This window comes from Erwinia sp. 9145 (assembly GCF_000745075.1).
In the GTDB taxonomy this organism is placed as follows: Bacteria; Pseudomonadota; Gammaproteobacteria; order Enterobacterales; family Enterobacteriaceae; genus Erwinia; species Erwinia oleae.
The window spans coordinates 3,793,864-3,909,206 of sequence record NZ_JQNE01000001.1; the positions used below are offsets into that span (position 1 = coordinate 3,793,864).

Genomic DNA, 115,343 nt, shown 5'->3' on the forward strand with positions numbered 1-115,343 from the left:
GGATGTGCTGTGTCACCGCAACTATTTCTACCAAAAATGCTTCACGCGCTGCGGCAACCGGCTGCTTTTCGCCGCAGAGTTCAGCGGGCAGCGCAACTACTACCTGCTGGATATTCCCCGCCAGCAGGCAACGCAGCTCACGGAAGGGGCGGGCGATAACACCTTTGGAGGCTTCCTTTCACCGGACGATCGCTATCTGTACTACGTGAAAAATGAGCGTGAACTGAGAAAGGTTGATCTGACGGACTACAGTGAAACGCTGGTCTACCGCGTGCCGGACGAGTGGACAGGCTACGGCACCTGGGTGGCAAACAGCGCCTGTACGCATCTGGTCGGTATTGAGATTGACCGCGAAGACTGGGAGCCGCTCACCGACTGGTCGATTTTCCACACTTTTTACACCAAAAAGCCGCGCTGTCGTCTGCTTCGGGTTGATTTAAGCGATGGCACAACCCGCACCGTTCATCAGGACAATGTCTGGCTCGGGCATCCAATTTATCGCCCGTTCGACGACAGCTGCGTCGCTTTCTGCCACGAAGGCCCGCACGATCTGGTGGATGCCCGCATGTGGCTGGTGGATGACGACGGCAGCAACGTGCGTAAGGTAAAAAGCCATGCGCCAGGCGAAAGCTGCACCCACGAATTCTGGGTGCCGGACGGTTCCGCGCTGATCTATGTCTCCTACCTTAAAGGGCAGCAGGCGCGCCATATCTGTCGGTTCGATCCTGCAAGCGGCGATAACGAGGTGATGATGACCATGCCGGCCTGCTCGCACCTGATGAGCAACCACGACGGCACTCTGCTGGTTGGCGATGGTTCAGGCTCGCCGGTGGACGTGCAGGATGCGCAGGGCTATACCATTGATAACGATCCATGGCTGTATGTCTTTGATACAAAATCAAAACGGCAGGCGCGGTTGGCGGCGCACCACAGCTCATGGCGCGTGCTCGACGGCGATCGCCAGGTAACGCATCCGCATCCCTCTTTTACGCCGGACAACAAACAGGTGCTGTTCACCTCTGATTTCGAAGGGCAACCGGCGCTCTATCTGGCAAGGCTGCCTGACAACCTGTTCGGCTGAATAAATCTGTAAGGAAAACGACATGTTCTGCTTTAGAGAGATGACGACGGTGGAAGACACAGGCAACGGCGTGCGTCGCCGGATACTGGCGCATGGCGGGAAAATGATGGCGGTGGAGGTGAGCTTTGACACCGGCGCGGTTGGGCCCATGCACAGTCATCCGCATGAGCAACTGACCTGCGTGTTGTCCGGGCGCTTCAGATTTACCATTGATGGTGAAACGTATGATGTGGCGACGGGCGATACGCTGTATAAGAAACCGCACGTGCTGCACGGTTGCGTCTGCCTTGAGGCGGGGGCGCTACTGGATACCTTTACGCCCCAGCGCGAAGATTTTCTCCGCTAAACCGCCGCTCCCGGCACGGGAGCGGCTCGCCGTTAACGGTAGATAATATCGCCGGAAAGCACCTTAACGATTTTACCTTCCGCATCGGTGATCATCACATAGTCGCCGCCCATATACGTCCAGTGGCTGCCCGGCTCTGGCGCCGTCAGCTTTCTTTTTTGCCATTCAGAAATTTTGTACTTCGGCACGCGATAGGTATCGGGCACCACGTCGCCAATCTGGAAATGCTTAAAGTCAGCGTAGAAAGAGGTTTTATCATAGGTTTTCTTGCCCGGCACGGCGGGCGCGGTTTCACCGTCAGGGTTAGACGCAGAAGGCTGCTGCCCCTGCGGCGCCGGGCTCTCCTGCCCTTCCCCGCTCACCTGCGGCTGGCTCTGCTGTTCGCCTGCGGCCGGCTCCGGCTGCTCAGGCGTCGCCGACTGGATTTGCGGCGCCGGCACGGCCTGTTCGCCCTCGGCCCATGCCGCTCCCATCACGGGTAAAGCGCCCAACAAAAGTGCTGAAAAAACGGCGACCGTTGACTTACTCATGATTTCTCCAATAATTTTTATCTGTCCGGCAGCTAACTTATCAACTTTTTACGATTATCTGCGGATTTTATTTCACTGCAAGGCTTCTCTGAGACATTTCTGCCGATGCCTGCCTATGGAGAGACAATGACACCCCGCTTCTGCCTGTTCGCCGCGCTTTGTTTCATGCCGCTTTGTACACAGGCACACAACTTTGTGTCAGGCCAGCGCGTTCCGCCCACCGGCGTCACGGATACCGGTGAGCTGATTTTTAACGGCAACACGCTAACGTCGCGCCCCTGGAACAGCGCGCAGCTACGCGGAAAAGTCCGGGTTTTGCTGCATCTTGCCGGGCGTCTTTCGGCGAAAGAGGAGAACAGCGCGGTCGCGGAGGCGATTCAGGCGGCGAAATTCCCTGCCAATGGTTACCAAACCACGCTGATCGTTAACACTGACGACGCCATTCCCGGCAGCGCGATATTTGTTCGCGCCAGTTTGAAATCCAGCAAGCAGTCGTCGCCGTGGTCGCAGTTTATTATTGATGACAGCGGGATAGTCCGTCGCGCCTGGCAGCTTCAGGAGCGCGGCTCGACGGTAGTGGTGCTGGATCGCGAAGGCCGTGTCCGCTTCGCCAAAGACGGCGCGCTGACAGAGGCCGAGGTTCAAGAGGTTATTGCTTTGGTTAACACGCTGCTGCGGTAAGGGTTTTCACTATCCTGCTGAATACGCGCCAGCTTTTTTGCCGGGCGCAGGCGCAATTCTCCGACAATATTCTACGCTTAATGGATGCTGTTCCACGAGCCTGCGGGTTCGTCCTGACAAAAGCGGCATCGCTAATTCACCGCTCATTCATCCTGCATAAATAATAAGAGTGATCATGATCGTCAACGCCGAAAAATCCGTTAACCCGGAAAGCGACCTGCTGGCCTTGCGCGAGGCGCTGCATCAGCGGCTCGACCAGCTTCTGCCCGTGGTTGATGAGCAGGATCGGGTAAGCGCCGCGATGCGTGCCGGCACGCTGGCGCCCGGCCGACGCATCCGTCCACTGCTGCTGCTGCTGGCCGCTCACGATCTGGGTTGTGATCGGCATCACCCTGGCCTGCTGGATTTCGCCTGTGCGATAGAGATGATCCACGCCGCCTCGTTAATGCTTGATGACATCCCGTGCATGGACAATGCGCTGCTGCGGCGCGGCAGGCCAACCATTCATCGCCAGTTTGGACAGCACGTGACCATCCTCGCCGCCGTGGCGCTGCTCAGCAACGCCTTTGGCCTGGTGGCCAGCGCCAGAGATTTGCCGGCAGGCTGTCGGGCGCAGGCGGTGGCGGAACTTTCCGGCGCGGTCGGGCTACAGGGGCTGGTGCAGGGACAGTTTCAGGATCTCAGCGAAGGCCATGCGCCGCGCAGTGCGGAAGACGTTGCCAGAACCAACGATCTCAAAACCAGCATGCTGTTCGACGCCGCACTGCAAATGGCGGCGCTGGCCGCCGGCGCATCGCCGGAAGTGCGTCAAAAACTGCGCTGCTTCGCGCAGGATTTGGGCCAGGCGTTTCAACTGCTGGATGATCTGGCGGACAGCCACGCCAGCACCGGCAAAGACGCCAATCAGGACGAGGGCAAATCAACGCTGGTGGCGCTGCTGGGCGCGGAAGCGGTGCAACAGCGTCTCCGGTCACATCTGCACAGCGCCGATCAACATGTCACCCTGGCCTGCCGCCACGGCGCGGCGACCCGTCACTTTATGCACAGCTGGTTTGAATCGCAGCTGGCCGCGTTCGGTTGATAACCTGTTAAACCCACCGGAGAGTCAATGAAGGACGCGGAACTGATTCAGCGTAAGAACGATCACCTTGACATCGTGCTCAACCCGGCGCGCGCGGTAAGCCGCGCCCGTAACGGATTCCAGCACTGGCGCTTTGAGCACTGTGCGCTGCCTGAACTGAACTTTAACGACATCGATCTCAGCACCTCGCTGTTTGGTCGTCCGCTGAAAGCGCCGCTGTTGATAAGCTCAATGACCGGCGGCGCGCAGCGTGCCGCGAATATCAATCTGCATCTGGCGGCTGCGGCCCAGAGGCTGGGGCTGGCGATGGGCGTCGGTTCGCAGCGGGTGGCGCTGGAAAGCAAAGTGAATGACGGCCTGACCCGCCAGCTGCGTGATATCGCGCCGGACGTGCCGCTGCTGGCTAACCTCGGCGCGGCGCAGATCGGCAGCCCGCACGGCCTCGACTATGCGCGCCGCGCCGTAGAGATGATCGACGCCGATGCATTAATAGTGCATCTCAACCCGCTTCAGGAAGCGCTGCAAAACGGCGGCGACCGCGACTGGCGCGGCATTCTTTCCGCTATTGCGCTGTTGGTTAAGCAGCTTAGCGTGCCGGTGGTGGTGAAAGAGGTGGGCGCCGGGCTGTCGGTGCCGGTTTCCCGTCAGCTGGCGGATGCGGGCGTCGCCATGCTCGACGTGGCAGGCGCAGGCGGCACCAGCTGGGCCGCGGTGGAGGGCGAACGCGCCATCGATCCGCGCGCGCGCGCCGTGGCGATGGCGTTTGCCGACTGGGGCATTCCGACGGCCGACGCGCTGTCCGCGATACGTCAGGCGCTGCCCGAGGTGCCGCTGATCGCCTCCGGCGGCATCGTAAACGGCATCGACGTGGCGAAGGCGCTGGCGCTGGGTGCGGATCTGGCCGGGCTGGCGGCGGCGGTGCTGCCGAGCGCCAGCGCGTCTGAAGAGGCGGTAACAGCGTGTTTCCAGACGCTTATCGATCAGTTACGCACCGCCTGCTTCTGTACCGGCAGCGCGGATCTCGCCGCGCTGCGCCATGCGACGCTGCAACCCACGCGAGGCGAAGCGTGAGCCACTATGCGCTGATCGCGCCGCCGCTGTTCAGCCATCAGCGCGCGATGGAAGCGCTGGCGCTGACGCTGATCGCGCGCGGCCACCGCATCACCTTTATTCATCAGGCCGATGCGCAAAGCGGCCTGCGCGACCCGCGCATTGCTTTTCATGCCGTAGGCGCAACCTCGCACCCGCCCGGTTCGCTGGCTCGCACGCTGGCGCTTGCCGCCAGTCCCGGCGGCTTTTCCCTGTTCCGGCTGATTGATGACATGGCGCGCACCAGCGACATGCTGTGCCGTGAACTGCCTGCCGTGCTGAACAGACTGGCCGTGGACGGAATGATTGTCGATCAGATGGAGCCTGCGGGCGGGCTGGTCGCCGATGCGCTGGGCCTCCCTTTCGTCTCGGTTGCCTGCGCGCTGCCGGTCAATCGCGAACCGGGCCTGCCGCTGCCGGTGATGCCGTTCAGCTATGACACCGGCGACCGTGCGCGGCAGCTTTATGCCTCCAGCCAGCGCGTCTATGACTGGATGATGCGCGGGCAGCGCCGGGTGCTCAACCGGCACGCGCGCGTTTTCGGGCTGGCCCCGCGCGACGGGCTGCACGACTGTCTGTCGCCGCTGGCGCAGATCAGCCAGACCATTCCGGCGCTAGACTTTCCCCGGCGCGAGCAGCATCTCCACCACGTCGGCCCGCTACGTCGGGCAGGCAGCGCCAGCGACGCCCGCTGGCCGGTCGACTCATCGCGCCCGTTTGTGTTCGCCTCGCTCGGCACCTTGCAGGGGCATCGCTTTAAACTGTTTAAAACCATCGCCCACGCCTGCCGCCGCCTGGATCTTCAGTTGCTGATTGCCCACTGCGGCGGGCTTGATGCCGCGCAGGCCGACAGCCTGCACGCCAGCGGCGCGCGGTGGGTGACCGACTTCGCTGACCAGCCGGCGGTGCTGGCGCAGGCGCAGGCGGTGATCACGCACGGCGGGCTGAATACCGTTACCGACGCCATCGCCCATCAAACGCCGATCCTCGCCCTGCCCATCGCCTTTGATCAACCCGGCGTGGCGGCGCGCGTGGCCTGGAGCGGCCTGGGCCGACGCGTCTCGCGGTTTTGCAGCAGCGATACGCTGGCGCACACGCTGGACGCCTTGCTCCACGATCGGCGCTGCCGTGAGCGCCTGGCGGACGCCCGGACGCAGCTTGCGCAGGCAGGCGGCGCGGCGCGGGCTGCCGACATTACCGAACGGGCATTGAGCACGACGACGTCGCCGCTGGCGGAGGCGACGCCGTGACAAAGTGGGATCTGATCCTCGCAGGCGGCGGACTGGCCAACGGGCTGATTGCGCTGCGCCTGCGTCAGCTTCGACCGGAACTGAACGTGCTGCTGCTGGAGAGCGGTTCACGCCCCGGCGGTAATCACACGTGGTCGTTTCATCAGCACGATCTGCCGCCGGCGCGACACGCCTGGCTCGATCCGCTGGTGGCGCACCGCTGGGACGGCTACGACGTGCGCTTTCCGCAACTGCGCCGCACGCTGCCGGGCGGCTATCTCTCGGTCACCGCCGAACGCTTCGCGGACGCGATCGAGCAGGCGCTGGGCGAACACCTGCTGACCCAACGCGATATCGCCGGGATCACGCCGCAGCATGTGCACCTGGCGGATGGCACCGTTTTCTCCGCCGGGGCGGTGATCGACGGGCGCGGCTGGCTGCCCGACGCACACCTGACCGTCGGCTGGCAGGCGTTTCTTGGTCAGCAGTGGCGGCTGGCGGCACCGCACGGGCTGACGCGGCCGATCCTGATGGATGCCACCGTCGACCAGCAGCAGGGTTATCGCTTCGTCTATACGCTGCCGCTCTCGGCGGATACGCTGCTGATTGAGGATACGCACTACATCGACAGCGCGGCGCTGGACAGCCATGAAACGCGCACGCGTATTGCCGACTATGCCGCCGCACAGGGCTGGTCATTGCAGACGCTTGAGCGTGAGGAACAGGGCAGCCTGCCGATTACGCTGGCCGGGCGCCCTGACGCTTTCTGGCGGCAACGCGCAGGCCAGCCGTGCAGCGGGCTGCGCGCTGCGCTGTTTCATCCGACGACCGGCTACTCGCTGCCGCTGGCGGCGCGGCTGGCTGATCATATCGCCGGGCTGCCTTCGCTCACCCATGATGCGCTGTTTACGGCGATCCAGCGCTTTGCCACCGGACAGTGGCGGCGGCAGCGCTTCTTTCGACTGTTGAACCGCATGCTGTTTCTGGCCGGGCAGCCATCGCGGCGCTGGCAGGTAATGCAGCGCTTTTACCGGCTTGACGACAAACTGATCGCCCGTTTTTATGCCGGCGATCCCACGTTTTTTGATATGGCACGCGTGCTGACGGGTAAGCCGCCGGTTCCGGTTGGCGAAGCCCTGCGCGCGGTGCTTAAACACACTCCCCGGCTGCGAGCCTTTTAAATGAACAGAACAATTGTTATCGGCGCCGGTTTCGGCGGACTGGCGCTGGCTATCCGGCTTCAGGCGGCGGGCATTCCCACGCTGCTGCTTGAGGCGCGCGATAAACCCGGCGGGCGGGCGTACGTTTATCAGGAGCAGGGCTTCACCTTTGATGCCGGGCCGACGGTGATCACCGATCCCACCGCCATTGAAGAACTGTTCACCCTGGCGGGCAAACGCATGGCCGACTACGTTGAGCTGCTGCCGGTGAAGCCGTTTTACCGCCTCTGCTGGGAGTCGGGCAGGGTGCTCAACTATGATAACGATCAGCCGCAGCTTGAAGCGCAAATCAAACAGTTCAACCCGCGCGATGTGGCGGGCTATCAGCGCTTTCTCGACTATTCCCGGGCGGTATTTAAAGAGGGTTATCTGAAGCTCGGCACGGTGCCGTTTCTCTCCTTTCGCGACATGCTGCGCGCCGGGCCGCAGCTTGCCCGACTTCAGGCATGGCGAAGCGTCTATAGCATGGTGTCGAAATTTATCGAAGAAGAGCACCTGCGTCAGGCCTTCTCATTTCACTCGCTGCTGGTGGGCGGTAATCCGTTCTCCACCTCCTCCATCTATACGCTGATCCACGCGCTGGAGCGTGAATGGGGCGTCTGGTTTCCACGCGGCGGCACCGGCGCGCTGGTGCAGGGCATGGTGAAACTGTTTGAGGATCTGGGCGGCAAAATCGAACTGAACGCCAGCGTCGCCCGGCTGGAAACCACGGGCGACCGGATCAGCGCCGTTCATCTGACGGACGGTCGTCATATCGATACGCCCGCCGTTGCGTCTAATGCGGATGTGGTGCACACCTACGATAAGCTGCTCGGCCATCACCCGCGCGGCGCAGCGCAGGGCGCGTCGCTGAAGCGTAAAAGAATGAGTAACTCGTTGTTTGTGCTCTACTTCGGCCTGAATCATCATCACAGTCAGCTGGCGCACCATACGGTCTGCTTTGGCGCGCGCTACAAGGCGCTGATTGATGACATTTTTAACAGCAACGTGCTGGCTGACGATTTTTCGCTCTATCTGCATTCGCCCTGCGTGACCGATCCCTCGCTGGCGCCGCCGGGCTGCGGCAGCTATTACGTGCTGGCGCCGGTGCCGCATCTGGGCACGGCCGATATCGACTGGGATCGCGAAGGCCCGCGCCTGCGCGATCGCATCTTTGACTATCTGGAGGCGCGCTATATGCCCGGCCTGCGCAGCCAGCTGGTCACTCATCGCATGTTTACGCCGTTTGATTTCCGCGACGAGCTGGGCGCGCATCATGGCTCGGCCTTCTCCATTGAGCCGATCCTGCGCCAGAGCGCCTGGTTTCGCCCGCACAATCGCGACGCGCAGATCAGAAATCTTTATCTGGTTGGCGCAGGCACCCATCCGGGCGCGGGCATCCCTGGCGTTATCGGCTCGGCCAAAGCCACCGCCGGCCTGATGCTGGAGGATCTGGCATGAATCAGCCGCTGATGGATCACGCCACGCAGACCATGGCGGCGGGATCAAAAAGCTTTAATACCGCCGCAAAGCTTTTTGACGCGCAGACGCGGCGCAGCGCGCTGATGCTCTATGCCTGGTGCCGCCACTGTGACGATGTGATCGACGGCCAGGCGCTGGGTTTTGCCGCCGACGCGCAGCCCGGCTCGCCCGTGCAGCGGCTGGCTGCGCTGCGCACGCAGACCGAACGCGCCTTTAAGGGCGAACCAATGGCTGAACCGGCCTTCGCGGCGTTTCAGGAGGTGGCGCTGGCCCATGCCATTCCGGCGCAGCAGGCGTTCGATCATCTGGAGGGCTATGCGATGGACGTGCGCAATGAATCCTATTTCACCCTCGACGATACGTTGCGCTACTGCTATCACGTGGCCGGCGTGGTCGGGCTGATGATGGCGCAGGTGATGGGCGTTCGCGATGGCGCGGTGCTGGATCGCGCCTGCGATTTGGGGCTGGCATTTCAGCTGACGAATATCGCGCGCGATATTGTCGAGGACGCCGAAGCCGGGCGCTGCTATCTGCCTGAGCAGTGGCTGGGTGAAGCGGGCCTGAACCGGGAAAATTATGCGGCGCCGCCGCACCGTGCCGCGCTGGCGCAGGTGGCGGCGCGGCTTCTCCGCGAAGCCGAACCCTATTATCATTCTGCGCAGGCGGGGCTGGCGGGTTTGCCGCTGCGTTCTGCCTGGGCTATCGCCACGGCGCGCGGCGTCTATCGTGAAATCGGCGTCAAGGTTCATCACGCCGGGGAAAACGCCTGGGCCCGCCGCCAGGGAACCAGTAAGCCCGAGAAACTGCTGCTGCTGATGCGCGGCGCGGGTCAGGCCGTGACCTCACGGATGGCGAGGACGCCGCCGCGCCCTGCCACGCTCTGGCAGCGTCCACGTTGAAAAAACAGCTTCGCTCACACCACCGGAAAATATTTTGCAAAGAAACACGAAAGAAACCATGAACGATAATGTCGTTCGCTGGGCGCTGCTGGCGCTGGCCTTAGGGGGATTTGGCATCGGCACGGGTGAGTTTATCATGATGGGTTTGCTCCCGGATGTGTCGCGCTCGTTGTCCATCACCGAGCCAGAAGCGGGCAACGCTATTGCGAGCTATGCCCTGGGCGTGGTGGTCGGCGCGCCGGTGATCGCGGTGCTGGCCGCGCGGATGGCGCGTAAAACCCTGCTGCTGACGCTGATGGCCGTGTTCAGCGCAGGCAACGTCGCCAGCGCGCTCGTCAACAGTTACCCCGGCCTGATTGTTGCGCGCTTTCTGACTGGTCTGCCGCACGGCGCCTATTTCGGCGTGGCCGCGCTCGCGGCGGCCTCGCTGGTACCCACCGAAAAACGCGGGCGGGCGCTGGCGTCGCTGATGCTGGGTTTAACCATCGCTACCCTGATTGGCGTGCCCTTCGGCTCGTGGATTGGTCAACTGTTTAACTGGCATGTGGTGTTTGCCTTCGTGGGCGCCATCGGCCTGCTGACCTGTCTGCTCATTATCCGTTTTGTTCCTCACGCGCCAGGCAATCCCGACGCCCATCCGTTACGTGAACTGAGCGCGCTCAAAAATCCTCAGGTCATGTTGACGCTGTTAGTGGGCGCGGTGGGCTTTGGCGGTATGTTTGCCATATTCAGCTATATTGCGCCGACGTTGATGAACGTTGCCGGTATGTCCGCCCGCCTTATTCCGTGGGCGATGGCGGCATTTGGCCTGGGCATGATTGTCGGCAATCTGGTGGGCGGACGTCTCGCTGACGGCCGGGTGCTGCGCGTGATTGGCGGCACTTTGCTGTGGAACGTGCTGGTGATGGCCCTCTTCCCGTTGCTGGCGCAGCAGGTATCCACAGGGTTACTGGCTACGTTTCTTCTCGGTACGTCGTCAGTGTTACTCCCTTCGCTGCAAATTCGCCTGATGGACGTTGCTGACGATGCGCAGACCCTGGCCGCCGCCATGAACCACTCCGCGCTGAACATTGCGAATGCCATGGGCGCCTGGCTGGGAGGCGTGGCGGTTACGCTGGGCTTTGGCTGGCTTGCGACCGCGTGGGTTGGCGTCATACTGGGCATGGCGGGCCTGCTGGTCTTCGCCATTACCGCGCGCCACGCAGGTCGCCAAAAAGAGTACCACCGCAAACAGGCGCATTAGGCCCGGCAGCGCCTTAACGCGCCTGCCGGTCTGAAGCGGCTGCTTTACCCGGACGGCCGTGGCGCTCACGCAGCGTTTTTTGCAGCTTCGCTACCGGCGGCGCGTAGAGAAAGCCAAAGGAGACGCAGCCCTCTTTACCGCGCACCGCATGATGCAGGCGATGCGCCATATACAGGCGTTTCAGGTAGCCACGGCGGGGAATATAGCGAAACGGCCAGCGCTGATGTACCAGTCCGTCGTGCACCATAAAGTAGAGCGCACCGTAGGCCGTCATTCCGGCTCCGATCCACTGCAACGGCCAGACGCCTTCGGTGCCAAACCAGATTAGCGCAATCGCCAGCACCGCAAACACCGCCGCATAAAGGTCATTGACCTCCAGCGCGCCGTGCCGCGGTTCGTGGTGGGAACGGTGCCAGCCCCATCCCCACCCGTGCATCAGATACTTATGCGCCAGCGCCGCAATAATTTCCATGCCGATAATGGTCACCAGTACGATGAGCGCGTTGTAAAATATAAGCATTATCATCCGCCTTATGAGAGAGCATTAAGCTTAGCGCAGATTCAGCGAAGTTCCGGTTTACAGAACCCACGGACGCGGCGCCAGCCTCTCTGGCGGTTGATATCGCCTGCTCACGATACGGACGACGAACGAGCGTTAACCGCGCTCAAACGGTTCGCCCAGCGTGAGCATCAGCCGGTTGGCCCAGGCGAAGAACGCTGCCGACTGGATCAGATCCAGTAAATCAAGCGTTTCCAGCCCTTCAGCCCGCAGATCGCTAACCTGCTTTTGCGTCGGCGCGGGCGGCGTGACTGACAGCGAGGCGGCCAGGGCGATCACCGCCGCCCAACGCGGCGACTGGTGCTGCGATAGCGAGGCGCCGGGCTGGACGTTGAGCAGATTCTCTATCGCCGTCTCGTTTTTCGACAGCTGGCCCGCTTTACGGGCGTGTACCGACGCGCAGTAGATGCAGCCGTTCACTTTACTGGCTACCGTCGCCGCCAGCTCGCGTTCGGCGCGCGGCAGCCCGCCCGTGGTGTAAAAAATGCCCTTGTCGGTCAGCGTGCGCTGTTCCAGCAACGGCAGATTGCGCCCGAGCAGGCGGAAATAGTCAGAATCCGTATGACCGAAACGCGCCAGCGTCGCCTGTTCGTCTGTCGAAAACGCCGCCAGCGGTTTTGCCGCCAGCCAGGGTTCCCAGCCAAGCTCCTCGCGGGTGAATCTCACCGGCGCGGTTTTGCCCTCTGCGGTTTGCGGCGCGGTGTGCCAGCGGCCCGCCGTGACCTCCGGCGCGCGGCCGTCGGCGTTGTTCCCCTGTAACAGGCGCAGTCCCGCCAGCAGACGGCTCTGGAAGCTGACAAAGGCCACCAGTTGCGCCAGCGTCACCACGCCGCGCTCGCTCCAGCCCGCCTCACGAAGCCGCCCGATCGCGTCAGGCGTCGCCGCGACCGGTTCAAAGGTCAGGAGATGGGCAAACGCCTGCGCCGCCTCGCTGCGCGGTGAGGCGCTCACCGGCTGCGCATGATGGGCATAGTGCGAATGTAACGCGGGCTGACCGTGCCATTCCGCCACCTTTGCCGCCAGCGCGATACGCTCGCTCAGCGGAAAGTCGTCATCGTCCTGACCAAACAGCACGTCATGGCTGCCCTGAGCGTGTCGGGTCGCGGCGTCACGCGTTGCGCGCGCGCTGGCCAGTTCCGAAGCGGGATCGATATCCGCCAGTTCAGCCAGTAAATCCGTCGGGTAAGTCATTATGATCTCCTGTTAATGGATCGCAGCACCGGCGCAATCTTTTCGCCAATCAGTTCGATGGAACGGAGCGTCTCTTCATGGGACGGTTCTACGGAATGCACCTGGAAAGAGATTTCGGTAACGCGTTGCAGCACGCTGTCCCGCGCCAGCGAGGCTTTTACCTGCTCCGCATCGCCAACGTGGGCATCGAACTGACCAAACAGGTCGTCCAGCGTTTCGCCGCGCAGTTCATGGCCCGACGCGCGATACTGCGCAGCCTGCTGACGCAGACCAGGCTCCGCCACGCGGCGCGCATACGCCTGTGAATCCGCCACGAAAGCGGTACGCGACGCGAGCACGCGCGGCGCCACGCCCTTCGGCAGCGCGGCCAGATAAGCATCAATCAGCGGATTCTGGATGGCATCCAGCGGCAGATCGGGCTGCCCCGGCGGCCGCGGCTGCGTGCGTGACAGCATCAACCCGTGTCCTGCCTGACCGGCCCGCGCCGCGCCCTCCGCTGAAAAGGTGGCGATCCACACCCGCTGCGGCAGCGTTGGCGCGGCAGGGTAAAGATGGTTGTCGGGATGTGCCAGCGAATCGCCACGCCAGGCGCTGAGCAGCGTATGCAGATTGTCAGCGAACGCTTCTGCGCGGCGCTCAAAGGTGAGCCCGAACGGCAAAAACGAGGCAGGCGTGCCGCCGGAACCCAGCCCCACTTCCAGCCGTCCGTCAGCCAGCAGATCCAGTACCGCAGCGTCCTCTGCCACGCGCAGCGCGTTTTCCATCGGCAGCGTGATGATCGCCGTGCCGAGCCGGATACGTGAAGTCAACGCCGCCGCATGCGCGAGCAACAGCAGTGGCGAAGGCAGACCGCCTTCGTGCTCATGAAAATGATGCTGGGCAATCCAGGCCGTATCAAAGCCCAGCCGCTCCGCATGCTGAATCTGCTCGGTTGCCAGTCGATAGCGCGCCTGCGCCGGGACTTTTTCCAGCAGTCGTGTAAAAAAACTGATGCGTGTGGTCATCAGGCTGTCTCCTGTATGGGCAGCGAAAATTCAGGGATGGCGGCGATCAGTTCGCGGGTGTAGGGCTGCTGCGGCGCCGCGAACAGCGTCGCAACCTCGCCCTGCTCCACGACTTCCCCGGCGCGCAGTACCGTCACGCTGTCGGCAATCTGCCTGACCGTCGCCAGGTCGTGCGTGATAAACAGATAGGTCAGCCCCAGTTCCTGTTGCAGCTGTTGCAGCAGCGAGAGGATCTGCGCCTGTACCGTGACGTCGAGCGCGGAGGTCGCTTCGTCCAGCACCAGAACCGACGGTGCCAGAATCAGCGCCCGCGCCAGCGCCACGCGCTGCCGTTGCCCGCCGGAGAGTTCGCGCGCGCTGCGCGCAAGAATGTCCAGGGGCAGCGCAACGCGACGCGTGACCGCCTCAACTCGCGAGCGCCGCTCGGCGGCATTGATGCGTTCGAAGTTGCGTAGCGGTTCTTCGATGATTTCGTACAGCGTCTGGCGCGGATCGAGCGAGGCGAAAGGATTCTGATAAACAAACTGAATTCGTCGACGCAGCTGCCGCTGCGCCTCGCCGCGCAGGCCGCTGATGTGCTGACCATTGAACGTTACGCTGCCGCTGTCGGCCTGCTCAAATCCCACCAGAATACGCGCCAGGGTAGTTTTGCCGGAACCGGATTCACCCACCAGCGCGTGCGTGGTGGCCTGCTGCATCTGAAAGCTGACGCCGTTCAGCGCCTGAAAGCGCGCACGTTTACCCAGGGTAAACTGCTTGCTGACGTCGCGAACCTGAATAATCGGGGGAGCGTCGCGCCTGCTGCGTAAGATTTCCCTCCTGCGCGGTCGCGGCGCCGCGTCCTGTAAAAGCTGACGCGTATAGGCATGCTGCGGCGCGCCGATCATCTGTGCAGTCGCGCCCGCTTCCTGGATTTCGCCGTGGCGAAAAACGATGATCCGGTCCGCGCGTTCGGCGGCCAGCGCCAGGTCGTGCGTGACAAACAGCACCGCCGTTCCGCTTTCACGACGCAGCGTGTCAAGCTGATCGAGAATGCGCTTCTGTACCGTAACGTCCAGCGCCGAGGTCGGCTCGTCGGCGATAATAATATCGGGCTGTAACGCAAGGGCGATGGCAATCAGCACGCGCTGCTTCATGCCGCCGGAAAGCTGGTGCGGATATTGATCAACACGCTGCCCGGGATGGCTCAGGCCCACGCGCGTCAGTAACGCCACCACCCGCTCGCGCCGCGCCTGCGGGTTGAGCCGCGTGTGCAGGCGTAACACCTCCTCAACCTGCGCGCCGATCGTTTTTACCGGATTGAGCGAGTTCCCCGGATCCTGCGGCACCAGACTGATACGGGCGCCGCGTAGCGCGTCAAGACGCTTCTGCGACCAGGCGGCAATATCGCTGCCGTTGAGCAGAATACTTCCGCCATCGCGCCGACCATTCTCCGCCAGCAGCCCGATAATCGCCTGCGCCACGGTGGTTTTACCCGACCCGGACTCGCCGACCAGCGCCACCATTTCTCCCGCCCGCAGTGTAAAACTGACGTTATGCACCACCTGGCGCCACGCCTGTCCGCTACGGTAGCTCAGACTGAGATTTTTCACCGCCAGCAGCGGTTCAGCAAATGCGTTCATGGGCGTCCTCCTGACAGTTGATAACTGATACGATTGGCGGCCAGCACCACCGCGATCACCACGACGCCGGGAAAAGTGGTCAGCCACCAGGCCGTTGAGAGATAGTTGCGTCCCTCTGCGATCAGTAACCCCCACTCCGGCGTGGGCGGCGGCGTGCCGTAGCCGAGAAAGCTCAGCGTGGAGAGCGCCAGAATCGCCTGGCCAAACTGCAAGGCGGCAAAGGCAATCACCGGCGTGGTGATATTGGGCAGAATGTGGCGGCGCAGTACGGCAAAGAAGGTGCCGCCGCTGCCGAACGCGGCCTCCACGTAGTCGCTACAGCGAATGCGCACCACCTCGCCCCGCGTGAGGCGCGCAAAGCTGGCGACGGAGGCGATGCCGACCGCCAGCGCGGCGTTCAGCGTCCCGAAACCCAGCAGGATCAGCATGCTGAGTGATAAAAGCAGCGAAGGAATAGCCAGCAGCACGTCCACGGCACGCATAATCAGCGTCTCCGTTCTGCCGCCCAGCGCACCGGCCAGCAGGCCGAATGCCGTGCCGATAATCAGCCCCATCGCCACCGCCGCCAGCGCAGCAGACAACGAGTGGGATGCGCCGAATACAATGCGGGCGAACAGATCGCGTCCCAGCTGATCGGTGCCCAGCCAGTGGCCAGCCTGCGGCGCAAGCCGCTGCGCGCCGGCGGTGCCTTCCGTCGCGCTGTAATCGGTAAACAGCCAGGGCGCAATGGCCGCCGCCACGGCGACGATAATGACCAGCCAGGCAAGCCACAGTCCCGGTTGTATACGCCGGAACCGGGTGCGTGAGGCGGGCGACGTGCGTCGGGCCGCGGCATAATCGACAAGGCTCACAGGCTTCCTCCGGTAACATGTTGCAGGCGCGGGTCGAACAGCGGCATCAGCAGATCGACCAGCAGGTTGATCAGCACAAAGCCCAGCGCGGAGATCATCACCACCGCCTGAAGCACCGCCACGTCCTGGTTATTCACCGCCTGCTGCGTCAGTTGCCCCAGGCCGCCAAGGCCGAATACCGTTTCGGTAATCAGCGCACCGGCGATCAGTTCGCCTAACAGCAGGCCGGCAATGGTCAGCACCGGCAGCATGGCATTGCGCAGTACGTGCCGCCAGAGCACGCGGGTTTCGCTTGCGCCTTTGGCGCGGGCGACGGCCACAAAGGGCTGTGTCGCCACCTCATCAATACTGCGCAGCAGGATCTGCGCCAGCGGTGCGGAAATCGGGATCGCGACCGTCACCACCGGCAGGATCATGCCCTGCCAGGGCGAGGGATTGATCACCGGGATCCAGCGCAGTTGAAAGGAGAAGATCTGGATCAGCGCGATGCCGAGCCAGAAGGTGGGGATGGAAATGAACAGGGCTGGCGCCGATTGCAGCAGAGAACGCAGCGGGCGCAGCGCGGGCAGACGAGCGAGCGACGCCAGCGCAAACGCCAGCGCCGTTGCCAGCACAAAGCCGAACAGCGCCAGAAGCAGCGTGCCCGGCAGGTTGCTTTTTAACTGCTCGCTGACCGGCACGCCCGCCTGCACCGAATAGCCGAAATCGCCCCTGAGCATCGCCCCCAGCGTGTGGACGTACTGCTGCCAGAGCGGGCTGTCCGCGCCGTAACTCTGGCGCATTTCGGCAATTTGCTGCGGGCTGAGCCCGAGGTCGGGGTTCTGAAATTTGATCAGCACCGCGTCGCCGGGCAGCACCTGAAGAAGTACAAAAGAGAGCGTAAACGCGGCCCACAGCACCAGCAGGCCTGTGCCGGTGCGATGCAGCAGATAATCTCGCATGGCGTACCTCGCTTACTCTTTAGCCAGCCAGGCGCTGTAGAACGAAGGCCGCCCTACGGCTTCGAAAGCGATGCCCTTCAACCGCGGCGATCCGGCAAACACCTGCGGCTCCTCGAAGATCGGGATCACGTAGGCGTTATCCAGCAGGTAGCGCTGCGCGTCACCGGTGAGCTTAAGCCGTTTTTCCGGATTCACTTCAGCGGAGATGTCCACCAGCAGCGTATTCAGCTTGTCGTCACGGAAGTTTTTAACCTTGTCGCTTGAGCCGCCTTTTTGCAGCAGCGCGTCGCGGTTGGAGGGATGAAACATGCTCTTCACCACGTCAGGATCGGCGCGGCCCACTTCGGAAACGGTTAGCGGCGTTTTTAGCGGATCGAGGTTATTTAGCGTCTTACTGCCTGCGTCGCCGGCCTGCACCGTCAACGCCACGCCCGCCTGACGCCACTGCTGCGCAACAAGCTGTAATACCTCTTTATTTTGCGGCTGCGGCAGCGATTCATAAACCGTCAGCGCCAGACGCTGTCCCTCTTTTTGGCGGATACCGTCCGCGCCCGGTTTCCAGCCCGCCTCGTCCAGCAGCTTTTTAGCCTGTTGCGGATCGTATTTCAGTTTGTCGGCAAGATTGACATAGCCCGCCGCGCTGGCGGCGATCACCGAGGTCGCGGGTGGATAATTGGACGAGAACAGCGTCTCCACCACCTGCCGCGCATCGGTGGCGTGCAGCAGCGCCTGGCGCACGCGCAGATCGCTTACCAGCGGATTATCAGGACGGAAGCTGATACTGTCATTTACGCCGCGCGTCGGCGCCGCATAAATGGGAAAGTGTTGTTCCTTCGCCTGTTTCTCGTCATAGGCCTGAACCTGACGAATAAAATCCGCCTGACCCGCCAGCAGCGCGCCAATACGCACGCTGTCTTCCGGCGTCACGATCACCTTAATGGCATCCAGATTCGCTCTGCCCTGCTGTTGAAGATTTTTCGGCCCCCAGCGATAGTTTTTACGAACCGTCAGATCCACTTCGCGTCCCAGTTTTTCATCGCTGACCACAAATGGGCCCGAACCAATGATATGACGCGCGTCACCCAACTGGTCGAAGCTCCGCGCCAGCGTACTGAGAGACACCAGCCCGGAACCAATCGTCGCAGTGCCCTGAAGAAAGCCCGGTGACGGCTTTTTAAAAATGAACTTCACCGTGAGCGGGTCGATAACTTCACTGCGCTGATAATTGTTAATCACTTCCGACACCGGCAGACGCTGCGCTTTATTGCCCAGCCCGTAAGTATCGAAGTTTTTGGCAACCGCGTTGGCATCCAGCGGCGTACCGTCGGAGAAGGTCACGCCAGGACGAATTTTAAAGGTGTATTCGGTTTTATCAGCATTGGTGGACCAGCTTTCAGCAATCCACGGTTCAACCTGCAATGTTTCCGGGTTTTGCCAGGTCAGCTTATCGGTAATCTGATTCAGTATGCCGCCGTTGGGGTAAAAACCACCCGCAGGCGGATAGAGATTGGTGTGCGCCTGCTGCTCAAGGTAGACCAGCGTTCCGCCCTGCAACGGCGTCTGTGCGGCATGCACCGCGCCTGCAAATAAAAGTAAGGCCAGCGCGCGCGGCAGTGGCGAAAAGTGAAATCGCGTCATAATAGTGAATTCCCTGTAATTAAATGGCACCTCTGGCGGAATTCATCATTGAATGAAGGAGCAGGGCAGGAGAAGTAAAGAATTACGGAAAGCTTATCTGAAAAAGATAAATGCAGTGCCCGACGAGCCGCCGCCATCAGCTATGATTGGTGTGCGCTTATCTCCCGATTGCCTGATAAAGGTCGCGACTCTCCGGAAAGGACTATGACGAACTCAACGCTGATACTGCTTCGCCACGGCGAAAGCCTGTGGAACCATGAAAATCGCTTTACCGGCTGGACGGACGTGCCGCTGACGCCAGCGGGCAGGCAGGAAGCGAACCGGGCGGGCGCGTTATTAAGAGAAGCGGGTATTTTTCCGGATTTTGCCTGTAGTTCGGTGCTGACGCGCACCATTCATACGCTTTGGGCAGTGCTGGATCAGATCGACCGGGCGTGGATACCGGCGGAGATGAGCTGGCGGTTGAACGAGCGTCATTACGGCGCGCTTCAGGGGTTAAACAAAGCAGAAACGACCCTGCGGCTGGGTGAAGAGCGCGTCCAGTCATGGCGCAAAACCTTTACGGGCGTGCCGCCTGCGGACGTGGAGGCCCCCGCCCGGCTTCAGCAGACCGCACGCTACCGAAACATTGCGCTGGCCGATTTGCCCACCGCTGAAAGCCTGGCGATGACCATCGAACGCGTTCTGGTTTACTGGCAGCAGGGGGTTGTTCCGCATCTCCTCGCGGGCAAAACGGTGCTGGTGGTTTCGCACAAAAACGCCCTGCGCGCCCTGATTAAATTCCTCAACGGGCTGGATGACGAGGCGGTCACTCACCTTCGGGTACCGACCGGCGTTCCTCTGGTTTATCAAATGGATCCCTCCCTGACGGTTCTGACCCAGCGCGTGTTGACCTGAACAGACGCCTTTAACGATGCTGATTTCACTGGATAACGCCGTTTCCGGTTCATGCCGGCAATAAACGGAGCAGATGCGATCTGATTGTTGAAATGGTAAACTGTATGTATGTCCAGATTACAGGGGGCAATTTTGCATAGCGATGACGATTTAAATAACCTGGTGGAAATCCACGCGGTCATTGGTCGCGCGGTGGCAGCACTGCTGGAAAGCGGCCAGTCACCCCATATCCAGAATCTTATTACCATGCTCCATGTACATGGTGCGCAGGCTATGGATAAAAGCCAAAAAGAGATCTTCTTGCTGGCGAAGCGGTTTATAACAGAAAAAATGCATTAATCCGTCCGTGTTCCCCGTTGCCTCCTGCTTTCCATAAAACGCCTGCCAGCTTCAGTCAATCCTCTGTTCCGCTGCTTGTGGCGGCCACTTAGCGCTGCTTTTTCGGGCGTCCCGGCGCGCGCTTTTCGCAGGAAATAATCGCGCCGTGCTGATAGACGCACTGCGGGGCATTAAGCGCCTTGCGCATTGCCGGATGCGTTTTCAACCATCTGTGCACCTCAGCCTTATTTGAACCCACATTCACGATTGCCTGCCGCAGGCGCTCCTGCGTAACATTCAGTTTTTGCGTCCAGTAGGTAATTTGCCACTGCTCCTGAATTTCCACATTTTCCGTGTTCTCCGGTTCGCGCCGGTGAAAGTAGTGCCGCACAACTCTTCTCCCATAGTGGTCTGATGAGTTGCTATTTTAGCGGAAAATTCTGCGTTCCCATAAGAGAAGCAAATGAGAGGGGTTAATCATAACTCTATGATTTTTAAAAAAATAAAAGGGTTAATCTCATTTTTCGGGAGATATTCATCTTAAAAAAAATGATAAAAAGCGAGAAAAGATGAAAAGTTTCATTTAAAGCCTGGCTTAACACTCTTTAAACTAAATTTACATTTTTATGACTTGAATAGCGCGGTGCCGTGAATATCGCCACGGCACGGGCGGGAATTTTTTTGTGGTTCACGCTGACAGGGGGGAAAGGACAGCTTCGCTCAGATACCGATATCGTCAGGCGTGCGCCCGACAACAATTTCCAGGGTTTTACGGTAGATATCCAGTTCAACGATGTCGGACGTGTGCTCCAGCTTGTCGATGAGACTTAAAATAATCGCTTTGTTAGTGACCTGCCTTTTTGCCATCAAAATCTCTTTGATGACAGCGCCAAGAACCTCACTTTCTGGAGCCAGTACGTCTCCGGCCTGGTGGAAATAACTCAGGATCGCGGTTTCTGCCGATTGTTGCATCGTGTTAGCCTCTGGTGGGATACGCTGCTGTAAAGTTATCCCATAATAAATTGTTAAATGAGATCAATGCTGGTTCCGTCGGTTAAGGACTGACCGTTAAGCGCACAACACTTCCCCGAAGCGGCAAGGAGGCCTGTGCATTTAATGTTTTTTAGTGTCGTCCGACGGACCATCGTTATTAAAAATATGTCTGACATTATCGCGATCGCGAACTTCATGCGTGGTACGGGTATTGTTTTTACTTTCCCGCACTTCATTAATGGCACGTTTACAGGCGCGCTTTTTTATTTCGTCCTGCTCAACGTCAATCATTGTCCGCAGTTGGTCGATGAGCGCCGCATTGGTGACCGGGCCACCGCCGTGCAGCAGCGCCAGAACCGCTTCGCCCAGCATGATATCCGTCAGTTTGTCTTCTTCATTTTTGTACATACCCGTTTCTCTGCCTCAGTTAAGCATCCATACGTTGGGAAGGACAGCAGCAGGCCACTCCCATGGTTTGCAGACTGTTTCAGTCAGGTAAAACGGGCTTGCGAACAACCGTGATCCATACATACAAACCGTACCAGTTATTCTCCGCGTTCAAACAGCAAGCCGATCAGTGCCTGATAGTGCTTTTCCTGCTCCGGGCTCTCCGCCTGCTCAAGGCGACGCAGTAAGCGTGTGCAGATTGCCTTACGGCTTAGCGAGCGGCCGGAACCCAGTACTTCTACAACGATTTGCCCCAGCGTTTCCTGCTGTGATGGCAAGGAGGCTTTATTGAAATAACGCGCAATGTCGTTTTCTGAATGTGGAGCTAATCCATTTTGATACACAGGGCGCCTCCAAAAAGAGTAGATGTTTGCGTAAAATAGCGTGTGATGCGCGTAAGTTATACAAACAAGAAAAATCTGTACAGAAATACTGGAGAACTTAGCGCGCTTTTTTTGTGCAAAAAGTGCTAATCTTTTATAAACAATAAGTTAAATGAGGCCGGAAAAATCTTGTCTGTTTCCAGTTCTATGGCGCGGGAACATGAGAATTAACGCCGGAGATTTCGTGAAAAAAATTATTACAATCAATTGATTGTGCGCCACCCTCCCTGACAGCGCAATGTAAAACGCCCTATCTGCCCGACTAACTTTTTGAAGAACGATGTTTTTGCGAGTCGGAAAAGTGTATGGCCGACGTTGCTTCATGCTGTTCGCCAGAATCCTGTACAGATACAGGCCAGCCTGCGCGTTGGGATGACAAACTGCCTGGCTGCTTGTAGCGTTTTAGCCACTGGCGCACCTGCTCGATTTGTCTGACCCGTTCCTTATCACTTTCCCCATCAGCCATCTTCTGCAACGCGTCGGACAGTGCCTGCGGCGTTATTTCTTCCCTGTTGAAGATAAGGCTGATAGTCGCTTCACCAATCAGAATATGCCCTTTTTCTTCATCAGAAATAAACAAATCAAACCTCCCGTTCAGGTCTCAAATGTAAGTTGTGTCTGGCGGGTTAATTATAATAAAACCTGTACACATAGCAAAAAACTGATTTTCTCCGTCTCATGCTCTGCCCAAAATGCGGCAAATCCGGGTCATAAATCTCAACCAGGCCGTTCAATGATGCAATGAAAGGCGCAGCGCCAGCGCCGCCAGGGTGATAAACAACACGGGCAGCGTCATGACCACGCCAACGCGGAAATAGTATCCCCAGCTTATTTTAAGGTTTTTTTGCGCGAGCACATGCAGCCAGAGCAGCGTGGCGAGGCTGCCTATTGGCGTGATTTTCGGGCCCAAATCACAGCCAATAACGTTGGCGTAAATCATCGCCTGTTTAATCACGCCGGTAGCCGAACTGCCTTCAACGGAGAGCGCGCCCACCAGAACGCTGGGCAGGTTATTCATCACCGAAGAAAGAAACGCCGTCAGAAAGCCCGTTCCCAGCGTGGCTGTCCACAGCCCCTTTCCGGCAAAGTAGTCCAGCAGGCGCGACAGCGCATCCGTCAGACCGGCATTGCGCAGGCCATAAACCACCAGATACATACCCAGCGAAAAGATAACAATCTGCCAGGGCGCGTGGCGCAGGACGCGGCCGGTATTAATGGCGTGTCCCTTCTTCGCCACCGCCAGCAAAACCAGCGCGCCCACGGCGGCAATCGCGCTCACCGGCACGCCGAGCGGCTCAAGGACAAAAAATCCGGCCAGCAGCAACACCAGAACCAGCCAGCCGGTTTTAAAGGTTGCCGGATCTTTTATCGCGCCTGAGGGCGTTTTCAGCCGGGAAAGCGCGTAGGTTGCCGGAATGTCTTTGCGAAAGAAGAGATGCAGCGTCGCCAGCGTGGCGATAATCGCCGCAATATTCACCGGCACCATCACTGCGGCATAGTCATTAAAGCCCAGCCGGAAGAAGTCCGCCGAGACGATATTCACCAGATTCGAGACAACCAGCGGCAGGCTGGCGGTGTCGGCAATAAAACCGGCCGCCATCACAAACGCAAGCGTAGCGCCTTTGTTGAAACCCAATGCCGTCAGCATGGCGATAACGATTGGGGTCAGGATCAGCGCGGCGCCGTCATTGGCAAACAGCGCCGATACCGCCGCGCCAAGCAGGATCATCCAGCTGAAAAGCAGGCGTCCACGCCCGTTTCCCCACCGCGATACATGCAGCGCCGCCCACTTGAAAAAACCTGACTCATCAAGCAATAAGCTGATGATGATGATCGCGACAAAGGTGACGGTTGCGTTCCAGACGATATGCCAGACGGCTGGAATATCATTGAGATGCACCACGCCCGTCGCCAGCGCCACACCCGCGCCGAGCATGGCGCTCCAGCCGATCCCCAGCCCTTTCGGCTGCCAGATAACCAGTACAATAGTCATAACAAAAATGGCTCCTGCCAACAGCATGAATATTCTCCGGGGATGATCGCGGCAGCGCGGATGCTTAATTTAAGCAGAGAAGCGCCAACCCGGACAGTAAACTCTGCCAGCGCTTGCCGATAACATTATGCAGGTTGTAAAGTTGTGCGCCTTTTCCCTGTACTTGTCCTGATACTAACAATAAGCAAACCGGCATCCGCGCTGAGAAACGATGCCTTTACCGCAAGGAATGATTTTTATGCCTGATTTTGACTGGCACCGTTTTTTTCTCAACGATCAATCAATGACTTTTCTCGCCGAAGTCGCCGTACGCGTGCTGTTTGCCTACATCATTGTTTTTATCTTTTTGAAAGTCTCCGGCAGGCGCGGCATCCGGCAGCTCTCGCTGTTTGAACTGGTGATTGTGCTGACGCTGGGTTCAGCCTCCGGCGACGTCACCTTTTATCACGACGTGCCGATATTGCCGGTCGCCATGGTTTTTATCGTCCTGCTGGTGCTCTACCGCCTGACGACTTTTTTTACATCGTTCAGCCCGCGTTTCTCGAAATGGATTGAAGGCGATGTGGTGACGCTGATTAAAGAGGGATTGTATGAGCTGAAGAGCCTGGACAATCTGAATATATCCGAAGACGAATTTTTTATGGAGCTGCGTCAGCAAGGCGTAGAACATCTGGGCCAGGTGCGGCTGGCGCTGCTTGAGGTGGATGGCGGGATCAGTACTTACTTTTACGATGCCGATGACGTCCGTCCCGGTATGTCGGTGCTGCCGCCGGAGCATCGTCAGGAGTATACGCGCGTGCCGAAGACGGGTTTATACGCCTGCAATCACTGCGGCCTGACGCAGCAGCTTAACGCGCAGCAGACGCTGGCCTGCCCACGTTGTAAAAGCGAGCTGTGGTCGGTAACGCTCAGCACCAAACGACCGCAGTGAGCGACAGTTTTTCGCCATGCCGATCAACCTGCCGATATATTCTGCCCGGCATCGGTGGGTTGAGCCGCCTGTCATATCCTGCCGCACGGCCCGTAAACTCTCTGCACGGAAACGTTTATTACCCACGGCGTTGTGTCACTAATGAATCCAAAACGGGCCATTTTAATTGTCTATCAACCATCAGTTAACAACGTCGGGAGCACGTCGACGAGAGGTTTCGCAGGGATGAACCAGAAAAGAGCAACGTTAATCGGCCTGATCGCCGTTCTGTTGTGGAGCGCTGTCGTCGGCCTGATCCGCAGCGTCAGCGAAGGCTTTGGCGCCGTGGGCGGCGCGGCCATGATCTACACGCTCAGCGCAGTACTGCTGCTGTTTACCGTGGGTTTTCCTGATCTCAGACGCTTTCCTCGTGCGTATCTGATCCTCGGCAGCCTGCTGTTCGTTAGCTATGAGCTCTGTTTATCACTGTCGCTGGGCTTTGCCAACACCGGCACGCAGGCCATTGAAGTTGGCATGGTGAATTACCTCTGGCCCGGCCTGACCATCGTACTTTCGGTGCTGGTTAACCGCCAGAAAACCAGCCTGATGATCGTCCCCGGCCTGCTGATCGCCATTGCCGGCATTGGTTGCGTGCTGGGCGGCGAGCGGGGCTTTGCCGCCGCACACATTGTCGGGAACATTAACAGCAACGTCTTAAGCTATGGGCTGGCGTTTACCGGGGCAATGATCTGGGCAATTTACTGCGTGGTAACGAAGAAAATTGCTCAGGGTAATAACGGTATTACGCTGTTTTTTATACTGACGGCGATATCGCTGTGGGTGAAATACCTCTTAAGTCCACAGCCGGAATTTACCCTGACGATAGCGACCACCATCAATGTAGTTCTGGCCGCGTGCGCAATGGGGTTTGGCTATGCCGCCTGGAACATCGGTATTTTGCACGGCAACGTTACCGTATTAGCCACGGCATCCTATTTTGTCCCGGTGATATCCGCCCTGCTCGCCACGTTTATTCTCGGTTCAGCGCTGACGGTAACTTTTTGGCAAGGCGCCGCCATGGTGAGCTTTGGCTCATTACTCTGCTGGTGGGCTACCCGAGCGGCTGAAACCGGCACGTAAAATGTAAAGTCATGAAACCTCGCCGCGTGCTGTTTTTTACGGAGTACAAAAACAGCCATGGCGTGGTAGGCAGTTCTCCATCCGCGGCCGGTTGTCGGCATCTCACCCTCATATTAATTACATAATAATGATAATTATCCTCATTATCATTTAGTCTTTCTGTGCTAGCATATTGCCGCGCGACAAAAGCGCAGTGGCAAAGACCTTACTAAAAACAGTGGGTTACTAATAAAAACAACATCACAGAAAGGAAGTAGCATGCCTTTTCACATCAGAGGAACCCGTTCGCGCGCGGCAGGTTCTCGTCCCGTATTTGCCGTTTCCCTGTTGGCACTGGCCGTCCCGGCGTTAATTAACCTTCAGGCGCAGGCGGCAGATGCCGCCACCTCTTCGCAGGATCTGGTGGTTAACGCCACCACCGACAGCGGAGAAGCCGTGAATGAAGATCAGGACTACAGCGCGAAGACCACCCGCGCCGGAACAAAAATGCTGCTGACGCCGCGTGATGTGCCGCAGTCGGTGAGTATCATCACCAAACAGCGCATGCAGGATCAAAACCTTCAGACCGTGGGCGACGTGCTGGCGAATACGACCGGCGTGTCCGCCAACGTCGTGGACAGCGAGCGAAACGGCTCCTACTCACGCGGTTTCTATATCGATAACTACACCTTTGACGACATTCCCACTACCGTTTCGGAAGCGTGGAACTTCGGCGATGCCGGTGGCGATACCGCCATCTATGACCGCATCGAAGTGGTGCGCGGCGCGACGGGCCTGATGACCGGCGCGGGCAACCCGTCGGCGTCCGTGAATATGGTGCGCAAGCACGCCGACAGCCGCGCATTCACCGGTAACCTCAGCGCCTCTTACGGCAGCTGGGACAAGCAGCGTTACGTGGCGGATCTCTCCGCGCCGTTGAATGATTCGGGCACCGTGCGCGGCCGCGTGGTGGCAGGCTATCAGGATCAGGATAGCTGGCTGGATCGCTACCATAAGAGCAAAAAATTCCTTTACGGCGTGCTGGATGCGGATGTCACGGAAAATACCACGGTGTCGCTGGGCTACGACTACCAGCGCAGCGCCACGGGCAACCCGACCTGGGGCGGTTTGCCGACCTGGTACAGCGACGGTTCACGCACCAGTTTCGATCGCAGCACTAACCCGTCGGCGGACTGGACGCACTACAACATCAACTCCCGCAAGGTGTTTGCCAACGCCACGCACAACTTTGATAACGGCTGGACGGCGCGCCTGAACGGCACCCATGCGGAAACCGACTTCGATACCAAGCTGATGTACTCCTTTAATTTCCCTGATGCGGCCACCGGCGAGGGTCTGCAAGGCTACGGCGGCTGGTTTAAAGGCTCGCGCCGTCTCGACTCGGTGGATACCTTCGCCAGCGGCCCGGTGGAGTTGTTCGGTCGTCAGCATGAGCTGCTGGCTGGCGTCAGCTACAGCCGCCAGCGCAATCTGTATTACAGCGCCTCGAACTCGATTGACGTTGCCGATATGGGTGATATCAATCACTGGGACGGCGATATTATCGAACCGACCTGGAGCGATTTCGAGAAATCGTCTGACGATATGATCAGGCAAAAATCGGCCTACAGCGCCGCGCGCTTCTCGCTGGCCGATCCGCTCTCGCTGATTGTCGGCACGCGCTACACCCAGTGGAGCACCGTCGGCAGCAGCGGCGAAATGAGTAAAAACAATCTGACGCCGTACGGCGGACTGGTTTATGACATTGACGACACCTGGTCCGCCTATGCCAGCTATACCTCAATCTTCAAGCCGCAGGATAAGCGCGATCGCAGCGGCAGCTATCTGAAACCCGTTACCGGCAAGAACTACGAAACCGGCCTGAAATCGGGCTGGCTGAACGGCCGTCTGACGGCAAACGTCGCCGTGTTCCGTATTGAACAGGAGAATGTGGGCCAGGAAGATGGCAGCAGCTTCGTCGACGGCACCAGCGAACAGGCGTATAAAGCCGCGAAGGGCGTAGTCAGTAAAGGCGCAGAATTTGAGCTGAACGGCGCACTCACGGATAATCTCCAGATGACCTTCGGCGCGACGCGCTACGTGGCAAAAGACGCCAACAACGATCGCTTTAACAGCCAGCTTCCGCAAACGCAGTTTAAGCTGTTTACCCGCTACCGACTGCCAACGCTGCCTGAACTGACGCTGGGCGGCGGCATCAACTGGCAAAATCGTACTTATCAGGACGTGACCGGGCCGGAAGGCGCCACGCGCCTCTACCAGAGCAGCTATCCACTGGTTAATCTGTTTGGCCGCTACCAGGTCACCAAACAACTGGCGGTGCAGGCGAACCTTAACAACCTGTTCGACCGGACTTACTATTCCACCCTCAGCGACTACGAAGTTTATGGCGAACCGCGTAACTACTCCGTGAGCCTCTCCTATAATTTCTGAGTGCTTCCGCGCCGGCTATCTGACGTTCATTCCATCACCTCGCCGCTGACTTTCCAGCGGCTTTTTCCCTTCGCCGCACATTTTTTTGGCAATATTTCTGTCGCTGATTCGTCTACCTCATTACACAGACTAAAACACACAATGAGGAGTGTTAAAAATGAGAGATTTTGAACTGCATGAGCACGGGCGCGGGCGCGGTCGCCATTTTGGCGGACGTTCAATGGCAAAACCGCTGCTGATTGGCGTGGTGCTGTTTGTGGCGCTGGGCCTGCTGGTGATGTCGCTGTGGAATGCGCTGCTGCCCGCGCTGCTGGGCGTAAAGAGCATCGGCTTCTGGCAGGCGCTGGGCATGCTGATCCTGTGCCGTATCCTGTTTGGCGGGCTGGGTTTGCGTCCCGGTATGTTTGGCGCGCGTCGCCGGATGCATGAACGCTGGATGCAGATGACGCCGGAAGAGCGTGAACAGTTTTCCCGGCATCGTCATGATGGTTTCAGGCATCGCGGTCATCACCGTCGCCGCGACTGGCCCCACGCCCATGAAGAACAGGCCCGGGCCGAACGTCCGGCGGAAGAGCACGCCCCTAAAGCGCCGGACGCTGAGTGACGTTAATGGCGGAAGACTCTCTGGTGATGTCGGCGCTCAGCGCCTGCCGTTCACGGCTTCAGGCTTTTATTCGCGGCCGGACGGCCACGCGGGCCGATGCCGATGACATCTTACAGGACATCACCGTTCAGTTGATGAAGGTGGAGCAGCCGGTGGAGAACGTCGCCGCCTGGCTGTTTCGCGCCGCGCGCAACGAAATGATCGATCGCGGACGTAAAAAACGCGAGCTGCCGTTTTCCGACTTCTTCGCCAGCGACGATACCCTGCCGGAAGAGGAGCTGTCGGAGATCCTTTTCGGCGAGACGGAAACCCCGGAAGAGGCGTATCTGAGCGAGTTGTTCTGGGAGGAGCTGAGCGACGCGCTGGCAGCGTTACCGCCCGCGCAATACGAGGCGTTCGTTAAAACCGAGCTTTACGACTACAGCGTTAACGCGCTGGCGCAGGAAACGGGCGTCAGCGTGCAGGCGCTGTTGTCGCGTAAGCACAAGGCCGTGCGCTATTTGCGGCTCCGCCTGCGCGCGCTCTATGAAGAGATCGTTGCGGACTGAATACGTTCCGCCAGCCAGCATTAATAGCTGACGATGGTCACCCAGTTGGCGTCGCGTCCCGACGGGGCTTCTCCGGCGTGAACGAGTTCACCGCTCTGCGTATTAATGGCATAGCTACTCACCACGCGGCTTTTCTCGCCGCTGACCACCAGCCAGCGTCCATCCGCCGTTACGGCCATGCCGCGAGGCTGTTTCTCAACCGGCCAGGTGCCAGTCAGCGTCAGCCTGCCGTCGTCCTGTGCAATTCGGTATCCGCTTACCGTACTGCTGGTGCGTTCTGATACGTACAGAAAGCGATTATCCGGCGTGATGTTAATATCGGCGGCCCAGATACGCGGCGTGGTATCGCTGAAACCAGCAGGACGCTCAACGCCATGCTGCAACTGATATTTTTCCGCCACCGCGCTGGGATAGTCCGCAACTTTCTTTAAAGCGCCATCTCTCAGACGCTTGAACTGAGTTATAACGCCACCCATTTCACCAATGTTATAAAGAAAGCGGTTATCAGGCGATAACACCGAGTGGCGCGGGCCATTTTTTTCTGCTGTTTTTACAAAGCCAGCGGCGATTGGCGTTAATTTTCCGTCCGACTGCAAATTAAGCTGCAATACGCGATCGGTACCCAGCGAGCCAATATAAACGGAGCGGTTGGTCGCGTCGGTAATAATTGAGTGTGCGGCATGGCCGGTTTGATATTCCGCGATACATGGCGATGCCACGATGCCGCTTTTATTGATGCGGTAAACATGCGCGACGCCGCCATCATAGGAGGCGGCCAGTAAAAAGCGCCCTTTTTTATCGATGCTGATATAGGGATAGCTCGCGGCCGCAGGGGTTTCTGTCGTTGGCGTCAGCGCGCCCGTTTTTGAATCAATACGCCAGCCAGAAATGCGCAACGGCTGGCTGCGTATCGCAGCATAGAGGTGCCGTTTATCCGGCGAGACGACCATTGGCATGACTTTGCCGTTGGCATTTGTTCGCCCCGAAAGTTGCAGAGCGCCGTTTTCCTCGTCCAGCGTATAGCGGGCGATAGTCCCGTCGTCTGCTTCCGAGACGTAAACAAACGTCCGGGCCAGTGAAGGTGTGCTGAATAATAATCCCCAACAGACAATTGAACCGCAAAGAGTAAAATTATTTTTCATTTATTACCCCTGGAATTAATGTTTCCTGATTAATGAGATTTTTAAAACATTTTTAATCAACTCAACGGAAGGAACGCCCTGATATTTGAATAACTTTTTGAAAAAGTAACCGACTCCTGCGAATGCCCCGTCAGAAATAATGCGCACAGCCTTAAATTAATGGTGAGAGTTCAGGGGAATGCCAGTTTATGGTGTAAAACTTTGAGCCATGTGGCAGTTTTTTTGGCTTTTACGTTGTCGCGTTAATAAATACGTTACCCGGCATCTTATAAACGGTAAAAAAAGAGCGTCATAAAGCAATATTCAGATGAAAACAGCACGCGAGGCGTGGTTTTTTGCCGCACCTCTCGCAAAAAGTTTATAAACCGTTTGACCTTGCTGAATGGCGGGTTATTGTGAACACACAGTAATACTGGACTGTATTTAAAAGGATTTTTACTCATGATGGGACGCAATCACCCTCCCCTGAAGCTGCATTCGGGCCATCTGTCCGCTTCGGTCGATACCTGCGGCCAGGCTACTGGCGAGCCCATGCGCTGGTATCAACGACTTCTGAATATGTCGCCATCAGAGCGGGCGACACCGTTCGATACTTTTTATGGAGTGCCGCGAAATGCGCGGTCATCCCACTGGCGACCTCATAATATGCCGGGCCTGCTGCATAAATTTTTGAAACCCGCAGGCGAACAACAGCCAACAATACTGGCCCCTTTAACGATAAAGAAGATGCCAGCCAGATCGCCGGCAAAATCTACGTTACGCGATTCCCTGAGGCACAAAATGCGGAAAGCAGTCCCGACAGACAGGGTGCCTTGCCGTTGCCACAGAGACGGGCGAAGAGGCATCGGGCTGTCAGTCGTAGAACGATCAGTGTGAAATAAATCTTAACAGGCGACATGCGCAAGAGATCGGTCTTATGGGGGCTTCCGCCTGATGATCAACATGGAGAGCGGGCAAGCGCGCACTAAAACAATTAACACCATAAAAACAATCATATATGTTGTTATTTCGTCATTCTCAATGACATACATATTCACTACGATGCCTCAGGAAACTGATTAAGGCATTTCTCATAATGTGAACAGATGTATCTGAAACAGGCGGTTTTGCTTGATTACTTTACCCAAACATTTAGGATAATTTATGCATGCCGGAGGTAATAAACCTGGATGCCTTATATACGCTTAGCCTCTTTCGCAAAAGAAGCAGTCCGTTACGGAAGAAATTGCTCCAGATATAGGTGATGAATCAGGAAGGAATTTTATGGTTAACCGCATAACCATTCTGTCGTCTGTTGAAAGCGCCTCGCTTTTATTCTGGAAATTCAGCGGGAAAGAAGACCTTTCCCGGCCTTTCCGCTTTAAAGTCGATTTGCTGAGTGAAGACTTTACTCTCGACCGGCAGGCCATGCTGGGGCAGAACATGGTGGTGATTGTCCCTGGGTTGTGGGGTCATGAACGCTGTTTCTCCGGCAAAGTCACCGCCGTTTCCCTGCGTTCGGAAGAACTGGACGGGGCCCGCTACGCTGTTTATCAGGTCATTCTTGAGCCCGACTTCTGGCCCATGATGCGCGACCGCAACTTCCGTATTTTCCAGCAGCAGCGCGTTCCGGATATCGTCAGAACGCTTTTCTCTGAATATAACGTCAAGATCGAAGACAGGCTCACCCGTAGCTATCGGCTGTGGGACTACTGCGTACAGTACGCGGAAAGCAGCTTTCACTTTATTAGCCGGCTGCTGGAGCTGGAAGGCATCAGCTATATGTTCCGTCATGATAAAGACGGGCACACCCTGGTGTTAATGGATGATTATTCTCATGCGGAGGCGTTTGTCGGCTATGAGACGATCCCCTGGCATACGCAGGCCAGCGGCGGTGCGGTGAACGAAGAAGGCATCAGTCAGATGATGCCGCGCCACGTAGTGACGCCCGGCCTCTACAGCACCGACGATTACGATTTCCGTAAACCCAATGCCTGGATGCTACAGGCGTTACAGAATCCGGTCTCGCCCACGCCGGGGAAAATTGACGTTTACGACTGGCCGGGGCGCTTTGTAGAACATGGCGAAGGGGAATCCTACGCACGCATTCGCCAGCAGGCCTGGCAGGCAGAACAACAGCAAACGCAGGGAACGGCCACGGCGACCGGCGTTGCGCCGGGGCATCGTTTTACCCTGACAAACTCGCCCAACCCCGCCGACAACGCAGCCTGGCTCGTCACAGGCGCGCGTTATGCTTTCGAAGAAAATCAGTACGCCTCCGGCGATGTCGGCACCGCGCAGCACCGCATCCACTTTACCGTGATCCCTGCCGCAACGCCATTTCGGCCGAAAACGGTCACTGACTGGCCGCGTACTTATGGACCGCAAACAGCCCGCGTGGTGGGGCCGGCAGGGGAATCGATTTGGACGGACAAATATGGCCGCGTGAAGGTGAAATTTCACTGGGACCGTGAAAGCCGTGGAGATGAAAACAGCTCATGCTGGGTACGAGTTTCCAGCGCATGGGCAGGCCAGGGCTACGGCGGCGTGCAGATCCCGCGCGTCGGAGACGAAGTGGTGGTGGACTTTATTAACGGCGAGCCGGACAGGCCGATCATTATCGGGCGTGTCTATAACGAAGCCAGTATGCCGCCCTGGGCGCTTCCGGCAGCGGCGACGCAAATGGGCTTTATGAGCCGCTCGAAAGATGGCTCGCCGAATAATGCCAACGCGCTACGTTTCGAGGACAAGGCCGGTGAAGAACAGCTCTGGCTTCACGCCGAACGCAACATGGACACCGAGGTTGAAAATGACGAAACCCATGACGTCGGCAGCAATCGCACCAAAATCGTTGGTAAGGATGAAACCAGCCATATTAAGCAAAACCGTACACGCACGGTCGATGGCAACGAAACCGTCACCGTGGGTCAGGATCGCAGTAAAACCATTAACGGCAACGAAACCACCACGGTACAGCAAAATCGTACTGAAAGCGTAAAGGGCAATGAAACCCTTACCGTGGAGCAGAACCGTGATGAAACCATTACCGGCAACCATACGACAACGGTAAAAAGCAACAATAACGGCCGCGTCGAGGGTAACCAGACATTGGCGGTGGTACAGGATCGTACCCGCACCGTGCAGGGCAATGAAAAGGTCAGCGTGCAGCAAAACCGCACCGTGCTGGTTACCGGCAACCAGAAGCTGGGCGTGACCGGTAACCGCGATGTCACCGTCAGCAGTAGCGAAGCGCATACGGTGGCGCAAAAACAGGAAGTCAACATTGGCGCCGGGCGTACGCTGAGCATCACCGGCGGCGATACCCGTTTCACGCAGGGCAGCGTGGCGGACAGCGCAACCGACACCTTCCATATTAACGTCGGGGAAAGCGGTATTATGATCGGCAACGGCAGCGTTGAAATCACCGCAGGCGGATCGACCATCACCATTAACGCAGCAGGCGTAATGGTAAACGGTAAGAAAATCGAGCTTAACGCCTGACAGGGAGAGTGAATGAACGCCGCGAAAAACCCTACCGAAAAAGTGATGAGCGAGCTGGAGCTGAGCTGGCTGGATGCCAGCGAAGAGGCGGCAGATAGTCGGCTGTTTATCTGGCGCGTTCCGGCAGGAGGCGAATCTCTGCTGGATGGTTTTCTCGCGCTGCAACAGCATCCGGAAGGTCGCACGCTGCCGGATCTCTTTCTGGGGCTGACGACACCGTTCGAAACAGGCTACGGCTACAGCGAAGCGCTTGGACGTGAATTTGTCGAGCACTATGAAGCCACGCCAGATGTCGCTGGCTGGCCTGCCGAAAGCTACCTGCCCTGTTATTCTCCCGGACAACTGAGCAGATTATTACAGTGCTTCGCGGAACAATTTACCGACGATCTCCGCTATCTGGTGCTGGTTCTCAAGCCTTCCGCCGTAAGCGATGAACATGCGCTGATGCGCTGGCTGAATGGCTGGCTGACGCAGGGCGAACCTGCACCGCGATTGCTGCTGATCGACACGCTCGAACAACCGGTGTGGCAGCCTCTGTATGAGGCACACACCCGCCAGGCGCGGCTGATTGTGGATGACATTGACGGGATGAAGGTGATGCATCAAACCGCGCAGCAGCAGACCGATCCCAACCCTGACCGTTTGCTTTTCCGCCGTTACCTGGCAGACGCCATGCTACTGTTGGAGAAAGGCAGCGCCGGACAGGTTGCCGCACGCGGCGGCCTGGCGCTGGCCATCGCCCGACAGCGCGGCTGGCCCGATCAGCAGGCGATGATGCACAATCTGATCGCCGGTGGCTGGCTGAAAGGTAATGACCACGCGCAAGCGGTAGAGCACTACCGGCAGGCACAAAATATCTCTGGCGACATCACCGAGCCGGCCGTTAAAGGCCAGCTGCGCACACAAAGTACGTTTGGCGAGGCGGGCGCGTGGTTCGCGAAGAAAGATTATATACAGGCTGCGAAAGCCTATCGTCAGGCGGCGCGTGAAGCGCAGACTATCCCGCATGCGGTGTTTGAAATCGAAGGCTGGCGGATGTCCGGCTTTTCGCTCTGGCTGGCAGGACACAGACCGAAGGCAATGGAAGAGTATGCGCGCGCTATTCAGGCGGCAGAAAGCGTGCCGCCGTCGGAGCGCGGACAGACGACGCTGCCGCTGGTGTTTCAGGATCTGTTACGCGCTTATGACAAACGCCGCACCGAGGCGCTTGAAGCCTGCGCCGCGCGCTGGCAAAAGGACAGGCAGCGGCTGATCGCAGAGGCAGAAGCCCGTTTGCCGGTACGGCCTGACAGCGCTCAGGTGCAGCAGACAGAACATCACCTGCAACTGTCTCTCGAAGCGGCCTTTATTGCCATCCGTGAAGAACGCGAGAAGCTTATTCAACACGGCGATGAGAGTTTCCATCGCACTATTCAACTGGCACGCAAAACCTTGCACCCGCACTGGAACGGCCTGCCGGATATCGTCCATCCCTTTGATGCGCCCCCGGGTGAATGGCAAAGCCTGCCCGCGTGGGGAACGACTGACGCATCGTTATTCGACAATGCAGGAAGCAATACGCTATGAAGAGTCGCATTATTATCATTATCGTTGTCACGCTGCTCGCGCTGCTGTTCCTGAGTTTCTCCGATGGCGAATTTGCCACCGAAGTGCGGACATTCCTGCGCGCGCTGCTGCGTGCGATGTTCTGAGGCGTCAGCGATGCACTCCGGCGCTCATTTCGATCCACAGCTCGGGCTGGATATTCACACGTATCCATGGCCGTTGCCCACGCCCCATATCGGCATTGTCTTCGACGTGTTCGATTATTTGCCGCTGATTGGCACTACGGTGCACGTCAACGGCATCAGGCGCGCCAGCGCCGGCACGGGCGGAATGGCGGTGCATATTCCGGTAGGCGGGATGTGGATCCCGCCGCTGCGAGCGCCGGGCGGCCCGCAAATCGAAGACGAACTGTTTATGGGCAGCAAAACCGTCTCCGTCGACGGCGAACCCTTTTCACGCATCGGGATGCCGGTGCTGAGCTGCAATATTCTCGGCATGATCCCGCCGTTTCGATTGAAGCGCGTCGCCAAACCGAAGCCGCTCTCTCTGACCCTGCCGCTGACCTTTAACCTGGCTATCCCGAACAACGTGATCGTGGGCGGCCCGCCAACCATTAACCTGATGGCACTGCTAATGCGCGCCGGGTTAAGTGGTCTTGGCAAGGGGCTGAAAAAGCTAAAAAAAACGCCGCAGTGGCGCCTGTTCATGCGCCGATTCCGGCAGATTCGCAAAAAACTGTTCCGCAATATGGACCCCGGTTTCCTGAAGTGTCGGGTGCTGCGCGCCGAGCCGGTGGATATTCGCGACGGCAGCGTCAGCCTTGAACATCAGGACTTCCTGCTGCCCGGCCGCCTGCCGCTGGCATGGAACCGCACCTACTCCTCCGCCGACCTTGATGTTGAAGGGCTGTGCGGTTACGGCTGGTCGACGCCCGCTGACATCCGCCTTGAGGTGATGGCCGATGAGCAGATCGCCCTCCTCACCCAGCCGGAAGGCATGACGCTGTTCGCCACGCTGCCGCAGTTGGACGGGCGGGAGCACGCCATTTCAGGGCTGCCGGACGGTAGCCGCCTGTGGCGTGAGACCCGTGATGGCAATACGAACTGGCGCGTGGAACAGGAGAGTGGCTCGCAGATCTGTTTCAGCGGCAAGCAGGGTGGGCTGAAGGTGCAGGCGCTTGTCGATCGTAACGGCAACGGCTGGCGATTCGACTGGAACGGCAGCGAACTGGCGTGCCTGCGCGAGTTTACGCATGAAGGCGTCACCGGACGCGAGATCCTCGTTACGCAGCAGGAGAACCGCCTGCATGCCCTGCGTCTGCATAATACGACAGACGGCGAGATCACGCCGCTGACCCGCTATGAATATGATGCTGACGGACAGCTCAGTGCGGAAACAGATGCGCTGTCGCATCCACGACGTTTTTATTATCAGCAGCGCCATATGGTCAGCCATATCGATCGCAACGGGCAGGGCTTTCACTATCAGTACAACGAGGCCTGGCAGGTGGTGCATGCCTGGGGCGACGGCGGCGTGTGGGACTACCACTTTGCCTGGCACGACCTGCTCGGTGAAGTGGAAATCACCGACTCGCTGGGCCATATCTCGCGCATTACCTTTGATGAGAATGGCCTGCCGGTATCGGAAATCGATCCGATGGGCGGCAACACGGTATTCCGTTACGATGACTTTGGCCGCACGGTTGAAGTGACCGCGCCGGACGGCAGTACGCACCGCTGGGACTACGATGAACAGGGGCGCATGATTGCCGAATATCAGCCCGACGGCAGCGTCATTCGCGGCACCTGGGACGACGCGGGCGAACTGGTGTCAGTGACCGATCAGAAAGGCGCGAACTGGCGCTCGGAATATGATGCGCGGGGCAATCTGCTGGCAGGTATCGATCCGACCGGCGTGGCCGCCCGCTACGGCTACGACCGCTTCGGGCAGCTCAGCGATGCGAAGGTGCCCGGTTCACCGCAGACGCAGTATGCGTACGATCGCTTTGGCTTCCTCGCGGCCGCCAGCCATGCCGGCGCGGGCACAACACGCTTCCAACATTCGGCACGCGGCACGCTACTGGCGAGGCTGGACCCCGGCGGCGGCGTCACCCGCTACTACCGGGACGTCAAAGATCGCCTGGTGGCGACCGTCGACCCCGTGGGCAGCGAAATGCGTATCGCCTGGGATCGGGAAGACCAGCCGCTGAACGTTACCGACGAGCAGGGCCGCGTCACCCGCTTCCGCTATTCCGGCACCGGCATGCTTACCGCCTGTGAGACGCCCGATGGCGCGACGCTGGGCTATGAGTACGACCCGGAAGATCGCCTGCTGGCGGTGATCAACCAGAACGGCCAGCGCTGGCAACTGACCCGCGATGCGCTGGGGCGGGTGACGACGGAGCGCGACTATTATGGTCAGGCAACGCATTACGGGTGGGACAGGGGCAGCCGCCTGATCCGCCGGGAAGACCCGCTGGGACGCGAAGTGCGCTACGGCTATGACAAAGCCGGACGCCTGCGCGAGCGGCGCAGTGGCGATACGTTGCAGGCCACGTATCACTACGATCCCTGCGGACGGATGGTGCTGTGCGAGAACCCCTGGCGTCGGCTGACCTGGCGCTACGACGAGGCGGGTCGCATACTCACGGAGGAGCAGGACGGCTTCCAGCTTCGCTATGGCTACGATGCGCGCGGGCTGACAGTCGGCCGCGACAGCGACAGTGGTCACCGGGTGCGCTACGGTTACGATGAGCATGACCGACTGGACAGCGTGCAGCTTAACGACGATGTGCCGATACGTTTTACTTACGACGACGCCGGACGCCGTACCGGCGAGCAGCTTTCCGACGCGGTGACGCGCAGCTTCAGCTACGATCGGCTGGGGCGACTGACCGGCCAGCAGGTGCTGGAGAATGATTTACCGCTGTTCAGCAGCGGCTTCGTTTACGACCGCGCCGGCAACCTGACGTTGCGCGAGGACAGCCTGTGGGGCGACGATCGCTATGCTTACGATCCGGTTGGTCGCCTGACTGCCCATACCGCGCCGGATGGCGTGGTGCGCCGTTTCATGCAGGACGCGACGGGCAGCCATCTGCAAACGGAAACCCGCGGGATGAACAGCAGCGCGGACGGCTGGTTCCGTGAGGGCATTCATCACGGCGTGCGCTACGTGTTTGACCGCGCCGGGGAGCTGCGCCAGCGCCGCGACATACAGAACGGCGGCGAAAAAGAGGATTTTGTCTGGGACGATAACCGCCAGCTGGTGGCGGTGCGCAAAGGCGACAGTTTGGTGCGCTATGGCTACGACGGACTGGGACGACGCGTATTCAAACAGACCGCCACGGAAACGCGCTGGTTTTACTGGCAGGATGACGCGCTGGCGGGCGAAACGGTCACCGCCACCGGCGCGCCGCTGGCAGCGCTGAGCCTGTTCGACACCGGCGGCAGGCTGGCGCGGCAGAAAACGCAGGCGGCACTGTTCGGCGGCATGCGCGAATATATCTGTTACCCCGGCGGCTTCCGGCCGCTGGCACTGCTGACGCAGGACGCGGGCGAAAAGCAGAGCTGGCACTATCACTGCGACCCGAACGGCGCACCGGTGCGGCTGACCTCGCCGGCAGGTGAAATCGTCTGGTCAGAGAAAACCGGCGTCTGGGGCGAGAAAGGCGCGGTTCACGCCAGCCGCATCGACAATCCGCTGCGCTTCCAGGGGCAGTATTTTGACGCCGAAACCGGTCTGCACTATAACCGCTACCGGTACTATGACCCGGCCATAGCGGGCTATATCAGTCAGGATCCGATTGGGCTGGCGGGTGGGTTGAATGTTTATGCTTATGGGCCCGAACCATTAGGATGGATAGACCCTCTTGGACTAACTTGTCAGACAACGACAGACAGGCTGATGGAGCATGCATCAGCCGCTCGTAGAAAAGTATATAGTGATCCACAGCGAATGTTATCGGTCAACCAACGCGATGCAATATTTCGGGCTGCTAAAAAAGGAGATTTCGGTCAGGCCAGATCCCGTTATCGTAGATATGTAGGATCGCAAATAGATAAGGAATTTAAGACGAGGGTGGATGCTGATCCTGATTTAGCTGGAAAAGTAAAAACAACTCCAAACGGCAAACGTGGGCCTGATGTAATTGGTGTCGGTGAGAATGAGGGGCAATGGTGGGATTTAACGACCCAAAGAGATTGGGAAAAAGGTCGTCATCAATTAAAATATGATCCTTACTACGGCACAGATTATGAAGGCATAATATGGTGATATTTATGAGAAATCTTGAGTCTAACATTTCAGTAGAAAATGAGCTTTTTTTTGATATAGTCAGATATGAAAAACAATCTATAAGTCAAGCAACTATAAAAAGATCTAATGTTGGCTCACCTATATTTATTAATTGTAAGCTTGACGACGTTATTTTTGATGAATGTGATCTTTCTAACACAAGATTTTTTTCTGACTGTACTATTGAAATGTGTAAGTTTATTCATTCAGACTTACGGGCCATTGGCATTGGAAAAGACGAAGCTGTTTTTATAAAATGCGAATTTGCCTCTTGTGATATGAGAGGAATGACAATGGAAAATGCTAAATTTATTGATTGTGTATTTATCAAGTGTAAAATTAATGGTCGAACCCTAAAACCATCAAATATTATTAACTGTACTTTCACTGGAAAACTAGTGGATATTACTTTCGAAGGTAAGGGTAAAGAAAAATTGCTGGCAAGTTTTGAAAGCTGTATACTTGAAGGTGCCGTTTTTATAGGTTGCGACCTGACTCACTGTATTCCACCAAAGTTAAAAAATCATTTATACATTGATCAACTTTCTAAGCGAGTAAAAATTGCTTTGGAAATGTTAAGCAAGGATGAAAGTTTATCTGGCGATGATAAAAAATTATTAATTCGAAAGATAAATAAACTAAGTAATACTGAACAATACATCTTCAATATTAAACAAATGGAAAAAACATATAATGATATTTTTGTAGAGAATTTCTTCAAGTTTTTGGGAGTGGATGATATATGAAAAATAAATAAAATTAGTGCGTCAAACAGACAGTTTTACTGTGCTACGAAGAATGATTCTGATTAATAGGCTAATCTCGAAGTTAAATATCCTGGTATATATGAATATGTTTCACCAACAAGGTTAGATACTTTGAGAGAAAAAGCATTTAAAGGCACAACCTGGCATCATCATGGTTCCGTGGGAGGATTACTACAATTAGTTGATATGGAAGATCATCGTTCGCGGCACTTAGACTATCATCCTAACGGCATTGGTGGACATAACAGGTGGGGTGGTGGTACAAGTTCCAGGTCATAATATAAATAGCTGGAGAGTTAAAAATTGAAAATCATAAATTCACTGGGTGAATTATTAACAAAAAAAACGATGAACTGAATTGGGATGGCGCTCTTTTTGTAAATAAGAAAAAATGGGATTCAGATTCTAATAAAGCAGAAATCCTTTACCTGGAGGGAGATGATGAGCTTGAAGATATAGCTGATCAAGAAACGCATTTACCAGTAATAGCGAAAAAATATGATATGGTTCAGTTGCTCGACGTGCAAACGTTTCAAAGTGTTATCGATTTCCAGAGACAAGTCAATGCAAGCTCAGACATTGACAATTACATCTATGCTATTAAGTACTATTTAGAATACGATGATTTTTACGAACCGGAATGACTAAGATCCCAGCTTATACATTCGCAGCTAATGTAGACCGCTGGTGTCGAGAAATTCGTAATAGCAGACGAGTTAAACAGAGCAGCACCAAACTGCGGTGCAGTCGTGAGTTCGCGCATAAAAGGATGACCGGATGCAAAGCCTTCGCCACTCATAAGCAAAAACGTCCTTACACCTTGTCTATGCCAGCCGCAGGCACGATGAAGACAACCTGTGGGGTACTTACAGGGCGATGATCATTTTGCTTACGACCCAGCAGGTCGCCTCACCGACCACACCGAGCCGGACGGTGTGATACGCCGAGACGTACAGAACGGCGGCGAAAAAGAGGATTTTGTCTGGGACGATAACCGCCAGCTGGTGGCGGTACGCAAAGGCGACTGCCAGGCGCGCTATGGTTACGACGGACTGGGGCGACGCGTATTCAAACAGACCGCCACGGAAACGCGCTGGTTTTACTGGCAGGATGACGCGCTGGCGGGTGAAATCGTCTGGTCAGAAAACCGGCGTCTGAGGTGAGAAAGGCGCGGTTCACGCCAGCCGCATCGACAACCCGCTGCGCTTCCAGGGGCAGTATTTTGACGCCGACACCGGCCTGCACTATAACCGCTACCGGTACTATGACCCGGCCATAGCGGGCTATATCAGTCAGGATCCGATTTGGCTGGCGGGTGGGCTGAATGTTTATGCTTATGGGCCGAATCCGTTGACATGGATTTGTCCGTTAGGTTTAAGCAACTTCTTTACACCATCGGTATTCAATGCTCCATCGAGCAGTACGCACACTGTTTACCAGCAGGCAATTGATTGGGATTTACCTGTTAATACACGAAACGGAGTTAAAACAAACCTGGATTTAGCGTTAGAAGGTAAAAGTCCGTTTGTCGTTAAAAACGGGAAATATTCCCAGATAAATCTTCATCACTCTAAACAAAATGGATTGGGCTCATTGTTTGAACTTTCAGCAGAAACTCATCAAAAATATTACGGAACAAATGCATTGTATCCTCATTTGCCGAACCCACACCCAACAAATCCTGTAAATAGAGATAGCTTCAATAACGATCGTGATAGTTACTGGCGGCAACGTGGTGAAAGTGAACTACATAGGCGAAACCTAAAAACCAACTGTAGAGGTTAATATGTTATCTCAGAAAGTTAAAGAACATCTAAAAAATAAAGGGTGGTGGTTTGATGACGCATCCGAAGATTATAAAAATGCACTTGGTAAGTTGGATATAGATCAATCATCTGATATTTATTTTTTTTATATTCACGCTGAAGATGGCCCCACCTTTTACAGTCGCCAGAAAGAAATATATCAGCTTGGTTGGTTTATATTAAATTCAACTTATGATCTGAATTTAAAAAGAACCAATAATGTATTGGGTTTGAATGATGAGTTTATTCCGCTTGATAGTTTTGAAGGCGAAAATGGCTTTTTCTATAATAAAAAAACTGGTGAGGTGGCAGAATTAAGTTTAGGTAAAGAGTTAGAGGACTTTAAATCTGGAAATATCAAGCCACAATGGAAGGATTTTAACGCCTTTATAGAATGGTTCTTTGAATTATAAAGCCTGAGATGAAATAAGCCGGAAGCGATCCCCACGACCCTTCCGGCTTTTTTATTTTAGCTGCCAGCCTGCGGTGCTACGGTCAGGATCAGACGACCTTCATCGATCCTCACCATGACCGGGCACCCGGTTGCGGGGCGTCGGCATGATGCGGGAAAGCGGGCATAAACATCTTACCGGTTCGCTGATCGTGCCGGTTATCACGCCGACGGCCAGATCCGCGAGGTGTATGGATGCAAAATCAACGAACGGCTGCGCAGCGGTAAGCCGCTGCATCTGTATCTGTATACTGCCGGAACCGCGCCGGGGAGCTGCGCCAGCGCCGCGACGTACAGAACGGCGGCGAAAAAGAGGATTTTGTCTGGGACGATAACCGCCAGCTGGTGGCGGTGCGCAAAGGCGACAGCCTGGTGCGCTATGGCTACGACGGACTGGGACGACGCGTATTCAAACAGACCGCCACGGAAACGCGCTGGTTTTACTGGCAGGATGACGCGCTGGCGGGTGAAATCGTCTGGTCAGAGAAAACCGGCGTCTGAGGTGAGAAAGGCGCGGTTCACGCCAGCCGCATCGGGAATCCGCTGCGCTTCCAGGGGCAGTATTTTGACGCCGACACCGGCCTGCACTATAACCGCTACCGGTACTATGACCCGGCCACAGCAGGCTATATCAGTCAGGATCCGATTGGGCTGGCGGGTGGGTTGAATGTTTATGCTTATGGGCCGAATCCGTTGACATGGATTGATCCCTTGGGTCTAAAATGTACTCATTCAGTCAAGAATCCTAAACAGGCTCATGCCGCCATTAGACATAAATGGGGCCATCGTATGACTCCTAAAGAAATGCGAGAAATCCAAAATACTAAAGATAATATAAAGTTAAATCGCCCTGCTACTTCAAGAGATGGTATTCCTTTTAGAAACTCTCATGAAATAAGCCCAGATAGTCAGCGATTAGATACTGGAAGCGGGCCATATACTGAATGGACAGTTAAAACGCCGGGTATTAGCAATCGAGGTTCAAGACGCCTCGTTGTTGACAAAAGAACAGGTAAGGCCTATTACAGTCATGATCATTACAATTCGTTTATAGAGATTGACCTTGGGGGATGGAAGTAATGAAAACAAAGAAATTGTCCATAGACTTTTCCACATTAGAAACAATAGATGATTTTCATAATAAGATGAAAGAATCCTTTGGCTTTCCTGATTTTTATGGAAAAAATACGCATGCCTTTATTGATTGCTTAACAAGCTTGCGTTATCCAGAAGATGGAATGACCTCCATTACATTAAAAAAAGATGAAATATTATTACTGGAAGTAAATGGTTTAAATTATAAAAATAGCGAAATAGCAAATACTTTTTTTTCATCTATTCAATATGTTAACTATCGATGCACTTATTTGAAAGATAAAGATGCAATTGTTATTTTATTAAATCAATCAAGTGATATTTAAATGCTGCTGTGGAGGATATATTCTCGGCGATTTATAATTAATATTCACCAGATTTATGATCAGGTTAACCTGTTATAATTTCTCATGAGATATCCTGTATATTAAATAGTAAGAGCGATAACAGTCTTTTTTTCTTTAGTGCGAAATATTTATGTGTAACGCCGTATAATCTTTTGAGAGAGTACTGGAATTATTTCTTCTTACCCTCTGATGAAACATCAATAATCATTACGCCGAAAAACAGCCACTTTCTTTTTTCTTATTAAGAGCGTTTTTTTATTGTAACAAGATAATTAACTAAACTGCGCTGGGCAGGGCAGGGTGACGATATAGCGCGACTATTATGTCCAGATCACCCGCTACGGCTGGGTCGCACGACCGCCGGATGGCATGGTGCGCCGTGACGTGCAGAACGGCGGCAGAAAAAAGGATTTTGTCTGGGACGATAACCGCCAGCTGGTGGCGGTACGCAAAGGCGACAGCCTGGTGCGCTATGGCTACGACGGACTGGGACGACGCGTATTCAAACAGACCGCCACGGAAACGCGCTGGTTTTACTGGCAGGATGACGCGCTGGCGGGTGAAACGGTCACCGCCACCGGCGCGCCGCTGGCAGCGCTGAGCCTGTTCGACACCGGCGGCAGGCTGGCGCGGCAGAAAGCCCAGGCGGCACTGTTCGGCGGCATGCGCGAATATATCTGTTACCCCGGCGGCTTCCGGCCGCTGGCACTGCTGACGCAGGACGCGGGCGAAAAGCAGAACTGGCACTATCACTGCGACCCGAACGGCGCACCGGTGCGGCTGACCTCGCCGGCGGGTGAAATCGTCTGGTCAGAGAAAACCGGCGTCTGGGGCGAGAAAGGCGCGGTTCACGCCAGCCGCATCGACAACCCGCTGCGCTTCCAGGGACAGTATTTTGACGCCGAAACCGGCCTGCGCTATAACCGCTACCGGTACTATGACCCGGCCATAGCAGGCTATATCAGTCAGGATCCGATTGGGCTGGCGGGCGGGTTGAATATTTATGCTTATGGGCCGAATCCACTGGGTTGGGTTGATCCGCTGGGTTTAAGTTGTTCTTTAGATACTAAATCGAATCGTTGGCGTAATAATGAAACAGGACGCTTCACTACACGACCAACAGATCCTTCTGACTTAGTAAAAAACGGTAGAATTAATAAGGCTGATATTGACGCTTGGGCAAATCAAGGAGGAACCCCCAACACATGGGGCACGATCCTGCCAAATTCCCTGGTGGTGGGTTTAAATATGATGCAGGTAGTTATATCGTACACGATCATGGCGCTAATCCGTCGGCGACAGCTAAATTTCCAAATTCCAATGCCGCAAATAGTCCTACAGCAAGCATGAAAAATACTTCGACTGGAGAGGTGTTTAGAACCGATGGCACATTGGGAAAGTTTAAATCAGATCCTAATGGTGCTCATCTTCCTCTTGATGGTTCACCTTACTAAGGTTTTTATATGAAATTGCAAGAGATAAAAAATAAAGTTTCGTCACTTCCTACAATTATGGACATTTCGGATGAATCTCTGTTGATTAATGAGTTAATGGGCGTTGAACATGCTGAATTAACTAGGGATATAGATGGTTTTAAATTTATTATAAACTCATTAGAGTTATCACATGCTGACTCTGGTTTTATGGAACTGACATATGAAAATGAGGCTATATTTGTAAAATTTTATCATTGGCTAAATAAAATAAATAGCGATCTTGATTTAGGATTAAACACTAATGTAATAGACAGTTTTAATTTGACTGTTGATGATATTAAGAGATTAATGCCATAAATAAAATGGAGAAAGCCGGGTAAGAAGCTGGCGATTCGACCCGACCGGCGTGGCCGTCCGCTACGGCTGCGACGGGCCGTCTGACTGGCAGCGGCAGGCTGGCGCGGCAGAAAGCCCGTGCGACGCTGTTCGGCGGCATGCGCGAATATATCTGTTACCCCGGTGGCTTTCGGCCGCTGGCGCTGCTGACGCAGGACGCGGGCGAAAAGCAGAGCTGGCACTATCACTGCGACCCGAACGGCGCACCGGTGCGGCTGACCTCGCTGGCAGGTGAAATCGTCTGGTCAGAGAAAACCGGCGTCTGGGGCGAGAAAGGCCCGGTTCACGCCAGCCGCATCGACAACCCGCTGCGCTTCCAGGGACAGTATTTTGACGCCGAAACCGGCCTGCACTATAACCGATACCGGTACTATGACCCGGCCATAGCGGGCTATATCAGTCAGGATCCGATTGGGCTGGCGGGTGGGCTGAATGTTTATGCTTATGGGCCGAATCCGTTAAGCTGGGTTGATCCATGGGGTCTGGATATTGTCCGCGTTTATCATTATACAAGCCGTGAGGGATATAATGGTATTATAGGTTCTGGCGTTATTAATATGAGCGACCCCGGTAAGCGAAGCAGGGGGGCTATTTCAGGAAAACCCAAAGCTGTTTATGTAACAATGATGACTCCGGAACAGCTAGATTCATCGCGAGCCAGAGGGCAAATGGGGCTAACAAATGATAAAATCTCTCATTACGTATCGTTTGAGATTGATAGTGATAAAGTAAAAAGGATAGACAGGCAGGATGGAGTTAAAAGACTTTATATACATGAGAACATTCAACTCAGAGATGCTGGCAATAAATTGAGGCATGATATTGAACATGGTAATGCAACATGCAAAAATTAGGAGGGAAAATGGCAGAATGGACCGGAATCTTATATGGCTTTTATTCGAATAAACCAATTAATGAAGTCTTTTCATTGTTGAAAAAAGAAATGGGTAAAATAAATTATCAATCTAACTATTATAGTGCAATGGATGAGACATCTCTTTTTTTCTTTAAAGATAAAAATATGTTCGAACATCATTTAAATAATGGCTATAACATTGATATGGATGGTATGGGTTGCTTTAGTGTAGAAGCTAAAAATGCAGACTTACATGGCTTAGCAACTTTGTTTGAATATGAAGATAAATCGGATTTTGAACCCTACGATATAAACCTAAATTTCAATAATATTTTTTATTATGTATTAGTACTGCCCGAAATTGTAGAAAGTTCTAAATTTTGCCTTACATTATACAATGAATTCAAGAAAATATTGAATGCTTAGCTATATTTTCTATGCAATTTCTAACATAGAGATTTTATAGTGAAAATATTTTATATTTCTAATATATAATATTTATGTGTCATCTATAATTTTGGATGCTTAATTATAAATGACTAGACAGTGTCGTATCGTAGACAGGGCACTCTAAGATACCTCACTGACATTGCGGGCCACGTGCTTACAGGCGTGCGGGACGCAACGGGCAGTCACCTAGCTGTAAGACGAACAGCAGCGCGGCGGGTATTCACATCGACCGCCATGGAAACGGGCTGGCTTAATAGCAGGCTGACGCGGCAGAAAACCCAGGTGGCACTGTTCGGCGGCATGCGCGAATATATCTGTTACCCCGGTGGCTTTCGGCCGCTGGCGCTGCTGACGCTGCTGACGCAGGATGCGGGCGAAAAGCAGAGCTGGCACTATCACTGCGACCCGAACGGCGCACCGGTGCGGCTGACCTCGCCGGCAGGTGAAATCGTCTGGTCAGAGAAAACCGGCATCTGAGGTGAGAAAGGCGCGGTTTACGCCAGCCGCATCGACAACCCGCTGCGCTTCCAGGGGCAGTATTTTGACGCCGAAACCGGCCTGCACTATAACCGCTACCGGTACTATGACCCGGCCACAGCAGGCTATATCAGTCAGGATCCGATTGGGCTGGCGGGTGGGTTGAATGTTTACCAGTATGCGCCGAATGCTCAAATGTAGTGTGATCCATTAGGTTTAATTAATGAGTTTGAAATTACGGATTACGGAAGCGCTTTACATGTAAAAGACGGACTGACAGCGCATGAGCTACTGCAAAATGCCTGGTTAAGAAATAATGGTGCAATTTTTGGTAAAATGTCCGAAACTGCGGCATCTAACCCGGCAATAGCTTTGCAAGAAAATATGATGCATGAAATGATATAAAAACTGCAAGCGAAGTACGGCCTACATAATCCGAACTTTTTGAAGAGCCAGACTGCGCTACAAAATATCAACATGAATACTGCGATAACTCGTAGAGGCATTTACGAAGATCTCGTAAGTAGTAGGGGATGGAAATCTAAAAATGCTAAATTTTTTTGCCACTAAAGTAGCAATTTCTCTTAGAGATGAAGCTATAAACTTCGCCAATGAAAATGGGTTAATAAAATGCAAAAAATTAAACTGTTAGCTGCTATTGATAACTTGAATAACGGCAAGATCATTGGAAGGATTGGAGGTAACATTCCTGATATTTTTCAGGATAAATTAGAGCATATAAAACTAATGAAGTTCTATCTGACATTCCAGTCTCCTGATAACCCACTGATCTTTGTAACTGTTTTTGTTCCTGAAGACTATGAAGAGATGATTAATAACAATATTTATCCAAATTGCTCGGTGAAAGTTTTTTTACATGAACCGTCTATAGAAAGTAACAATGCGGACTATACTATCGGGCATATTAATAAAAGTAATATAGTCGGCTATAATGAGGCTGGAGATGATAGCTTTGATTTTATTACTAAAGCTAGCGCGCCTTCCTTAATACAAGATGAAAGCTATTATTACGAGAATCTCGAGAAAGATGATTACAATTTCTGGATTCAAATTGATGAAGATTTTTATCCAAATGACTTGATTAATGGAAACTATATATTCGGATACGGTGCATTGTATTTGTACAAAAACATGGATGAACAAGTTGTGGCAGGCTTTTGGCAACATTCGTAAATAGAATGGCATTAAAAAATTTAACGATATGATTTTTTAAACATATTTCATTATAGATGCTAGTAACGATGTATTAATAATATCTCTCTAAAGCGACGCCGTACCAGCGAGCACTTTCCGACGCGGTTACTCGCAGCTTCAACTACGATCGGCTGGGACGACTGACTGGCCGGCAGGTGCTGGAGAATGATTTACCGCTGCTCAGCAGCGGCTTCGTTTACGACCGCGCGCCCAAATGGTTCCGTGAAGATATTCATCACAACGTGCAGAACGGCGGCGGAAAAAAGGATTTTGCTGGAATATGCAAAGACAAAGAGTGGCGGAAGATCACAGGAGTCGTTTTTTTGATTCAACTCATTGTATTCGAAATGTTAATCTAATTGTTCTTTTACTTTCTATACACAAATCTATACATAGTTGTAGGGGCGCTTCCTTTTGCCCCATGCAAGACCAGAATACAGATTTAAATGGAATCATCTAAAAGCTGCTTCAAACTACCATAAAGAGCATATAGATGTTCACATGACATATCTAGGATAGGTTCAAACATAAATGAGTTTAAATGGATATTTTCTGGAGTCATTAAGTTAACTTGCGTGAGTAGTGCAATAGCTTCAGATTCTGCTGGCTTCAACTCGATGAACTTCCTGTAGAGAGCAATTGTTTGATTTTTGCTAATTGATGAGAGGAAAATTTCATCATCTATTTTTACTTTCATGAAGAATTCCGCAAGTAATCTTATAGCTATTGCAATTATAATCTTTGATTCAAGATCTGCATTTTGAGCTCTTCTATTATAAATATCCTCCGCCTCTTCAAAAATAATACACTTAACAACTCTATCACCTTCTGATAAAACAAGTTGAGATTTATCTATAAGAGTATTTTTATAAATTATCTCAAGGTCAGAGACTAATATGTTCCCAGTGTCTTTTTTGGAGTGTAAGAGTGATGTGAGGCTTTCAAAGTCTTTGTTATTGCCACAGTATTCACATAGATTTCTCACAAAAGGTATTGATGCTATGTAAAATTTTCTAATGTTGATGTTTTCTTTCCAATATACAAACGGGTTGTTTTGATACTTTTCTATGGTTAAATTTAGCGAACTGTTCTCTTTATGAACTACTAATCTGTTTTCCCTATTAATGCTTAATCTTCCAGAAATAGTTCTATGAAAATCGAAGTTATGAGTAAGAAATATCACTTTAAAAATCGGATTTTCACAAATCTCTTTAAAGTATTCTATTATTGCATATTTGTTTTTATAATCAAAAGAATCAGCTATATCATCAACTATGAATAAGGATTCAATGTTAGAGCTAATCCTGGCATTCACTTCGAATAGTAAGTTAAGGATGTATAATGCTCTTTTCTCTCCTTGGCTCAGAACTTGTAATAGCGCATTTTTCTGAATCTTGACCATTTCTGTTTCATCAGAGAAATCAAATGATACGTGAGGTGACTTACCATTTAAGATAACATCTGATTGATTTTCTATGCTAAGCTTGAAGGGAACGTGAAATCTTTTATTGAATATACGCACAACTTTTTTCCACTGTGTTTCCTCGGCCACAGCTTGTTTTGATGCTTCATTGATGACATCTTTAGAGGCCTCATAAGCTTTAATGACATCTAGAAGTAAATCTTCATTGTCGGCTATATATGAAAGCCAAATTTCCCTTTTCAGTTTATTTAAATCTGATAGTTTAGGGAGCAGCTCTCTATTATCAAATAGATAATCTCTAAATGTTCTTAACTCAACGTTACTTAATTTTTTATCAATCTGTTCGAATGAGCGAGAAAGTGACTCATCTTTAAGTATTTTGCTTTTTTCCTCTTTAATTAACCTGTCAAGCTCTCCAGGGTCCTTTATTTCAATGTTGCTTTCACCATTTTTTATAGTGACAAAGTGACTGGCTTTAAAAAAACCGTTATCGGATAAATTCTTGGTTACTTGTTGAGCATTATAATGATTGAAATTTCTATTTAAAACGGGAGATGCAGATATTAGATCGTTATATCTATCTATATACTCATGAAACCGCTGCTTGACTTCTTTATCATCTAGGAATTTTAAAGTTTTCTCATTAAATACTGAAGTGTAAATGATGCTGCTTAATTCTTTGTTTTTTTCTAAGTGTGATAAGGTTTCATATAGCTCAAACAACTTGTCATGAGGAACACTAAAGGATTGGCACAATTCTTCTGTTGGGGATTGGTTTTTACTATTAATGCCAGATAGCTGTTTGAGTTTTTTGATTAATGAAGTATTTTTCTCTTCTAAATCTTTTATGGCTGAGATGTATCTTTCTTTCAAAGTATTGTTTACGAGTAAGAGTGATGCCTTTTCTGATGAGTATGATTCATTGTAAGAGTCAATAACAAATATACTTTCTGGATTAATGACGGAGCTTTCTTCATCAAGGATTAACCTTTTAGATGCTCTATCAGTAAACACTAAATCCTTAGTTTCTTGATTATTTTGATGGTCTTTAAATGTTTTTGAAAATGACGTTTTCATGAATCCGTTTGGAGCGTAAATACTAAATGTATTGCAATTATTAAAGTCAAATTCATGGGTTAATTTTCTAATCCCATAGCAGTTTTCTAAATCAACAATAAGATTATTCATCTTAGGTCCTTTTGTTTAAATATCAGTGATGATATGAGATTTGCTGTGACTTGTAAGGAATCATTACTAACATAATCCATTTTGCAAAAGGTTGGTACGAAGAGATAAAGATTTTATGAGTAATCCTTCACACTGTTCACCATTCATTTTTACACATATTAAACAGTTGGTTAGATGGTGATGAATGGGTGAAGGGTGACGGATATCCTTCACCGGTGGTGAAGCATGGGCGTAAAAAAACCGGCTTTCGCCGGTTCAGTGAGTCATGCCGCTGCCGCTTCGTCGCACTTAGGGCAGCCAGTCGGCGTTACTGTCGTCCAGCAGGACGAGGTTAGTTTGTATGCCGGACTTCGTGCGACGCTTCAGGTAGTTCAGCCCGTACTCGCGCAGGATGCTTTCCAGTGCCTGGCTGAACGACTTCATGCTGAGCGGGTTGCGATAGCCGTTGGCCTTCATATACGCCAGATAGGCGTGATAGAGGTAGCGACGGGGTTGCAGGGGCCGGACGCTGGCGTTACCCATGTGCAGGCCGTTCGGCTCGGCGGTCGCAAACAGGTAGCCACAGAAGCCAGCAGGATCAGAATCCCCAACGGAAACGCTGAGCGCGGCGCGTCAGCCGCAGACGCTGGGCAGATACGCTTCTGCCAGTACCCTGTCCAACCGGCAACAATCACCCACCTGAAATCCTATTGCTCAAGTCTGAACCGGCCACTGCGCCGGTTTTTTTTCGCCCCTTTTTCCTGGCTGGCTGTCCTTCTCTAGACTGCATGTCTATGCTGCATGAAAACGCATGAGTCTCAGGCACTCAGAAACGGCATATCAGCCCAGCCGTGGCGGGGCATAAGCCCCTTCATTCATGTGCATGAAAACCACTTAATAAAGCGGGCAGGCGTGGCAGGGGTACGAGAGCGCGCAAAGGCTTAAAAGTGTAATGAAGATGATATAAATCGAGAGGAGACTGTTTGAATTGATGGAAAAGGAGTCAACATATTGATGCCGGCTCCATGTAGTGAAATTTAAAAAAAGAACTAATAATTCCTGAGAGCAACATGTCAAAGTCCAGACAGAAGATATTTAGTAACTGTCATCATGGTGGGATGCGTCTGACAACATTGCCTTTATGCTTTTTTTGTAAAAGCTATCATTTTCAATTTCTGAAATTATGGTTTGTTGTTCTGATACGAAGTTATCAAAAAATCTTTTTGCGATTAAGTAAGTGGTGTTGTCTTTTTTAGTGTTGTTTTTTAGTTCTAAAAGTTTTAATGCATTACTTTTGTCTACGCCCCAATGATTAAGTGATTGAGTTAACCTTGTTTTTGAAAAAATGGGGTGTCTGTTTTGTGCTGAGGATGCGATTAAGATGGTCCTTACACACCACGAGATTTTCCTGTTGAACATGTAGTTGTTTTTTATTTTTTCACTAAGTGAAAGAGTGTCCCTTCCTAATTTTGCGGCCATCAATATTTCGTATTGATAGTTTTTTTTGAACTTGAATTCTTCAAAAATACTAATGAGTTTGTCTTCATTAAAGATAGCTTTGGATTCCATTTTTAGGTGTAAGGCAAAGAGACTTCCTGAGCGCATCATTTGCAATGCTTTTTTCTCAGGATATAGTGCAGTATTTACATTTCCACTGATGGTCATTCTATATTCATTTTGGTCATGGATCGCAAAGAGATCAATGTCAGATCCTTGTGTCTGGTCTCCACGAGCACAACTGCCATAGAGTGCTAAGCATAATATTTTCATTGTCGTGATACACATATTCTATTTATAAGCGTGGGTATCATTATAGCATACCACCAAAGCCCAAGTATCATATTGAAAAGCATCACGATCTGTTGGTATACTGGTGTTAATTTTGTTACGTGTTTCGTATAACCAGCAAGCAATGTTATATCTATGCTTTTTATTATGGCTCCAACGGCACTAGTGTTTATAAGGAAGTAATATCCTATGGCAAAAATAAAGATCATGGCAACGCCAATTATCAATGCTCTTAATATACTATTCCCCCAATCATTTATTAATCCTGAGACTCTTAGGATTAATAGCTCTGTGATTGAAGTAATCGCTCTTACTTGGTAGCTTATTTTTCTAATGCGACCCTTGTCGGCTTCTTTTGCTCCGTATTGGAACTTTTCAATCTTAGCCTTACTTCTTGATATAAGATATGTCTTTACGGCATTGTAATAAAGGTCATCATCTGTAGTTGAACTGACAGATACCAAAAGATTTTTTGCGAATTTTGCCTTGGTATTTTCAAAGCGTTTCTTTTGATAATCGACTGTGGTTGCATATTGTTTTAGTACATCTTCATCAACATTTAAAAATGCAGCACTTACTATTCTTTTTGAGTTTATTAATGTGTTTTGGAAAATTGTCTCGTTGCCAGAAAATGAAATGTCATCAAACCTACAGTCAATAAACTGACAGTCAATGAATTTAGCCATGTTAAAGCTGCATTTTATGAAGTCACATTTTTGAAATTTTACGTTTTTAAATAAACCATAACCAAAGTATACTTTTTCGAATTTGCAATTTGAAAAGTTTATTTTGTTTCCTTTGCTTTCCCCAAAAAAATCACACTCTTGAAAGTTCTGTTTATCTAACTTGCATGATATGCTATTAGTGTCATTTAACTTTGAGAAATCAAGAAGCCTGTAACGATGCCAAATATTTCTGTTGACATCCTTCAAGTCTATTTCAGCAAATTGACTGAGGTTTATTTGTGGGTCATAAATAACATCCCAGTAATTTTTTAGTCTGTGTTGTCTAACTTCCATAGTCTTGTTCACTGTTGAAATAGTAGTTATCTGCGTACCATTGGAGCATTTTGCATCGCTGCTCAATGTATTGTGCATGATTGTAAATTCCACGAATACGATTTTTATCGTGGTGCGCTAACTGGGTTTCAATCCAAGAGCCCTCAAAACCCTTCTCATGTAATATTGTTGACATAGTATGCCTAAAACCATGACCGGTAAGTCTTCCTTTATATCCAATTAACTCTATTACTTGATTGACACTTTCCTTACTGATTGGTCTACTGCGGTTGTTTCTACCGATAAAAATATATGGATAATGGCCCGTGAGAGGCTTAAGTTGCTTAAAAATCTCAATCACTTGAGTGGATAGAGGCACAGTGTGAGGCCTGCGCATCTTCATACGCTCGGCAGGAATCTCCCATAACCCTTTTTCTAAATCGACCTCACTCCAAGTTGCAAAACGCATCTCTTGTGTCCTTACTCCGGTCAACATTACAATCTTTGTAGCATTTTTCGTAATTAGACTTCCAGTGTAAGCTTCAAGATCCTTAACGAAATGGAGAAGCTCATCCGACGATAAATAAGGGTGATGCTTCTGTGAAGGAGTTGAAAGAGCTACAACCAGATCCGGTGCAGGGTTGTATTGAGCCCGACCAGTGATGATCGCATAACGAAACACCTCCCCACAGCGTTTTCGCACCTTGCGCGTTTTCTCTAATGCTCCGCGCTTTTCAATACGACGCAGCACCTCAAGAAGCTCAAGTGGCTTAATCTCTAAGATTGGACGATTGCCGATAAATGGGAAAACATCCTGCTCAAAGGTCTTAATAATCTCGTCTCGGTAAGCAACGGTCCAGCGGTCCGCCTTGTTCGTGTGCCATTCCCGGCTAATGGCCTCGAAAGAGTTTTCTGCCGAAAGCTGTTTTGCCAGTTTTTGGGCCTTACGCTCCTCAACCGGATCAACGCCATTTGCTACCTGCTTGCGCGCGATATCGCGTTTTTCGCGTGCCTCAGCGAGTGAAACGAGGCTATAGGAGCCAAACGACATTAACTTTGCCTTACCGTTGAATCGGTAACGGAAGCGCCAGCCTTTGCTGCCATCAGGGTTAATGAGTAAAGCCAGGCCGAGACCGTCGCTATGGGTGTAAGGCTTTTCTTGGGGTTTTGCGCGTCTAATTTGTATGTCTGTAAGAGCCATGTGTATAAGTCTAAAGTGTGTATAAAAATCCTATACGCATCACTATACACATTTGTCGTGGATTCTGGCAGATGTAGTAGGACCTATACGGATGGATTGTTAATTCATTTTGTTGTTTTTAAAGGAAATTAAAAACAATCTCGGAAGGGTGCGGAAGAATAGTGGCGGAAGATCACAGGAGTCGAACCTGCCCGGGACCGCTGGCGGCCCCAACTGGATTTGAAGTCCAGCCGCCTCACCGGAGACGACGATCTTCCTTTGGGAAGCGGCGCTGATTATAGCATCGTCGTCGCGCTGAAATCAGCTTTTCTGTCCGATCGCAGGCTGCACGGCGGATTGTCCTGCCGGTGCACTATCGTGTCCGTTTTTGGCCTTCTTACCTGCACCCTTCCCTGCGATGCTTGAGTTATCTTAAATCAGGCAGGAGTCCAGAAATGTCCCGTACCGTACTTTTAGTGATTGACGCGCAGCAGTCCTTCTATCATCGTGGCTATCGGGAAACGCCGGAAGCGCCCGCCTTTGAACGCAGCCTCGCGGCGCTGATTGCGGGCTGCCAGACGCGCGACGTGCCGGTGGTCGATGTCTTTCACGTCAGCGACAGCGGCCCGTTTTCGCTGGCGTCCGGGCTGGTACAACGCCTGCCCTTTCTCAACCATCAGCCGGTGAAAAGCGTACAGAAACATGTGCACAACGCGTTAACCGAATCGGGCCTGGAACCGTGGCTGCGTGAACAGCAAATCGACCATCTGATCATCAGCGGCATCTGCACCGAACAGTGCTGTGAAACCACCGCCCGCGTGGCGTCTGATTCAGGATTCAGAGTAACGTTTGTTACCGAGGCGACGCTGACGTTTCCGATAACGCACAACGGTATTACGCTGAGCGTGGCGGATCTTCGTCATCGTACCGAAAGCGTATTAATTAACCGCTTCGCCAGCATTCGCCGCGTGGCGGATTGCCTTGAGGAACTGAACTGAGATGACCTTTCCGGTCTGGTTTTTAACGCTGCCCGGCGTCATGACGCTGGATATCACCGGCCCGGCGGAAACGCTGATGCAGGCAGGCGAGGCGTTCAGTTTGCGCTATATCGGCCCGGACGAAAACGTGCTTACCTCCACCAATATGGTTATTGGCCGCGTTGAACCTTTACCGGAAAGCCTGCCCGCCGGCAGCCTGCTGGTGGTGCCGGGCGCGGCAAACTCCGCTATCGCCTTAGCCACGCCGCAGGCCGCCATTGCGCGGAACTGGCTGATGCGCCAGCAGCCCGCTATTCACGCGGGTGATATCACGCTGGTCTGCATCTGCTCCGGCACGCTGTTGGCGGCAGAGAGCGGCCTGCTGCATGGCGTGCAGTGCACCACGCATCATAATATTATCGACAGGCTGAAAAAGGCCGAACCGGCAGCGATCGTCAGGGAAAATCGGATATTTATTGAAGATCGCGGTATCTGGTCGAGCGCGGGCATTACTGCGGGGATCGATCTGTCGCTGCACCTTATCCATCGTTTGTGCGGGGCGCAGGCCTCGCTGAGCGTTGCGCGCGAGATGGTGGTATGGTTCCGCCGCTCCGGCGACGATCCTCAGCTTTCGCCGTGGCTGCGCTATCGCAATCATATCAATCCGGCGATCCATCGCACGCAGGATCTGCTGCTGGCGCAGCCGGAGCGGGACTGGCCGTTGGAAGAGGTCGCCCACCGCGTTCACGTCAGCGCGCGACACCTGACGCGGCTTTTTCGCCAGCATCTGGGCATCAGCGTGCGGGAGTACCACGAGCAGCTCAGGCTGGCCATTGCCCGCCAGCGTCTTGAACAGGGAGAAGGCGCAGAGCGGGCCGCGCTGTCGGCGGGATTTTCATCATCACGTCAGCTCAGGCGGGCGCTGGAGCGATGGCACGCCTGAGCTGACAAGGCGCCGCCGTTCATTTCCTTGTTACAGGCGGTGGTTTTTTCGCGTCTTCAGCTCACCAGCCGCCGCGTATCCATTTTCTGTAACGCGACCGATAACAGCAGGCTGCCTGCCAGCGTAATGGCGAAGACCAGCGGGATATCGATCAGCGGGCGGCTGGTATGATCGAGGCCATGCGTGCGCATAAAATGGATAAACAGCGCATGAAAGCCGTAAATCGGCAGGGAATGGCGGGAAATGGTCGCTAAAAACGGTAAAGGCCGCTGATTAATGCAGTTTTTAAACAGAATAAGCAGGCTGACCGCCGCAACAAACACCGCCGGGCCGCAGTAGAGATACCAGGTATCGGCGAAGGCGCCGTTTATCGCCATCTGCTTTTTCGTTCCCAGCGCGATGGCGGCCACGCTGGCAATAAACACCACGACAGCCAGCCCGCTTACGCCACGCCAGCGCGTGTTCATCATGCCAATCGCCCGGCCAAACAGCGCATAGAGCACGTAATAAAAACTGTCGCCGCTGATGTAAAGGTTGATCGGCAACCACTGGAACGGGCCGACCGATTTTTCAACGGTGTTCGGGTTTGCCAGCACCGCCAACAGCAGCACAATAATCGCCAGATAGCCCGCACTGACCGGCTTGACCTGAATCAGCGGCGAAAGCAGATAAATGACGATGATGGCGAAAAAGAACCACAGGTGATAGAACACCGGCTTCTGCAAAAGATGCCTGACAGAAAGACCCTCGCTGATCGGCGTGAGCCAGGTAATATAGGCCAGCGCCACCGCACTGTAGAACAGCAGGCAGAGCACGATACGCAGAAAATGCCGTCCCTGCGCGCTGCGTTCGCCAAAGAACAGGTAGCCGGAAATCATAAAAAAGATCGGCACGCAGACGCGCGAAGCAGAGTTAAGAAGATTAGAGAGATCCCAGGTGTGCTCGGCAACCGCCGGGGCGTTCGTCACGTACCAGGTCGTGGTGTGGATCATAATCACCATCAGGCAGGCCACGGCACGTAAATTATCTATCCAGCCAATCTTTTCCGTCATTTTTTCCTCAGTTTCCGTGCCACAACGCGTAATGAGGTTAACCGCGCCGGACAGGTTCAACAACTTTTCACATCACATTTCGGACAGCGCCTGCCTCGCCAGTACCGCTGTCGGCGAATTGCGCGTATTATTGTTAAAAATCAACTGACGCTACTCCCGATGAAAGATTCCGCCCCGCTGCTCGATAAGCTCAAACAGCATCTCTCCGTAAAAGCGAAAAAGCCGCTTTATCAGCGATTCGCCGCGGTGATTAAAAGCGAAGTGCGCAGCGGCGCGCTCCGTCAGGAAGATATTCTGCCGAGCGAGCGCGAGTTCAGTCAGTATCTGGAAATTTCCCGCATTACCGTGCGTAAAGCGCTGGCCGAGCTGGAGCAGGAAGGCGTGGTGAAACGCGCGCGAGGCTACGGCACGCAAATCGTCAGTCAGATGGAGTATTCGCTCAAAGAGCCAAAGGGTTTCTCGCAGCAGGTGGTGCTTAAAGGGAAAACGCCGGACACGGTGTGGATTAATAAAAGCATTATCCGCTGCACAAAAGAGATCGCGAGCTGGCTGAAGCTGAAACCCGGCAGCGAGGTCTTTCTGCTCAAACGCATTCGCTACGTGGACGAACAGGCGGTTTCCGTTGAAGAGTCCTGGGTACCCGCCGCACTGATCGCTCACGCGGACGACATCGGTATCTCCCTGTATGACTACTTCCGCCAGCATAACATCACGCCGGTGACGACGCAGAGCCGCGTCAGCGCCCGCATGCCCGATGAAGAGATGCTGGCGCTGATCGCGCTGCCGGAAAACGTGCCGGTGCTGGTGATCAGCCAGCTTGCCCTTGACGCGCAGAACGCGCCGCTGGAGTACAGCATCAGCTACTGCCGCAGCGACATGTACACCTTTATCGCCGGGTAGCGTTGCGCCGCCACAGCCCGGCCAGATCTTCTTTTTTCGGCGCGCAGTCGCCGCCGCGATGCGCCACCACGTAAGATGCCACCGCGTTTCCCAGCGTTACCGCCGCCGCCAGCGACCAGCCGGACGCCAGCCCGGCCAGTACGCCGCCCGCGTGGCTGTCGCCCGCGCCAATGGTATCCACCACCTCGGCAGGGAAAGCGGGCACCCAGCCGGACTCGCTCATCGAAACATAACCCGCGCCTTCGCTGTCCAGCCGCACAATCAGCGGGCTGCTGAAGTGCTCACGCCAGCAGGCCAGCAGCTCAGCGCCGTCCGCCACCGCGCCCGGCAGACGTTCGCCAATCAGCGCCGCCTCCTGACGATTCAGCGTCACCACAGGACTCAGCGCCATCAGCCGATGGAAAAACGCGTCGGAGAGATCGGCCAGCCGCGGGCCGAAATCAATAAACAGCCGTACGTCGCGCAGCGTCTCCAGCCAGGCGAGCAGCGTTTCGCCGCTGGCCGCCGTCAGTTGGTAACCGGAAAGGTAAATCCAGCTTCCTGACGGCAGGCTGAGCTGCGCGAGCATCGCGGCATCCCACTGATTTTCCACGCCGCTGACCGAGAGGAAGGTTCGCTCGCCGTCCGGTTCCACCAGTGCCAGGCACCAGCCGTTATCGCCTTTGTCGGTCCGCAGCGGCGAATGAATACCGTACTCCGCCATTTTTTGGGTGATGATGGTGGCCCAGGTGCCCTGGCCGATCGGCAGCGCGTTGGTGGCCTGCACGCCTAAACGATGCAGCGCAATCGCCACGTTGAGCGCGCAGCCGCCCACGTTGACGCCCTGCTGATGCAGTTCGATATCGCTGCCGCGATGAGGCAGCGAATACGCATCGGCGATCACATCAACCACGGCGGCGCCTATCACGCAGACCGCATCGCGCGCGCTCAGCGAATCAGGATCGGGAAGCGTGACCATATGCCTCCTCACGTTGCTGTCGGAACAGCAGAAACGCGCGGCTGTAGCGGCTGAAATCAAGCTGATTCACCGCGTCGAGCTGCGCTTTAAGCTGTGGATCAATCGCTTCCACGCCGTGCAGCGCGCCGCAAATCGCCACCGCCATCGCGCCGATGGTGTCGGTATCGCCGCCCAGGTTGGCGCAAAGAATGGCGCAGCGCGTGGGATCGGTTTTCGCCAGTTCAACCATGGCAATCGCGGCCGGAACGGATTCAATCGTGGCGGTACCTGCGCCGATCAGCTGATAAACCTGCTCCATCGCCTGCTCCACGCCGGCAGCGCGCTCGACGGTGCGCAGCGCCAGTTCAATGCGCGCCGCCATCGACGGGCTGAAAGTGGTCACGCGTTTTTCCTGCGCCGCCTTCGCTATCGCGGGCAGCTGATCCCGGATGCGCGACCAGCTCACGCCCTCCACCGCCAGCGATACCGCCCAGGCAATGGTCGTCGCACCGGCAATAGCCACATCCGCCTTGTGCGTCGGGCTGGAGGCCCGTTCGACGTCGTCGATGAAATCGCTCAGGCTGCACGGCGGCACCAGGCAGCCGAGCGGCGAAATGCGCATCGCCGCGCCGTTGGTCAGGCCATTATTGGCCAGTTCCGCGATCGGCGTGCCGCTCTTCAGCGCATTAAGCGCGATTTTAGAGGTTGGCCCCAGCACGTTTTTATTGAAGGCGTCGAAGCTTTCCGCCCAGTTCAGAATATTGCGTCCAATCACCTCCGGCTCAATTGCGCCGTTGCAGCTGATAATGGCATCGGCCAGCGCCAGCGCCATTGAGGTGTCGTCGGTAAACTCCGCCTCGTTGAAATAGCAGGCCGCGTTGTTCTCCGCCGGGCCGGGCAGAAAGCGATCTATCCAGCCAAAATGCTGCTTCACGCGTGAGCGCGGCCACAGTTCGGAGGGCATGCCCATCGCATCGCCCAGCGCCTGGCCATAAAATGCGCCGAGAATGCGGCTCTCTTTCGTTACTGACATCTCTTTTCCTCTATTTTTCACCGCTGGCTGATGCGGCCAGCGGGCTGAGTTCGTCGCTTTTTTTCCGGCCGTCGCGGAACAGCGCCACGAACGCAATGGTGATAATGATGATCATCACGCTGCCGAATAACCACATGCCCGCCCAGTTAAAGGTCAGGCCGTTTTGCGGCTGCGGATACTGAAACATCTCCTGCATCAGGTAGCCGCCCAGCCGGTAGCCCAGCAGGCTGCCGACGCCCTGACAGGCCAGAGTGATCAGCCCCTGCGCGGCGTTGCGCATCTCCACCGGCGCTTTTTTATCAACATAGATGTAGGCGGTAACGAAGTAGAAGTCGTAGCTGACGCCATGCAGCAGAATGCCCATAAACAGCAGGCCGTAGGTCAATACGTTCTGGTCGCTGCCAAAGACAAAGAACAGGTAGCGCAGCGCGGCGGTTACCAGCCCCAGCAGCAGCACCTTGCCGATGCCGAAGCGCTTGATAAAAAACGGCAGCGCCAGCAGGAAGAAGATTTCAGAAAGCTGGCCCAGCGTCATCCAGCCGGTGGCGTGCTTCAGCCCGACTTCGCTCAGGAAGCCTTCGGCAAAAATGTAGTAGAAGGCCAGCGGCATGCTGAACAGAAACGAGCTGACAAAAAAGACCAGGAAGCTGCGGTCTTTCAGCAGGTGCAGCGCATCCAGCCCCAGCACCACGCGCAGGTTGAATTTTCCGGTACTTTTCGGCTCCGTTGCCGGCAGCGTCAGCGCAAATACGCCCAGGACGGCGGAACTGCCCGCCCCAACCAGCAGCGGAATATTGCTGGCGGAGATGTCGCCGAAACCGAGCATCGGCGGCAGAAAGCCGCAGACAACACCAGAGGCAATCCAGCCAAGCGTGCCCAGCACGCGGATGCGTGGATAGTCGCGCTCCACGTCGCCAACGTGCGAAAACGCAATGCTGTTGGTCAGCGCGATGGTTGGCATGTAAGTCAGCGAATAGAGCAGCATCAGGGCGAAGAAGGGCCCGAAGCTCTCCTGCTGCGCGGCGAAATACATCAGCACCGCACCTGCCAGCATCAGTGCGGACAATACCTTTTGCGCCTGAAAAAAGCGGTCAGTCAGGGAACCGACCAGAATGGGCGACATAATTGCCGCCAGTGAAGTACAGGCGTAACACCAGGCAATTTCGACCGGCGTAAATCCTTTGCTTTGCAGTAAGGCCCACAGCGGAACGAACCACGCTCCCCAGATGAACCATTCGACGAACATCATAAATGACAGGCTGGCTATTTTATTTTTCATTTGGGTGTTCCCCTGGTGTAGGTACGATCAAAGAGTACCTTTACGTAATACCTTTGCAATACCAAAAGCCCGAATTTTAGTGCTGAATCGCTTCTTTACACGGTAAAGCTACATCAGAAGGACATACTACGTCAGAAGAGCGGAGGTGGGCATCGGGCAGAAAGCGGAAGAGAAAACCAGAAGGAAGAAAAAGGTGGCCGGGCCACCTTACGGGTTATCACTCAACGGCGATGGGCTTCTCATCCACGGCCGGCTTTTCATCCCCCTGAAGCTGCTTCACGCGTTGTTCAACTTTCTGCACCGCGCTGGCGTCCTTCAGCAGCGTATAGGTCAGCGTGAATGCTTTGCTTTCGCCGGGTTGTATCTGCTTCACCCGCCCCTGCTCTTTCTCAATCGTTACCGGATAAGCATAGTTGGTGCCTGGCTCAATACCGGTGACGTAGCCCTGCTTCAGGGTGTCGGTATTTTTCCACATTGTCAGCAACGGCAGCTGGTGCGTATCAAACTCGATTGACGCGCCCTTATCACTTTTACTGTTGATCACCGCCGCCAGGGTTTTGCCGTTTTCATCCGCTTTTGGCACCAGATTGAACACCATTTCATCGAAATCTTTGGTGGGCGCGGCGTAAACGTTCCAGTCATTCAGCCCTTTTTTCGCGTAGTCGTTAAAGGGCGAAACCGATTTTAACGGCGCAATGAAACGGGCATTTTTTTCAAGGATCGGCGTACTAAAGTTGCTGTGATAGATGATCTGATAGTCGTGCGGGTAGTCCGCGCGGTTTGTCAGCACATCGTGAATCGTGAAGGCGTCCGCGCCCGGTACATAGCGCAGCTCTGTCCACGTTTCCAGGTTGGCTTTTTTAAAGGTATTCTCTTTTAACAAACCACGGATGCGGATTTCATGAGGCGCCTTATCATCAATCGACACCTCCACTTTCGATGCGGGTGTGTTGCCTGCCTTGCCGTGCAGCGTGTAGATCACGCCGTCTTTGGTCACCGGGTGACCCGTCCATTCATAACCGCAGCGCACCATCATCTCATTGAAGCCTTCCAGCCAGCCCAGGCCGTTGCGGCTTTCAAGATTGATATAAGCCGGATTGACCACCTCATTGACCGGCGAATCCCAGCCCAGCCGCATGCCATGACCGCTAACGTGCAGCAGATCCATCCCGCGCGTTGGGCTCAGCGCGATAGTTAGCCCATTCTGGCTGACGATCGTCAGCACCTTGCTGCCCTCCTGTTTACCGCCGTGCAGGATTTTTTGCTCAATGCTGAAGCTTTCACCTGACAGCTTCAGCGCTTTACTGCTGGTCTGCCAGTTTCCTTGCTCCGTGCCGCTTTCAGCATCGGTCAGCACCCAGTTTTGGGCCATCGTCTGCCCGCTGATGGTCAGTAAAACAGCCCCTGCTATTACGCTTTTTTTCATCATTTTCGTCCTGTAGCTGAATTGATTTAGCTTGCGGGAAGAAAGAGTACAAATACGGTTTAAATTAAAATGTGACAGCTATCACCCGCACGATTATTTGGCTGTTTCAATCAGGAAAACCGGCTGTCGCGCACTAAAATTTGTCTTATGTAAAAATTTTTCAAAAAAATATGTGACTCAAATCGGTAAAATGAGCGTTTTGCTTAAAACGATTCAGCCTGGCGTCGTGCCCCCTTCTGACCAAACATCGGGCTGACTAACGCACGGTCAGAGGGTATACTGACGCCCACTTTTTATAACTACTCGTATCGCGTGCGGATCCAACATGCAAAAGTTTGATACCAAGACCTTTCAGGGACTGATCCTGACCTTACAGGATTACTGGGCACGCCAGGGTTGCACCATCGTGCAGCCGCTGGATATGGAAGTGGGTGCGGGAACCTCTCACCCGATGACCTGCCTGCGCGCACTTGGCCCGGAGCCTGTCGCCGCCGCCTATGTGCAGCCTTCCCGCCGACCGACCGACGGCCGCTACGGCGAAAACCCCAACCGCCTTCAGCACTATTACCAGTTTCAGGTGATCATCAAGCCGTCGCCGGACAATATTCAGGAGCTTTACCTTGGCTCGCTGAAAGAGCTGGGGCTCGATCCTGGCATTCACGATATTCGCTTTGTAGAAGACAACTGGGAAAACCCGACGCTGGGTGCCTGGGGTCTGGGCTGGGAAGTGTGGCTGAACGGCATGGAAGTGACGCAGTTCACCTATTTCCAGCAGGTTGGCGGCCTGGAGTGCAAGCCGGTGACCGGCGAGATTACCTACGGTCTGGAGCGCCTGGCGATGTACATCCAGGGCGTGGACAGCGTCTACGATCTGGTCTGGAGCGACGGCCCGCTGGGTAAAACCACCTACGGCGACGTGTTCCATCAGAACGAGGTCGAGCAGTCTACCTATAACTTCGAACATGCCGACGTCGATTTCCTCTTCACCTGCTTTGAGCAGTATGAGAAAGAGGCGCAGCACCTGCTGGCGCTGGAAAAACCGCTGCCGCTGCCCGCTTACGAGCGCATTCTGAAGGCGGGCCATACCTTTAACCTGCTTGACGCGCGCAAAGCGATCTCGGTAACCGAGCGTCAGCGCTATATTCTGCGTATTCGTACCCTGACCAAAGCCGTGGCGGAAGCCTACTATGCGTCCCGCGAGGCGCTGGGCTTCCCGATGTGCAATAACAAGAAATAAGAGGCAGCCATGACTGATAAAACTTTTCTGGTGGAAATCGGCACCGAAGAGCTGCCGCCGAAGGCGCTACGCAGCCTGGCCGAATCTTTTGCCGCCAACTTTACCGCCGAACTGGATGCTGCGGGCCTGACGCACGGCGACGTTCGCTGGTATGCCGCGCCGCGCCGCCTGGCGCTGAAGGTTGCCGACCTGAGCGACGCACAACCCGATCGCACCGTTGAAAAACGCGGCCCGGCCGTTTCCGCCGCCTTTGACGCCAGCGGCGCGGCAACTAAAGCCGCTGAAGGCTGGGCGCGCGGCTGCGGTATCACCGCCGATCAGGCCGACCGCCTGAAAACCGACAAAGGCGAGTGGCTGGTGTATCGCGCGAACGTGAAAGGCGAAAGCGCGCGTTCATTGCTGCCCGCGATGGTCAGCACCGCGCTGGCGAAACTGCCGATCCCAAAACTGATGCGCTGGGGCGATTCGGACGTGCAGTTCGTGCGGCCGGTGCATACCGTTACGCTGCTGCTCGGTGACGAAAGCATTCCTGCCACCATTCTGGGTATTGACTCTGCACGCACGATCCGCGGCCACCGCTTTATGGGCGAGCCGGAATTCACCATCGACAGCGCGGATCACTATCCGCAGATCCTGCTGGAACGCGGCAAGGTTCAGGCCGATTTTGACGCGCGTAAAGCGCAGATCAAAGCGGATGCCGAAGCCGCAGCACGAAAAATTGGCGGCATCGCCGATCTGAGCGACAGCCTGCTGGAAGAAGTGGCCTCGCTGGTGGAGTGGCCGGTGGTGCTGACCGCCACCTTTGAGGAGAAGTTTCTGGCCGTGCCGGCGGAAGCGCTGGTGTATACCATGAAGGGCGATCAGAAATACTTTCCGGTTTATGACACCGCGGGCAAGCTGCTGCCACACTTCATTTTTGTCACCAATATTGAATCAAAAGATCCACAGCAGATTATCGACGGTAACGAAAAAGTGGTGCGTCCGCGCCTCGCCGACGCAGAATTCTTCTTCAATACCGACCGCAAAAAACGTCTGGAAGATCACCTGCCGCGTCTGGAAACCGTCCTGTTTCAGAAAGAGCTGGGCACGCTGCGCGATAAAACCGACCGCATTCAGGCGCTGGCTGGCTGGATTGCTGGCGAGATTGGCGCCGACGTCAATCACGCTACCCGCGCGGGTCTGCTTTCCAAGTGCGACCTGATGACCAACATGGTATTTGAGTTTACCGATACCCAGGGCGTGATGGGCATGCACTATGCGCGCCACGACGGCGAAGCGGAGGATGTGGCCGTGGCGCTGAACGAGCAGTATCAGCCGCGTTTTGCCGGCGACGATCTGCCGTCCAATCCGGTGGCCTGTGCACTGGCTATCGCCGACAAGATGGACACCCTGGCCGGAATTTTCGGTATCGGTCAACATCCGAAAGGCGATAAAGACCCGTTTGCGCTGCGCCGCGCCGCGCTGGGCGTGTTGCGCATTATCGTTGAGAAGAACCTGCCGCTCGATCTGCAAACCCTTACCGGGGAAGCGGTTCGACTGTACGGCAGCAAGCTGAGCAACGGCAAGGTTGTTGATGAGGTGATCGATTTCATGCTTGGCCGCTTCCGCACCTGGTATCAGGAAGAGGGGCACAGCGTGGATACGCTTCAGGCCGTGCTGGCCCGTCGTCCGACGCGCCCGGCAGATTTCGACGCCCGCATGAAGGCCGTGTCGCACTTCCGTACGCTCGACGATGCCACCGCCCTGGCGGCGGCGAACAAGCGCGTTTCCAACATTCTGGCGAAATCAACCGAACCGCTGAACGACAGCGTGCAGGCGTCGCTGCTGAAAGAGAACGAAGAGATCAAGCTGGCGACCTACGTCTCCGCGCTCAGCAGCAAACTCGCGCCGTATTACGCTCAAGGCCGTTATCAGGAAGCGCTGAGCGAACTGGCGCAGCTGCGTACCGCCGTTGATGATTTCTTCGAGAAAGTAATGGTCAATGCGGAAGACCGCGAGGTGAGAATTAACCGCCTGACGCTGCTGTCGAAGCTGCGCGCGCTGTTTTTGCAGGTGGCGGATATTTCACTGCTGCAATAACGCAGTGAACGCCTGAAAACACAAAACCCGCCGTCTGGCGGGTTTTTTATCGCTTGTCGTTTCGATTGGGCTGGCGACGGCCGGTTAGTGGGAGATTTGCGCCAGTTCATCTTCCGTAAGGCCCGTCATTTTCATGATGACATGACGATCAAGGCCGTTCAGCATCATGGACCGTGCGATTTTCAACGCTTCCTGTTTGCGGCCTTTTTCAATGCCCTGCTTAAGTCCTTTTTCGATGCCCTTCTGTTCCAGTTGCTGTGCGATGGTCATCAGTTCGTCCTCATGTTGTGGCACACGCTGCGCCAGGTCATGTACAAAGGCTTTGGCGTCTGTCGCTTCGCCAGCCAGTATGAGGTAGTTTATCAGCGAAATCAGCTGCTGTCCTGTGAGGTGTTCAGCCAGTAAAAGCGTTGACAGCCTGTCCAGAAGCTCTGCAAGATCGCGTTGGTGAATGTGCTTTTGCAACAGGGTAAGTACCGCCATGCTGCGGTGATGCATGATGTCGTCGTCAGGAATAACCGTTACGTCTACCAGCGGAAAGTCGTGGCTGTAAAGTCTGGCAGCCAGCGCCGGATCATCAAAGTTATTCAGCCAGTTGGTGGTATAGGGATAGGGGCTGCGTTTGCCGTTATAGAATAATACGGGAATAACCAGCGGCAGCTTTTTATGTCCGGCATCAAGGTGGCGCTGCATGGCTGCCACCGCATAGCGTAGAAGCCTGAAGGCCATATGCCTTTCAGGCGTGCTTTGATGCTCAATGAGCACATGGATATAGCCGTCGCCGCCCGCCGTTTTCAGGCTGTAAAGCACATCGCTGTAATAAGGGCGAAGGTTCTCTTCTATAAAACTTCCGGATTCCAGCTTTAACGTATCAAGATCGCACAGCGCCCGCAGTGTCCCCGGCAGATGAAGATCCATAAAGTCCCGAGCAGTCTCAGGATGGGTTAAAAACTGTTTGAATACCGCATCGTGCGGCGTTGGCGTGGCATTTTTCCTTTCAGGCATTTTCCGTTGCCTCCCTGGCAAGCGCGCTGTGTCATCGCATCATACAATAAGCTCTGTCCGCCTGAACAGACAGTTAGGGCGAGAGGGGATGTTCAGAGAAGAGTAACAAGCGGCAGGAAAAGTATCGGCGACTGAAAACACAAAACCCGCCATCTGGCGGGTTTGATTTTATGCCAGCAGCTCACGGCTGAGGCAGGGATTCATCTGGATCAACTGCATTAACTTCTGCGCGCTGCGTGAAGGGCGGGTACGCTTCGCTTCCCAGCTCTTCACCGAAGAAACACTGACGCCCATTGCCAGGGCAAACTCATCAATTTCCATACCGGTAATTTCGCGGATGCGCTTCGGTTCATGAACAACCACATCATCTTTAAGTGCCGGGGCCGCCTGAATAACTTCGCGCGTCAGGATAATGTGTTCCAGGCTGGACAGCAGCTCGGACATTGGATCTTTGGTTTCCATATAGCACTCCTCATAAAAATCACAAATGTGAACAACCAGAGGGAGAACCTGACACTCAGGCTCATAATGCTGGCAGACTTCGGCCGCTGAGAAGCTCTTGCAAAAAGGTCAGAGAGACAGCGCAGGAAACGCCAGGGATCTAAGTTATAGATCAAACTTTGCGCTTTGCGACATATTTTTTGAATCTTTTTCGATCTTGCTTCTGGCGGGTGAAGAGCGCCCTTTCGGTCATGCTTATTGTAAGTATAGCCTGCCCGGTGCTGAAAGGGAGAGGGTGATAAATTTTCATCATCGGCGACCCTGAAAATCGGCATCATTAACACGCCGGACGCCGTTTTTTCATATTCTTAATGAACGCGTTAAACTATTCTGTATTCGCGGCGTGGGCCGTTGCGTTAACTGCATTTTTATTAACAGGAGTTATTTCTCATGATGACAGGAATTTCTCGCGGCTGGACGCGCGTGCTGGCTCCCTTTGTGGCGCTCTTTCTGGTCTTTCAACTGGCGGGCTGCGGTGATAATGAAGCCGATCAGCGCAAAGCCTTTATCGATTTTCTGCAAAACACCGTTATGCGCAGCGGCGAACATTTGCCGAATCTGAGTGAAGATCAAAAGAAAAATTTTGGTCATTACGTCAATGACTACGCCATCATTTATGGCTTTTCGCAGCAGATTAATCGCGCGGTGGATTCAGGTATGAAACCGGTGGTGGATGCGCTGTCGACCATCCGCTCACCGCAGGATTACTTAACCCAGCGCGACGTGTTGCGGCAGGCCAGCGGCTCGCTTAGCGTGCTGACGCAGCAGATTCAGGCGGCGAAAACGCAGGCGGACGGCAGCAAAGCGGGATTGAAACAGCCAGACGATCTGAAAACCGTTTACAACAACGTCTATAACAACGTCGTGACGCAACCAGCTTCCGCGCTGATTACCACGCTGCCTGCTCTGCAAACGCTGAGCCAGGACGCGGTGCAGGCCGGTGACTTCTTGCAACAGCAGGGCGCACAGGTAACGTTTAACGGCCCGCAGGTGCAGTTTCCGACGCAGCAACAGGCCACCCAGTACAATGTATTAATGAATAATCTTTCCGCGAATGTGCCTGCATTAAGCCAGGCGCAGCGCGCGCTTCAGGGCGAGTTCCGTTAACCTGCCCGCTCTAAAGGCAGCCGAGCCTGCGTAACTTTGTTACACCGCTCGCTGCCTTTCCCTTCTTAAGACCGACTGCCCGGGATCTTATCGTTAAAAAATTGTGATCTTATTCACATTTTTACTATAAACACTTCATTTAGAATTGTGACCCAAATCACGTACAAGGCGTTGAATTGGTTATTAATTCGCCTTTGTCTTTTTTTTACACGTTATAAATGTGATCGTCATCACTAAATAACCCCCTCACCGACCGGCTATTAGGTGATATACGTCACATTTTTAAGCGTGACTACGCAGCGTCATATTCGCGTGGTAGAGTCCGCGTGCATACAGTAATACGGATGGTTTTTACCGTCAGCGTTCAAACAATAAATCAGCGCGCTCTCTTATTTTTAGCGCGTGTCAAATAAGGGGTGTGTTTTTATGTCCTCATCAGATATCAAGATCAGGGTTCAAAGCTTTGGTCGCTTTCTGAGTAACATGGTGATGCCAAATATCGGGGCGTTTATCGCCTGGGGTATTATCACCGCGCTGTTTATTCCTACCGGCTGGCTGCCGAACGAAACGCTGGCCAAGCTGGTCGCGCCAATGATCACCTACCTGCTGCCGTTGCTGATCGGTTATACCGGTGGCCGTCTGGTTGGCGGCGATCGCGGCGGCGTGGTGGGCGCAATCACCACGATGGGCGTGATCGTGGGCGCTGATATGCCCATGTTCCTTGGCTCAATGATCGCCGGGCCGCTGGGCGGCTGGGCCATTAAAGCCTTCGACCGCGTGATCGACGGTAAAATCAAAAGCGGCTTTGAGATGCTGGTTAACAACTTCTCAGCCGGTATTATCGGTATGCTGATGGCGATCCTCGCCTTCCTGGCTATCGGCCCGCTGGTGGAAGGTCTGTCGCATATTCTGGCGGCTGGCGTAAACCTGATGGTGCAGAACAACCTGCTGCCGTTGACCTCGATCTTCGTTGAACCGGCGAAAATTCTGTTCCTGAATAACGCCATCAACCACGGTATCTTCTCGCCACTGGGTATCCAGCAGGCCAGTGAAGCCGGCAAGTCTATTTTCTTCCTGATTGAAGCGAACCCCGGTCCGGGCATGGGCGTGCTGATGGCCTACATGTTTTTTGGTCGCGGCAACGCGCGTCAGTCTGCGGGCGGTGCGGCCATCATCCACTTCCTGGGCGGCATCCACGAAATTTACTTCCCGTATGTGCTGATGAACCCACGTCTGCTGATCGCGGTGATCCTCGGCGGCATGACCGGCGTATTCACCCTGACGCTGCTGAACGGCGGTCTGGTATCACCTGCTTCGCCTGGTTCGATCCTGGCCGTGCTGGCAATGACGCCAAAAGGCGCCTACTTCGCCAATATTGCAGCCATCGTGGCGGCGTTTGCGGTTTCCTTTGTGGTTTCGGCCATTTTGCTGAAAACCAGCAAGGTGAAAGAAGAGGACGATATCGAAGCGGCGGCGCGTCGCGTGAGCGATATGAAAGCCAAATCGAAAGGCCAGACCGGCACGGCGCCCGTTACCGCCGCAGACGGCATGAACGGCGACCTGAGCCACGTGCGCAAAGTTATCGTTGCCTGCGATGCCGGTATGGGCTCCAGCGCAATGGGCGCAGGCGTGCTGCGTAAAAAAGTGAATGATGCAGGCCTGACCAACATTTCTGTGACCAACACCGCCATCAACAATTTGCCCGGCGATGTGGACCTGGTGATCACGCACCGCGATCTGACCGAACGCGCAATGCGTCAGGCACCTCACGCGCAGCATATCTCGCTGACCAACTTCCTCGACAGCGGTCTCTACACCGATCTGACCGCGCGTCTGGTGGAAGCGAACCGCAGCGCTGGCCATCGCGAAAAAGTCACCGCCACGCTGAACGACAGCTATGACAACAGCCAGGAACACCTGTTTAAACTGAGCGCCAGCAACGTATTCCTCGGCAACCATGCTACCGATAAAGAGCAGGCCATTCGCTTTGCCGGTGAGCAGCTGGTTAAAGGCGGTTACGTTGAGCCAGCGTATGTGGAAGCCATGCTGGATCGCGAGAAGCTGACGTCAACTTACCTGGGCGAATCTATCGCTGTGCCGCACGGCACCATTGAAGCAAAAGATCGCGTGCTGAAGACCGGCGTGGTGTTCTGCCAGTATCCGGAAGGCGTACGCTTCGGTGACGAAGAGGACGACATTGCCCGCCTGGTAATCGGTATCGCCGCCCGCAATAACGAGCACATTCAGGTGATCACCAGCCTGACTAACGCGCTTGATGACGACAGCGTTATCGCTCGTCTGGCAACGACCACCGACGTGCAGGAAGTGTTGGACCTGCTCTCCGGCAAACAGCCAGCGTAACGCAAGGTTATTGACCCACAGGGCCGGGGATGCCCGGCCTTTTTTTCGGGTCGGGTTTGTCCGGCCCTCGATCGTTAATAAGGGAAAGTTTATGAAAGCATTACATTTTGGCGCCGGTAACATCGGCCGCGGTTTTATCGGCAAACTCCTGGCCGATGCGGGCATTCAACTGACCTTCGCCGATGTGAATCAGGTGGTTCTCGACGCGCTGAACGCCCGTCACGAATACCCGGTGCGCGTGGTGGGCGAGCAGGCGCAGGTTGAAACGGTTAAAGGCGTTAACGCCGTGAGCAGCGCCAGCGATGACATCATTCCGCTGATTGCCGACGTTGATATCGTTACCACGGCGGTTGGCCCGCAGATCCTCGAGCGCATCGCTGGCGGCATCGCGAAAGGCTTAGCCAAACGCAGTGATAGCGGTAACACTCGCCCACTGAATATCATTGCCTGTGAAAACATGGTGCGCGGCACCACGCAATTAAAAGGTTTTGTGCTGAAGGCGCTGCCTGAACAGTATCACGCCTGGGTTGAGGCCAACGTCGGCTTCGTGGACTCCGCCGTTGACCGCATCGTACCGCCTTCCGAAGCGGGCACCACCGATCCGCTGGAGGTTACCGTAGAAACCTTCAGCGAGTGGATCGTCGATAAAACACAGTTTAAAGGCGAGCTGCCGAACATTCCCGGCATGGAACTCACCGATAACCTGATGGCGTTTGTTGAGCGCAAGCTGTTCACCCTGAATACCGGCCACGCCATCACCGCCTACCTGGGTCAGTTAGCGGGCCATAAAACCATTCGCGAAGCGATCCTCGATGAGAAAGTGCGCGCGGTGGTGAAAGGGGCGATGGAAGAGAGCGGCGCGGTGCTGATCAAGCGCTACGGCTTTGACGCCGACAAGCATGCGGCCTATATCCAGAAAATCCTCGGCCGTTTTGAGAACCCGTATCTGAAAGATGACGTGGAGCGCGTGGGTCGTCAGCCGCTGCGTAAGCTGAGTGCGGGCGATCGCCTGATCAAGCCCACGCTGGGCACGTTGGAGTACGCGCTGCCGCATGACAACCTGGTTACCGGCATTGCCGCCGCCATGCACTATCGCAGCGAGCAGGATCCGCAGGCGCAGGAGCTGGTGGATCTGCTGTCACGCCTTGGCGTGCAGGATACGCTGGCGCAGGTGTCCGGGCTTGATGCCAACAGCGATACCGTTGCTGCGGTAGTGAAGGCATACGACGCTATGGCATAATGCCAGGCTCAACGGACGAGCAGAGCGGGTATGGCGACAGCGCCGTACCCGCTTCGGCACTGCTAAGCAGGTCAAAGAACGATATGCAGGCTCTTATGGAAAAACCTCAGGCTTTTGAGAATCGGGTACTGGAACGCCTGAACGCGGGTCGTTCGGTCAGGGGTTTTCTGATTGCGGCGGTTGAACTGCTGGCAGAGGCGGTTAATCTGCTGGTGATGAAGGTGTTCCGCAAGGACGATTACGCCGTAAAATATGCGGTAGAGCCGCTTCTGCTGGGCGACGGCCCGCTTGGCGAACTGCCGGTGAGACTGAAGCTGATCTATGGCCTGGGTGTGATCAGCCGCAACGAATATGAAGACGCCGAGCTGCTGTTGGCGCTGCGCGAGGCGCTGAACGACGACGGCACCGACTACCGTTTTACCGATGACGAACTGCTTGGGCCATTCGGCGAGCTTCACTGCGTGGCGGCGTTGCCTCCTCCTCCCGATCTGTCCATTGACGATATAAATCTGCGCGCCATGCTGCAACAGCGCTATCAACAGATGGTGCGTTCCACGCTGGTGCTCTCTCTGACCGAGCTTATCTCCCGCATCAGTCTCAAACAGGCCTTCAAAAAGTAGTCTCCGACCTTTCCCTCTCCCCGTCGCTTTCGTGTATCCTTGCGGCAACGAATCACTGCACGGTTAATCATGATGAAAGAACAAGTTCAGGCAGAAATTAAGACGCTGAGCGATAAGCTGGATGCCTTAACGCATAAAGAACCGCAGCTGCTGGAGTCCGGCAACGCGGAAAAACTCGGCGAACTGCTGAAGGAAAAAGAGAAGCTGATCGCTGAGATCGACCGCCTGCGCGGCGTGCGCGAAGAGAAGCTGAGCAAAGAAGCGCAGAAGCTGAAAAAGATGCCGTTCAGCCGCGCTATCACTAAAAAAGAGCAGGCCAATCTGGGCGCGCTGAAAAAAAGCGTTCGCGGCATCGTTGTGGTTCATCCAATGACCGCGTTAGGCCGTGAAATGGGCCTGAAAGAGATGACCGGCTATGCGAAAAGCGCATTCTGATCCGATAGCGTCCGCTGCTGCCAGGCAGTGAACGCGACACGGTTACACAGGTACATTAAGGTCAATGGCCGCCGGGCAAATCTTTACCCGGCGGTCGACATCTTCATAGAGCAGTGAGCCTGTTCATCTTCAGGTTGCCAACGGCGCCAGTGATGCTCGGTTCACCCAGGGTCTGTAGGAACAGAGTGGTCATCCCTTCCCTTCTTTGTCGCTCAATCAGGGCGTTACGCTTTATCAATATGCCCTAAATCCCGTTCGGGAAAACAGATATCACGCACCCGCTGCTTCAGCTCCTTCACTTCCGGAAAACCGCCATGAGTTTTGCGATCCCAGATAAGCTGCCCGTCGATGGCAATCTGATAAATGCCGCCGGTACCCGGAATCAGGGTAACCGAGGCCAGGTCGGTGCTGAAGGTGTGCAGCAGTTCCTGCGCCATCCAGCCTGCACGTAGCAGCCAGTTGCACTGGGAACAATACTCAATGGTCACGGCGGGAGAGGTTTTCATGACGTGTCTCCTAAAAAAATCTGACTCTCATCTTCGGGCGACAAAACGGGGGCTGTCAACGTCCATGCAGATTGAATTGTGAATAAATTATGGAGACAGTTGATATAGGTAATCAATATTATTATCATTCTCATTTGCAAGTATGAGTCAGGGATCGACATTTATAACGCGCAGCAGGCGCATACTCTTCTTTTAGCGGTTTTTACGCCAGCGGCAGCAATGTATGAGTCGATACTAATAAAGAATAAAGGCTTACTAAAATGCGTAAACTCTTTTCCTCACAGGGAATTGCCCATACCACGGTGCTGTTCGGCACGCTGGTGACCTCTGGCTATTCCGTCGGGGCTGAAACAGCCGCCAATGCCCTCCCGGCGACCACAACCTCCGGCAAACCGCTAAACGTTTCGGGTAAAAAAACACATCCGTCTGAACCGCTGATGGTGGTGACGGCCCCGCAGCAGGTGAAAGAAGCGGGTAGCAAAACCACCGTCACCGCCGAAGAGATGCAAAATAAAGGTGCCAATGATTTTGGCTCTGTTATGCGTTACGAGCCGCTGATCAGCGCCACCGGAACCAGCGGCGGCTCTTCGGCTGGCAAGAGCGGCTTCGACCGCAGTGGCTACACCGGCTACAACATTCGTGGTCTGGAAAGTAACCGCGTCGGGCTGGATGTGGATGGCATTCCACAACCGGCCGCGACGGGGCGAAGCTATGTCGGACGTGCCGGACTGAACACATTTGGTATCGGGCGCGATTACATCGATCCTTATATGTATGGTCAGGTTGATATCGAATCGGGTGCAACGTCAACGTCAACGGCGAATAATGCCATCGGCGGCGCCGTCTCCTTTATGCCTAAATCGGCGGATGACTACCTGACACCGTACAAATCAACTTATTTTGGTTATCGGTCAGATTATGACTCTGCCAACCGCAGCTGGCACAACGGCATTACCGCCGCTGCGGGTGATGAAATCCTGCGTGGCGTCTTTGTTTACAGCCGCCGTGACGGCCAGCAGACCCGTAACAACAGCGGGACGATTGATGCGTATCCGGCTAACTGGCACTCCAACGCGATGCTGGCCTCCGGTATCTGGCAGCCGAACGACGCGCATAAGCTGACCGGCACCGTCGACTATTATGATAAGACTAACCATACCCACTACGACGCCTGGGACAGCAGCGGCAACACCATCTGGGGCACCGCGCAGCAACAGAGCAACACCCGCCGCTGGGGAATCAGCCTTAAGGATGAGTGGACGCCTGCCAATGCCTACATCGACAGCCTGACTTCGCGCGTGTTCTGGCAGCAGACGCAGGCGCACGACAATACCTTCATGCCATCCAGCGCCACGGCAATGGAGCGGGTCTATTCCGATTACGATGTGGATACCCTGGGCTTTGACACTCAACTGACAAACAGGCTCGGTCGTCATGAGCTGAGCGGTGGCCTGAATGGCAGCATCAGCGACACCAGCCGTCCGTTCCGTCAGGCGCCTCCGGCCAGCCAGTACAGCGTGATTATGCAGCCTGACGCCGACAGCCGCACTTACGTACTCGGTGGCTACGTACAGGATAAAATTCACTTCGATCTCAACGGTCATGATTTCAGCGTGGTGCCGGGCGTACGCGTGGCGCATCAGTCAACTCAACCTGAAAACCTGAGCAGTCTGACCACCGGCAGCAGCGTGCTGACTGAAGAGCAGCTCAAAACGCTGTATGGCAAAGAGAATAGCGACACCCAGCTCCTTCCGTCACTGAGCGTCAACTACGACCTTACGCCAACGCTGATGACCTGGGTGATGTACAAGCGCGGCGCTCAGTTCCCTAACGCCAGCCAGCTGTATGGTTCCTGGAACCTCGGTTCAAGCTATGCCGGAAGGCAGCAGTACGCACTCATCGGCAACAGCGATCTGAAAACCGAAACCAGCGACAACTACGAGTGGGGGCTGAAAGGGCAGCCCGTGGAAGGCGTCTCGCTGAACGCGGCGATGTTCTATAACACCTATGAGAACTTTATCGCTTACACCCGCTATACCCGCACCGGTAATCCGTCGATGTTCGGCAATGTACCGTCGAATATCTACACTATCTATCAGGCTGAGAACCGCGATAAGGCTTATATCTATGGCGGCCAGGTCAGCACTAAACTGAACTTCGGCACCTGGTATGAAGAAGTCAACGGCCTGAGCGCTACCTTCGCGCTGGGCTACAGTGAAGGGAAATCAAAATCCCGCTACTCCGGCGACAGCTATGTCGACCTGGACAGCGTGGCGCCGGTAAAAGCGATTGTTGGCGTGGCGTGGGACGATCCGGCCAGGCGTTATGGCGCAGCAGTAACCGCAACCTTTGTGAAAGGCAAGCGCGCCACCGACACCAACCGCGAAAGCTACGCCAACGACGGCTCTGCTCTGACGGATTCCTCCACCGAATATATGCGCGTGCCGGGTTACGGTATGGTGGACATGACGGCTTACTGGCAGGTGGCGAAACATGTCCGGGTGAACGGCGGCATCTATAACCTGACCGACCGTAAATACTGGGATTACCTGAGCAGCCGTAACCTGACGGAAAGTACCCATCAGGATGCTTATGATAAAGCGTTGGCAGTGATGCCGGGCCGCACCTTCCAACTGGGTGTCAATATCGACTTCTGATCGTAACGCCTTTTAATTGACCACACGCTGCCCTGCATATTTCGCAGGGCGCAAAGGAGAGCAAATGGAGATGAGTAGCCTTTACCAACGTTATCAGGCGCTGAAGGCAGAGCAGCCGAAAACATATGCCCGCGACCTCGCTGGTCTGCTTGGCGTCAGTGAAGCGGAGCTGACCCAGGCCCGCACTCAGGATGATGCGGTGGCGCTGAGGCCCGATTTCACCGCACTGTTAGCGGCGCTGGAAGCGGTGGGCGAAACGAAATCCATTACCCGCAACGCGTATGCCGTGCATGAGCAGGTAGGACGTTATGAAAACTTACATCTGGGCGGACATGCCGGGCTGATCCTTAACCCACGCGCGCTGGACCAGCGCATTTTCCCTTCGCAATGGAAAAGTGTGTTTGCGCTGCTGGAGAAAACCGCGCGCGGCGATCGCCACAGCATTCAGATTTTCGATGCACACGGTGACGCCGTCCTGAAAATTTACGCCACGCCAGAAACCAATATGGCGGCCTGGCAGGCGCTGCTGGCAGCGTTCTCCGTCAAAGAGGCTTCTGCGCTGGCAGTGAGCCCGGCCCTGCCGGTGACGTATAACGAGCAGCCTGACCCCACGTTGATTGAACAAGAATGGCGCGCCATGACTGACGTACACCAGTTCTTCGGCCTGTTAAAGCGTCATAATATCTCCCGACAGCAGGCATTTCGCGCTGTTGCCAGCGATCTGGCGCAGAAAGTGGATAACAGCGCGCTGAGCGAGCTGCTGAAGCTGGCACAAAACGATGGCAATGAGATCATGATCTTCATTGGCAACCGTGGTTGCGTGCAGATCTTCACTGGCGTGGTGGAGAAGCTGATGCCGATGGAGAACTGGCTGAACATATTCAACGCAACGTTCACCCTGCATCTGATGGAAGATACCATCGCCGAGAGTTGGATAACCCGCAAATCAACGGCTAACGGTACGGTGACCAGCCTGGAACTCTTTGCTGCCGACGGTACGCAGATTGCCCAGTTGTACGGTCAGCGCACCGAAGGTGAACCGGAACAGGCCCGCTGGCGCGAACAGATTGCCATGCTGACAGGCGAAGGAGCTGCCGCATGAAAGCGTGGCTGATAGCATTGCTGGCGCTGCCTTTTTCGCTGATGGCGGAACAGCGTATAGTCTCAATTGGCGGCGACGTGACGGAAATCATTTACGCGCTGGATGCGCAACAGAGCCTGGTGGCGCGTGATTCCACCAGCCAGAAGCCTGCCGTGGCGATCAAACTGCCCGACGTTGGGTATATGCGCCAACTGAATGCGGAAGGGATCCTGGCGATGAAGCCCACACTGGTGATTGCCAGTGAGCTGGCTAAACCGTCGATTGCACTACAGCAGATTGAGCAGGCTGGCGTAAAGGTGGTGACGGTGACGGGGGAACCTTCACTGAGCGCCATCCATCAGAAAATTGCCAACATCGCCCGCACGCTGCACCGTGAAGAGCAGGGCAAATCTCTTGAAGCCAAAATTGACAGCCAGCTGTCCGGCGCGTCGAGCAAGCCGCTGCCGGTTAAGGTGCTTTATATCCTTAATCACTCCGGTATGAAGGCGATGGCCGCCGGAACGGATACCGCCGCAGATGGTGCGATCCGCAGCGCAGGTTTGCAGAACGCCATGGGCAACATTCGACACTATCAGGCGCTGACTCAGGAAGGCATTGTGGCGAGCGCCCCGCAGCTGGTGGTAATTGGCGAGGATGGGCTGAAGGCGATGGGTGACGAAAATAAAATCTGGCAGTTGCCTGGTCTGGCGCTGACGCCGGCGGGAAAAACCCGCAGCCTGCTGGTGGTGGATGAGATGTCGCTGCTGGGCTTTGGCCTACAGACCCCGGGCGCCATTGCCAAACTGCGTAAAGCAGCGGAAGCCGTAGCGCAATGAAAACGGTGAACGTGCAGCGCGGGTTGCTGGTGATGCTGGTACTGATGCTGGCGATGGTCGTGTTGGCCGCCAATATCGGCGCGATGCGACTGTCACTGCCTGTTGTCTGGCACGCCCCGTCTGACAGCATGATCCGGAAGATCTGGTGGACTATTCGTTTGCCGCGCGTTCTCCTGGCCGTGCTGGTGGGCGCCGCGCTGGCGCTCTCCGGCGCAATGATGCAGGGCCTGTTTCGCAACCCTCTGGCCGATCCCGGCCTGATGGGGATTAGCAGCGGTGCGTCGCTGATGCTGGCCTTTTCCATTGTTATTCCTGTGACGCTGCCCGCCGCGCTGGCGCTGTGGTGGCCGATGCTGGCCGCCTTTGCGGGCAGTATTGTGGTAACGGCGATCATTTTTATCCTCAGTCGCCACAGCAGCACCACTCTCTCCCGGCTGCTGCTGGCCGGAATTGCCATTAACGCTCTTTGCGGTGCGGCGGTTGGGATACTTTCGTGGCTCAGCAATGATCAGCAGCTGCGCCAGCTTTCACTTTGGGGAATGGGGTCGCTGGGGCAGGCGCAGTGGTCAACGGTGCTGGCCTGCGCCGCCGTGATCCTGCCCGCCATGCTGGCGACGCAATGGCAGGCCCGGCGGCTTAATTTACTGCAACTGGGTGATGAGGAAGCTCACTACCTTGGCGTGGATGTACGTCGTACCCATCGTATCCTGCTGGTACTCAGCGCGTTGATGGTTGCTGCCGCAGTGGCGGTGAGCGGAATCATTGGCTTTGTCGGGCTGGTGGTACCGCATCTGATCCGGCTGTGTATGGGCGGCGATCACCGCTGGCTGCTGCCGGGCGCGGCATTACTCGGTGCTATTCTGTTACTGCTGGCTGATACCATCGCCCGGACGATGGTGGCGCCGGCTGAAATGCCGGTGGGGCTGTTGACCAGCCTGCTGGGTGCTCCGTGGTTTTTATGGCTGATCCTGCGTCGCCAGGAAGGTCGATATGAGTAACGTTTTACAGGCAGTTGGCGTTTCTTATCGGGCCGGGCAGAGGCTGCTCATTGATGATGTGTCGTTGACGCTGCAACCGGGCGAGATGGTTTCTCTGATTGGTCCAAACGGCGCAGGAAAATCCACCTTACTGAGGATGCTGACCGGTTTTCTGCCAGCCAGTGAGGGGATGTGTATCCTTGGCGACCAGCGGATTGAATGCTGGCCGCGCGATCGGCTGGCGCGCAGCAGAGCGGTGATGCGTCAGCAGAGCCATATGGAATTTGCCGTACCGGTGAGGGACGTAGTGGCAATGGGCCGGGCGCCCTGGCCGGGGCGGCCCGGCCAGCGGATTATCGACGAAGTAATGCAGCTCACGGGCTGCGACGATCTGAATGAGCGCGACTACCGCCACCTTTCCGGAGGCGAACAGCAGCGGGTTCAGCTGGCGAGGGCGCTGGTGCAGCTGTGGCACACTGATGGCCCGCAGGGCTGGCTGTTTCTGGACGAGCCCACCTCCGCGCTGGATCTTTACCACCAGCAGCATGCATTAAGACTGCTGCATCAGCTTACCCGCAAGGGGCAGCTGACGGTATGTTGCGTACTGCACGACCTGAATCTGGCAGCGCTCTGGTCAGACAGAATATTGCTGCTGCATCAGGGCTCCCTGGTGGCCGCTGGCACGCCAGCAGAGGTGATGACCGAAGAGACGTTAACCCGCTGGTATCAGGCCGATCTACAGGTTCATCATCACAGCCAGGACGCGGTGCCGCAAATCGTCCTGCGGCGATAGGTTTTCGCCGTTATCATGCCGCCGCCAGACGCTGTTAATGAAAAACATATCTGTGCCACACGCGGTAATGGCAATTCATAAAGACGGCTTACGCGATGCTTAAGGGATTGACGTAATGCGTAGGTTGCGCAACGGTCAGGCCGCATCGTTTTTTTCGGCCGTTTCCGGGCGCCTGACGTTAACAAACACGCTCCTGCGTCGAAAACTTCCTCAACGAAGGAGCGTGCATCAGTGCAGACAGACCTTATTTCTTACCGTATTTTGCCTCAAGCGTCGCGAACCACGGCGCGATGAAGTCAGGCGATTCGCCCCAGCCCGGAATCACCTTATTCAGGCTGGCGACGTTTGCCGCACCGCCCAGCTGTGACTGCGAAATAGCCGCAGCCTTAAACTCGTAGGTGGCGGGCGTCGTTTCGCCGCCGATTTTGTTTGCGATCAGGCGCATATTAATGGCGCCAATCAGCTTGCTGTCCACCGCCACGGTCTGCTTCCACGGGCTGTCCTTCTGACGCATCAACTGAAGATCCTGATTCGATACGTCAATGCTGTAGAGCTTCACCTCGGTGCGACCATTCTCCTGTAGCGCTTTATACGCGCCCTGCGCGAACGCATCCCACGAGCCCCAAATGGCGTCGAGCTTGCCCTTTGGATATTTGGCGAGAATGGCGCCCACTTTGTTCGCGGTATCGCCCTGCACGTCAGACGAAACGGCGCCAACAGACTCCAGCTGATGAATACCCGGATTGGCCTTCAGTACCTTCTCATACACTACCTGGCGGCGTTCCATCGCCGGGAAACCCGCCACCCAGAGCTTAACAATATTGGCTTTACCATTGGTATCTTTCAGAAGCTGATCCAGCGAAAGCTGCGCCAGCGAGGCGTCATCCTGCGCGGTAACGGTCACGCCCTCCACCGACTGATTGACCGGCGTATCGAAGACGGAAACCTTAATGCCTGCGGCGGCGATGCGCTTCACCAGTTCGGTGGAGTAAGGATCTTTGCCGTGCGACAGAATGATGCCGTCATATTTCTGACTGATGGCCTGGTTCACAAAGTCCTGAAAACGCGCGTCGTCGCCGTTGCTCAGAAAGGTGCTGACCTTAAAGCCCAGCTTGCGTCCCTGCTGGATCGCACCGGCAACAAACTGGGTGGTGTTGTCATCCGATCCCAGATTGCGGATCACCGCGACGCGCACCGGGCCGTCATGACCGGCAATGGCTTTCGGCACGGCGGCAGAGGGTTCGGCAAACGCCGGCGCGATGGAAAGCAGGCAGAGCGCCATTGGTAGTAGTTTTTTCATTATTATCATTCCCCGTAAAGTGGCTTGCGCCGTCAGCGCGTCTCTATCGACGCTGTATGTAAGTCATTGCCAGCGCAACGGCCAGCACCAGACCTTTAATGATATCCATCGCGTAGTAAGGCACAGAGAGCATCACCAGCCCGTTCTGTAATACGCCAAGGATCACCGCGCCCAGCAGCGTGCCGAGCGCGTTGGGCTTGCCCGCCCCGGCCAGCGACAGGCCGATCCACGCGGCGGCGACCGCATCCATCAGATAACCGCCGCCGGCATTAACCTGCGATGAGCCAATACGCGATGCCAGCAGAATGCCGCCCAGCCCTGCCAGCAATGAGGCGATAACATAGGCCAGCACGCGATAGCGATGGGTGCGAATCCCCGAAAGCCTTGCCGCCTCCGGATTGCCGCCGATAGCGTACATGCGGCGGCCATGTTTAGTGAGCGACAGCCCGAGCTGCGCCACCGCGGTCACCACCAGCATAACGATCACAATAATGGGCACCTGGCCAAGCAGTGAAAAGCCCGCCGGAATGGTGCCTTCCGCCATGTCGCCGCTCGGCAGCACCATGTTTTCCGTAATCGATCCGCCGAAGCTCCAGGTCATCGCCACGCCCTGCACGATAAACAGGCTGGCAAGGGTGGCCAGCATGTCGGGAATTTTCAGGATGACGATCAGAAAAGCGTTAAACAGGCCGATCAGCATGCAGAGCGCGAGGGTGATCAGGATTGCCTGCGTGGTGCCGAAGCCATACCAGACGAACAGCGAGATCACCAACGCGTTCGCCAGCGAAGCGGTTGAACCCACCGACAGATCGAAGCCGCCAATGGTCAGCGAGATGGATACGCCGATGGCGATCACCGTGACAATGGCGATCGAGCGCAGAATATTAATGATGTTGTTCGGTTCAAGAAAGCTGTCCGACGCCAGGCCAAATGCGGCAATCAGCGCCACCACCGTCAGCAGCATGCCCCACTTATAGAGGAAGTCGAAGATCTGATGGCGCAGCGACGGCGCAGCGTTTATAGAGAGTTCTTTGCTGCTCACGCAGGTGTTCCTCCGGTGGAATAAAGTAGAAGCGTCTCTTCGTCGGTCTGGCTCGCAGCGACTTCCGCCACGATGCGACCATCCCAGAGCACGCAGATGCGATCGCACAGGCCGATCAGTTCGGCGAATTCGCCGGAGGCGTAAATAACGCCTTTTCCTTCGCGGGCCAGTCCGTCAATCAGTTCGAACAGATCGGTTTTGGCTTTGACGTCGACGCCTTTGGTTGGCTCATCAAAGATCAGCACGTCCGCGTCGTTGCGCAGCCACTTGCCGATAGCCACTTTTTGCTGATTGCCGCCCGACAGGCGACGTAGCTGCTGCTGCGGCCCGGTCGTGCGCACGCCCAGCTTTTGGATAACCTCTTCCGCCCAGCGCCGGGCCTGACGATGATCGAACAGGCTCCAGCGGGAAAAGCTGTTATCGGCGGTGACGCTGAGGTTCATCGCCACCGACTCTTCGATAAAAATGCCCTCTTTGCGCCGTTCTTCCGGGATCAGCGCCAGGCGGTTTTCTACTGACCGATGCGGCGAGCGCGGTTTCCACGGCCTGCCGTGCAGTTCGCCGCGCGTGATACGGCTACGGCTGGCACCGAACAGCGCTTTGCAGAGTTCAGTTTTCCCGGCACCCGCCAGTCCGGCAATGCCGAGGACTTCCCCTTTGCGCAGCGTCAGTGAGATATCGCGAAGAAGATGCTCGTCGTGCAGCCCCTGAACGTTGAGCAGCGTGTCGGCGCTGAACGGCGGACGTCGCGGCGGGTAGATATCGTCCAGCCGATGTCCCAGCATCTTCTCAACAATTTGCTCGCCGCTGAGCTGCGCCATCGGTACGCTTTCCACCAGGCGGCCGTCGCGCAGCACCGTCAGCCGGTCACAGATTTCACGCAGCTCGTGAATGCGGTGCGAGATAAACACCACGCCGATACCGCTGCGTTGCAGGCGGCGTACGACGGCAAATAAGCGCTCACTTTCATGCTGATCCAGCGGCGCGGTGGGCTCATCAAGAATTAAAAAACGGCAGTGGTGCGACAGCGCGCGCGCCAGCAAAATTTGCTGCTTCTCTGCCAGCGAGCAGCGGTCAACCGCGCGCCGCAGATCCAGCGAGACATCAAGCTGGGCCAGCAGCGCGCCCGCCTGACGACGGATTTCGCTCCAGCGCCAGAGCTGGCCGCCCTCCGCGAGTCGATCCAGCATGATGTTTTCCGCGACGCTGAGCGTTGGCACCAGCGCCACATCCACCTCCTGCTGTACAAGGTGTATGCCGAGCCGTTTGGCATCGCGCGGCGAACGGATCTCCACCGGCTGGCCGTCGAGCAAAATGGTGCCGCTGTAGTGCCCGTATGCACCGGACAGCACCGCCATCAGCGTCGACTTGCCCGCACCGTTGGCACCGGTCAGCGCATGCACCGACTGCCCTTCAAGACTGAAATCGACGCCGGAAAGCGCGTTAAAACCGCCAAACGCGATGGAGATTTGACGCATTTCTAAGCGGTTGGCCGCATTCACAGGTGCGTCTCCTCTGGCAGATGAAAGATCGTTGTCCCGCATTTTTTATTGGAAGCGCGTGGCTGACAACGAACGAAAGCGCATAAGCTAACACAAAAAAGTATTAGCCATACAGACGTCCAGGCGTTTAAGCGGTTAACGCTGTGTTACAGGCAGGCCGTAGCAGAAACACGTGTTTAACAGATAAATCGGAGTCTTTCATTTCGCAGGAAGGAGAAGCGGCAGTAAAAATATCAGGTTCAGGCAAAAAAAACCGGCGAACGCTGTCGCCGGTTGAGGTCAGTGAGACGCTTATTTTGCTGCGGCGAAACGCGCTGCGGCTTCGTCCCAGTTCACTACTTCCCAGAACGCCTTGATATAGTCAGGGCGTTTGTTCTGATATTTCAGGTAGTAAGCATGTTCCCATACGTCCAGACCGATAACAGGCGTACCGGACGCGCCAGAAACGGCTTCGCCCATCAGCGGGCTGTCCTGGTTGGCCGTAGAGACGACAGCCAGCTTGTCGCCCTTCTTAACCAGCCATGCCCAGCCGGAACCGAAACGGGTGGCAGCCGCTTTCTCAAACTCTTCTTTGAATTTTTCTACAGAGCCGAAATCACGCTCGATAGCCGCTTTCAGTTCGCCGCCCAGCGTGGTGCCGGTTTTCAGCCCTTTCCAGAAGAAGCTGTGGTTAGAGTGGCCGCCTGCGTTATTGCGCAGCACGGTTTTCTTGTCGGCAGGTACCTGATCCAGTTTGGCGATCAGCTCGTCAACCGGCAGATCGGCGAATTCGGTGCCTTCCAGCGCGGCGTTCGCATTGTTTACGTAGGTCTGGTGGTGTTTGGTGTGATGGATTTCCATCGTCTGCTTGTCGAAATGCGGTTCCAGTGCGTCGTATGCGTAAGGCAAGGATGGCAGTGAATAACTCATGTTCATCATCTCCATTTAATGTTGGGCGGCGCTTTCTGTTAGCGCCACGTAAGCAGTCGGATCATTATAGTTAAATAAACTCGCTCTAAAAGGTTTATCAATGCCCCGACGTTGGTAAGGGTTTAGCTGACGCCTTTTATCAGAACAATCGCACAGCTTCTATACTGGTTAATGAACCTTAACAGTGGAGAAGACTATGTCCGTTAACGCGATACCCCCTGAACACGCTGCAACAGAGAAAGTGGTGACCGCTTTTCTCGAACAACTTAACGGTGCCGGTAACCCGCCCGTCAATTCGCTCTCTCCGGATCAGGCCCGACAGGTTCTTACCGATGCGCAAAAATCCGTACCGGTTGACTTAAGTGGTATTGAAGAGAGTGAACAGACCGTCACGCTCAGCGGGCAGGATGTGCTGTTGAATATTGTGCGCCCCGCTGGCAAGCAGAATGAAACCCTGCCGGTTTTCATGTTCTTCCACGGCGGCGGGTGGATCCTGGGTGATTATTTTACCCACAAACGTCTGGTGCGCGACCTGGTGGTGCTGAGCGGTGCCGCAGCCGTTTTTGTCAATTACACGCCTTCACCGGAAGCACATTATCCGGTAGCCATCAATCAGGCGTACCAGGCAACGCAATGGGTGGCAGAAAACGGGCAGAGCCTGCTGCTGGACGGCTCCCGCCTTGCGGTGGTCGGGAACAGCGTAGGCGGCAATATGTCTGTTGTGGTCAGCTTACTGGCAAAACGTAATGGTTCCCCGCGTATTTCTTTTCAGGGACTGTTGTGGCCCGTCACCAACGCAAGCTTTGATAATGAATCCTACCAGCGCTTTCCCGAAGGGTATTTTCTCACCCGCGACATGATGAAATGGTTCTGGGATGCCTACACCACCGATCCCGGAGAACGGGCTGAAATTACCGCGTCTCCGCTTGGCGCAGACAAAGCAGAACTGGCCGGCCTGCCGCCAACCCTGATTCAGGTGGCTGAGTTTGATGTTTTGCGCGACGAAGGCGAACAGTTTGCACAAAAACTCGACCAGGCCGGCGTAGAAGTAAGCTGCGTTCGCTACAACGGAATGATCCATGACTGGGGATTACTGAATCCGCTGGCGAAGTCGCCCGGCACGCAGGCGGCACTGCGTCAGATGGCAGGCGAACTGAAAAAATATCTGAAAATATGATCCGTTGCTACCCATCCGGTTTCAATAAAGAAGAGGTAAATGCGCCCCGCGGGGGCGCCTGAATTATCTATCCTTAAGATTATTCTCCTGAAGCCAGGTACGGATGGCCTCAATATGTTCTTCTTTACGCTCAAGCGGCAACCAGTGCCCGGCGGGCATATTCAGCACGGTAAGATCTGCGCAGGCTGCGCGCATCGGATCGCCCTGGTGATTTCCGGTAATGCTACAGATTTGATCCCAGTCGCCATTAATAAACAGTACCGGCTGTGACAAACGTCCACCGTTGGGCGCCTTTCGCGCGTAAGCCACGTTAGCGTCATCGTTCAAATACCAGGCACAGGGCGGTCTGAAGCCATGTGAATGAAACGCCTCTGCCAGCACGTCGAAATCCGCTGGCGGCCAGAGGGCCGGATCGGGGTCGACAGGCGGTGCGCGGTGCGCGGTGCCAAAGCGCCCTCCGTTACGCGACACCACGGCATTCGGCGAAACCTTACCAACGGCATCCCGCGTACCCGACCGAAAGATCGATGCCAACGATGCTGACTTGTCTGCATCAAGATCGGCCACCGCCGCCTCGAAATGGGTCGTGTAGTAGCGATAATAGTCCCACTGACCATCCGGATACTGGTCTGCCGGATAAATTTCCCGGTCCACCAGCGGCACGAGGGTGGGAAGCGCATTTGCGTCAGGAAAATAGGCCAGCGAAGTGAGTACCACACCGCGACTGCGCCAGGGGTGGTGTGCGGTTAATTGACCCGCCACAACGCTTCCCCAATCATGACCAACCCAGATCGCTGGCCCGCCGCCAAGGTGATCATGCAGTTCAGTCATATCTGTCACCACATTTTCAATGGTGTAAGCAGCCTCGTCTTCAGGCCGGGACGAACCCCCATAACCCCGCAGATCGGGGGCAATGCAACGCCAGCCCTCTGCGGCGAATGCGTCCATCTGTGCCCGCCACATCAGGCTGATACCCGGCCAGCCGTGCAGAAAGAAAATCAGCGGCGCGTCAGCCTGGCCACATGTCAGGTAGTGCGTGGTGTGCCGGGCCGAACGATAATACTGCGGCACGATAAAATCCGTCGCGCCAGGTACAAAAAAAGCCATACGCGTACTCCTTATGAAATGAAAATCTGCCCTCAACGCCCGTCGGTCACAGTGAGCCCCTACCTGGAAAGGCTGCACACTTTAAAGTCATTCTTACCTTAGATATAATGAATGAGTTATTCCATACGGAAATTAATGTTTCAGATATCATCATATGAATATATCCAACAATCTTGATCCCACCTTGCTGCGGGTATTTATTGCCGTATGCCAATATGGCAGTTTAAGCCGGGCGGCGGCGGAATCCGGCCGCGCCCAGTCAGCCCTCAGTGCCCAAATCATTCGCCTTGAAGAGCTGCTGGGTGTACGTCTTCTCCACCGTACCGGACGCGGCGTGCGACCAACGGCAGAGGGAGAGATGTTTTTGTCCTACGCACGCCGAATTATTTCTTTGGGGGAAGAAGCCGTCCTCCAGTTGCAAAGCTGGTCAGAAACCGGAACGGTCAGCGTAGGCATTCCGGAGAACCACGCGCTTATGGTGCTCCCCGATGCCCTCTCCCGAATACGGCAGTTGTTACCCGGCATGCATGTGCGCATTGTGGTGGATTACGACGAGAGGATAGCCGCCGGATGGCAGAGCGGAAATTTCGATATTGCCATTGGCGCAACACAGTTTTTCAGCACAAAGCCCGAGAAAAGTTGGCTGTCCCGCCCCTGCTGGGTGTGCTCAACGGACCACGCGCCCGACACGAATCAGCCTCTGCCGCTTATCGTTTACGGCGAAACCTGCTATATGCGAAAAATGATGCTGCACGCACTTTCCGATGCGGGGCTCGAATACAGAATCGTGCTGACCAGTTCAAATATGAGCGCCATTTCTGCCGCCGTTGAAAGCGGCCTGGGGATCGCGCTCGTTGCGCCGGATATATTCAGACAGAGTACGATGAAAAAACTGTGTCTGCCGGTTCCCGAACTCAGTCTCAGCTACGGCATGTACGTCACACCCCGCCGAACGGCAGTCGTCAGAGCGGTACTGGAAATCCTGGACAGGTATTTTTATTGAATCTTACGGTCAACCCAACACCAGCACCTTTGACGACGCATGGTGGATATTGACGTTCATCGTCAACAAGCCTGCCTCCTCAAGACGAGCGAACCCGGCATCGGCGTCCAAAAGCGGGTAAGGGAAATAAAGTCCGTCGGGCGGTATTGGCTGCTGATGAAAGCCAAAGGCCCGGTAGTTTTTAACAATCATCGCCACACCCAGGAAAAACCTCACACCAGCCGCTGCGGATGCGTGTAGATCGTCGCGCGGCCAGGTTTACTGAAGCCCACCAGGGTCAGATTGCTGCGCCGGGCCACCTCTACCGCCAGGCGCGTGGCGGCGGAAACGGCAAACAGGATCTCCACGCCGCACATGGCGGACTTTTGTACCATCTCATAGCTGGCGCGACTGGAAACCAGCACGGCGCCCTGCTGCCAGCCAGGCTGCCTGCTCCTGGCGCCTAACAGTTTATCCAGCGCCACGTGCCTGCCGACGTCTTCATAGCCGCCCGTGAGATTGCCATCGGGCATTATCCACGCCGCCGCGTGGGTGCAGCCGGTCAGCTCGCCCACGGGCTGAAAACGTTTAAGCTGAGACAATGCCCGATCAAGCTGCGCCAGCGCGAAGGTCTGGCTGAAGGGCAACGGCGCGATGGGTTTACCAATTTCACCCAGTTGATCCACGCCGCAGACGCCGCAGCCGGTGCGGCCCGCCATGGCGCGTCGCTGGGTTTTCAGCGCCGCAAAGCGTCGGCTGGAGAGCTCAATCTGCACTTCAATGCCACCGCAGGCGTGGACGACATCCATGCCATAAATATCGCCAGGCGACGCGATAATTCCTTCCGACAGTGAAAAGCCGAGCGCAAACGCCTCCAAATCCTTTGGCGTGGTCATCATCACCACGTGAGAGATACCGTTATAGACCAGCGCAACCGGCACTTCGTCCGCCAGCCAGTCGTTTTCAGGCGCGTCAAGTGCGGCGCGCGTCCACACCGGCAACTGACCCGCTCCTGCGATCTCACTCACATTCTGGAAACATTCACTTTTATCGTTCACTAATTAACCTGTTGTTTACATCGACCCTATAGTAATTATGGTATTATGCCGATTACATAGGTTCAGCGATGTAAGTAATTCTGAACCTCTGCGCGTTTTACCGCAAAAAAATAATTAAGCAATGTCGAAACAGGATTTATAGCCATGAATGTCAGCAGAAGAAGCTTCTTCAAGATCTGCGCTGGGGGAATGGCAGGAACGACGGCGGCGATGCTGGGCTTTGCCCCAGCCGCTGCGCTGGCGGAGACGCGGCAGTACAAGCTACTGCGCGCCCGTGAAATACGTAATACCTGCACCTACTGCTCCGTCGGCTGCGGGCTGTTAATGTACAGCCTTGGCGATGGCGCTAAAAACGCAAAAGAGTCTATTTTTCATATCGAAGGCGACCCGGATCACCCGGTCAGTCGTGGCGCGCTTTGTCCGAAAGGCGCAGGCCTTATCGATTTCATTCATAGCGAAAGCCGGCTGAAGTATCCTGAATATCGTGCGCCAGGATCGGATAAATGGCAGCGCATTAGCTGGGAAGATGCATTTTCACGCATTGCCCGCCTGATGAAAGCGGATCGCGACGCCAACTTTATCGAAAAAAATAAAGACGGCGTCACCGTCAACCGCTGGCTGAGCAGCGGAATGCTGTGCGCCTCGGCTTCCAGCAACGAAACCGGTTATTTAACACAGAAATTTACCCGTTCGCTCGGCATGCTTGCCGTCGACAACCAGGCGCGCGTCTGACACGGACCAACGGTAGCAAGTCTTGCTCCAACATTTGGTCGCGGTGCGATGACCAACCACTGGGTTGATATTCGAAATGCGAACTTAATTATTGTGATGGGCGGTAACGCCGCTGAAGCGCATCCGGTTGGATTCCGCTGGGCGATGGAAGCCAAAATTCACAATAAGGCGAAACTGATCGTTATCGATCCGCGCTTTACGCGCACCGCATCGGTAGCCGACTTTTATACGCCCATCCGCTCCGGCACCGACATCGCTTTCCTGTCGGGCGTACTGCTGTACCTGATCAGCAACGAAAAAATCCAGCGTGAATACGTTGAGGCGTATACCAACGCCAGCCTGATCGTGCGTGACGATTACCACTTCGAAGACGGCCTGTTCAGCGGCTACAAGGAAGAGGTTCGCAACTACGATAAAACGTCCTGGCACTATGAACTGGATGAAAACGGCTATGCCAAACGCGACGACACGCTCAGCCATCCGCGCTGCGTGTGGAACCTGCTGAAAGAGCACGTCAGCCGCTATACGCCTGATGTGGTTGAGTCGATCTGCGGCACGCCAAAAGCAGACTTCCTGTATGTCTGCGAACTGCTGGCCGAAACCAGCGCGCCCGATCGCACCGCATCGTTCCTGTATGCGCTGGGCTGGACGCAACACTCCGTGGGCGCGCAGAACATTCGCACCATGGCGATGGTTCAGCTGCTGTTGGGGAATATGGGCATGGCGGGCGGCGGCATCAACGCCCTGCGCGGCCACTCCAATATCCAGGGGCTGACCGACCTTGGCCTGCTGTCGCAGAGCCTGCCGGGCTACCTGAGCCTGCCGGCCGAGAAGCACCCCGATCTGGAGACCTATTTTGCCGCCAACACGCCGCGGGCGCTGCTGCCGGACCAGGTCAACTACTGGAGCAACTATCCCAAGTTCTTTATCAGCCTGATGAAAGCGTTCTATGGCGATAAAGCGCAGAAGGAGAACAGTTGGGGCTTTGACTGGCTGCCGAAATGGGACAAAAACTACGACGTTTTGCAGTACTTCGAGATGATGTCTCAGGGCAAAGTGAACGGCTATTTATGCCAGGGATTTAACCCGCTTGCCTCCTTCCCGAATAAAAATAAGGTGGTGAAGGCGCTGTCTAAACTGAAGTTTTTGGTGACTATCGATCCGCTGCTCACCGAAACCTCCAATTTCTGGCAGAACCACGGCGAGTTTAACGATGTCGATCCGTCGACGATTCAGACCGAAGTGTTCCGCCTGCCGTCAACCTGCTTTGCGGAAGAGAACGGCTCAATCGTCAACTCCGCCCGCTGGTTGCAGTGGCACTGGAAGGGCGCAGACGGTCCTGGCGAATCGCGCAATGATGGCGAGATCATCGCTGGTATCTTCCTGAAACTGCGTGAAATGTACGCCAGCGAAGGCGGCGCGCTGCCGGAGCAGGTGCTGAACATGAGCTGGAACTATCTGACGCCGGATAACCCGGCGTCGGAAGAGGTCGCCATGGAAAGCAACGGCAAAGCGCTGGCCGATATCGTTGACGATAAAGGCGTGGTGCTGGCGAAGAAAGGCCAGCAGCTCGGCACTTTCGCACATCTGCGCGACGACGGCTCGACCTCCAGCGGCTGCTGGATCTTCGCCGGGAGCTGGACGCCTGACGGCAACCAGATGGCGCGCCGCGACAACACCGACCCTTCCGGTCTGGGCAATACCCTGAACTGGTCATGGGCATGGCCGCTTAACCGCCGCATTCTGTACAACCGCGCTTCGGCCGATCCGCAGGGCAAACCGTGGGATCCGAAACGCGAACTGATGCGCTGGAACGGCACGAAGTGGGCCGGGCAGGATATCCCGGACTACAGCACCGCCGCGCCGGGCAGCGGCGTCGGACCGTTCATTATGCAGCCGGAAGGCATGGGGCGTCTGTTCGCTATTGATAAAATGGCGGAGGGCCCGTTCCCTGAGCACTACGAGCCGTTTGAAACGCCGATCGGCACCAACCCGCTGCACCCGAACGTTGTCTCAAACCCGGCGGCGCGCATCTTCCAGGACGATCTGGCCGCGCTGGGCAAAGCGGATAAGTTCCCGTATGTCGGCACCACCTATCGTCTGACCGAGCACTTCCACTACTGGACCAAGCACGCGAAGCTCAACGCCATCGCGCAGCCGGAGCAGTTTGTGGAGATCGGCGAAGGGCTGGCTGGCAAGTTGGGCATCGTGCAGGGCGACACCGTTAAGGTCAGCTCCAACCGTGGCTATATCAAGGCGAAAGCGGTGGTCACCAAGCGTATCCGTACCCTGACGGTACAGGGTAAACCGGTGGATACCATTGGTATTCCGATTCACTGGGGCTTTGAGGGCGCAGCGAAAAAAGGCTTTATTGCCAATACGCTGACGCCGTTCGTCGGTGACGCCAACACGCAAACGCCGGAATTTAAAGCCTTCCTGGTGAACGTGGAAAAGGCCTAGCGGAGAGAAAATATGACTTATCAGTCACAGGATATTATCCGTCGCTCCGCGACAAACGGCTTCACGCCCGCGCCTCAGGCAAGGGACCACCAACAGGAAGTGGCGAAGCTGATTGATGTTACCACCTGCATCGGCTGCAAAGCCTGTCAGGTGGCCTGCTCGGAATGGAATGACATTCGGGACGAGGTCGGTCACAACGTCGGGGTTTATGATAACCCGGCCGACCTGACCGCCAAATCCTGGACGGTAATGCGCTTTTCCGAGGTGGAAGAGCACGGCAAACTGGAATGGCTGATCCGCAAGGATGGCTGCATGCACTGCGCCGATCCGGGCTGCCTGAAGGCGTGTCCGTCCGAAGGCGCAATTATTCAGTATGCTAACGGCATTGTCGACTTCCAGTCAGAGCAGTGCATCGGCTGCGGCTACTGTATCGCAGGTTGCCCTTTTGACGTGCCGCGCCTCAATAAAGAGGATAACCGCGTCTATAAGTGCACGCTGTGCGTCGATCGTGTCGCCGTCGGTCAGGAACCTGCCTGCGTGAAAACCTGCCCGACCGGCGCAATCCACTTTGGCAGCAAAGAGGATATGAAAAACGTCGCGGCGGAGCGCGTGAGCGAACTGAACAGCCGCGGTTATGAAAACGCCGGACTGTACGATCCGTCAGGCGTTGGCGGCACGCATGTGATGTATGTGCTGCATCATGCCAACAAACCGCAGCTGTACCACGGTCTGCCAGAGAATCCGACCATCAGCCCGGCCGTCACCTTCTGGAAAGGCATCTGGAAACCGCTGGCCGCCATCGGTTTTGCGGCAACCTTTGCCGCCAGCGTCTTCCACTACGTCGGCATCGGGCCGAACCGGGTGGAAGAAGGGGATGAAGACGACCTGCACGATGATAAGGAGGAGCGGTAATGAAAAAGCGTCATCACAACCGCATTCAGCGCTACAGCGCGCCGGAGCGTATTAACCACTGGATCGTGGCATTCTGCTTTGTACTTGCCGCGCTCAGCGGGCTGGGGTTCTTTTTCCCATCCTTTAACTGGTTAATGCATGTGCTGGGCACGCCGCAGCTGGCGCGCATTCTGCATCCGTTTGTCGGCGTCATCATGTTTGTGGCTTTTCTGCTGATGTTTTTCCGCTACTGGAAATACAATTTCGTCGATCGTGAAGACGTGATTTGGGCAAAAAACATCCACAAAGTCATCCAAAACGAGGAAGTCGGCGACATCGGACGCTATAATCTGGGGCAGAAGTGCGTGTTCTGGGCGGCGATCGCCAGCCTGGTGCTGCTGCTGGCAAGCGGCGTGGTTATCTGGCGGCCTTACTTCGCGGGTGCGTTTCCTGTTCCGGTGATTCGCCTGGCGCTGCTTGTTCATTCGGTGGCAGCCGTCGGGTTAATCATTGTCATCATGGTTCACGTTTACGCGGCGCTTTGGGTGAAAGGCTCAATCACCGCGATGGTGGAAGGCTGGGTCACCACCGCCTGGGCGAAAGAGCACCATCCACGCTGGTACCGCGCTGTTCGCGCCCGGCAAACGATAAAACAGGAAAAACGTCCCTGATGAGTATTCGCATAATCCCGCAAGATGAGCTGGAGAAAAGCGACAGAAAAACGGCGGAGATCATTCCGCCGTTACTTTTCCCAAGGCTGAAAAATTTATACAGCCGCCGCGCCGCGCGTTTACGGCAGCTGGCGGAGAAAAATCCGCTGGGCGACTATTTACGCTTCACCGCCGTGATCGCCAGCGCACAGGAGATTGTGCTGTACGATCACCCGTTGCAGATGGATTTACATGCCAGGCTGGTGGAAACCGCGCGTCAGGGCAAGCCGCCGCTGGATATTCATACGCTGCCGCGCGATACGCACTGGCAGCGGCTGCTGCACTCGTTGATTGCGGAACTGAAACCGGAGATGACCGGCCAGGCGCTGGCGGTGCTGGAAAACCTGGAAAAAGCGTCCGCACAGGAGCTGGAAGCCATGGCTTCCGCGCTGTTCGATAACGATTTTGCCCGCGTCAGCAGTGATAAAGCGCCGTTTATCTGGGCCGCGCTCTCAGTTTACTGGGCGCAGATGGCCGCGTTAATCCCCGGCAAGGCGCGCGCGGAGTATGGCGAACAGCGGCAGTTCTGCCCGGTTTGCGCCAGCGTGCCGGTGACCAGCATTGTCCATATGGGCACGCAGCACGGCGGCTTACGCTACCTGCACTGCAACCTGTGTGAGAGCGAGTGGTACGTGGTGCGCTCAAAATGCACCAACTGCGAGCAAACGCGCGATCTGCACTACTGGTCGCTCGACAGCGAAACCGCGCCGGTCAAAGCGGAAAGCTGCGGCGACTGCGGCACCTATCTCAAGATGCTCTATCAGGAGAAAGATCCGGCGGTAGAGCCGGTGGCGGACGATCTCGCCTCGCTGGTGCTGGATGCGCGTATGGAGCAGGAGGGCTTCTCTCGCAGTAGCCTCAATCCCTTCCTCTTTCCGGGGGAGTAACCCAACCACGCTTGTTTCAGGTAACATTATCCGCAGGCCGGTTTATCCGGCCGCTTCAGGAGAAATCGTAATATGAAACTGATCGGCAGCTATACCAGCCCCTTTGTGCGGAAAATTTCGGTGATCATGCTGGAAAAAGGCATCACCTTTGAATTTATTAACGCCTCGCCGTGGACGGACGACAGCCCGGTGCCGCAGCACAATCCGCTGGGAAAAATCCCCGCGCTGGTCACGCCCGACGGCACCTGGTATGAATCGCATATCATTGCCAACTTCCTGGAACAGATGGATATTGCCCCGGCGCTCATTCCCCGCGACAAACTGGCCGCGCTGAAGGTGCTTCAGCTCCAGGCACTGGCGGACGGCATTGGCGATGCGGCGGTGATCCTGGTGCGTGAAAGCATGCGTCCGGCAGAAAAACAGCTTGAAGAACAGCTGATCCGCCAGCGTGAAAAAATCCTGCGTGGACTTGATGTGCTGGAGGCCGCCGCCGCCAAAGGCGAGGTGTTGAACAGTGACACGCTGAACGTCGCCGACATTGCGACCGCCTGCCTGATCGGCTTTTTGAATTTTCGCCGCGTGGTGCCGGGCTGGTGCGTCAACCGCCCCGCGCTGGTTAAACTAACGGAAAAAATGTTTGCCCGTGAAAGTTTTGCCCGCACCACGCCACCTTCGCCCTGATACCATTAACCCATGAATGCACTCTTCAGCCAGCTTCCCGCCGTTGACAGCCTGCTCCGCGATCCCGCAATGGCAGGCCTGCTCTCTCTTTATGGTCATCAGCACGTTACCGGCACGTTACGCGCCCTCCAACAGGAGGCGCGGGAGAGCATCCTGACGCGTCAACAGCTTCCTGACTGGTGTGCCGACTGGCCGCAGGCCACATCGCAGCGGCTGGCGCACCAGCAACGCACCGCGCTGCGTCCGGTTTTCAATCTGACCGGCACCGTGCTGCACACCAACCTCGGGCGTGCGCTGCTGAGCGAAAGCGCAATTGCGGCGGTGACCAGCGCGATGCGCTCGCCGGTTACGCTGGAGTACGCGCTTGACGAAGCGGAGCGCGGTCATCGCGATCGCGCCATTGCCCGGCTACTGTGCCGGCTCACCGGGGCGGAAGATGCCTGCATCGTTAACAATAATGCGGCGGCGGTGCTGCTGATGCTGGCCGCGCTGGCGCCGGGAAAAGAGGTGGTGGTCTCGCGCGGCGAACTGGTGGAGATCGGCGGCGCGTTTCGTATTCCTGACGTTATGACGCAGGCAGGCTGCCGTCTGGCGGAAGTGGGCACCACTAACCGTACGCACCTGAAAGATTACCGTCAGGCGGTGAACGAACAGACCGCGCTGTTGATGAAGGTGCACACCAGCAATTATCAGATCCAGGGCTTCACGAAATCGGTCAGCGAGCAGGAGCTGGCCGCGCTGGGCACCGAACTGAACCTGCCGGTTATCAGCGATCTCGGCAGCGGTTCGTTAATCGACCTGAGCGAATATGGCCTGCCTGCTGAACCCATGCCGCAAAACCTGCTGGCGGCCGGCGTCAGCCTGGTGAGCTTTTCCGGCGACAAGCTGCTCGGCGGCCCGCAGGCCGGTATTATCGTCGGTAAAAAAGCACTGATCGACCGTCTGCAACAGCATCCGCTGAAGCGCGCGCTACGCGTTGATAAAATGGTGCTGGCGGCGCTTGAGGCCACGCTTAAGCTCTATCTGCACCCGGAAAAACTGAAGGAACAACTGCCGACGCTGCGCCTGTTAACCCGTCCGCCCGAAGACATAGCGCAGCAGGCGGAACGGCTGCTGCCGCAGCTTGACGCACGCTTCGGTGAGCAATTTTCGCTGGCGATTACCCCCTGTTCATCGCAAATCGGTAGCGGTTCGCTGCCGGTCGATCGTCTGCCCAGTGTGGCGATAACCTTTACGCCGCGCGACGGACGCGGCGGCACGCTCGCCAGCCTTTCCACCCGCCTGCGCCAGGCCGCAGTACCGGTAATTGGTCGCGCTCAGGCGGGACAACTCTGGCTGGATCTGCGCTGCCTTCAGGACGAATCACTGTTTATGGAGGTGCTGACCGCATGATTATCGCCAGCGCTGGCCATGTCGATCATGGCAAAACCGCTCTGCTTCAGGCTATTACCGGCGTGAATGCTGACCGTCTGCCGGAGGAGAAGGCGCGCGGCATGACCATCGACCTCGGTTATGCCTACTGGCCGCAGCCGGACGGACGGGTTATTGGCTTTATCGATGTGCCGGGCCATGAAAAATTTCTCAGCAATATGCTTTGCGGCACCGGCGGGCTGGATCATGCGCTGCTGGCGGTGGCGGCAGACGACGGCGTCATGCCGCAAACCCGCGAGCATCTGGCGATTTTGCAGCTGAGCGGGCGACCACCGCTCACCGTTGCGATCACCAAAGCGGATCGCGTGGATGCGACGCGCCTTGAAGAGGTCAACGAACAGATACGGACGCTGACCCTCCTGCTGGGCTGGTCGGATATCGCCATTTTTATTACCAGCGCCACGGCGGGCACCGGCATCGAACCGCTTGCCGCGCATCTCAGCCAGCTACCGGAGCGTGACATCACGCTGGATCGTCCTTTCCGCCTGGCAATCGATCGGGCGTTTACCGTTAAAGGCGCGGGCGTGGTGGTAACCGGCACCGCGCTTGGCGGTCAGGTTCGCGTGGGTGACAGACTGTGCCTGAGCAGCAGCGAGAAGCGCGTACGCGTGCGCGGCCTGCACGCGCAGAACCAGCCGACCGATTGGGCGCGAGCGGGTCAGCGTATTGCGTTAAATATCAGCGGCGATATTGAAAAAAGCGACCTGTCGCGCGGCGACTGGCTGCTGGCTGAGAAGCCGGACGCGCCCGTCGATCGGGTGATTGTGGCGCTGGAGCAGCACCAGCCGTTAAAACAGGGACAGTCTTTGCATCTGCACCACGCCGCCAGCCACGTTACCGGACGCGTTTCGTTGCTGGACAGCGACCTCGCCGAACTGATCCTCGACACGCCTCTCTGGCTGGCGGACAACGATCGGCTGATCCTGCGCGATATTAACGCGCGCGAAACCCTTGCCGGTGCGCGAGTGATCCAGCTGTGGCCGAAAAAACGCGGCAAACGTCAGCCGGACTACCTGGCCTGGCTGCATGCGTTAGCAGAAGCGAACGAGGAACACCAGACGCTGTCGCTGCTGCTTCAGCGGCCGATGCGCGTCAGCGATCTCGCCTGGACACGACAGCTCACCGTCACGGCGCTTGAAGCAGCTACGGCGGCGCTTCAGCCGGTCAAAGCAGATCGTTACCTTCTGCTGCCCGAAACGGCAATCGCCTGGCAGCAGAAGGTGCTCAGTACACTTGGAGCCTGGCATCAGGACAACGGCGACCGCCCCGGCCTGGGGCGTGAACGCCTGCGTCGCGTTACCCTTCCGGACCAGCCGGAAGAGGTTGGATTAACGCTGATTGACCTGTTAACGGAGCAGGGCCGGCTCAGCAATAATCGTGGCTGGCTGCATCTGCCCGGCTTTATGATGCGTTTTGAAGCGGACGAACAGGCGCTTTGGCAGCGCGCGGAGCCGCTGTTTGCCGATGAGGCCTGGTGGGTGCGGGATATCGCAACGTCGCTCAACGCTGAAGAAGCGCTGACAAGGCGCACGCTGCGTAAGGCTGCACAGGCGGGACTGATCGTCGCCATTGTGAAAGATCGCTATTTTTCCGGCGATCGTATGCAGCAGTTCGCCGATCTGATCCGATCGCGCGCCGCCGGGGGCGAAAGCACCAGTGCGGCAGACTTCCGCGATCGGCTCGGCATTGGCCGCAAACTGGCGGTACAGATTCTGGAGTTCTTCGACCGCAGCGGATTTACCCGCCGTAAAGGTAATGCGCATCTGCTGCGCGATGAGCGGCAGTTTGAGTAAGCGTGGCGTGAAGACATATGCATGCAGAAGTTGAGTTATTACTCTTCAACGTACGCCGTTGCAAAACAGTTACTGCGACCATATGCCGTGCTGTTTTACCTTCACCACACCCTCTTTGATAATGGTGAGCGAGGGTTCATTAACGGCCAGAATAAACTTTTCCCCGTCACTTTTTTTTCAAATTGATAGTCCGTCGCGGGGCAGGCATCCTGTTCACAAGGCGACCTGTTCACTACGCCTGTGATACCGAAACGAGGATTACCAGAACTGTCTTCATCGATATATAATGCGCGATTGCAAATATTATAACTGTCTGCGCATACTAACATTACTCTTACTGAATAATCTTCTGAATGAAAGTACTGCGTTTCAGGAATAACGTCCTCAACGGATTTTCTTCTTTCTCCAGGTGTAAAGGTCAGGTTGTCGAACCTTTCTGCCCATTTTTTTATATCGGGTTGAATGTTTTTCATTTCTTTATCATTTGTTACATATTTTATATATGAGTTTTCTGGATTAACCCAAGCCGCATAAAGCTTGCCATCTGTTTTAATAACCAGGGCTGATGCACTTTGAAGCCGTAGCCACCTCGGCCACCCTTCAACAAACAAAGCGCCATCAACAAGCTTCTCAGGCTCGCCGAATCCTGTAAAATTTATCATATATTCTGGATATTCACTTTTAAGCATACTTCTAAGATCATTAGTTAATTTTTGATATCGAAAAATGTTAATAACTGAGTCCATGCTATTGTATTTATTAAGTTCATTATAGTGATCCTCAAAAGAATAGGGTGAGAAAAAAATCAACAATAACATTATAGATTTATGAAAATTATTTAACACAGGCACTCCTTTATTTCTTATGTGTTAGCTTCATAAATTCTGCTGCTTCTCGCTCGTAACGAATTTGCAACCCTTTATTATAAGCTTCTGACCATGTCATTCTAATGCCATCTACGCTGGTCATAGTCTTTCCATATATAATATTATCATAGGTTATCCTGGCATTTTTTAATTGCTCCTGGAAATCTTTTGGATTTAAACTCTCGAGAAGTTCGGCATTTTCACTCGTAATTTTTGAAGATTTTACGAAATCACCTGAAACCATTGAATTCAGGATGGCCTGTGCTCCGCCAACCCCGCACATATGCGCCAGCGACATGACCGCAGCCTCCTTTCCTGGATCGGAGAAATTTAGTGCTCCGGCTTTTCTGGCACTTTCATTCATATATTTTGACACCACCGCAAACTCCTCTGAACTGCCTACACCATACTTTCCTCTTGCTGTCATGATTTCTTCATAAGCGGGTCCGAATCCTTTGCGAAATCCATAGGCTTCAGGAATGCCGCCCTGTATGTGATGAATACCCTCAGATTTCATGATTGATTTCACCACCCGGCGATCAAGCCTGTTTTCTAATGGCTGCTTTTTCGAAACCGGAGGCACTCGCTGTATCGCTGCGGGTTTGCTTACGGGAGCAGCGTTCCCTGCGGGTTTCTGCACGCTCTTCTTAACTTGTGCTTTCTGCTGCGGATCAAACAGTGCCTCCACTGCGCTGACAATATCCCCATTGTGTCCTGCCCCCGGCGCGACGGTCGCCGCGGCCGTGCCGTCGTTCAGGTTCAGCTTACCGTCTCTGGTATTGATGTAGCCGTGCCCCTCCACAAATATATTAAAACCTTTCCCGGTCATGTTTATCTGCCCGGCCGCCGTCAGCTCAATCGCGCTGTCACCACACACCAGCCGCAGCGTAGTCCCGACCCCAGCACGTACTCATCAACCGCGGCATCGCTTTTTCTGCCCCCGGTCAGCACCGTTTCATTCGCCTTCACCCCCTGGATGCGACCGCCCGCCACCCGGTGCGCTTCATTTTCACCCACGTAATGCGTGTGGTTCTTACCCACCGACCGGCTGGCGTCCGCCTTTACGTTCACCTCCATGTCCTTCTGCGCCTGCACCCACAGCTGCTCCTCACCCGCTTTGTCCTCAAAGCGCAGCGCGTTGGCGCTCTCCGCCGACCCGTCCTTTGAGCGGCTGAGAAAACCCATCTGCGTCGCCGCCGCCGGCAGCGACCACGGCTTGTCATACACCGGCCGGAAGGTCACCGCCGCCGGTATCACCGTGATATCGGTGTGATGCGAGCCTGTGCCGCCGCCGCTGGCGTAGCTGTTCTCCTCAAACGCGTAGGTCGCCGACAGGATAAGGTAGTCGCCGTTGTCGGCCGGATGCGGCGCCTTCGTCAGCGTGAAGGTGTGTCCGGGCGCCAGGCCCGACGCGGTGCCGCCGGCGCTGATGCGGCGGTGCTCTGCCTGCCACGCCTGCTGGCGGATGCGCGCGTAGGCCTCGCCGTGGTCGTGGTCGACGAAGTGCCCCGGCCAGTCATAGACGTCAATCTGACCCGGCGAGGGCGACGCCGGGTTCTGCCGCGCATGCAGCAGCCACGCGTTCGGCTTGCGGAAGTCGTAGTCGTCGGTGCTGTACAGCCCCGGCGTCACGCGCTCCGTGGCGAACCAGCCGGTAAGCCCTTCTTCCGACGTGGTGCCGCCGGAAGCCGTGACGTGGTACGGGATACTTTCATAACCGGGAAACGGCGTGTGCTGCTCTGCCGCGTCCGCCAGCACCAGCGTGTGGCTGTCTGCTGCATGGCGGAAGTACCAGTAGATGCCTTCCAGCGCCATCAGGCGGCTGATGAATTCAAAGCTGTTTCCTGGTACTGCACGCAGTATTCCCAGACGCGGTAGCGCCCGCGCAGCTGATCTTCCACCGTCACCCCGTAGCCGCCCAGCACCGTTTTCACCATCTGCGGCACCGTCTGTCCCTGAAAAATGCGCTGGTTCCTGTCGCGGGTCAGACTCCACGGTGAGGGTGTAAACGGCGTAGCGCGTGTCGTTCAGCGCCTGGCTGCCGACCGAGACGGCGGTGATTTTTCCGTTGAAATAACGCGGCGCGCTGACCAGGCCCGGCAGGGGCACGGTAACGGTGACCGGTTTGCCGAGGAGCGCCCGGCCGTCAACGCGGGCGTCCTCGCCCAGCAGTTGCAGCGTGAAGATGAAGGCGCCTGAGAGAGCCTCGCTGCCGCCGAATTTCCAGAAGCGCAGACCTTCCACCGGCAGCTGCGCGGTAATGCGATATGACATAACGACGTCCCTGTTTCAACACGACTAACGCGATCCTGCGAAAAGTAAGGCCAAATGATACGCAAAAATCAGTGTAAAAAAAGAACAATCAGATCCATTCATATTTATAAAATACAAAAAAAGGAACGCATCTCGCAGTTTTGCCCCTTGAGGGGTGATTAACGTTTCTCCACTTGATGAGATACAAGAAAACCGTATTGAGCTGGTCGCAGGCGGTAAATCAGAAGCGGGCGCTGACGCCAAGGTTATACATAAACTGCTCGCCAGAGCTGAGGCCGCCCGTTTGCGACACTGAGGCAAAAGCGGCTACGGCGTCGCCCAGCGGCATATGCGCGCCCACCGTGACGTCCACCCAGTTGGTATCCTGTCCGGCAGAATCGCGCGTGAAAGACGTTTGAGTTGATTTCAACCCGCCGCCCGCGCGCCAGACATTGTCGCCGAACTGGTGGTTGTAGCTTACTTCCGCCCACGGATTGAGCCAGCCGAACTGCGAGTCCAGTCGCCAGCCAACGGCCCCAACCTGCGAATGATAGTTCTGGTCGTCAAAGCGCATCGCGGTGCTGCTGCTGCCCTGTTCCTGATAGCCGCTCACCTCGCTGTAGTCCAGCGCGTATTGCGCCACCGGGCCGGTGGTCAGCACCGATCCCAGCGGAATATCCCAGCCGGTGGTGATGCGCGCGCCCATTTGCGTGCCGTCCGTCTCACCTCTTTCCGTGCGCGTTGCCGGGCCAAGCACCACGCTGCGCCTGATATTGTCAAAACTGAGCGAGGCGTAATGCGCATCGGCATTAATCCAGCCGTTATCGAAAAACGACAGTTCGCTCCAGGCGGCAACCAGCCAGCCGCGCGTCTTATAGTCATAACGCGGCGTGGGATGTTGGCTGTCATCAGAGCCGGAAGCCAGCACGCCCACCAGCCAGCGGTCAGTCAGCTTGTAATCCACGCCCAGCGTCAGATTGCGGGTCGTGGCGTCGCCGTCGCCCGCTGCAAAATTGTCTGAATAGTTAAGCCGCTGGCCCGCGTAGCCGCCAAAAACGCTGAGGGAACCCTGCGGATTATCGCTGTGGCGCTGCTGCTGAAGACGACTGTCCAGGGTTGAGCGCATATCACGCGACATCGCCAGCGTGGCCTGATTCAGCGCTACCGCCTGCGCGGGCGCGTCCAGCACCGACTGAATATAGTCACCGATCAGTAAATGCGCGGCAGGGCTGGGATGCAGGCGATCGGCAAACAGAAACGCCTGTGCATCAGAAAAACCGGCCGACGCTGACGTACAGTCAGCGGCAGACAGGCCCGGCGGGCAGGCCATTCCTGCGGTATTGCTCAAACCGTAGCGCAGCGGATCGTCCAGCACTTCATTAAATAACCCGTTAATGTCCACCCGCACAATGTTGCCGCTTAACCGCGCCAGCTGACTCTCTTCCTGCTGATTATAACGATCGGTCAGTGCGGCGGCCTGGCTGCCCAGCGCCTGCCATGCCTGATAAAGCTGTCCGGCGATCGCCTGACGGAGCGCGGCAACAGTGCTGGCCTGGCCAGCGGCGGCGTAAAACGCCTGATAAACCGCCTGATTGCGGGCATTTCGATCGGGGGTCGCCTGGCCGTTTAACGATTGAAAGGCGGCGGCAAGCGCCGCGTCCGCCACTGGCGCCAGCGCCAGCTGAATTACCGTCTGAAGCAGGATCGGCGTTGCGCCCACGTCCGGCACCGTTGGCACAATCACCGTATCAGCACCAGCCCTCAGCAACGTTTGTACCTGGCTGGCGGCGGCAAAGGCGCTGTTGGTGACAATCTGATTCGCCTGTAGCGGGTTCAGCGCCGCAGCCGCCAGATCGTTTCCTCCCACCCAATGTACATACAGCCCGTCGGCATCAGCGCGCCCGCCATTGGTGGTGAGATAGTGACTGACCTGATCGGCGGTATTGTCCTGCGGGTTAAGTGCAGGAACGGCAACGGCATCGCCTGCCGCATAGTTGGTGCCGCCCTCGTCTGAAGGGCGCAGCGACTGATTGATTTTTGCCGCCAGCACGTCGTCATAGAGCGGATGGCGGCTGCCATCCCAGGTGTATCGCCCGTTGTTCCCGCTGTCGCTCAGGCTGTCGCCAAAAACATAAAGCCGATCCCAGCTCATCGCTGTGCCGGTGGCACAGAGATAGCACGCCGCCCCAAAGGCCATACGGCGCGTCCACTCGCTTTTCTTCAACATGAAAGACTCCTGAAAAAAGAGCCAAAAGGCAGGCTGTTGCGTATTATTAAATTTGTTTACAACAGAATTAACTATTGCCTGGATAGTGCTAACGTCAAGGCTGTTTTGCGCAATTTTCACGCACTTTATTAAGGAGCATTTATCAATGCAGCGCTGCGGTTGGGTAAGTCAGGATCCGCTTTATATTGCTTATCATGATGAAGAGTGGGGCGTGCCATTAACCGATACGCGTCAACTGTTTGAAATGCTCTGTCTTGAAGGGCAGATGGCGGGTCTTTCGTGGCTGACGGTGCTGAAAAAACGCGAAAACTACCGGCGCGCCTTTCACCAGTTCGATCCGCAGGCGGTGGCGCTTATGGATAGCGAAGACGTGGAAAGGCTGATGCAGGACAGCGGTATTATTCGCCATCGCGGTAAAATCGCCGCCATCATAGCGAACGCGCGCGCGCTGCTGGCTATGGAGGCAATGGGTGAAGCGTTTAACACCTTTATCTGGCGTTTTGTTGATAACGAGCCGCAAATCCATCGTTATGCCAGTTATCGCGAGGCGCCTACCTTCAGCCCCATTTCTGATGCGCTTTCAAAAGCATTGAAAAAACGCGGATTTAAATTTGTCGGTACGACCACCTGTTACTCTTTTATGCAGGCCTGCGGACTGATTAGCGACCATTCGACCTCCTGTTTCTGCCATCCTGACAACCTGAAATAGCGCTTGTTTACAATTTCAGACGAATGGCACGTTTTTTTCTCACAATTCAGCGGCATAATCCTCTCTTTTCGGGCACTTTGCCCGCCGTTGCAATGATGGAATAAACATGATGAAAAAGACTTCGCTTACCCTCGCTCTGATTCTGAGCGGTACTGTTGCGCTTTCCGGCTGTACCACCAATCCCTATACCGGCGAGCGTGAAGCCGGTAAATCCGGTATAGGCGCCGGCCTTGGCGCGGCGTTGGGCGCGGGCGTTGGCGCGCTCTCCTCCTCAAAAAAAGATCGCGGCAAAGGCGCACTGATCGGCGCAGCTGCGGGTGCGGCGCTCGGCGGCGGCGCGGGCTACTATATGGATGTGCAGGAGGCGAAGCTGCGCGAAAAAATGCGCGGTACCGGCGTCAGCGTGACGCGTCAGGGTAATAATATTGTGCTGAATATGCCAAATAACGTGACCTTTGACAGCAGCAGCAGTACGCTGAAACCCGCCGGGGCCAACACGCTGACCGGTGTGGCAATGGTACTGAAAGAGTACCCAAAAACCGCCGTGAATATCACCGGCCATACTGACAGTACCGGCACGCGTCAGCTCAATATGACGCTTTCGCAGCAGCGTGCTGACAGCGTGGGCAGCGCGCTGATTTCCCAGGGCGTGGCCGCCAACCGTATTCGCAGCAGCGGAGCAGGGCCGGACAGCCCTGTTGCATCGAACAGCACAGCCGAAGGGAAAGCACAGAACCGTCGCGTAGAAATCACGCTCAGCCCTTTGCAGTAAGGGCAACTGACCGGGCTGCCCGGCCCGGTCACCCTTCGCCTGCGCCAACCAGAACAGATCCAGCGTAAGCTGAAGTAAACATCCGGAAATTATCATGAAACGTCAGGCCGCACGCGCCACCATCAGCGATGTAGCTAAAGCCGCCAGAACCGGAAAAACCAGCGTTTCGCGCTATCTGAATGGCGAACAGCACGCGCTTTCAGCCGATTTAAAGCAGCGAATTGAGCAGGCCATCGCCGCGCTCGACTATCGTCCCAGCCAGATGGCGCGCGGATTAAAGCGCGGCCGCACGCGGCTTATCGGGCTGATCATCGCTGATATCAGCAATCCCTACTCAGTTGAAGTGATGTCCGGTATCGAAGCGGCCTGTCGCGCGCTCGGTTTTACCCTGCTGATGTGCAACACCAATAATGAAGTTGACCAGGAGCAGTATTACCTTAATCTGCTGAGCAGCTATCAGGTTGAAGGTATTGTGGTTAACGCTGTTGGCATGCATGAGAAGGCGCTGAGTCAGCTTCAACATTCGCATCTGCCGATGGTGCTTATCGATCGTAAAATTCCCGATTTCCGTTGCGATGTGGTGGGTTTAAACAACGCCGAGGCGGCGGCGCTGGCGACCCGGCACCTGCTCGATCGGGATTTTCAGGCACTGCTTTTTATCACAGAACCGCTTGGCACGGTCAACACCCGGCACGAACGGCTCAGGGTTTTTACCGATATGATGGCGCAACATCCTTCCCGACATGCAGAGCAGGCGGAAGTTGCACTGAATGATCCGGCGGCAATAGACGCCGTGCTCAAGGCGTTTCATCAACGCTATAGCGCCAGCCGCTGTGCCGTGCTGACGGTAAACGGTGCGCTAACGCTCCAGGTAGCGCGTTCGCTGCGGCGGCTTGATATCGTCTGGGGCAGAGATATTGGTCTGCTTGGTTTTGACGAGCTGGCGTGGTCAGAGCTGGCGGGCGTAGGCATCACTACCCTGAAACAGCCCGCCTGGCAAATGGGTTACGCCGCACTGGAAAAGGTCATCGCGCGCATAGAGGGCGATCGCACGCCGCCTGACGAGCAGATCTTCTCGGGCGAACTGGTGGTGCGGGGTTCGACGAGGCTGGTTGATTGAACACTCTTCTGGAGTAGAAATGTGCGAATTCAGCGAGATATTTCAATCAGTTTTCCATCGCCTTCATCCATATAGTATTTATATAGCGTATCAAAATAGGTTACGCCGTAAGCGTTTTTATGTACCCTGAACAATAGATTCTTTTCGATACACTTTTCTTTTACATTCATATCATCAAAACAGAGTACATCTGCTGTTTCAGAACTTAAGCGCGGCACGCTCTTCGGCATTTCTTTATAACCTTTATCAAAATCTAAAAAGCTAACGTGATAACTGCCATCTGTTTTTGTTAAGGGCACATAATAAGAATTTTTTAATAATCCTTTATTTTCCTTCCACCAGTCAATTTTTCCTCTGGTTGTAAGAGGAAAGTTTTTTACCAGGATCATACTGAAGTTATCTTTTTTATGAACCGCAACAATGATAACTGGCTGGGATATTTTATAGCAAAAAAAAACACCCCAAATCATTAACAGGAGAGAAGTTGTTACAATAGTCCACTTGTTAATAACCATTACTTTCTCCTCCCCATAACTTTTATTGTTGCATTCATATTAACCATAAATGGCTTATACGCCATTTTATTCCAGCGTTGTAAAGTAAACCAGATACGAAAAAGCGGCATATTATGATAAGGCTGCGTCATGATATCATTGTCGTCAAGACCAAAATGGTCCTGAGCCTTATAGTTTAAGATAACCGTATAATTTTCATCCTCGATTTGAAGCGACTTAAGCGTTATACATGTGGCATGAATAGCATGGACTGAAATACCTAAGCCGTTAATTCTATCAATCCAGCGATCAAAGCGCGGCAAATATGATTCATTTAATAGTATTCTTATCTCATTTATTTTATCTGGCGGTAAAATTTTCCTTTTCCAGTCTATAAACTCTCTAAAATTATCATTTATTACTTTAAAAGTACTTTTCTCGCTCCTGTCATTTCTGATCTGCTGCTCATAAGCAAAATTCAGCGTTGAATCGCTGAACGGCATGCCGTTGCCGTGTTGCATATGGTTAACCATTCTGAGAAAAAGCTCCCGGTGACCAAAAAACGAGACCAGCCATGAATGCTGGCGCATTTCATCAAAAAGCTGATTCGCCACGTCCTGATAGTTGATGCGTTCTTTTATCGTTGCCGGACGCGCAAAAGCATAATTACCGAAAGGATAACGCAACCGTTCGCCGCTCCACGGATCGATGGTTTCAGAAACGTTCTTCAGCGCGTATTGCGCTTTCAAAATCTGCTCGCTGAGATCGCCGCAGCGCATATCGTCGGCAAAGTAGTCATCCATACGTCTCTGGCTGCGAAAAAGGGTACAGGGAAGGCGTACTGCGCCGGTGTCAGACATAATTAATTCCTTTTAACATGGCGGGCGTCACTGCCCTTCGACCTGCCCAGCATAAGCAGGCACCTGCGCGTCGTCTTTCTGTTTAACCGTTTTAGTGCGGAAAATTCTCCACAGCGTGAAGGCGCTCATAAAACACGGAGCGCCCTTTAACGTTAAAAACGGATGTTGCTAAACATTTTATTTACATCACAGCGCGCCGAAAATGGCCACTGTGCGCATTGAGGGCGATCGCACGCCGCCTGACAAGCAGGTTTCTTCGGCGAAGGGATGAGAGCATTATAACGGGACTATTCAATTTTCACGATTTCGCCGCCAGAACGCTGTAGGTATGTTCCGTCATACACGGTAAAGTAAATATTACCCTCGCGATCCCGACTTACGGTAAATAGTAATTTTTTACTGATGCATTTTTTTTCTGATTTAATATCATCGAAGCAAAGAAGATCGCTGTCTTCTGAACTCAAGCGATGATCACTCTTTGGCATTTTTTTATAGTTACCATCGAAAGCCCAAAAGCTGACCGAATACGTTCCGTTTTTACCCAAAACAGGTAAATCATATTTTTCTGCCAAAAATTTATTATTTTCCAACCACCACGTTAACTTTCCATTATCTGAAACTGGAAAGTTTTCCACCAATACACTACTAAAATTCTCATCCTGATGTATAGCATATATTTTAACAGGCAAAGTAAAATAATATATTAAAACCATTAAAAAAAACACCAGAAAAAATAAAAATATCACTTTTCCCCTTTTACTTATTTTCATATTTTAAGTTTACTCCGGATATTTCAATTGCGGCTTCCATATTTACCATAAATGGCTTAAAACCCATTTTATGCCAGCGTTGCAGAATAAACCAGATACGAAAGAGTGGCATGTTATGATAAGGCTGAGTCATAATATCTCTGTCATCTAAACCGAAATGATCTTGCGCCTGGAAGTGGACCAAAGCAACGTAAGCACCTTCACTCACATTTAAAGATCTCAACGTAATAGTCGTTGCATGAATACCATGAACTGATATTCCCAGTCCGTTTATTCTGTCTTTCCATCGGTCAAATTGAGGAAGTACAGACTGCTTAATCGACCTTCCAATATCACTTATACCTTCCATATCAATATTTTTATCATTAAAATTAACAGACTTTGATAGAGCATTTTTAATTCTTATCAAAGCGCTTTTATCAGTCCGGTCATTTCTGATCTGCTGCTCATAAGCAAAATTCAGCGTCGAATCGCTGAACGGCATGCCGTTGCCGTGTTGCATATGGTTAACCATTCTGAGAAAAAGCTCCCGGTGACCAAAAAACGAGACCAGCCATGAATGCTGCCGCATTTCATCAAAAAGCTGATTCGCCACCTCCTGATAGTTGATGCGTTCTTTTATCGTTGCCGGACGCGAAAAAGCATAATTACCGAAAGGATAACGCAACCGTTCGCCACTCCACGGATCGATGGTTTCAGAAACGTTCTTCAGCGCGTATTGCGCTTTCAACATCTGCTCGCTGAGATCACCGCAGCGCATATCGTCGGCAAAGTAGTCATCCATACGTCTCTGGCTGCGAAAAAGGGTACAGGGAAGGCGTACTGCGCCGGTGTCAGACATAATTAATTCCTTTTAACATGGCGGGCGTCACTGCCCTTCGACCTGCCCAGCATAAGCAGGCATCTGCGCGTCGTCTTTCTGTTTGACCGTTTTAGTCCGAAAAATTCCCCACAGCGTGAACACGATCATAAAACGCTGAGCGCGTTCTTTCTTTTGGAACCGGTTCCATCTACCGTTTTAAGGATATTACGCCGATGTTCAGCGAGGAAATGATGAAAAGAGAAGTGATCGTGGTTGCCAACGCCTACAACAAAGAGCGGCTTGCACAACCCGGCGGCCAACAGGCGTTGTTACCGATTGTCGCCGCAGCGGGCGCGGACGGCATTGAGATCCGCCGTGAACTGTTCGACGACGCGGCGCTGCGCCAGTTGCCGGAAACCGGGGCGACGATACGCGCGCACGGGCTTATCGCTTTCTATTCCGTGCCCGACGCGCTGTTTAACGCCGGGGGCGCGCTGAATCCCAACCTTGCGCGCTTTTTCAACGAGGCAGAGCAGCTTGGCGCGCGCCAGCTAAAATTCTCATTAGGCCATTTTTCACCCGGCACGGACTGCCGGCAGCTTCGCGAAATTATCGAGGCCAGTGATGTGCGTCTTTTGGTCGAAAACGACCAGACCGATTGCGGCCGCATGGCGGCGCTGGAGGCCTGGTTTGAGGACGGCGGCACGGCATACAGCGGCATGACCTTCGATACCGGTAACTGGTTGTGGGTGGCTGAAGATCCGCTTGAGGCCGCCGCGCGTCTTGGCAGGTTTGTCAGCTATGTCCATGTTAAAGCCGTAAAAGAGGGCCGCGCCGTTGCGCCGGATGGCACCGACGATCTCTGGCGCAGAGCGCTGGCGGCGCTGCCCGACAATGTGCCGCGCGGCATCGAATTTCCGCTGGAAGGCAGCGACCCGATCGCCGTCACCCGTCACTATGTTGACCTGCTGCGTGAGGTGTAACGATGCGTATTAATGCAAATGCCGCGCTGGACGTCGTTACCTTCGGCGAAGCCATGGCGATGTTCGTCGCCGGTGAAACCGGCGATCTGGCTACCATCGAACGATTTACTAAACGTGTTGCCGGTGCCGAGCTGAATGTCGCGACGGGCCTTGCGCGACTGGGCTTGAAAGTGGGTTGGGTCAGCCGCGTCGGAAACGACAGCTTCGGACGCTTCGTTTGCCAGCAGTTAGAAAAAGAAGGCATCGATCGCCGTGGGGTGGTGACCGACGCGCGCTATCCGACCGGTTTTCAACTGAAGTCGAAGGTGGAAGATGGCAGCGATCCGCAGGTGGAGTATTTTCGCAAAGGTTCCGCCGCCAGCCACCTGTCGGTTGCCGATTTTAAGCGGGACTATTTTAGTCAGGCCCGCCATCTGCACCTGAGCGGCGTGGCGGCAGCGCTTTCACCCTCGTCGCTGGCGCTGTCGCGCCACGCGGCGCAGGAGATGAAGCAGATGGGCAAAACGGTTTCCTTTGATCCGAATCTTCGTCCGGTGCTGTGGCCCGATGAGGCAGAAATGATCAAACAGATTAACGCGCTGGCAGGCTTCGCTGACTGGGTGCTGCCGGGCCTTGGCGAAGGCAGGATATTAACCGGTCACGATACCCCGGAGGCGATTGCTGACTTTTATCTGTCGATGGGCGTCAGCGCGGTGGTGATCAAAACCGGTGGCGACGGGGCCTGGTACAAGACGGCGCAGGGCGAGAAGGGCCAGGTCGCGCCATTTCTGACCAAAAACGTTGTGGATACGGTGGGCGCGGGCGACGGTTTCGCCGTTGGCCTGATCAGCGCGTTGCTTGAAGGAAAAGCGTTGCCGCAGGCGGTCAGGCGCGGCAACAAAATTGGCTCACTGGCGATTCAGGCCATTGGCGACAGCGAAGGGTTACCGACCCGCGCGCAGCTTGATGAAGAGGATTAACCATGAATACGCACACAATTGCGCCAAAACGCTGGTGGTACATCATGCCCATCGTGTTTATCACCTACAGTCTGGCGTATCTCGACAGAGCCAACTTCAGTTTTGCTTCTGCGGCCGGGATCAATGAGGATTTAGGTATCACCAAAGGCATGTCTTCGCTGCTGGGCGCGCTGTTTTTCCTCGGCTACTTCTTCTTTCAAATCCCCGGCGCTATCTATGCCGAACGTCGTAGCGTGAAAAAGCTGGTGTTTATTTGCCTGCTGCTATGGGGCGTTTGCGCCTCGCTGACCGGCGTGGTCAGTAATATTCCGATGCTGGCGGCGATCCGTTTCGTGCTCGGCGTGGTTGAAGCGGCGGTGATGCCCGCCATGCTTATTTATATCAGTAACTGGTTTACCAAATCAGAACGCTCCAGAGCCAATACTTTTCTGATCCTCGGTAATCCGGTCACCGTTTTGTGGATGTCGGTGGTGTCCGGCTATCTGATTGACGCCTTCGGCTGGCGCGAGATGTTCATTTTTGAAGGATTTCCGGCGGTGATTTGGGCGGTGGCCTGGTGGTTTATGGTGCAGGACAAACCGGCGCAGGCAAGATGGCTGAGTAACGAGGAGAAGGCGGCGCTTCAGGCGCAGTTGGAGAAAGAGCAGGAGAACATCAAAGCAGTACGCAACTATGGTGAGGCTTTTCGCTCGCGCAATGTGATTATCCTGTGCGCTCAGTACTTTACGTGGAGCATTGGCGTATACGGCTTCGTGCTCTGGCTTCCCTCCATCCTGCGCAACGGCAGCCAGATGGGAATGGTCGAAGCGGGCTGGCTTTCCGCCGTGCCCTATCTTGCCGCCACGGTAGCGATGATCGTCGTCTCTTTTTTGTCGGACAAGCTACAAAATCGCAAACTGTTTGTCTGGCCGCTGCTGCTGGTTGGCGCACTGGCGTTTTTAGGATCGTATCTGGTGGGCGCCGGAAACTTCTGGCTGTCATTTACGTTGCTGACCATTGCCGGTGCGGCGATGTACGCGCCTTACGGCCCATTTTTCGCCATCATTCCCGAGATGCTGCCGCGTAACGTGGCCGGTGGCGCGATGGCGTTGATCAACGCGATGGGCGCGCTGGGTTCTTTCCTCGGCTCATGGGTGGTAGGTTATCTGAACGGCGCCACCGGCAGCCCTTCAGCGTCGTATATCTTTATGGGTGCGTCGCTGCTGATTTCCGTCTGGCTAACGCTTATCGTCAGGCCCGCTAAAAACCACCAGCCTGGCATCCCCCATGAAGCGACACGATAAGGCCTGACGCCTTTACTCTAATTGACCAACAGGGAGATAACCATGAAACCTTCTGTGGTGCTGTATAAAGCATTACCCGACGATTTGCGTGCGCGACTGGATGCGCATTTTACCGTGACTGAAATCAGCGCACTGACGCCGGAAACGCTGAGCCAGCACGCCGATCTGTTCCGCGAGGCCGAAGGTATTTTAGGCTCCGGCGGCAAGGTTGATGGCGCATTTCTGGAAAAAGCGCCAAAGCTGCGCGCCGCCTCCACCGTGTCCGTTGGCTTTGATAATTTTGATGTCGATGCGCTGAACAACTGCGGCGTGGTGCTGATGCACACGCCGACCGTGCTGACCGACACCGTCGCCGACACCATGATGGCGCTGGTGCTGGCCACCGCGCGCCGCGTGGTGGAATCGGCCGATCGGGTTCGGGCGGGCGAATGGCAGGGCAGCATCAGTGACGACTGGTTTGGCATTGACGTGCACCATAAAAAAATGGGCATTCTTGGCATGGGCCGCATCGGTCTGGCGCTGGCGCAGCGTGCGCACTTCGGCTTCAACATGCCCATTCTCTATAATGCCCGTAAGCACCATGAAGAGGCGGAGCAGCGCTTTGATGCGCAGTATTGCGATCTGGATACCCTGCTGAAAGAGTCTGATTTTCTCTGTATCAGCCTGCCGCTGACCAATCAGACGCACCATCTGATTGGTCGAGAAGAGCTGGCAAAAATGAAACGCAGCGCGGTGCTGATCAATGCCGGTCGCGGGCCGGTGGTTGATGAAGAGGCGCTGATCGCCGCGTTGAAGGATCGCACGATTTACGCCGCCGGGCTGGATGTATTCGAGAAGGAGCCGCTGCCGGTTGACTCACCGTTATTGACGATGCCGCAGGTTGTGGCGCTGCCGCATATCGGCTCCGCAACGCATGAAACCCGCTACGGCATGGCAAAGGATGCGGTGGAAAACCTGATTG

General features: G+C 55.0%; 101 protein-coding genes, 1 tRNA gene and 7 pseudogenes (2 of these 109 only partly in view). 65 read left to right on the top strand and 44 right to left on the bottom strand.

The annotated features are described in order from the left end of the window. Nucleotides 1-1,081 carry the 3' portion of an oligogalacturonate lyase family protein gene (locus FA91_RS17860; protein WP_034917954.1) on the top strand. The gene continues 86 nt to the left of window position 1, outside the view, so the window shows 1,081 of its 1,167 coding nt (coding positions 87-1,167); the start codon falls outside the window, past its left edge; the stop codon is at nucleotides 1,079-1,081. A 22-nt stretch (nucleotides 1,082-1,103) separates the two neighbouring features. After that, complete coding sequence (locus FA91_RS17865; protein WP_034917956.1) at nucleotides 1,104-1,427, top strand: cupin domain-containing protein; 324 nt, start codon at nucleotides 1,104-1,106, stop codon at nucleotides 1,425-1,427. Nucleotides 1,428-1,459: 32 nt separating this feature from the next. Here the strand turns inward: FA91_RS17865 and FA91_RS17870 are convergent, their stop codons facing one another. Beyond that, on the bottom strand, nucleotides 1,460-1,957 hold the full coding sequence (locus FA91_RS17870; protein ID WP_034917958.1) for an RcnB family protein: 498 nt from the start codon (nucleotides 1,955-1,957) through the stop codon (nucleotides 1,460-1,462). A 126-nt stretch (nucleotides 1,958-2,083) separates the two neighbouring features. On the opposite strand from FA91_RS17870, the gene FA91_RS17875 reads away from it, so the two are divergent. From FA91_RS17875 to FA91_RS17910, 8 genes are all read left to right on the top strand, one after another. Further along, entirely contained in the window at nucleotides 2,084-2,638 is a 555-nt protein-coding gene (locus FA91_RS17875) for a YtfJ family protein (protein ID WP_034917959.1), read from the top strand. Between the two features lie 175 nt (nucleotides 2,639-2,813). Beyond that, a complete protein-coding gene (locus FA91_RS17880; protein ID WP_034917960.1) occupies nucleotides 2,814-3,719 on the top strand; it encodes a polyprenyl synthetase family protein in 906 nt (301 codons plus the stop codon). 27 nt (nucleotides 3,720-3,746) lie between these two features. Next, nucleotides 3,747-4,790, top strand: coding sequence for a type 2 isopentenyl-diphosphate Delta-isomerase (gene fni, locus FA91_RS17885; protein ID WP_034917961.1), 1,044 nt, complete (start codon nucleotides 3,747-3,749; stop codon nucleotides 4,788-4,790). Further along, nucleotides 4,787-6,058 (top strand): glycosyltransferase, encoded by a 1,272-nt coding sequence (locus tag FA91_RS17890; protein WP_034917962.1) that lies wholly within the window; start codon nucleotides 4,787-4,789, stop codon nucleotides 6,056-6,058. The genes fni and FA91_RS17890 overlap by 4 nt, the downstream gene beginning before the upstream one ends. Then, nucleotides 6,055-7,218 carry a lycopene beta-cyclase CrtY gene (gene crtY / locus FA91_RS17895; protein WP_034917964.1) on the top strand — a complete coding sequence of 388 codons (1,164 nt, stop codon included), beginning with the start codon at nucleotides 6,055-6,057 and terminating at the stop codon, nucleotides 7,216-7,218. Before FA91_RS17890 ends, crtY begins: the two co-directional genes overlap by 4 nt. Continuing rightward, nucleotides 7,219-8,697, top strand: coding sequence for a phytoene desaturase (locus FA91_RS17900; RefSeq protein ID WP_034917965.1), 1,479 nt, complete (start codon nucleotides 7,219-7,221; stop codon nucleotides 8,695-8,697). Next, the gene (crtB, locus tag FA91_RS17905) at nucleotides 8,694-9,617 is read left to right on the top strand and encodes a 15-cis-phytoene synthase CrtB (protein ID WP_034917967.1); all 924 of its coding nucleotides are present in this window, start codon (nucleotides 8,694-8,696) and stop codon (nucleotides 9,615-9,617) included. Before FA91_RS17900 ends, crtB begins: the two co-directional genes overlap by 4 nt. A gap of 58 nt (nucleotides 9,618-9,675) precedes the next feature. Then, nucleotides 9,676-10,860, top strand: a complete 1,185-nt coding sequence (locus tag FA91_RS17910; protein WP_156103099.1) for an MFS transporter — start codon at nucleotides 9,676-9,678, stop codon at nucleotides 10,858-10,860. Between the two features lie 13 nt (nucleotides 10,861-10,873). Here the strand turns inward: FA91_RS17910 and FA91_RS17915 are convergent, their stop codons facing one another. The 7 genes from FA91_RS17915 to FA91_RS17945 all read right to left on the bottom strand — a co-directional run bounded on the left by FA91_RS17915 (nucleotide 10,874) and on the right by FA91_RS17945 (nucleotide 18,666). Beyond that, nucleotides 10,874-11,380 carry a sterol desaturase family protein gene (locus FA91_RS17915; protein WP_034917969.1) on the bottom strand — a complete coding sequence of 169 codons (507 nt, stop codon included), beginning with the start codon at nucleotides 11,378-11,380 and terminating at the stop codon, nucleotides 10,874-10,876. 135 nt (nucleotides 11,381-11,515) lie between these two features. Then, nucleotides 11,516-12,610: an alkylhydroperoxidase domain protein gene (locus tag FA91_RS17920; RefSeq protein ID WP_034917972.1), complete on the bottom strand. Its 1,095-nt coding sequence runs from the start codon at nucleotides 12,608-12,610 to the stop codon at nucleotides 11,516-11,518. Beyond that, complete coding sequence (locus FA91_RS17925; protein ID WP_034917975.1) at nucleotides 12,610-13,614, bottom strand: putative FMN-dependent luciferase-like monooxygenase; 1,005 nt, start codon at nucleotides 13,612-13,614, stop codon at nucleotides 12,610-12,612. The genes FA91_RS17920 and FA91_RS17925 overlap by 1 nt, the downstream gene beginning before the upstream one ends. After that, a complete protein-coding gene (locus FA91_RS17930; RefSeq protein WP_034917976.1) occupies nucleotides 13,614-15,236 on the bottom strand; it encodes an ABC transporter ATP-binding protein in 1,623 nt (540 codons plus the stop codon). Before FA91_RS17930 ends, FA91_RS17925 begins: the two co-directional genes overlap by 1 nt. Further along, nucleotides 15,233-16,087, bottom strand: coding sequence for an ABC transporter permease (locus tag FA91_RS17935; RefSeq protein ID WP_034917978.1), 855 nt, complete (start codon nucleotides 16,085-16,087; stop codon nucleotides 15,233-15,235). Before FA91_RS17935 ends, FA91_RS17930 begins: the two co-directional genes overlap by 4 nt. Continuing rightward, a complete protein-coding gene (locus FA91_RS17940; protein WP_034917981.1) occupies nucleotides 16,084-17,028 on the bottom strand; it encodes an ABC transporter permease in 945 nt (314 codons plus the stop codon). Before FA91_RS17940 ends, FA91_RS17935 begins: the two co-directional genes overlap by 4 nt. A gap of 12 nt (nucleotides 17,029-17,040) precedes the next feature. After that, on the bottom strand, nucleotides 17,041-18,666 hold the full coding sequence (locus FA91_RS17945; protein WP_034917982.1) for a TIGR04028 family ABC transporter substrate-binding protein: 1,626 nt from the start codon (nucleotides 18,664-18,666) through the stop codon (nucleotides 17,041-17,043). A 204-nt stretch (nucleotides 18,667-18,870) separates the two neighbouring features. On the opposite strand from FA91_RS17945, the gene FA91_RS17950 reads away from it, so the two are divergent. Both FA91_RS17950 and FA91_RS17955 read left to right on the top strand, forming a co-directional pair. After that, the gene (locus FA91_RS17950) at nucleotides 18,871-19,563 is read left to right on the top strand and encodes a 2,3-bisphosphoglycerate-dependent phosphoglycerate mutase (protein ID WP_034917984.1); all 693 of its coding nucleotides are present in this window, start codon (nucleotides 18,871-18,873) and stop codon (nucleotides 19,561-19,563) included. Between the two features lie 108 nt (nucleotides 19,564-19,671). Further along, nucleotides 19,672-19,902, top strand: a complete 231-nt coding sequence (locus tag FA91_RS17955; protein ID WP_156103100.1) for a hypothetical protein — start codon at nucleotides 19,672-19,674, stop codon at nucleotides 19,900-19,902. A gap of 88 nt (nucleotides 19,903-19,990) precedes the next feature. Here the strand turns inward: FA91_RS17955 and FA91_RS17960 are convergent, their stop codons facing one another. The 6 genes from FA91_RS17960 to FA91_RS17985 all read right to left on the bottom strand — a co-directional run bounded on the left by FA91_RS17960 (nucleotide 19,991) and on the right by FA91_RS17985 (nucleotide 23,724). Next, nucleotides 19,991-20,272: a DUF3606 domain-containing protein gene (locus FA91_RS17960; RefSeq protein ID WP_051937287.1), complete on the bottom strand. Its 282-nt coding sequence runs from the start codon at nucleotides 20,270-20,272 to the stop codon at nucleotides 19,991-19,993. A 329-nt stretch (nucleotides 20,273-20,601) separates the two neighbouring features. Next, nucleotides 20,602-20,853, bottom strand: coding sequence for a biofilm/acid-resistance regulator YmgB/AriR (locus FA91_RS17965; protein ID WP_034917988.1), 252 nt, complete (start codon nucleotides 20,851-20,853; stop codon nucleotides 20,602-20,604). Nucleotides 20,854-20,994: 141 nt separating this feature from the next. Continuing rightward, the gene (locus FA91_RS17970) at nucleotides 20,995-21,282 is read right to left on the bottom strand and encodes a hypothetical protein (protein WP_034917990.1); all 288 of its coding nucleotides are present in this window, start codon (nucleotides 21,280-21,282) and stop codon (nucleotides 20,995-20,997) included. A 137-nt stretch (nucleotides 21,283-21,419) separates the two neighbouring features. After that, nucleotides 21,420-21,665: a regulatory protein YcgZ gene (ycgZ, locus tag FA91_RS17975; RefSeq protein ID WP_034917993.1), complete on the bottom strand. Its 246-nt coding sequence runs from the start codon at nucleotides 21,663-21,665 to the stop codon at nucleotides 21,420-21,422. A gap of 301 nt (nucleotides 21,666-21,966) precedes the next feature. After that, the gene (locus FA91_RS20170) at nucleotides 21,967-22,284 is read right to left on the bottom strand and encodes a hypothetical protein (RefSeq protein ID WP_051937290.1); all 318 of its coding nucleotides are present in this window, start codon (nucleotides 22,282-22,284) and stop codon (nucleotides 21,967-21,969) included. Between the two features lie 150 nt (nucleotides 22,285-22,434). Next, nucleotides 22,435-23,724, bottom strand: a complete 1,290-nt coding sequence (locus FA91_RS17985) for an arsenic transporter (RefSeq protein ID WP_034917994.1) — start codon at nucleotides 23,722-23,724, stop codon at nucleotides 22,435-22,437. A 211-nt stretch (nucleotides 23,725-23,935) separates the two neighbouring features. Between FA91_RS17985 and FA91_RS17990 the strand changes: the two genes are divergently transcribed. From FA91_RS17990 to FA91_RS18010, 5 genes are all read left to right on the top strand, one after another. After that, nucleotides 23,936-24,628 (top strand): YetF domain-containing protein, encoded by a 693-nt coding sequence (locus tag FA91_RS17990; protein WP_034917997.1) that lies wholly within the window; start codon nucleotides 23,936-23,938, stop codon nucleotides 24,626-24,628. Between the two features lie 225 nt (nucleotides 24,629-24,853). Next, nucleotides 24,854-25,747, top strand: a complete 894-nt coding sequence (yddG, locus tag FA91_RS17995; RefSeq protein WP_034917999.1) for an aromatic amino acid DMT transporter YddG — start codon at nucleotides 24,854-24,856, stop codon at nucleotides 25,745-25,747. Nucleotides 25,748-26,005: 258 nt separating this feature from the next. Then, nucleotides 26,006-28,177, top strand: coding sequence for a ferric-rhodotorulic acid/ferric-coprogen receptor FhuE (fhuE, locus tag FA91_RS18000; protein WP_034918001.1), 2,172 nt, complete (start codon nucleotides 26,006-26,008; stop codon nucleotides 28,175-28,177). A 157-nt stretch (nucleotides 28,178-28,334) separates the two neighbouring features. Next, nucleotides 28,335-28,781, top strand: coding sequence for a hypothetical protein (locus FA91_RS18005; RefSeq protein ID WP_034918002.1), 447 nt, complete (start codon nucleotides 28,335-28,337; stop codon nucleotides 28,779-28,781). Between the two features lie 5 nt (nucleotides 28,782-28,786). After that, nucleotides 28,787-29,329: an RNA polymerase sigma factor gene (locus tag FA91_RS18010; RefSeq protein WP_034919522.1), complete on the top strand. Its 543-nt coding sequence runs from the start codon at nucleotides 28,787-28,789 to the stop codon at nucleotides 29,327-29,329. A 20-nt stretch (nucleotides 29,330-29,349) separates the two neighbouring features. Here FA91_RS18010 and FA91_RS18015 read toward each other — a convergent pair whose 3' ends face one another. Beyond that, nucleotides 29,350-30,471 carry a beta-propeller fold lactonase family protein gene (locus FA91_RS18015; protein WP_051937293.1) on the bottom strand — a complete coding sequence of 374 codons (1,122 nt, stop codon included), beginning with the start codon at nucleotides 30,469-30,471 and terminating at the stop codon, nucleotides 29,350-29,352. A 1,263-nt stretch (nucleotides 30,472-31,734) separates the two neighbouring features. Between FA91_RS18015 and tssI (FA91_RS18020) the strand changes: the two genes are divergently transcribed. From tssI (FA91_RS18020) to FA91_RS18085, 17 genes and pseudogenes are all read left to right on the top strand, one after another. Next, on the top strand, nucleotides 31,735-33,951 hold the full coding sequence (gene tssI, locus FA91_RS18020; RefSeq protein ID WP_034918004.1) for a type VI secretion system tip protein TssI/VgrG: 2,217 nt from the start codon (nucleotides 31,735-31,737) through the stop codon (nucleotides 33,949-33,951). 12 nt (nucleotides 33,952-33,963) lie between these two features. Then, nucleotides 33,964-35,517, top strand: a complete 1,554-nt coding sequence (locus FA91_RS18025; RefSeq protein ID WP_034918007.1) for a hypothetical protein — start codon at nucleotides 33,964-33,966, stop codon at nucleotides 35,515-35,517. Next, nucleotides 35,514-35,642, top strand: coding sequence for a hypothetical protein (locus tag FA91_RS21465; protein WP_156103101.1), 129 nt, complete (start codon nucleotides 35,514-35,516; stop codon nucleotides 35,640-35,642). Before FA91_RS18025 ends, FA91_RS21465 begins: the two co-directional genes overlap by 4 nt. A gap of 10 nt (nucleotides 35,643-35,652) precedes the next feature. After that, the gene (locus tag FA91_RS18030; protein ID WP_082212613.1) at nucleotides 35,653-39,768 is read left to right on the top strand and encodes an RHS repeat-associated core domain-containing protein; all 4,116 of its coding nucleotides are present in this window, start codon (nucleotides 35,653-35,655) and stop codon (nucleotides 39,766-39,768) included. A gap of 5 nt (nucleotides 39,769-39,773) precedes the next feature. Beyond that, nucleotides 39,774-40,535, top strand: coding sequence for a pentapeptide repeat-containing protein (locus FA91_RS18035; protein WP_034919528.1), 762 nt, complete (start codon nucleotides 39,774-39,776; stop codon nucleotides 40,533-40,535). 867 nt (nucleotides 40,536-41,402) lie between these two features. Beyond that, nucleotides 41,403-42,341: pseudogene (locus FA91_RS21245) on the top strand (RHS repeat-associated core domain-containing protein); the annotation flags it as partial. Between the two features lies 1 nt (nucleotide 42,342). Then, nucleotides 42,343-42,774 (top strand): hypothetical protein, encoded by a 432-nt coding sequence (locus FA91_RS18045; RefSeq protein ID WP_034918011.1) that lies wholly within the window; start codon nucleotides 42,343-42,345, stop codon nucleotides 42,772-42,774. A gap of 296 nt (nucleotides 42,775-43,070) precedes the next feature. Next, nucleotides 43,071-43,532, top strand: a pseudogene (locus FA91_RS21485) (RHS repeat-associated core domain-containing protein); the annotation flags it as partial. A gap of 69 nt (nucleotides 43,533-43,601) precedes the next feature. After that, a complete protein-coding gene (locus tag FA91_RS21400; protein ID WP_231566784.1) occupies nucleotides 43,602-43,892 on the top strand; it encodes a ribonuclease domain-containing protein in 291 nt (96 codons plus the stop codon). Further along, nucleotides 43,892-44,233 carry a barstar family protein gene (locus FA91_RS20665; RefSeq protein WP_072032321.1) on the top strand — a complete coding sequence of 114 codons (342 nt, stop codon included), beginning with the start codon at nucleotides 43,892-43,894 and terminating at the stop codon, nucleotides 44,231-44,233. Before FA91_RS21400 ends, FA91_RS20665 begins: the two co-directional genes overlap by 1 nt. Before the next feature lie 396 nt (nucleotides 44,234-44,629). After that, nucleotides 44,630-45,307, top strand: a pseudogene (locus FA91_RS18055) (RHS repeat-associated core domain-containing protein); the annotation flags it as partial. 410 nt (nucleotides 45,308-45,717) lie between these two features. Continuing rightward, nucleotides 45,718-46,047: a hypothetical protein gene (locus FA91_RS18060; RefSeq protein ID WP_034918017.1), complete on the top strand. Its 330-nt coding sequence runs from the start codon at nucleotides 45,718-45,720 to the stop codon at nucleotides 46,045-46,047. Between the two features lie 83 nt (nucleotides 46,048-46,130). Then, a pseudogene (locus FA91_RS21115) lies at nucleotides 46,131-46,940 on the top strand (RHS repeat-associated core domain-containing protein); the annotation flags it as partial. Continuing rightward, nucleotides 46,928-47,368, top strand: coding sequence for a hypothetical protein (locus tag FA91_RS18070; protein ID WP_231566785.1), 441 nt, complete (start codon nucleotides 46,928-46,930; stop codon nucleotides 47,366-47,368). The pseudogene FA91_RS21115 and the gene FA91_RS18070, both read left to right, overlap by 13 nt. A gap of 282 nt (nucleotides 47,369-47,650) precedes the next feature. After that, nucleotides 47,651-48,067: pseudogene (locus FA91_RS20870) on the top strand (RHS repeat-associated core domain-containing protein); the annotation flags it as partial. A gap of 432 nt (nucleotides 48,068-48,499) precedes the next feature. After that, nucleotides 48,500-49,063, top strand: coding sequence for a hypothetical protein (locus FA91_RS18080; protein ID WP_034918020.1), 564 nt, complete (start codon nucleotides 48,500-48,502; stop codon nucleotides 49,061-49,063). Nucleotides 49,064-49,239: 176 nt separating this feature from the next. After that, entirely contained in the window at nucleotides 49,240-49,443 is a 204-nt protein-coding gene (locus FA91_RS18085) for a hypothetical protein (protein WP_034918022.1), read from the top strand. Nucleotides 49,444-49,526: 83 nt separating this feature from the next. On the opposite strand, the gene FA91_RS18090 is transcribed toward FA91_RS18085, so the two are convergent. The 6 genes and pseudogenes from FA91_RS18090 to FA91_RS18115 form a co-directional block, all read right to left on the bottom strand. Then, nucleotides 49,527-51,695, bottom strand: coding sequence for a hypothetical protein (locus tag FA91_RS18090; protein ID WP_034918025.1), 2,169 nt, complete (start codon nucleotides 51,693-51,695; stop codon nucleotides 49,527-49,529). Between the two features lie 263 nt (nucleotides 51,696-51,958). Continuing rightward, a pseudogene (locus FA91_RS18095) lies at nucleotides 51,959-52,301 on the bottom strand (winged helix-turn-helix domain-containing protein); the annotation flags it as partial. Between the two features lie 468 nt (nucleotides 52,302-52,769). Beyond that, nucleotides 52,770-53,459 carry a nucleotidyltransferase domain-containing protein gene (locus FA91_RS18100; RefSeq protein WP_082212614.1) on the bottom strand — a complete coding sequence of 230 codons (690 nt, stop codon included), beginning with the start codon at nucleotides 53,457-53,459 and terminating at the stop codon, nucleotides 52,770-52,772. Then, nucleotides 53,441-54,481: a pentapeptide repeat-containing protein gene (locus FA91_RS18105; protein WP_034918032.1), complete on the bottom strand. Its 1,041-nt coding sequence runs from the start codon at nucleotides 54,479-54,481 to the stop codon at nucleotides 53,441-53,443. The genes FA91_RS18100 and FA91_RS18105 overlap by 19 nt, the downstream gene beginning before the upstream one ends. Beyond that, the gene (locus FA91_RS18110; RefSeq protein WP_034918033.1) at nucleotides 54,471-55,661 is read right to left on the bottom strand and encodes an integrase arm-type DNA-binding domain-containing protein; all 1,191 of its coding nucleotides are present in this window, start codon (nucleotides 55,659-55,661) and stop codon (nucleotides 54,471-54,473) included. Before FA91_RS18110 ends, FA91_RS18105 begins: the two co-directional genes overlap by 11 nt. A 162-nt stretch (nucleotides 55,662-55,823) precedes the next feature. Continuing rightward, nucleotides 55,824-55,918: transfer RNA gene (locus FA91_RS18115), tRNA-Sec, on the bottom strand. Between the two features lie 177 nt (nucleotides 55,919-56,095). Between FA91_RS18115 and FA91_RS18120 the strand changes: the two genes are divergently transcribed. Next, nucleotides 56,096-56,638: an isochorismatase family protein gene (locus FA91_RS18120; RefSeq protein ID WP_034918036.1), complete on the top strand. Its 543-nt coding sequence runs from the start codon at nucleotides 56,096-56,098 to the stop codon at nucleotides 56,636-56,638. Between the two features lies 1 nt (nucleotide 56,639). Continuing rightward, complete coding sequence (locus FA91_RS18125; protein WP_034918037.1) at nucleotides 56,640-57,560, top strand: helix-turn-helix domain-containing protein; 921 nt, start codon at nucleotides 56,640-56,642, stop codon at nucleotides 57,558-57,560. A gap of 56 nt (nucleotides 57,561-57,616) precedes the next feature. Here FA91_RS18125 and FA91_RS18130 read toward each other — a convergent pair whose 3' ends face one another. Continuing rightward, nucleotides 57,617-58,612, bottom strand: coding sequence for an acyltransferase (locus FA91_RS18130; protein ID WP_034919536.1), 996 nt, complete (start codon nucleotides 58,610-58,612; stop codon nucleotides 57,617-57,619). Nucleotides 58,613-58,771: 159 nt separating this feature from the next. Here FA91_RS18130 and FA91_RS18135 point away from each other — a divergent pair, with 159 nt between their 5' ends. Then, entirely contained in the window at nucleotides 58,772-59,512 is a 741-nt protein-coding gene (locus FA91_RS18135) for a GntR family transcriptional regulator (protein ID WP_034918040.1), read from the top strand. Here the strand turns inward: FA91_RS18135 and FA91_RS18140 are convergent. From FA91_RS18140 to FA91_RS18155, 4 genes are all read right to left on the bottom strand, one after another. Further along, nucleotides 59,499-60,470: a PfkB family carbohydrate kinase gene (locus tag FA91_RS18140; protein WP_034918042.1), complete on the bottom strand. Its 972-nt coding sequence runs from the start codon at nucleotides 60,468-60,470 to the stop codon at nucleotides 59,499-59,501. The two genes, FA91_RS18135 and FA91_RS18140, sit on opposite strands and share 14 nt — an antisense overlap. Continuing rightward, on the bottom strand, nucleotides 60,448-61,482 hold the full coding sequence (locus tag FA91_RS18145; RefSeq protein WP_034918044.1) for an ADP-ribosylglycohydrolase family protein: 1,035 nt from the start codon (nucleotides 61,480-61,482) through the stop codon (nucleotides 60,448-60,450). The genes FA91_RS18140 and FA91_RS18145 overlap by 23 nt, the downstream gene beginning before the upstream one ends. Before the next feature lie 10 nt (nucleotides 61,483-61,492). Continuing rightward, nucleotides 61,493-62,761, bottom strand: coding sequence for a nucleoside permease (locus tag FA91_RS18150; protein WP_034918046.1), 1,269 nt, complete (start codon nucleotides 62,759-62,761; stop codon nucleotides 61,493-61,495). A 217-nt stretch (nucleotides 62,762-62,978) separates the two neighbouring features. Beyond that, nucleotides 62,979-64,187 (bottom strand): aldose 1-epimerase family protein, encoded by a 1,209-nt coding sequence (locus tag FA91_RS18155; RefSeq protein WP_034918047.1) that lies wholly within the window; start codon nucleotides 64,185-64,187, stop codon nucleotides 62,979-62,981. 325 nt (nucleotides 64,188-64,512) lie between these two features. Here FA91_RS18155 and glyQ point away from each other — a divergent pair, with 325 nt between their 5' ends. Beyond that, a complete protein-coding gene (gene glyQ, locus FA91_RS18160; protein ID WP_034918049.1) occupies nucleotides 64,513-65,424 on the top strand; it encodes a glycine--tRNA ligase subunit alpha in 912 nt (303 codons plus the stop codon). 9 nt (nucleotides 65,425-65,433) lie between these two features. Further along, a complete protein-coding gene (gene glyS, locus FA91_RS18165; RefSeq protein WP_034918050.1) occupies nucleotides 65,434-67,503 on the top strand; it encodes a glycine--tRNA ligase subunit beta in 2,070 nt (689 codons plus the stop codon). A gap of 84 nt (nucleotides 67,504-67,587) precedes the next feature. Here the strand turns inward: glyS and FA91_RS18170 are convergent, their stop codons facing one another. After that, on the bottom strand, nucleotides 67,588-68,508 hold the full coding sequence (locus FA91_RS18170) for an Rpn family recombination-promoting nuclease/putative transposase (RefSeq protein ID WP_034918051.1): 921 nt from the start codon (nucleotides 68,506-68,508) through the stop codon (nucleotides 67,588-67,590). A 168-nt stretch (nucleotides 68,509-68,676) separates the two neighbouring features. Beyond that, a complete protein-coding gene (locus FA91_RS18175; RefSeq protein WP_034918053.1) occupies nucleotides 68,677-68,970 on the bottom strand; it encodes an HTH-type transcriptional regulator in 294 nt (97 codons plus the stop codon). Nucleotides 68,971-69,399: 429 nt separating this feature from the next. Between FA91_RS18175 and FA91_RS18180 the strand changes: the two genes are divergently transcribed. The 5 genes from FA91_RS18180 (at nucleotide 69,400) to FA91_RS18200 (ending at nucleotide 74,772) form a co-directional block, all read left to right on the top strand. Then, nucleotides 69,400-70,116, top strand: a complete 717-nt coding sequence (locus FA91_RS18180) for a DUF3053 domain-containing protein (protein WP_034918055.1) — start codon at nucleotides 69,400-69,402, stop codon at nucleotides 70,114-70,116. 426 nt (nucleotides 70,117-70,542) lie between these two features. Beyond that, entirely contained in the window at nucleotides 70,543-72,477 is a 1,935-nt protein-coding gene (locus FA91_RS18185) for a PTS mannitol transporter subunit IICBA (RefSeq protein ID WP_034918056.1), read from the top strand. Between the two features lie 91 nt (nucleotides 72,478-72,568). Beyond that, nucleotides 72,569-73,717, top strand: coding sequence for a mannitol-1-phosphate 5-dehydrogenase (gene mtlD / locus FA91_RS18190; protein WP_034918057.1), 1,149 nt, complete (start codon nucleotides 72,569-72,571; stop codon nucleotides 73,715-73,717). Nucleotides 73,718-73,812: 95 nt separating this feature from the next. Beyond that, nucleotides 73,813-74,337: an MltR family transcriptional regulator gene (locus tag FA91_RS18195; RefSeq protein ID WP_275451277.1), complete on the top strand. Its 525-nt coding sequence runs from the start codon at nucleotides 73,813-73,815 to the stop codon at nucleotides 74,335-74,337. Between the two features lie 72 nt (nucleotides 74,338-74,409). Continuing rightward, nucleotides 74,410-74,772 carry a YibL family ribosome-associated protein gene (locus tag FA91_RS18200; protein WP_034918059.1) on the top strand — a complete coding sequence of 121 codons (363 nt, stop codon included), beginning with the start codon at nucleotides 74,410-74,412 and terminating at the stop codon, nucleotides 74,770-74,772. 224 nt (nucleotides 74,773-74,996) lie between these two features. On the opposite strand, the gene FA91_RS18205 is transcribed toward FA91_RS18200, so the two are convergent. Continuing rightward, entirely contained in the window at nucleotides 74,997-75,278 is a 282-nt protein-coding gene (locus FA91_RS18205) for a SelT/SelW/SelH family protein (RefSeq protein WP_034918060.1), read from the bottom strand. A gap of 260 nt (nucleotides 75,279-75,538) precedes the next feature. On the opposite strand from FA91_RS18205, the gene FA91_RS18210 reads away from it, so the two are divergent. From FA91_RS18210 to FA91_RS18230, 5 genes are all read left to right on the top strand, one after another. Next, complete coding sequence (locus FA91_RS18210; RefSeq protein WP_051937302.1) at nucleotides 75,539-77,935, top strand: TonB-dependent receptor; 2,397 nt, start codon at nucleotides 75,539-75,541, stop codon at nucleotides 77,933-77,935. 70 nt (nucleotides 77,936-78,005) lie between these two features. Continuing rightward, nucleotides 78,006-79,037 carry a hemin-degrading factor gene (locus FA91_RS18215; protein WP_034919544.1) on the top strand — a complete coding sequence of 344 codons (1,032 nt, stop codon included), beginning with the start codon at nucleotides 78,006-78,008 and terminating at the stop codon, nucleotides 79,035-79,037. After that, the gene (locus tag FA91_RS18220; protein ID WP_034918062.1) at nucleotides 79,034-79,852 is read left to right on the top strand and encodes an ABC transporter substrate-binding protein; all 819 of its coding nucleotides are present in this window, start codon (nucleotides 79,034-79,036) and stop codon (nucleotides 79,850-79,852) included. The genes FA91_RS18215 and FA91_RS18220 overlap by 4 nt, the downstream gene beginning before the upstream one ends. Beyond that, on the top strand, nucleotides 79,849-80,850 hold the full coding sequence (locus tag FA91_RS18225) for an iron ABC transporter permease (protein ID WP_034918063.1): 1,002 nt from the start codon (nucleotides 79,849-79,851) through the stop codon (nucleotides 80,848-80,850). Before FA91_RS18220 ends, FA91_RS18225 begins: the two co-directional genes overlap by 4 nt. Next, nucleotides 80,843-81,622, top strand: a complete 780-nt coding sequence (locus FA91_RS18230) for a heme ABC transporter ATP-binding protein (RefSeq protein ID WP_034918065.1) — start codon at nucleotides 80,843-80,845, stop codon at nucleotides 81,620-81,622. Before FA91_RS18225 ends, FA91_RS18230 begins: the two co-directional genes overlap by 8 nt. A 244-nt stretch (nucleotides 81,623-81,866) precedes the next feature. Here the strand turns inward: FA91_RS18230 and FA91_RS18235 are convergent, their stop codons facing one another. The 4 genes from FA91_RS18235 to sodA form a co-directional block, all read right to left on the bottom strand. Further along, nucleotides 81,867-82,922, bottom strand: coding sequence for a sugar ABC transporter substrate-binding protein (locus tag FA91_RS18235; RefSeq protein ID WP_034918066.1), 1,056 nt, complete (start codon nucleotides 82,920-82,922; stop codon nucleotides 81,867-81,869). A gap of 43 nt (nucleotides 82,923-82,965) precedes the next feature. Next, nucleotides 82,966-83,964, bottom strand: a complete 999-nt coding sequence (locus FA91_RS18240; protein WP_034918069.1) for an ABC transporter permease — start codon at nucleotides 83,962-83,964, stop codon at nucleotides 82,966-82,968. Then, on the bottom strand, nucleotides 83,961-85,466 hold the full coding sequence (locus FA91_RS18245; protein WP_034918071.1) for a sugar ABC transporter ATP-binding protein: 1,506 nt from the start codon (nucleotides 85,464-85,466) through the stop codon (nucleotides 83,961-83,963). Before FA91_RS18245 ends, FA91_RS18240 begins: the two co-directional genes overlap by 4 nt. 291 nt (nucleotides 85,467-85,757) lie before the next feature. Further along, nucleotides 85,758-86,375: a superoxide dismutase [Mn] gene (gene sodA / locus FA91_RS18250; RefSeq protein ID WP_034919546.1), complete on the bottom strand. Its 618-nt coding sequence runs from the start codon at nucleotides 86,373-86,375 to the stop codon at nucleotides 85,758-85,760. A gap of 196 nt (nucleotides 86,376-86,571) precedes the next feature. On the opposite strand from sodA, the gene FA91_RS18255 reads away from it, so the two are divergent. Beyond that, complete coding sequence (locus FA91_RS18255) at nucleotides 86,572-87,552, top strand: alpha/beta hydrolase (RefSeq protein ID WP_034918073.1); 981 nt, start codon at nucleotides 86,572-86,574, stop codon at nucleotides 87,550-87,552. Nucleotides 87,553-87,615: 63 nt separating this feature from the next. Here FA91_RS18255 and FA91_RS18260 read toward each other — a convergent pair whose 3' ends face one another. Next, nucleotides 87,616-88,659 carry an alpha/beta hydrolase gene (locus FA91_RS18260; RefSeq protein ID WP_051937305.1) on the bottom strand — a complete coding sequence of 348 codons (1,044 nt, stop codon included), beginning with the start codon at nucleotides 88,657-88,659 and terminating at the stop codon, nucleotides 87,616-87,618. 154 nt (nucleotides 88,660-88,813) lie between these two features. Between FA91_RS18260 and FA91_RS18265 the strand changes: the two genes are divergently transcribed. After that, nucleotides 88,814-89,662, top strand: coding sequence for a LysR family transcriptional regulator (locus FA91_RS18265; RefSeq protein WP_034918075.1), 849 nt, complete (start codon nucleotides 88,814-88,816; stop codon nucleotides 89,660-89,662). 9 nt (nucleotides 89,663-89,671) lie between these two features. Here the strand turns inward: FA91_RS18265 and FA91_RS18270 are convergent, their stop codons facing one another. Together FA91_RS18270 and fdhD are read right to left on the bottom strand one after the other, a co-directional pair. Next, on the bottom strand, nucleotides 89,672-89,878 hold the full coding sequence (locus FA91_RS18270) for a hypothetical protein (RefSeq protein ID WP_034918078.1): 207 nt from the start codon (nucleotides 89,876-89,878) through the stop codon (nucleotides 89,672-89,674). Further along, nucleotides 89,875-90,699, bottom strand: a complete 825-nt coding sequence (gene fdhD / locus FA91_RS18275) for a formate dehydrogenase accessory sulfurtransferase FdhD (protein WP_072032323.1) — start codon at nucleotides 90,697-90,699, stop codon at nucleotides 89,875-89,877. Before fdhD ends, FA91_RS18270 begins: the two co-directional genes overlap by 4 nt. A gap of 144 nt (nucleotides 90,700-90,843) precedes the next feature. On the opposite strand from fdhD, the gene fdnG reads away from it, so the two are divergent. The 7 genes from fdnG to selB all read left to right on the top strand — a co-directional run bounded on the left by fdnG (nucleotide 90,844) and on the right by selB (nucleotide 100,284). Next, nucleotides 90,844-93,891, top strand: a complete 3,048-nt coding sequence (gene fdnG / locus FA91_RS18285; RefSeq protein ID WP_152601433.1) for a formate dehydrogenase-N subunit alpha — start codon at nucleotides 90,844-90,846, stop codon at nucleotides 93,889-93,891. 12 nt (nucleotides 93,892-93,903) lie between these two features. Beyond that, nucleotides 93,904-94,803 (top strand): formate dehydrogenase subunit beta, encoded by a 900-nt coding sequence (gene fdxH, locus FA91_RS18290; protein WP_034918083.1) that lies wholly within the window; start codon nucleotides 93,904-93,906, stop codon nucleotides 94,801-94,803. Next, complete coding sequence (fdoI, locus tag FA91_RS18295; RefSeq protein ID WP_034918084.1) at nucleotides 94,803-95,453, top strand: formate dehydrogenase cytochrome b556 subunit; 651 nt, start codon at nucleotides 94,803-94,805, stop codon at nucleotides 95,451-95,453. Before fdxH ends, fdoI begins: the two co-directional genes overlap by 1 nt. After that, nucleotides 95,453-96,379 (top strand): formate dehydrogenase accessory protein FdhE, encoded by a 927-nt coding sequence (fdhE, locus tag FA91_RS18300; RefSeq protein WP_034918086.1) that lies wholly within the window; start codon nucleotides 95,453-95,455, stop codon nucleotides 96,377-96,379. The genes fdoI and fdhE overlap by 1 nt, the downstream gene beginning before the upstream one ends. Nucleotides 96,380-96,451: 72 nt before the next feature. Beyond that, entirely contained in the window at nucleotides 96,452-97,060 is a 609-nt protein-coding gene (locus tag FA91_RS18305) for a glutathione S-transferase (RefSeq protein ID WP_034918088.1), read from the top strand. 12 nt (nucleotides 97,061-97,072) lie between these two features. Then, nucleotides 97,073-98,452: an L-seryl-tRNA(Sec) selenium transferase gene (gene selA, locus FA91_RS18310; RefSeq protein WP_034918090.1), complete on the top strand. Its 1,380-nt coding sequence runs from the start codon at nucleotides 97,073-97,075 to the stop codon at nucleotides 98,450-98,452. Further along, nucleotides 98,449-100,284 (top strand): selenocysteine-specific translation elongation factor, encoded by a 1,836-nt coding sequence (selB, locus tag FA91_RS18315; protein ID WP_034918092.1) that lies wholly within the window; start codon nucleotides 98,449-98,451, stop codon nucleotides 100,282-100,284. Before selA ends, selB begins: the two co-directional genes overlap by 4 nt. Nucleotides 100,285-100,385: 101 nt before the next feature. On the opposite strand, the gene FA91_RS20180 is transcribed toward selB, so the two are convergent. The 4 genes and pseudogenes from FA91_RS20180 to FA91_RS18330 all read right to left on the bottom strand — a co-directional run bounded on the left by FA91_RS20180 (nucleotide 100,386) and on the right by FA91_RS18330 (nucleotide 105,600). Continuing rightward, entirely contained in the window at nucleotides 100,386-101,129 is a 744-nt protein-coding gene (locus FA91_RS20180) for a hypothetical protein (RefSeq protein WP_156103103.1), read from the bottom strand. A gap of 10 nt (nucleotides 101,130-101,139) precedes the next feature. After that, entirely contained in the window at nucleotides 101,140-101,979 is an 840-nt protein-coding gene (locus tag FA91_RS21500) for a hypothetical protein (protein WP_343205756.1), read from the bottom strand. A 230-nt stretch (nucleotides 101,980-102,209) separates the two neighbouring features. Continuing rightward, nucleotides 102,210-103,424, bottom strand: a pseudogene (gene tssI / locus FA91_RS21505) (type VI secretion system tip protein TssI/VgrG); the annotation flags it as partial. A 220-nt stretch (nucleotides 103,425-103,644) separates the two neighbouring features. After that, nucleotides 103,645-105,600, bottom strand: a complete 1,956-nt coding sequence (locus FA91_RS18330) for an autotransporter domain-containing esterase (RefSeq protein WP_051937462.1) — start codon at nucleotides 105,598-105,600, stop codon at nucleotides 103,645-103,647. 175 nt (nucleotides 105,601-105,775) lie between these two features. On the opposite strand from FA91_RS18330, the gene tag reads away from it, so the two are divergent. The 3 genes from tag (at nucleotide 105,776) to FA91_RS18345 (ending at nucleotide 108,231) form a co-directional block, all read left to right on the top strand. Continuing rightward, nucleotides 105,776-106,339 (top strand): DNA-3-methyladenine glycosylase I, encoded by a 564-nt coding sequence (gene tag, locus FA91_RS18335; protein WP_034918094.1) that lies wholly within the window; start codon nucleotides 105,776-105,778, stop codon nucleotides 106,337-106,339. A 109-nt stretch (nucleotides 106,340-106,448) separates the two neighbouring features. After that, complete coding sequence (locus tag FA91_RS18340; RefSeq protein ID WP_034919557.1) at nucleotides 106,449-107,111, top strand: OmpA family lipoprotein; 663 nt, start codon at nucleotides 106,449-106,451, stop codon at nucleotides 107,109-107,111. A gap of 94 nt (nucleotides 107,112-107,205) precedes the next feature. After that, nucleotides 107,206-108,231, top strand: coding sequence for a LacI family DNA-binding transcriptional regulator (locus tag FA91_RS18345; RefSeq protein WP_034918096.1), 1,026 nt, complete (start codon nucleotides 107,206-107,208; stop codon nucleotides 108,229-108,231). Between the two features lie 29 nt (nucleotides 108,232-108,260). Here FA91_RS18345 and FA91_RS18350 read toward each other — a convergent pair whose 3' ends face one another. The 4 genes from FA91_RS18350 to FA91_RS18365 form a co-directional block, all read right to left on the bottom strand. Beyond that, entirely contained in the window at nucleotides 108,261-108,746 is a 486-nt protein-coding gene (locus tag FA91_RS18350) for a DUF943 family protein (protein WP_051937311.1), read from the bottom strand. Next, nucleotides 108,746-109,585 (bottom strand): DUF3289 family protein, encoded by an 840-nt coding sequence (locus FA91_RS18355; protein WP_034918099.1) that lies wholly within the window; start codon nucleotides 109,583-109,585, stop codon nucleotides 108,746-108,748. Before FA91_RS18355 ends, FA91_RS18350 begins: the two co-directional genes overlap by 1 nt. 287 nt (nucleotides 109,586-109,872) lie before the next feature. After that, nucleotides 109,873-110,355, bottom strand: a complete 483-nt coding sequence (locus tag FA91_RS20690) for a DUF943 family protein (protein WP_034918100.1) — start codon at nucleotides 110,353-110,355, stop codon at nucleotides 109,873-109,875. After that, nucleotides 110,342-111,196 carry a DUF3289 family protein gene (locus tag FA91_RS18365; protein ID WP_051937318.1) on the bottom strand — a complete coding sequence of 285 codons (855 nt, stop codon included), beginning with the start codon at nucleotides 111,194-111,196 and terminating at the stop codon, nucleotides 110,342-110,344. The genes FA91_RS20690 and FA91_RS18365 overlap by 14 nt, the downstream gene beginning before the upstream one ends. Before the next feature lie 212 nt (nucleotides 111,197-111,408). Here FA91_RS18365 and FA91_RS18370 point away from each other — a divergent pair, with 212 nt between their 5' ends. The 4 genes in view from FA91_RS18370 to ghrB are tightly spaced (at most 42 nt apart) and all read left to right on the top strand, a layout consistent with a single transcriptional unit that may run on beyond the window. Beyond that, nucleotides 111,409-112,140 carry a TIM barrel protein gene (locus tag FA91_RS18370; RefSeq protein ID WP_034919562.1) on the top strand — a complete coding sequence of 244 codons (732 nt, stop codon included), beginning with the start codon at nucleotides 111,409-111,411 and terminating at the stop codon, nucleotides 112,138-112,140. Between the two features lie 2 nt (nucleotides 112,141-112,142). Beyond that, nucleotides 112,143-113,099, top strand: a complete 957-nt coding sequence (locus FA91_RS18375) for a sugar kinase (protein WP_034918103.1) — start codon at nucleotides 112,143-112,145, stop codon at nucleotides 113,097-113,099. 2 nt (nucleotides 113,100-113,101) lie between these two features. After that, nucleotides 113,102-114,382: an MFS transporter gene (locus FA91_RS18380; RefSeq protein ID WP_034918106.1), complete on the top strand. Its 1,281-nt coding sequence runs from the start codon at nucleotides 113,102-113,104 to the stop codon at nucleotides 114,380-114,382. Nucleotides 114,383-114,424: 42 nt separating this feature from the next. Further along, nucleotides 114,425-115,343, top strand: the 5' portion of a protein-coding gene (ghrB, locus tag FA91_RS18385; protein WP_034918108.1) for a glyoxylate/hydroxypyruvate reductase GhrB. 56 nt of this gene lie beyond the right edge of the window; only the first 919 of its 975 coding nucleotides appear in the window; it begins with the start codon at nucleotides 114,425-114,427; its stop codon lies beyond the right edge, outside the window.

What these genes read in the sequence shown, in the direction of transcription:
- FA91_RS18120 (WP_034918036.1), top strand. Translation starts at nt 56,096, where the DNA reads ATGTCCCGTACCGTACTTTTAGTGATTGACGCGCAGCAGTCCTTCTAT.
- sodA (WP_034919546.1), bottom strand. Translation starts at nt 86,375, where the DNA reads ATGAGTTATTCACTGCCATCCTTGCCTTACGCATACGACGCACTGGAA.
- FA91_RS18200 (WP_034918059.1), top strand. Translation starts at nt 74,410, where the DNA reads ATGAAAGAACAAGTTCAGGCAGAAATTAAGACGCTGAGCGATAAGCTG.
- FA91_RS18370 (WP_034919562.1), top strand. Translation starts at nt 111,409, where the DNA reads ATGAAAAGAGAAGTGATCGTGGTTGCCAACGCCTACAACAAAGAGCGG.
- FA91_RS18130 (WP_034919536.1), bottom strand. Translation starts at nt 58,612, where the DNA reads ATGACGGAAAAGATTGGCTGGATAGATAATTTACGTGCCGTGGCCTGC.
- FA91_RS17865 (WP_034917956.1), top strand. Translation starts at nt 1,104, where the DNA reads ATGTTCTGCTTTAGAGAGATGACGACGGTGGAAGACACAGGCAACGGC.
- FA91_RS18225 (WP_034918063.1), top strand. Translation starts at nt 79,849, where the DNA reads ATGAAAACGGTGAACGTGCAGCGCGGGTTGCTGGTGATGCTGGTACTG.
- FA91_RS17945 (WP_034917982.1), bottom strand. Translation starts at nt 18,666, where the DNA reads ATGACGCGATTTCACTTTTCGCCACTGCCGCGCGCGCTGGCCTTACTT.
- FA91_RS18195 (WP_275451277.1), top strand. Translation starts at nt 73,813, where the DNA reads ATGGAAAAACCTCAGGCTTTTGAGAATCGGGTACTGGAACGCCTGAAC.
- FA91_RS17970 (WP_034917990.1), bottom strand. Translation starts at nt 21,282, where the DNA reads ATGTACAAAAATGAAGAAGACAAACTGACGGATATCATGCTGGGCGAA.
- FA91_RS18155 (WP_034918047.1), bottom strand. Translation starts at nt 64,187, where the DNA reads ATGAAAAAAAGCGTAATAGCAGGGGCTGTTTTACTGACCATCAGCGGG.
- FA91_RS17925 (WP_034917975.1), bottom strand. Translation starts at nt 13,614, where the DNA reads ATGACCACACGCATCAGTTTTTTTACACGACTGCTGGAAAAAGTCCCG.
- FA91_RS18365 (WP_051937318.1), bottom strand. Translation starts at nt 111,196, where the DNA reads ATGTCTGACACCGGCGCAGTACGCCTTCCCTGTACCCTTTTTCGCAGC.
- FA91_RS18305 (WP_034918088.1), top strand. Translation starts at nt 96,452, where the DNA reads ATGAAACTGATCGGCAGCTATACCAGCCCCTTTGTGCGGAAAATTTCG.
- FA91_RS18355 (WP_034918099.1), bottom strand. Translation starts at nt 109,585, where the DNA reads ATGTCTGACACCGGCGCAGTACGCCTTCCCTGTACCCTTTTTCGCAGC.
- glyQ (WP_034918049.1), top strand. Translation starts at nt 64,513, where the DNA reads ATGCAAAAGTTTGATACCAAGACCTTTCAGGGACTGATCCTGACCTTA.
- FA91_RS18235 (WP_034918066.1), bottom strand. Translation starts at nt 82,922, where the DNA reads ATGAAAAAACTACTACCAATGGCGCTCTGCCTGCTTTCCATCGCGCCG.
- FA91_RS18025 (WP_034918007.1), top strand. Translation starts at nt 33,964, where the DNA reads ATGAACGCCGCGAAAAACCCTACCGAAAAAGTGATGAGCGAGCTGGAG.
- FA91_RS18015 (WP_051937293.1), bottom strand. Translation starts at nt 30,471, where the DNA reads ATGAAAAATAATTTTACTCTTTGCGGTTCAATTGTCTGTTGGGGATTA.
- FA91_RS18265 (WP_034918075.1), top strand. Translation starts at nt 88,814, where the DNA reads ATGAATATATCCAACAATCTTGATCCCACCTTGCTGCGGGTATTTATT.
- FA91_RS18170 (WP_034918051.1), bottom strand. Translation starts at nt 68,508, where the DNA reads ATGCCTGAAAGGAAAAATGCCACGCCAACGCCGCACGATGCGGTATTC.
- FA91_RS18080 (WP_034918020.1), top strand. Translation starts at nt 48,500, where the DNA reads ATGCAAAAAATTAAACTGTTAGCTGCTATTGATAACTTGAATAACGGC.
- FA91_RS18255 (WP_034918073.1), top strand. Translation starts at nt 86,572, where the DNA reads ATGTCCGTTAACGCGATACCCCCTGAACACGCTGCAACAGAGAAAGTG.
- FA91_RS18380 (WP_034918106.1), top strand. Translation starts at nt 113,102, where the DNA reads ATGAATACGCACACAATTGCGCCAAAACGCTGGTGGTACATCATGCCC.
- FA91_RS17920 (WP_034917972.1), bottom strand. Translation starts at nt 12,610, where the DNA reads ATGACTTACCCGACGGATTTACTGGCTGAACTGGCGGATATCGATCCC.
- tssI (WP_034918004.1), top strand. Translation starts at nt 31,735, where the DNA reads ATGGTTAACCGCATAACCATTCTGTCGTCTGTTGAAAGCGCCTCGCTT.
- FA91_RS18010 (WP_034919522.1), top strand. Translation starts at nt 28,787, where the DNA reads ATGGCGGAAGACTCTCTGGTGATGTCGGCGCTCAGCGCCTGCCGTTCA.
- FA91_RS18185 (WP_034918056.1), top strand. Translation starts at nt 70,543, where the DNA reads ATGTCCTCATCAGATATCAAGATCAGGGTTCAAAGCTTTGGTCGCTTT.
- FA91_RS18070 (WP_231566785.1), top strand. Translation starts at nt 46,928, where the DNA reads ATGCAAAAATTAGGAGGGAAAATGGCAGAATGGACCGGAATCTTATAT.
- crtB (WP_034917967.1), top strand. Translation starts at nt 8,694, where the DNA reads ATGAATCAGCCGCTGATGGATCACGCCACGCAGACCATGGCGGCGGGA.
- FA91_RS18350 (WP_051937311.1), bottom strand. Translation starts at nt 108,746, where the DNA reads ATGGTTATTAACAAGTGGACTATTGTAACAACTTCTCTCCTGTTAATG.
- FA91_RS17900 (WP_034917965.1), top strand. Translation starts at nt 7,219, where the DNA reads ATGAACAGAACAATTGTTATCGGCGCCGGTTTCGGCGGACTGGCGCTG.
- yddG (WP_034917999.1), top strand. Translation starts at nt 24,854, where the DNA reads ATGAACCAGAAAAGAGCAACGTTAATCGGCCTGATCGCCGTTCTGTTG.
- FA91_RS18090 (WP_034918025.1), bottom strand. Translation starts at nt 51,695, where the DNA reads ATGAATAATCTTATTGTTGATTTAGAAAACTGCTATGGGATTAGAAAA.
- FA91_RS18045 (WP_034918011.1), top strand. Translation starts at nt 42,343, where the DNA reads ATGTTATCTCAGAAAGTTAAAGAACATCTAAAAAATAAAGGGTGGTGG.
- FA91_RS18180 (WP_034918055.1), top strand. Translation starts at nt 69,400, where the DNA reads ATGATGACAGGAATTTCTCGCGGCTGGACGCGCGTGCTGGCTCCCTTT.
- FA91_RS18125 (WP_034918037.1), top strand. Translation starts at nt 56,640, where the DNA reads ATGACCTTTCCGGTCTGGTTTTTAACGCTGCCCGGCGTCATGACGCTG.
- FA91_RS18220 (WP_034918062.1), top strand. Translation starts at nt 79,034, where the DNA reads ATGAAAGCGTGGCTGATAGCATTGCTGGCGCTGCCTTTTTCGCTGATG.
- fdoI (WP_034918084.1), top strand. Translation starts at nt 94,803, where the DNA reads ATGAAAAAGCGTCATCACAACCGCATTCAGCGCTACAGCGCGCCGGAG.
- fdhE (WP_034918086.1), top strand. Translation starts at nt 95,453, where the DNA reads ATGAGTATTCGCATAATCCCGCAAGATGAGCTGGAGAAAAGCGACAGA.
- FA91_RS17985 (WP_034917994.1), bottom strand. Translation starts at nt 23,724, where the DNA reads ATGCTGTTGGCAGGAGCCATTTTTGTTATGACTATTGTACTGGTTATC.
- FA91_RS18140 (WP_034918042.1), bottom strand. Translation starts at nt 60,470, where the DNA reads ATGGTCACGCTTCCCGATCCTGATTCGCTGAGCGCGCGCGATGCGGTC.
- FA91_RS18105 (WP_034918032.1), bottom strand. Translation starts at nt 54,481, where the DNA reads ATGGAAGTTAGACAACACAGACTAAAAAATTACTGGGATGTTATTTAT.
- FA91_RS18110 (WP_034918033.1), bottom strand. Translation starts at nt 55,661, where the DNA reads ATGGCTCTTACAGACATACAAATTAGACGCGCAAAACCCCAAGAAAAG.
- fhuE (WP_034918001.1), top strand. Translation starts at nt 26,006, where the DNA reads ATGCCTTTTCACATCAGAGGAACCCGTTCGCGCGCGGCAGGTTCTCGT.
- FA91_RS18340 (WP_034919557.1), top strand. Translation starts at nt 106,449, where the DNA reads ATGAAAAAGACTTCGCTTACCCTCGCTCTGATTCTGAGCGGTACTGTT.
- FA91_RS20665 (WP_072032321.1), top strand. Translation starts at nt 43,892, where the DNA reads ATGAAAACAAAGAAATTGTCCATAGACTTTTCCACATTAGAAACAATA.
- FA91_RS20690 (WP_034918100.1), bottom strand. Translation starts at nt 110,355, where the DNA reads ATGAAAATAAGTAAAAGGGGAAAAGTGATATTTTTATTTTTTCTGGTG.
- FA91_RS21400 (WP_231566784.1), top strand. Translation starts at nt 43,602, where the DNA reads ATGACTCCTAAAGAAATGCGAGAAATCCAAAATACTAAAGATAATATA.
- FA91_RS17965 (WP_034917988.1), bottom strand. Translation starts at nt 20,853, where the DNA reads ATGCAACAATCGGCAGAAACCGCGATCCTGAGTTATTTCCACCAGGCC.
- FA91_RS18135 (WP_034918040.1), top strand. Translation starts at nt 58,772, where the DNA reads ATGAAAGATTCCGCCCCGCTGCTCGATAAGCTCAAACAGCATCTCTCC.
- FA91_RS17950 (WP_034917984.1), top strand. Translation starts at nt 18,871, where the DNA reads ATGACGAACTCAACGCTGATACTGCTTCGCCACGGCGAAAGCCTGTGG.
- FA91_RS18005 (WP_034918002.1), top strand. Translation starts at nt 28,335, where the DNA reads ATGAGAGATTTTGAACTGCATGAGCACGGGCGCGGGCGCGGTCGCCAT.
- FA91_RS18060 (WP_034918017.1), top strand. Translation starts at nt 45,718, where the DNA reads ATGAAATTGCAAGAGATAAAAAATAAAGTTTCGTCACTTCCTACAATT.
- FA91_RS18210 (WP_051937302.1), top strand. Translation starts at nt 75,539, where the DNA reads ATGCGTAAACTCTTTTCCTCACAGGGAATTGCCCATACCACGGTGCTG.
- FA91_RS18175 (WP_034918053.1), bottom strand. Translation starts at nt 68,970, where the DNA reads ATGGAAACCAAAGATCCAATGTCCGAGCTGCTGTCCAGCCTGGAACAC.
- FA91_RS18260 (WP_051937305.1), bottom strand. Translation starts at nt 88,659, where the DNA reads ATGGCTTTTTTTGTACCTGGCGCGACGGATTTTATCGTGCCGCAGTAT.
- FA91_RS17955 (WP_156103100.1), top strand. Translation starts at nt 19,672, where the DNA reads ATGTCCAGATTACAGGGGGCAATTTTGCATAGCGATGACGATTTAAAT.
- glyS (WP_034918050.1), top strand. Translation starts at nt 65,434, where the DNA reads ATGACTGATAAAACTTTTCTGGTGGAAATCGGCACCGAAGAGCTGCCG.
- FA91_RS17940 (WP_034917981.1), bottom strand. Translation starts at nt 17,028, where the DNA reads ATGCGAGATTATCTGCTGCATCGCACCGGCACAGGCCTGCTGGTGCTG.
- FA91_RS18145 (WP_034918044.1), bottom strand. Translation starts at nt 61,482, where the DNA reads ATGTCAGTAACGAAAGAGAGCCGCATTCTCGGCGCATTTTATGGCCAG.
- FA91_RS17915 (WP_034917969.1), bottom strand. Translation starts at nt 11,380, where the DNA reads ATGCTTATATTTTACAACGCGCTCATCGTACTGGTGACCATTATCGGC.
- FA91_RS17880 (WP_034917960.1), top strand. Translation starts at nt 2,814, where the DNA reads ATGATCGTCAACGCCGAAAAATCCGTTAACCCGGAAAGCGACCTGCTG.
- FA91_RS17990 (WP_034917997.1), top strand. Translation starts at nt 23,936, where the DNA reads ATGCCTGATTTTGACTGGCACCGTTTTTTTCTCAACGATCAATCAATG.
- FA91_RS18330 (WP_051937462.1), bottom strand. Translation starts at nt 105,600, where the DNA reads ATGGCCTTTGGGGCGGCGTGCTATCTCTGTGCCACCGGCACAGCGATG.
- FA91_RS18100 (WP_082212614.1), bottom strand. Translation starts at nt 53,459, where the DNA reads ATGTGTATCACGACAATGAAAATATTATGCTTAGCACTCTATGGCAGT.
- FA91_RS21465 (WP_156103101.1), top strand. Translation starts at nt 35,514, where the DNA reads ATGAAGAGTCGCATTATTATCATTATCGTTGTCACGCTGCTCGCGCTG.
- FA91_RS18230 (WP_034918065.1), top strand. Translation starts at nt 80,843, where the DNA reads ATGAGTAACGTTTTACAGGCAGTTGGCGTTTCTTATCGGGCCGGGCAG.
- FA91_RS18345 (WP_034918096.1), top strand. Translation starts at nt 107,206, where the DNA reads ATGAAACGTCAGGCCGCACGCGCCACCATCAGCGATGTAGCTAAAGCC.
- FA91_RS18215 (WP_034919544.1), top strand. Translation starts at nt 78,006, where the DNA reads ATGAGTAGCCTTTACCAACGTTATCAGGCGCTGAAGGCAGAGCAGCCG.
- selA (WP_034918090.1), top strand. Translation starts at nt 97,073, where the DNA reads ATGAATGCACTCTTCAGCCAGCTTCCCGCCGTTGACAGCCTGCTCCGC.
- fdxH (WP_034918083.1), top strand. Translation starts at nt 93,904, where the DNA reads ATGACTTATCAGTCACAGGATATTATCCGTCGCTCCGCGACAAACGGC.
- FA91_RS18205 (WP_034918060.1), bottom strand. Translation starts at nt 75,278, where the DNA reads ATGAAAACCTCTCCCGCCGTGACCATTGAGTATTGTTCCCAGTGCAAC.
- FA91_RS17870 (WP_034917958.1), bottom strand. Translation starts at nt 1,957, where the DNA reads ATGAGTAAGTCAACGGTCGCCGTTTTTTCAGCACTTTTGTTGGGCGCT.
- FA91_RS17930 (WP_034917976.1), bottom strand. Translation starts at nt 15,236, where the DNA reads ATGAACGCATTTGCTGAACCGCTGCTGGCGGTGAAAAATCTCAGTCTG.
- FA91_RS18030 (WP_082212613.1), top strand. Translation starts at nt 35,653, where the DNA reads ATGCACTCCGGCGCTCATTTCGATCCACAGCTCGGGCTGGATATTCAC.
- tag (WP_034918094.1), top strand. Translation starts at nt 105,776, where the DNA reads ATGCAGCGCTGCGGTTGGGTAAGTCAGGATCCGCTTTATATTGCTTAT.
- FA91_RS18035 (WP_034919528.1), top strand. Translation starts at nt 39,774, where the DNA reads ATGAGAAATCTTGAGTCTAACATTTCAGTAGAAAATGAGCTTTTTTTT.
- FA91_RS18375 (WP_034918103.1), top strand. Translation starts at nt 112,143, where the DNA reads ATGCGTATTAATGCAAATGCCGCGCTGGACGTCGTTACCTTCGGCGAA.
- FA91_RS17910 (WP_156103099.1), top strand. Translation starts at nt 9,676, where the DNA reads ATGAACGATAATGTCGTTCGCTGGGCGCTGCTGGCGCTGGCCTTAGGG.
- mtlD (WP_034918057.1), top strand. Translation starts at nt 72,569, where the DNA reads ATGAAAGCATTACATTTTGGCGCCGGTAACATCGGCCGCGGTTTTATC.
- FA91_RS17875 (WP_034917959.1), top strand. Translation starts at nt 2,084, where the DNA reads ATGACACCCCGCTTCTGCCTGTTCGCCGCGCTTTGTTTCATGCCGCTT.
- FA91_RS21500 (WP_343205756.1), bottom strand. Translation starts at nt 101,979, where the DNA reads ATGACCGGGAAAGGTTTTAATATATTTGTGGAGGGGCACGGCTACATC.
- fni (WP_034917961.1), top strand. Translation starts at nt 3,747, where the DNA reads ATGAAGGACGCGGAACTGATTCAGCGTAAGAACGATCACCTTGACATC.
- selB (WP_034918092.1), top strand. Translation starts at nt 98,449, where the DNA reads ATGATTATCGCCAGCGCTGGCCATGTCGATCATGGCAAAACCGCTCTG.
- FA91_RS18150 (WP_034918046.1), bottom strand. Translation starts at nt 62,761, where the DNA reads ATGAAAAATAAAATAGCCAGCCTGTCATTTATGATGTTCGTCGAATGG.